The organism is Stappia sp. TSB10GB4 (genome assembly GCF_900185745.1).
GTDB lineage: Bacteria > Pseudomonadota > Alphaproteobacteria > Rhizobiales > Stappiaceae > Stappia.
On record NZ_FYAV01000049.1, the window covers coordinates 1 to 112,419 of the forward strand.

The following is a 112,419-nucleotide window of genomic DNA, read 5'->3' on the forward strand; positions in this document are numbered from 1 at the left end:
CCGCGGGGGCGTCCGGCCCGCAAGCCCGCCGCCACCGGCGGCGACGGCGGCGGCCTCGACCTTGGCGCGGTCAAGGGCGGCGGACGCGGCAAGTCGCGCGCCAAGCGCCAGCGCGGCGGCCTGACCCGGTTCTTGCGGCGCGGCCTCTACTGGAGCTTCGTCCTGTGCATCTGGGCCGGCATCGCCGGCCTCGGCGTCCTCATCTATTACGCCGCCTATCTGCCGCCGACCTCCGAATGGAAGGTGCCGCAGCGCCCGCCCAATGTGCGCATCGTCGCCTCCGACGGCACGTTGATGGCCAATCGCGGCGACACCGGCGGCGAGGCGGTGCGGCTGGAGCAGTTGCCGCCCTATCTGCCGCAGGCGGTGATCGCCATCGAGGACCGGCGCTTCTATTCGCATTTCGGCCTCGACCCGCTCGGCCTCGGCCGGGCGGTGGTGACCAACCTCACCTCCGGCCGGCTGGCGCAGGGCGGTTCGACGCTGACCCAGCAGCTTGCCAAGAACCTGTTCCTGGAGCCCGACCGCACCCTGCGGCGCAAGGTGCAGGAGGCGGTGCTGGCGCTGTGGCTGGAGACCAACTACTCCAAGGACGAGATCCTGGAGATGTATCTCAACCGGGTCTATTTCGGCGCCGGCGCCTATGGCGTCGATGCCGCCGCCCGGCGCTATTTCGGCAAGTCGGCGCGGCTCATCAGCGTCTCCGAGGCGGCAACGCTGGCCGGCCTGCTGAAGGCGCCCTCGCGCTATGCCCCGACCCGCAATCCGGACCTTGCCCAGGACCGCGCCGCCACCGTGCTGGCGGCGATGGCCGAGGAAGGCTATCTCAGCGACGCGGAGGCGCGCGATGCCCTTGCCGCGCCGATGCGCGTCGTCACCCACCACACCTCGGCCAGCGAGAACTATGTCGCCGACTGGGTGATGGAGCGGCTGCCCGGCTATGTCGGCGCCATCGAGACCGACATCATCGTCGACACGACGATCGATCTCGGCCTGCAGATCATCGCCGAGGATTCCCTGCGCCGGGCGCTGTCGGAGGAGGGCGCCAAGCTCGGCGTCGGCCAGGGCGCCATCGTCACGCTGGACGGGTCTGGCGCGGTCAAGGCGCTGGTCGGCGGCCGCGACTATTCCCAGAGCCAGTTCAACCGCGCGGTCAATGCCAGGCGCCAGCCGGGCTCCGCCTTCAAGCCCTTTGTCTATCTCGCCGCGCTGGAGCGCGGGCTGACGCCGGCGACCGTGCGCGTCGACGAGCCGGTCAGGATCGGCAAATGGGCGCCGCAGAACTACACCAAGACCTATCGCGGCCCGGTGACGCTCACCGAGGCGCTGTCGCTGTCGCTCAACACCGTCGCCGCGCGCCTCGCCGAGGAAGTCGGCCCGCGCGCCATCATCCGCGCCGCCCGCAAGCTCGGCATTTCCTCGCCGCTCGCCTCCAACCTGTCGATCTCGCTCGGCACCTCGGAAGTGACGCCGCTGGAGATCGCCGCCGCCTATACGCCCTTCTCCAATGGCGGCTACGCGGTGGTGCCGCATGTCATCCGCTCGATCCGCACGGTCGACGGCAAGGTGCTCTATGCCCGCGCCGGCGACGGTCCCGGCCGGGTCGTCGACCATGCGACGCTCGCCGACATGAACATGATGATGGCGCAGACCCTGATGACCGGCACCGGCAAGATCGCCCATCTGGAGGGCCGGCCGGCCGGCGGCAAGACCGGCACCAGCCAGGATTTCCGCGACGGCTGGTTCATCGGCTATACCGGCACGCTGACCACCGCCGTCTGGCTCGGCAATGACGACAATTCGCCGACCAAACGCGCCACCGGCGGCTCGCTGCCGGCCAAGATCTGGAAGGACGTGATGCAGGCCGGCCACCAGGGCCTGCCGGTCGCCAGCCTGCCGGGCGTCTCCGACCGGCCGGTGCGGGTCGCCGAGCCCGCCACCACGCCGCTCGACATGCCGATGCGCGACATTCCGGCCGAGGGCGACCCGGCGCGGCGGCTGCCGCCGATGCAGGACGGCGAGGGCGGCGGCGGCCCGCTCGACCTCATCAACCGGATCTTTGGCGGCTGACCTTCCCCGGCTGACCCTCCCCGGCCGACCGGGCGCCCGCCTCAGGTGGCGGAGCGCACCCGGCGGCTCGCCAGCAGCGCCAGCACCGCGCCGAAGCCGTTGACGGCGACAATCAGCGCCAGCGGCAGGGCGGTGGCGCCATGGGTGGCGCCGACGCCGATGCCGACCAGCGCGGCGATGCTCATCTGGCAGATGCCCATCAGCGAGGAGGCGCTGCCGGCCCGGTCCGGGAAGGGCATCAGCGCCGCCGCCTGCGCCTGCGGCAGGGCAAGGCCCACCCCCACCATATAGAGCATCATCGGCGCGATGACGGAGGCGGCCGACGGCGCGGCGAGAACCGCGGCGATCATCGCCGCCCCGCCCAGCGCCAGCAGCACGCAGCCGGTGAGGATCGTCACCTCCGCGCCTTTTTTCGGCGCCAGCCGCTGGCCGATCAGCGTGCCGACCACATAGGCGCCGGCGCAGGCGCCGAAGGCGATGCCGTAGAGCTGCGGGGTCAGTCCGAAAATGTCCTGCAGCACGAAGGACGAGCCGGAAATGAAGGCGAAGAGGCCGCTATAGGTCAGCGTCACCACCGCCAGATAGGCGACATAGGCGCGGTGGCGCAGCAGGCCGGCAAAGCCCGACAGCACGGCGCGGACGGAAAAGGGCGCGGTCTCGCGCGCCCGGATCGTCTCGGGCAACCCGCGCCAGACGCTGGCGATCACCAGGGAGGCGAAGGCGACCGACACCAGGAAGACGAGGCGCCAGCCGCCGGCCGCCGCGATCAGCCCGCCGAAGAACGGCGCGATCGCCGGGGCAAGGCCCATGATCGAGCCCATGCGGGCGAGTTCCTGGCCCGCGCGCGGGCCCTCGTAGAGGTCGCGCACCACCGCGCGCGCCAGCACCACCGGCCCGGCGGCGCCGAAGGCCTGGCAGAAGCGCGCGACGATCAGCACCTCGACGCTCGGCGCCAGCGTGCACGCAAGGCTGGCGAGCGCGTAGATCGCAAGGCCGGCGATCAGCCCCGGCTTGCGGCCGACCCTGTCGGCGAGCGGGCCGTAGACCACCTGGCCGACGGCGAAGCCGACGAGGAACACCGACAGGGTCAATTGCACCGAGGCGTGGGTCGCCTCGAGATCGCGCAGGATCGAGGGCAGCGCCGGCAGATACATGTCGGTGGAGATCGGGCCGAGCGCCGTCAGGCTGGCGAGCAGGATGGTAAGCGCCCAGGTGTCCGGCTTGAGCATGCGATCGGCCTTCGTGCGGGGGCGCCGGCCGCGCGGGCGGGCGGGCGCCGTGTGGGAGGCGGCTGCGGCGGGACTTGCGGGCCGCCTCAGCCGTAGAGATGCAGGCGGCCGCCCTCGCGCTTCAGCCAGTCGCGCGCCTCTTCCGTATGCGGGGCCAGGCGGCGGCAATGGGCCCAGAAGCGCGGGCCGTGGTTCATCTCGGCAAGATGAGCGACCTCATGGGCAGCGACGTAATCGAGGATCGAAGGCGGCGCAAGCACAAGCCGCCAGGAGAAGGAGAGCCGCCCGTCCGCCGTGCAGGAGCCCCAGCGGCTGCGGGTGTCGCGCAAGGTGAGGCCCAAGGGCGCACGGCCGAGCGCGGCCGCGTGGCGCGCCACCGCGCGTTCCAGATCCCGCCGCGCCTCGCGCTTCAGCCAGTCGGTGAGCTTGCGGGCGATGTGCTCGGCAGCGCCGGGCACCAGCAGGTGACCTATCGCCTCGTCTTCCCGCTCCGCCGCCGGCTCGGCGCGCACCAGCCCGCGCAAGCCGCCGGCGGCGACGATCCGATGCGCCGCCCCGCGCAGCGGGATCACCCCGCCTTCGACGAAAGGCACCGCCTCGGGCCGCTCGCCGAGCCGCCCGGCGAGCCAGCCGCGCTGGCGCTGCGCGAAGTCGCGCGCGGTGGCAAGGCTGCCGCCCCTCGGCACGGTCAGCACCGGCGGGCCGCCATCGGCCGGCACGCGCAGGATGTAGCGCTGCGCGCGCGGATTGGCGCGCAGCGTGATGCGCTGCACCCGCCCGTCGATCTCCAGGGTGATCTCCTCGGGCAGGGCCGGCTGGCGGCGCAGGCGGAAGAAGCCGCTCACGCGCCGGCCAGTTCGTCGAAGCGCTTGCGGACGGTGCCGCTCAAGGGGTTCTTGGCGCTCCAGCGGTAGCGGATCGTCTCGAAGCGCATCGAGCGCGCGTCGATCAGCAGCAGCCGGCCGAGCAGACCCTCGCCGAAGCCGACGATCTCCTTGATCGCCTCCATCGCCTGCAGCGTGCCGACAATGCCGGTCAGCGCGCCGAGCACGCCGGCCTCAGCACAGGTCGGCAGCAGCCCTTCCGCCGGGCGCTCGGGGAAGAGGCAGCGATAGGTCGGGTTCGGCGTGCCGTCCTCACCGCTCTCATGCGGCTTCAGCAGCGTCAGCGAGCCGTCGAGCCGGCCGACCGCGCCGGTGACCAGCGGTTTGCCGGCAAAGAAGCAGGCATCGGAGACCAGATAGCGGGTGGCGAAATTGTCCGAGCCGTCGATGACGAGGTCGTAGCGCGAAATCAGCGCCAGCGCGTTCGTCGGAACGAGCCGCGCCACATGCGGCTCGACCTTCACATGCGGGTTCAGCCGGGCGATCGCCTCGGCCGCGCTCGCCACCTTCGGCTCGCCGAGATGGTCGGTGTCGTGGATCACCTGGCGCTGCAGGTTGGACAGCGACACGGTGTCGTCGTCGACGACGCCGAGCGTGCCGACGCCGGCCGCCGCCAGATATTGCAAGACCGGCGCGCCGAGCCCGCCGGCGCCGATCACCAGCACCCTTGCGGCTTTCAGCTTCTGCTGGCCGGGGCCGCCGACATCCTGCAACACGATGTGGCGGGCATAGCGTTCGAGTTCTGCGGGCGAAAGCGGGGTCATTCAAGGATCCGGAGCGTCGAAACGGGGAGGCGGGCGGTCAGCGCAGCAGTCGGCCGACCAGCCGGGCGGTATAATCGACCATCGGGATGACGCGGGCATAATTCAGCCGGGTCGGGCCGATGACGCCGAGCACGCCGATGATCCGCTCGTCCTGGTCGCGGAAGGGCGAGACGACGATGGAGGAGCCGGAGAGCGAGAACAGCTTGTTCTCCGAGCCGATGAAGATGCGCACGCCCTCGCCGCCCTCGGCGGCGGTCAGAAGCTGGATCAGCTCGCGCTTGTTCTCCAGATCGTCGAACAGCAGGCGGATGCGCTCCAGGTCCTGCTCGGCCTCCAGATGCGACAGCAGGTTGGAGCGGCCGCGCACGATCAGCGAACCGGCGGCATCGACCGCGCCGCTGCGGGTGGCGATGCCGGTTTCCACCAGCTTGGCGGTCAGTTCGTCCAGCTCCTTCTGGTGGCGATCGCGCTGGGTCTCCAGCTCGCGCCGCGCCTCGGCGAGCGTCCGGCCGCGGATCAGGCTGGTGAGATAGTTCGACGCCTCGATCAGGGCCGTCTGCGGCAGGCCGGGCGGCAGGTCGACGATGCGGTTCTCGACCGAGCCGTCGTCGCCGACCAGCACGACGAGCGCCTTCAGCGGCTCGATGCGGACGAATTCGACATGGCGCAGGCGCACATCCGCCTTGTGGGTGAAGACGACGCCGGCGCCGCGCGACAGGCCGGAGAGCATCTGGCTCGCCTCGGTCAGCAGTTGCTCGCTGGTGCGCTCGCTGCGCGCCGCCTTGACCTGGATGTCGATCTGGTCGCGCTCCTCGCGCGTCAGGTCGCCGACCTCCAGCAGCGCGTCGACGAAGAAGCGCAGGCCCCCTTCCGTCGGCATGCGCCCGGCCGAGGTGTGCGGCGCGTAGAGCAGGCCGGCATGTTCGAGGTCGGACATGATGTTGCGGATCGAGGCCGGCGACAATTGGATCGAGGGCAGCCGCGACAGGTTGCGCGAGCCGACCGGCTCGCCGGTGTCGAGATAGGATTCGACGATGGCGCGGAAGATCTCCCGCGACCGCTTGTCGAGATCGCTCAGGCTGACGGACGGCACACCCAGCGTCACGTTCGCGCTCCCCGGTTCAGCAACTCCAGCTTCCGCACCTTGACATCCTGCCTTGCCGCCAACGCGGCCAGCCTCAGCGAATATAGTGCGGCCCGCCCGCGATTGCCCATATCAAAGGCGCCGACCGGCCGGCGAGGCGGGACAAGCGGCAGACAGGCATTTCATTCCTGTCCCATATTGGATTAAGAGGGACGCGGAACAGGAGCAAGGGGCATTGGCGCCCCGAGCGGCAGGCTTCAAGGGGGATCGACATGCGGCCATCCAAACGCGCGGCGGACGAGTTGCGCGCCGTGACGCTGGAGCGGAGCGTTTCCAAACACGCGGAAGGCTCGTGCCTGGTCAAGTTCGGCGACACCCATGTTCTGTGCACCGCGAGCCTGGAAGAGCGGATTCCGCCCTGGCTGCGCGGCCAGGGCCGCGGCTGGGTCACGGCGGAATACGGCATGCTGCCGCGCGCCACCGGCGAGCGCATGCGCCGCGAGGCGTCCTCCGGCAAGCAGTCCGGCCGCACCCAGGAGATCCAGCGGCTGATCGGCCGGTCGCTGCGCACCATCGTCGACCTGCCGCTGCTCGGCGAGCGGCAGATCTCGGTCGATTGCGACGTCATCCAGGCCGATGGCGGCACCCGCACCGCCGCGATCACCGGCGCCTGGGTCGCCCTGCATGACTGCATCGAGTGGATGCGCGCCCGCGACATGCTCGCCGGCAAGGTGCTGAAGGACCATGTGGCGGCGATTTCCTGCGGCATCCATGGCGGCCAGGCGGTGCTCGACCTCGACTATCTCGAGGACTCCGACGCCGATACCGACGCCAATTTCGTCATGACCGGCGCCGGCGGCATCGTCGAGATCCAGGGCACGGCGGAGGGCGCACCTTTCACCGAGGCGCAGTTCGCCGAGCTGATGGAGCTCGCCAAGTCCGGCATCGCCCGGCTGGTCGACCTGCAGAAGATGGCGATCTCGTGAGGTTCGCATGACCGACACCGCATCCACGCCCATCCGCCGGCTCGAGCCCGGCCGGATCGTGCTGGCGAGCCACAATCCGGGCAAGCTGCGCGAATTCGCCGAGCTGATGGCGCCTTACGGCTACGAGGTCGTCTCGGCCGGCGCGCTCGGCCTGCCCGAGCCGGAAGAGACCGGCACCACCTTCGAGGCCAATGCGGAGCTGAAGGCGCGCGCCGCCGCCGAGGCCTCCGGCCTGCCGGCGCTCGCCGACGACAGCGGCTTCTGCGTCGCCGCGCTGGACGGGGCGCCGGGGGTCTATTCGGCCCGCTGGGCAGGCCCCGAGAAGGACTTCGCGATGGCGATGCGCACCATTGAGGAAAAGCTGCAGGCCGCCGGCGCGCTCGATCCGGCGGACCGCCGCTCGTCCTTCGTCGCCGTGCTCTGCCTCGCCTGGCCGGACGGCGAGATCGCCCTGTTCCGCGGCGAGGTCGAGGGCACCGCCGTCTGGCCGCCGCGCGGCAGCGGCGGCTTCGGTTATGATCCGATGTTCCAGCCGGACGGCCACGCCCGCACCTTCGGCGAGATGTCGGCGGAGGAAAAGCACGGCTGGACGCGGCCCGACCGGGCCCTGTCGCACCGGGCCCGCGCCTTCGCGGAGTTCTCCGCGCGCTGTCTGGAGGCATGATGGCAGAGGCGGACGGCGGTTTCGGCATCTATGTGCATTGGCCCTTCTGCGAGGCCAAATGCCCGTATTGCGACTTCAACAGCCATGTCCGCCATGCCGGCGTCGATCAGGCGCGCTTTGCCGCGGCTTTCGAGCGGGAGCTCGCCTATTTCGCCGCTCGCACGCGCGGCCGCCGGGTCGATTCCATCTTCCTCGGCGGCGGCACGCCGTCCTTGATGCTTCCCGCGACCGTCGGCCGCGTGCTCGACGCCATCGCCGGATTGTGGGAAATCTCGCCGACCGTCGAGGTGTCGATGGAGGCCAACCCCTCCTCGGTGGAGGCGGAGCGGTTCCGCGGCTATCGCGCGGCCGGCGTCAACCGCCTGTCGCTCGGCGTGCAGTCGCTTCGGGACGCGGACCTGAGGCGCCTCGGCCGGCTGCATGACGCGGATCAGGCGCGCGCGGCGATCGGCATCGCCCGCTCGACCTTCGAGCGCATCTCCTTCGACCTGATCTACGCCCGGCCCGACCAGAGTGCCGCCGCCTGGCGCGCCGAGCTGGAGGAGGCGATCGGCCTTGCCGCCGACCACCTGTCGCTCTACCAGCTCACCATCGAGCAGGGCACGCCCTATTTCGAGCTGCACCGCGCCGGCAAGCTGGTGGTGCCCGATCCCGACACCGCCGCCGATCTCTACGACCTGACGCAGGAGATCTGCAACCGCCACGGCATGCCGGCCTACGAGGTCTCCAACCATGCGGTGCCCGGCGCCGAGTGCCGGCACAATCTCGTCTATTGGCGCTATGGCGACTATGTCGGCGTCGGCCCCGGCGCCCATGGCCGGCTGACCGGCGGCAACGGCAAGTTCGCCACCGCCACCGAGCGCCATCCGGAGACCTGGCTCGCCGCCGTCGAGGCGCGCGGCGAGGGGCTGGTGGAGGACGTGTCGCTGACCCGGGAGGAGCAGGGCGACGAGTTCCTCCTGATGGGCCTGCGGCTGGTGGAGGGCGTCGACCTTGCCCGCTTCGAGGCGATTTCCGACCGCCGGATCGATCCGCGCCGCGTCGCCGACCTCATCGAACACGGCATGGTGGAACGACTCAGCGACAGCAGAATGCGGGTGACGCCGGCCGGTCTGCTCGTATTGGATGCGGTCGTGGCAGATCTTGCATCGTAATTTTTTACGATATCTCCTGAAAATTGACGGCTCCGGCAACTTTTTTCCACCGCGTTGCCGATTTGCGCAAGATCCTGTCTTGGCTTGCGTTTTCAGGGACATCCGGAGGAGATTCCGGCGGCAAGGGCCGCACTTCCGGTATTCCGTCACCGCATGACCGGCCGGAGACCGTCCTGCCTGTTGAAGCGGCCTTCATCTTTGTCATATTATTTTTGCAATGCGACAAAAGGCAGCCGTCCATGCTGCGCTGCCTCACGGAGATTGCGAGGTCGGTCACGTGTTCTACCAGGTCTATGAATTCAATCATGCGGCGATGAGTCCGCTGCGGGCGAGCGCCGACATGGCGCGCCTGTATTTCCAGAACCCGCTCAACCCGCTCTCGCACACCCCGATCGGGCGCTCGGTCGCCGCCGGCTGCGAGTTGATCGAGCGGATGACCCGGCGCTACGGCAAGCCGGAATTCGGCCTCACCCAGACCACCGTCAGCGGCGTCAAGGTGCCGGTGCGCGAGGAGATCGTCTGGAAGAAGCCGTTCTGCAACCTCTTGCATTTCGACCGCAAGCTCGGCGAGCGCAAGCACAAGGGCCCGCGCATCCTGATGGTGGCGCCGATGTCGGGCCACTATGCGACGCTGCTGCGCGGCACGGTCGAGACGATGCTGCCGAGCGCCGACATCTACATCACCGACTGGATCGACGCGCGCATGGTGCCGCTCACCGAGGGGCGCTTCGATCTCGACGACTATATCGACTATGTCATCGAGATGCTGCACTTCCTGGGGCCGGACACCCATGTCATGGGCGTCTGCCAGCCGTCGGTGCCGGTGCTCGCCGCCACGGCGGTGATGGAGGCGCATGGCGATCCCTGCGCCCCGGCCAGCGTCACCCTGATGGGCGGGCCGATCGACACGCGGATCAACCCGACCGCCGTCAACGATCTCGCCGAGAGCAAGAGCATCGAGTGGTTCGAGCGCAACGTCATCATGAAGGTGCCGTTCCCGCAGCCGGGCTTCATGCGCGACGTCTATCCGGGCTTCCTGCAGCTCTCCGGCTTCATGAGCATGAACCTCGACCGCCACGTCAACGCCCATCACGAGTTCTTCCAGCATCTCGTCTCCGGCGACGGCGACAATGCCGAGAAGCATCGCGACTTCTACGACGAATATCTGGCGGTGATGGACCTCACCGCCGAGTTCTACCTGCAGACGGTGGAGACCGTGTTCATCCGCCACGCGCTCGCCAAGGGCGAGCTGCGCCATCGCGGCGAGCTGGTCGACTGCGGCGCCATCCGCCGCTCGGCCCTGCTCACCGTCGAGGGCGAGAAGGACGACATCACCGGCCGCGGCCAGACGATGGCGGCGCACAACTTGTGCGTCAACCTCGCCCCCGACCTGCGCGCCCATTACATGCAGCCCGATGTCGGCCATTACGGCGTGTTCAACGGCTCGCGCTTCCGCTCCGAGATCGCCCCGCGCATCCTCGACTTCATGCGCAGCCATGCCCAGCTTCCGGCGACCCCGCCGAAGGCCGACGTCAGGGCAAGGCCGGCCAGGGCCTCCGGCAAGATCTCCGATCCGCTGGCCGAGGTGCTGCTGGCGACGCCGCGCGGCGTTGCCGACGACCTCACCGCCATCGGCGGCATCGGCCCGAAGCTGCAGACCGCGCTGAACGGCGCCGGCATCTTCCACTACTGGCAGATCGCCGCGCTTACCGACGAGCAGATCGCCGCGCTCGACAGCCGCCTCGACTTCCGTGGCCGCATCGACCGCGACGGCTGGATCGAACAGGCCCGCAAGCTCGCCGAGCAGCCCGCCACCCACTGAGCGAGACATGAGCGTCCTCGCATGAGCTCCTGGCTCATCGCCGTCGACGGCGGCGGCAGCACCTGCCGCGCCGCCCTTGCCGGCCGTGACGGCGAGATCGTCGCGCGCGGTCTCGCCGGCCCGGCCAATGTCGCGACCGACCCAGGACAGGCCGCCGCCAATATCCTTGCGGCGGCGGGCGCCGCCCTTGCCGAGGCCGGCCTGCCGGCGGAGGCGCTCGCGGATTGCCCGGCGCTGCTCGGTCTTGCCGGCGCCCGCCAGCTCGGCCGCGACGGCCGCGCGCTGCTCTCCCTTCCCTTTGCGCGGGTGGAGCTCGTCGGCGACGGCGAGATCGCGCTGGAGGGCGCGCTCGGCCCCGAAGACGGGATCATGGCGATCCTCGGCACCGGGTCCGCCTTTCTCGCCCGCCATGGCGGAGAGATCCGCAGCGTCGGCGGCTGGGGCGTGCATCTCGCCGACCAGGGGGGCGGCGCCCGGCTCGGCCGCGAGGCGCTGAAATCGGCGCTGCTGTCGCGCGACGGGGTGCGCCCGCGCGGAAGGCTCGCCGAGACGCTGCTGGCCGCCTTCGGCGACGATCCGGCGCGCATGGTCGCCTTCGCCGCCACCGCCCGCCAGGCGGATTTCGCCCGCCATGCCCCAGTGGTCTTCGATGCCGCCAAGGCCGGCGACGGCGAGGCCGAGGCGCTGCTTTGCGCTTTCACGGCCGAGGTCGAAGAGATGCTCGGCGCCCTCGTCTTTCCCTCCTGCCGGCGCATCGTGCTGATGGGCGGGCTTGCCCCCTTCTATGCGGCGCGCCTCGCGCCGCGCTTTGCCGCGCATCTCGCCGCCCCGCTCGGCGATGCGCTGGACGGCGCCGTGCGGATGGCGCGGCGGGCGTTCTTCGCCGCCTGAGGCCCGCCGGCAACGGGCCTTGCGGTTATGCAAATGCCCTGAAATCTCATTTTACATCACCTTTTGCGTGGCCCACCCTGTCGGTCATGCCAAGCCGGCCTGCGCTCCGGACGGTACGCGCGCCGTCCGAAAACCGATTCAGGTTTTCGGGCCGATGCTGTAAGAGCAGGGGCAGAGCAGAGCCAGGTGGGCCGGCGTGGAGGCGGCGGCCCGCGGTTGGGAGGAACGAGATCGGATGGGCCAGTCTTCGGGGCGCCACTCTTCGGGGGACCAGTCTTCGGGACGCCAGTCTTCGGGACGCCAGTCTTCGCGGCGTCTGGCCGTCGAACGGCTGCTGGAGCGGCTGTCCGCCTGGCTGGCGATCGCCGGCGGCGCCGCGCTGGTGGCGCTGACCGTGATCACCGTCGTGTCGATCGCCGGCCGGGCGCTGATCTTCGCCGGCCTCGGGCCGATCCCCGGCGACTACGAGCTGGTCGAGGCCGGCACCGCCTTCGCCATCTTCGCCTTCCTGCCCTGGTGCCAGTTGAAGCGCGGCCATGTCACCGTCGACCTGTTCCTCGCCCGCTTCGGTGCGCGCCTCAATGCCGGCGTCGACCTTGTCGCCAACATCCTGATGACGCTGGTGAGCAGCCTGATCGCCTGGCGCCTGTGGCTCGGCATGCTCGACAAGAAGGCTTATGGCGAGACCACCTTCATCCTGCAGTTTCCGCTGTGGTGGCCCTATGCCGCCGCGCTGGCCGGGGCGGGCTTCGCCGTCGTGGTCTGCGCCTATACGGTCTGGCGCAGCCTGGACGAGACCCTCGCGCGGCCCGCTGCCGCCGGCCGGGAGTAAGACGACGTGTCATCCCTCGAATACGGCCTGTGGTCGATCCCGGTCCTCCTGCTGCTGATCTTCCTGCGCCTGCCGATCGGCCTCGTCATGCTGATGGTCGGCATCGCCGGCACGACGCTGGTCACCGGGAGCACGGTGCCGATCCTCGCCCAGCTCAAGTCGCTGGTCTACAGCACCTTTTCCAACTACTCGCTGTCGATCGTGCCGCTGTTCCTGTTGATGGGCCAGTTCGCCACGCGCGGCGGCATGTCGCGCGCCCTGTTCCGCGCCGCCGAGACCATGGTCGGCCACCGGCGCGGCGGCGTCGCCATGGCGGCGGTCGCGGCCTGCGGCGGCTTCGGCGCGATCTGCGGCTCCTCGCTCGCCACCGCCGCGACCATGGGCCAGGTGGCGCTGCCCGAGATGCGGCGCTGCGGCTATTCCGGCGCCCTGTCGACCGCCTGCCTTGCTGCCGGCGGCACGCTCGGCATCCTCATTCCGCCCTCCGTGGTGCTGGTGATCTACGCCATCCTGACGGAGCAGAACATCGCCAAGCTGTTCGTCGCCGCCTTCATTCCCGGCATTCTCGCCGCCCTCGGCTACATGCTCACCGTCTCGCTCTATGTGCGCTTGCGCCCGGGCAGCGCCGGCAGCCGCGACAAGGCGAGCGGGGCGGAGCGGATCGCCGCGCTGATCGCCGTGTGGCCGGTCATGGTGATCTTCGTCGCGGTGATCGGCGGCATCTATTCGGGCGTCTTCACGCCGACGGAAGGCGCGGCGGTTGGCGCCGCCGGTACCGGCATCGTCGCCCTGCTCAATGGCGGGCTCGACCGCAAGGGGCTGGTGGAGTCCTTCCTGTCGACCGCCAGCGCCACCGGCATGATCTTCTTCATCGTGCTCGGCGCCACCGTCTACAACGGCTTTCTCGCCTTCTCGCAACTGCCGCAGCAGTCGGCGGCCTATGTCGCCGGGCTCGGGCTCAGCCCGTGGACCGTGCTCGTCGTCATCCTGATCTGCTACCTGATCTTCGGCTGCATCATGGATTCGCTGTCGATGATCCTGCTGACGATCCCGATCTTCTTTCCGATCGTCGCGGCGCTCGACTTCGGCCTGCCGCCGGAAGAGTTCGCCCTGTGGTTCGGCATCATCGTGCTGATCGTCGTGGAGGTGGGGCTGATAACGCCACCCGTCGGCATGAATCTCTTCGTCATCAACTCGATGGCGCCGAACGTGCCGCTGTCGCAGACCTTCCGCGGCGTCGTGCCCTTCATCGCCAGCGACATCGTGCGGGTGGCGATCCTGGTGCTGTTTCCCGGCCTGACGCTCGCCCTGGTGCGGCTGCTCTACTGACGGGGCCGCACGGCTCCCCTCGCGCTCACACCTTCGCCGGGTCGAAGTCCGGCAGACGCAGCTCCGGCAGCATGTACCACTGGTCGAGATTGTGCCGGACGATAGGCTCGAAATGCCGGTCGAGCGCGGCAATCCCGGCCATCGTGGCGCTCGAAGGCGCGCCGCCGCGCTCGAAGGCGAGCGGCACGCCAACATGCACCCGGTAGCGCGCCGGCCCGGTGCGCAGCACATGGATCGGCACCACCGGCGCCCCTGTCTTCAACGCCAGCTTGATCGCGATTGAGGCATTGCCGCGCAGCGGCAGCGGCCGGCCGAAGGCCGGCAGGTGGATCTGCCGCTCGCGCACCTCGTCGACGAAGAGGATCGCGTCGAAGCCGTCTCCCACCACCAGCCGGTGCAGGTGCCGGGCCGAGCGCTGGCCGGGCGGAAACACATAGAGCCCGTAGCGGGCGCGCATCTCGTGCAGGATGCGGTTGGCGGCGGGCGAGGGCTCCGGCTGCCAGGTGCCGACCGCCTCGCGGCCGAAGGTGTTGAGCACGGTCTCGAAGCACAGTTCGAACGGCCCCAGATGGACGCAGGCGAAGACGACGGGCGCATCCGCCGGCAGGCCGGCCAGCGTGCCGTGCGGGTCGTCGACCTCCAGCCGCCCCGCCGCGCGCAGCCGCTCGACCGTCGCATATTCGGCCATAACCGCGCCCGCTTGCCGCCACCAGCGCCGCACCGCCGCTGCCAGCTCGGCCGCCGCAAGCGGCGCGTCCGGGTGCAGCCGGGCAAGCGTCCAGACAAGCCGGCGGGCATAGATCCGCCGCCGCTCCAGGTGCCGGATCAGCGGCGCCAGCGCGTGGGCAAGGCGCGGGGCAAAGCCCACCGGCAGGCGGCGCAGCGCCTCGTGGATGGCGCGCTTGACCGGCCCCAGCACTGGTTCGCGGCGCCAGGGCTCGCCCGGCACCTCGCGCGCATGGGTTTCCTCGAAGGCAACCGGAGGGATGCGCCGGCGGCCGCGCATGGCGGTCATGGCCGGAGCGGCCTCACGCGCTCGGAGCGCGCGGCTGAAGCCGCATCGGCAGGGTCTCGCCCGGGCGCAGGGTCAGCCGGCAGACCGGCTGCACATCGGTGCCCGGCTCCAGCTCCGCCTCGAAGCCCTGGGCGAGGATCGCCAGCGACAGGATCGATTCCGTCAGACCGAAAGCGAGCCCGGCGCAGATGCGCGGGCCGATGGCGAAGGGCACGTAGCCGAATTTCGACTGGCCGCCGCGCGTCGCCCCCAGGAACCGTTCCGGCTCGAAATGGTCGGCGCGCGGCCAAAGCTCCGGATTGCGGTGCAGCAGCCAGGGCACCACCATCACCAGCGAGCCCTTCGGCGTCGCGACGCCGCCGACCGTCTCGTCGGCCAGCGCCTCGCGGGCGAGGATCGGCACGGGGGGATAGAGCCGCAGCGTCTCCTCGATCACCGCGCGGGTATAGGGCAGGCGGGCGACATCGTCATAGGTTGGCATGCGGCCGGCCAGCACCGTGTCGAGCTCGGTCTTCAGCGCCGCGCGCGCCCAGGGCGCCTGCGACAGCAGGAACCAGGCCCAGGACAGCGTGTTGGCCGTCGTTTCGTGGCCGGCCATGAAGATCACCGCCGCCTCGTTGCGGATCGCCTCGCGCGACAGCGGCTTGCCGTCCTCGTCGCGGGCGTCCAGCAGCCCGCCGATCACCGAGGTCTCGCCGTCGCGGCGGCGCGCCTCGTAGCTGGTGATGATCTCGTCGAGCACCCTGTCGATGCGCGCCACCGCCTGGCGGATGGCGCGGCCGCGCCGGCGCGGCAGCCAGTCGGGCAGGCCGAGCAGCGAGATCAGGTCGATCTGGTCGATATGGCGCTGGTAGTCGGTGAAGCTCTCGACCACCTCGGCGGCATAGTCGCGCCCGAGTTGGCGGCCGAAGATCGTCCGGCAGATGATCTCCGCCGTCAGATGCGCCATCTCCTGCAGCATGTCGACCGGCGCGTCGGCACCGGCCGCCTCCCAGGCGGCGCGACGCTCGGCGATGGTCTCGGCCATCACGGGGAAAAAGTCGCGGACCTTGGAAGCGTGGATGATCGGGCCGACGATCTGGCGGCGCCGGCGCCAGGTCTCGCCGTCGGAGATGAACAGGCCGTCGCCGAGCAGCGGTTCCAGCGCGTGGCGCATCTGCGCGCTCTTGCGCTCGAACGTGTCGTGCTTGCGCACGAAAGCCTCCTGCACCAGGTCCGGGCTGTTGCAGACGAAGATCTGCTTGCGCAGCACGGCGACCCGCAGCCACGGCTTGGCGAAGGCCGAAGACGGCCAGACCGAGAGGAAGTTGCGGCGGGCAAGGCCGATCAGCTTCCAGACCGGCGGCGGCGCCGTCGGCCGCATCGGGCAGGGCGGCACGTAGATGCCGGGCGCCTTTGCCCCGACGTCCGGCGCCGGAGCCTCGGCGGTCGCGGAAGAGGTTCCGCCATGGCCGGCGACCGGGCAGCCGGCGGCCGGGTTATCCCCGGTCCTCTCCCCGTCGATGGTTCCTGTCGGTCGCTGCATGGGTCCTGTCCGGGGTTTTATCGGGGTCTTGTCGGGGCGCCTGTCCGACCGGGGGGCGTTTCGTCCCTCCCTTATGGCAAACCCGGCGACCGGCTCCAAGTCCGGCCTTTGGGCAATTTCGAGACGCCATTCTCGAAATTTCGCGAAATTGAGAGCGAATTTCGCAAAATCCGTCTCGAAATTCGCAAACGCCGAAAATCGGCGGAAACCCTTTATTTTCCAGGCGCGTAAGCCGCCGGATCGAGTGTTTCCGGCCGTCCGTCGAGCGACAGGCGGGTGATCGCCGGATCGCTCTGCGCGATCACCTTGCCGCGCCGCACGACGGCCAGGCGGCGTGCCCGCAGGCGGATCGCCTCGATCGTGTCGGCCGCCTGCAGCAGCACGAAATCGGCGTTGCAGCCCGGCGCGAGGCCGTAGCCGTCAAGCCCCATCGCCCGCGCCGGGTGGGTCGTAACGCATTCAAAAGCATAGCGGATCTCGTCCCGGCTCATCATCTGCGCGACGTGCAGCCCCATCGAGGCGACCTCCAGCATGTCGCCCGATCCCATCGAGTACCAGGGATCCATGACGCAGTCGTGGCCGAAGGCGACATTGATGCCGTGCTTGCGCATTTCCGGCACGCGGGTCTGGCCGCGGCGCTTCGGATAGGTGTCGTGCCGGCCCTGAAGCGTGATGTTTATCAATGGGTTGGCGATGGCGTGCACCTGCGCCTCGGCGATCAGCGGCAAGAGCTTGGAGACGTAATAATTGTCCATCGAATGCATCGAGGTGAGGTGCGACCCGGCGACCCGGCCATGGAGGCCGAGGCGCTGCGTCTCGCAGGCCAGCGTCTCGATATGGCGCGACAGCGGGTCGTCGCTCTCGTCGCAATGCATGTCGACCATCAGGCCGCGCGCGGCTGCGATCTCGCACAGCGCCCGCACCGAGCGCGCGCCGTCGTCCATCGTCCGCTCGAAATGCGGGATGCCGCCGACCACATCGACGCCCATGTCGAGGGCGCGGATAAGATTGCGCTCCGCCGTCGGCGAGCGGTAGAGCCCGTCCTGCGGGAAGGCGACGAGCTGCAGGTCGATATAGGGCGCGACCGTCTCGCGCACCTCCAGCAGCGCCTTAACGCCGGTGAGCTTGTCGTCGCAGACGTCGACATGCGTGCGGATCGCCAAAAGCCCTTGCGAAACAGCAAGATCGCAGTAGCGCAGCGCCCGCTCGACGACCGCCTCGACGGTGAGCAGCGGCTTCAACTCGCCCCACAGGGCGATGCCTTCCAGCAAGGTGCCGCTCTCGTTCATCCGCGGCAGGCCGAGCGACAGGGTCGCGTCCATGTGAAAATGGCTGTCGACGAAGGGCGGGGATACCAGCCGGCCGCCGGCCTCGATCACGCGCCCCGCCTCGCCCGAAATGCCGGGCTCGACGGCGGTGATGCGGCCGTCCCGGCAGGCGATGTCGATGCGCTCGCGCCCGTCGGGCAGGGTCGCGTTCTTGACGAGAAGATCGAAGGACATGGGCGGCGTTTTCCGGAATCGGCGCAAGGCTCGGGGCAGGTTCGCCGCAGTTTCGGCCGCAACCGCGCCGGTTTCAAGCGCGGTCGCGACCCTGCCGCACTTTACAGCGACCGGGCGATGGCGTCCGGGGCTTCCCAGCCGCGACGCTGGTCGTATTCGCCGCGCTCATGGATGACGTTCGCGCGCCCGACCAGGAGATCGTCGACGCGTCCGATCCGCTCGCCGTCCTTGTCCTTGTAGGGCATGGCGTGCAGCACGTAGCGCATGGCGTTGAGCCGCGCCCGCTTCTTGTCGTCGGACTTGATCACCGTCCAGGGCGAATCGGCCGTATCGGTGTGGAAGAACATGGCTTCCTTGGCCTGGGTGTAGTCGTCCCACTTGTCGAGCGAGGCAAGGTCGACCGGGGACAGTTTCCATTGCTTGAGCGGGTGGACGTTGCGCTCGCGGAAGCGGCGGTTCTGCTCCTCGCGGCTGACCGAGAACCAGAACTTGATCAGATGGGTGCCGCTGCGCACGAGGTTGCGCTCGAACTCCGGCACCTGGCGCAGGAACTCGCGATACTCCTCTTCGTTGCAAAACCCCATAACCCGTTCGACGCCAGCGCGGTTATACCAGCTCCGGTCGAACAGGACGATCTCGCCGACGGTCGGCAAGTGCCTGACATATCTCTGGAAATACCACTGGCCGCGTTCGACCTCATTGGGCTTTTCCAGCGCCACGACCCGCGCGCCGCGGGGATTGAGATGCTCCATGAAGCGCTTGATCGCGCCGCCCTTGCCGGCGGCGTCGCGGCCCTCGAACAGGATCACAACCCGCTGGCGGGCATCCTTGACCCAGGACTGCAGCTTGAGCAGTTCCGTCTGCAGAGTGAACTTCTGGCGCTCGTAGTCGCGCCGCAGCATCTTGAAGCGATAGGGATAAGCGCCCTCGCGCCAGTCGGCGGACAGCTCGTCGCTGGTCCGTCGCGGCGTGCCGGCGGCCTTGGGCAGGCCGAGCGCCCGCCGCATCACGCCGGCATCGTCGGGCGAGGCGCCCTCGAGGATCGCGTCAAGCCCCTCGTCACTCGTGCCGATGTCCTGCGAGGCGATCCGCTCGACCGCGGTCACTTCGCTTTCCTGCGCGGCAACGACCCGCTGCTCCGAAAGTCCCGAGAGATCGACCCGCCGCCCGCGCCGGCCGGAGCCGGCGGGAGGGCTGGTGTCCGGTTCGGCGAGCGGGTCCGCTGCTGCCTGCCTGCCACGTGTGTCGGATACCTGCCGGTCGCTGTCTGTCACGCGCGCCTCCTCCTGCCGCAAAACCGATGCGCTCCGCCGGCCGCAAGACGGTCCGGCGGAGGTCGCTGGGTCAGCCTGCACACTTTTGCAGGATTCGCCTTGACCGGCATCAAGCGCGCTGCGCGAAACTCAATAGGGCAGGCCGACATAGTTCTCGGCGAGCGCCTGGCGGGCGGCGCGGGAGGAGGCGAGATAGTCGAACTCCGCCTCCTGCATGCGGGCGGCAAAGGCGCCGCGATCGGGAAAGGCATGCAGCGTCGTCGTCATCCACCAGGAAAAACGCTCGGCTTTCCAGACCCTTGCCAGCGCCCGGTCGGAATAGGCGGCAAGACCGCTGTCGTCGCCGCGCCGGTAATGGGCGGTCAGCGCCTCGGAGAGATAATGGATGTCGGAGGCCGCGAGATTGAGGCCCTTGGCGCCGGTCGGCGGCACGATATGGGCGGCATCTCCGGCAAGGAACAGCCGGCCGAAGCGCATCGGCTCGGCGACGAAGGAGCGCAAGGGCGCGATGCTCTTCTCGATCGACGGACCGGTGATCAGGCGGCCGGCGATGTCGGCGGGCAGGCGGGAGACCAGTTCCGTCCAGAAGCGATCGTCGGACCAGTCTTCGACCTTCTCGTCGAGCGGGCACTGGACATAGTAGCGGCTGCGCGTGCGCGAGCGCATCGAGCACAGCGCGAAACCGCGCTCGTGGCCGGCATAGACCAGTTCATCATGCACCGGCGGCACGTCGGCGAGCAGCCCGAGCCAGCCGAACGGATAGACCATCTCGAACAGCCGCAGCCGGTCGGCGGGGATAGACCGGCGCGAGACCCCGTGAAACCCGTCGCAGCCGGCGACGAAATCGCATTCGATGCGGTGATATCTTTCGCCGAGGCGGAAGGTGACGAAGGGCCGCCCGCCCTCCAGATCGTGCAGTTGAACGTGCTCCGCCTCGTGCAGCACCTTGCCGCCCACGGCATCCCGTGCTTCGTAAAGGTCGGCCGTCACCTCGGTCTGGCCATAGACCATAACGGTCTTGCCCTCAGTGAGATCGGCAAGGTCGATGCGCAGGCGCCGGTCATGGAACGAGATCTCGACGCCGTCATGGACAAGCCCCTCGCGGTCCATGCGGGCGCCGACGCCGGCCCGGCGCAGCAGGTCGACCGCCCCCTGTTCCAGCACGCCGGCGCGGATCCGCGACAGAACATAGGCGCGGGAGCGGCGCTCCAGCACCACATTGGCGATGCCGGCAAGATGCAGAAGCTGGGACAGCAGCAGGCCGGAGGGACCGCCGCCGACAATGACGACCCCGGTGCGGGCGGGAACGTCGGCGGGGCTGCAGCCGGAAAGATCGGGGGTCATGCGCACGGATCCTTGACGCGATCGGCCCGCGAGCGGGCCTGCCAGTGTGCCGAGAATGGGCGCGAAGCACTGGACAAGGGAATGCAGAATTCGGTCAAATACAGGGATGAATCGAACATTCCAGGCTGCGCCGGATTACGGACTCTATGGGGAACCGGTGGGATCCGGCTTTCCCGACATGCTCCATATCGAACATCTCTCGGTTCGCAGCGGACCCCGCCGCTGGCGCATCGCCCGGCACCGGCACCCCTCGCTGCATCAGCTCTTCTGGATCGAGCGGGGCGGCGGCGTGCTGCTCGGTGAGGGGGGCGAGAGCGCGCTGGCCGGCGGCGACGTCCTGAACATGCCGGCAGGCGTTGCCCATGGCTTCCGCTTCCTGCCGGGCAGTGCCGGCATGGTGCTGACCTTGCCGCTGGCGGTGTTCGAGCCGATCCGCGCCCGCATCGATCCGCAGGGGCGGCTGCTTGCCCCGTGCAGGGGCCGGGCGCGCACCGCGCCGCCGGAGATGGAAGCGGTCCAGGCGGAGTTGCTGGGGCGGCGGGCGGGGCGGGACGAGGCGCTGGCGGCGCTGGCGGCACTGACCTTCATTTGGGTGCTGAGGCGGCTCGACGCGGGTCCGGACACGGCAAGCCCGGCGGCCAGCGGCCAGGCGGCGGCGCGGCTGGCGGGGCGTTTCCAGGCGCTGGTCGACGCCCATTACCGGCACTGGCACGGGCTCGGCCCCTATGCCGCGGCGCTGGCGGTGACGGTGCCGCACCTGACGCGGGCCTGCCGACAGGTGCTCGGCCAGCCCGCCTCCGCCGTGCTGCGGGGGCGGCAGATGCTGGAGGCGCGGCGGCTGCTCGCCTACACTCAGACAAGCGTCGCCGACATCGCCTACCGGCTCGGCTTTGCCGATCCGGGGCATTTTTCCCGTGTCTTCTCGGCCGCCACCGGCCTGTCGCCGAGCGCCTTCCGCGCCGGCTTCACCTCCGGCGCGGACTGAGGCGCCACGCCCTCACAAGGCCTGTTCGAGCCGTCCGACGAGTTGGCGCAGCATCTCGACGCGGGCGAATCGCTTGTCCTCGGCGGCGACCAGATGCCAGGGCGCGAGGCGGGTCGAGGTGCGGTCGACCATGTCGCCGGCGGCCTCGGCATAGTGATCCCATTTCAGCCGGTTGCGCCAATCGTCATCGGTGAGCTTGAACTGCTTGTAGGGGACCTCCTCGCGCTCCTTGAAGCGGGCAAGCTGTTCCTGCCGGCTGATCGCCAGCCAGAACTTGACGACGATGGCTCCGGCATCCGCGAGTTCGGCCTCGAACTCGTTGATTTCGTTGTAGGCGCGCGACCAGGCCGCCTCGCTGCAAAAGCCCTCGACCCGCTCCACCAGCACCCGCCCGTACCAGGATCGGTCGAAGACCGCCGCATGGCCACGGCGCGGCAGCCGGTTCCAGAACCGCCAGAGCCAGGGATGGGCGTGCTCCTCCTGGCTGGGGGCGGCGATGCGGTGGACCCGATAGCGGCGCGGATCGAGCGGGCGAATCAGGCGGCGGATGGCACCGCCCTTGCCGGCCGCGTCGTTGCCCTCGAAGGCGACGACCAGGGAACGGTCGCGAAAGGCCTTGCGGTCGACAAGCCGGGCGAGCTCGTCCTGCAGGCGGTCAAGTTCGGTGCGATAGCGGTGGTTGGACAGGCGGGCGCCGAGGTCGACCGCTTCCACCGCGCTGCGTCGCTCGACGCGGGCAACCACGGCCGGCAGCGCCAACGGATCGGCGGGGGCGGCCTCCAGCCGGCGGCGGATCGCCATTTCGACGCAGCGGCCCAGCGCCAGGTCGCGGGCCCGCGGCTCATCGCTGGGGATGACGATCCAGGGGGCGATCGGCGTGGAGGTGGCGAGCGCCGCCTGCTCGAAGGCCGCCTGGGCGCCGGAGGCATGGGCGATGTCGGTCCATTCGGCAAGGATGCGGCGGGCGCGGCCCTTTCTGCCGAGCCCCTTGAGCCGGCGCTTCTGCATCGCCGGCGTCAGCGAGAACCAGAATTTCAGCACCAGCACGTTCTCGCGGGCGAGCAGCCCCTCGAACCGGTTGATGCGGGCGAGGCGGCGCTCGAACTCGGCCTCGCCGATCTCGCCCTGGACGAAGCAGCGCAGCGGCTCGTTGTACCAGGAGGAGACGACGATCGAGGTCTCGCCCAGCGCCGGCAGGTCGCGCCAGTAGCGCCACAGGTCCGGACGGCCGCGCTCCTCGTCGGTCGCCTCGTCATAGGCGTTGCAGGTGACATAGCGCACGTCCAGCCATTCGTGCAGGCGGGCGATGGCGTCGTTCTTGCCGGCGCCGTCGACGCCGGCGATGACGATCAGCACGGAGAAGAGCTTCTTTTCGATCACCTCGAGCTGGGCGGCGAGCAGCTCGGTGCGCAGCTTCGGCTCGAGCGCATCGAAATCGGTGCGCGACAGGTCGACGGGAAGGGAAGCCGACTGGAACACGGGCACACGTCTCCTGCTGTCTTGTTTTCAAGCACCGTTTGATCGAGCACAAGGTGCCGTGCCCGGCGCCGCGATGCAATGGCACCGCCGTCCGCACCGATCATGACCGCCGGGCCAGCCTTCGGAGCGCACAGGGAAAAATGCGTCTTGCGAGGATTGGCGAAGCAGGCCGCAGGACGTACATGTAGCGGGCCGCGACCGGGGAAATCCACCCCTCGCCAGCCAGGAACCAGTTCATGCCGGGCCGCGTCTCGTGACGGACCTTCTCAACCAGCTTGTCGCCTTCATCGGCGAGAACCCGACCCTCGCCAATGCGGTCGTGTTCCTGATCGCGATGGGCGAGGCGCTGTTCATCGTCGGCATGTTCGTGCCCTCCACGGTGGTGCTGGTCGGCGCGGGAACGCTGGTCGGCCTCGGCAAGCTCGATCCCTGGCCGATCCTGCTGTGGACGACGCTCGGCGCCATCGCCGGCGACGCGATCTCCTACTGGGTCGGGCATGTCTACAAGGACCGAATCAAGTCGGTCTGGCCGTTCAACCGCTACCGGACGCTGGTCGAGCGGGGCGAGGCCTATTTCCGGCAGCATGGCGGCAAGAGCGTTTTCATCGGCCGCTTCGTGCCGGGGGTGAAGGCGATCGTGCCGGGCATCGCCGGCATGGTCGGCATGCCGGTCGGCCGCTTCACCTTCATCAACGTCACCTCGGCGATCGCCTGGGCCATCGTCCATCTCGGCCCCGGCGTCATCGCCGGCACCGCCTTCAGCGCTCTCGGCGCGATCAGCGGCCGGCTGGCGACGGTGCTCGGCGTGCTCTTGGTGCTGCTGTTCGTCGCGGTGATGATCGCCCGCTGGCTGATCCTGATCGTGCTGCCGCTCTATGCCGGCAGCCGGCTGAGGACCGTCGAATGGCTGGGCCGGCACGAGAACCGCGTCAGCCAGTGGTTCGCCCGCATGCTCGACCCGGCGCATCCGCGCTCGGCCGGCATGATCGTGTCGGCGCTGCTGCTGATCGTCACGGTGCCGCTGTTCGTGGCGCTGGCCGCGGCGATCTCGCCCGACAATGGGCTGAGCCGCGCCGACACGGCGATCCGCAACCTGTTCCAGGACCTGCGCACCCCGGTCGGCGACGACATCATGACCTTCATCACCATGCTCGGCGACGGGGTGGTGATCGCCGCCGTGGCGGCGGTGGTGATCGCCTATCTGTTCGCCCGCAAGGCCTGGCGCCGGGCAACCGGGCTGATGATCGCGATCGCCGGCGCGGCGGTGTTCGTGCCGCTGTTCAAGATGCTGTTCCAGCGCGAGCGGCCGATCGACATCTACACCGGCGCCGACGCGCTGTCCTTTCCCTCCGGCCATGCGACGCTGACCGTGGTGCTGTTCGGCATCGTCGCGGTGCTGGTCGCGCACGACCGCTCTCCGCTGACCAAGGCCGGGATCTTCTCGCTGGCCGTGCCGCTGATCGGCGCCGTCGCCTTCTCCCGCATCTATCTCGGCGCGCACTGGATGAGCGACGTGGTCGGCGGCATCACCTTCGGCACGGCGATGGTCGCCGCCTTCGCCTTCGTCTTCGGCTCGGTGCACAACGAGAAGATCGGCCGCTGGTCGCTGGCGGCCTTGACGGCAGCGACGCTGTCGGTGGTCGGCGGCATTCACATGGCGCGCAATTTCGACCAGGCGCGGGAGATGTACCGCCCGAGCATGCCGGTGGAGATCCTGAGCGCGGACGAATGGCTGTCCGGCGGCTGGCAAAAGCTGCCGACGCACCGGATCGAACTCAGCGGCGAGCAGGAGGAACCGCTGATCCTGCAATGGAGCGGCGACCCGCAGGCGCTGGCCGAAGCCCTCGCGCAGGACGGCTACCGTCCGGCGCCCGGATGGTCGCTCGTCACCTTCACCGGCTTCCTGACCGGACAGACGGCAGCGGAAGACCTGCCGGCCCTGCCGCGCATCCAGAACGGACGCGGCGCCGATCTGGTACTGGTGCGCCGCGACGGCGACGACACCGACGGCACGCAAGGCGGGCGCTGGGTGCTGCGGCTCTGGCCGACGCGCTTCGAGGTGATGACGCAGACCGGCGAACGGCTGCCGCTCAGGGTCGGCTCGCTGATTCACGAGCGCATCCTGCGGCCGCTCAACGAGTTGTCGGCCCCGCGCGCCGACCGCGATCTGCCGCAGGCGGACGAGAACCCGCTGAACGACCTGCCGGGGATCGTGCTGAGGATGCGGCGGGACGGCTCGACCGTGGCGCTGGGAGGACCGGCGGCGATGCGCCCGGCAAACCCGGCGGATCCGTTGCCGGATCAGGCTCCCGCTTCGACGCCCGGCGCGGAAGGGGCGGCGCAGTAGATGCCGTAAAGCGCCTCGAGAACGGCAAGAACCTCGTCGCCGGCCAGCCGATAATAGACGGTCTGGCCGTCGCGGCGGGCCTCCACCAGGCCCTGGGCGCGCATCCTGGCGAGATGCTGGGACAAGGCAGACTGGCTGAGGCCGACCCGCTCGGCCAGCGCGCCGACGCAATGCTCCCCGCGCACCAGATGGCACAGCACCAGCAGGCGGCGGCTGTTGGCCATCGCGGCGAGGAGAGCGGCGGCCTCGTCGGCCTTATTTTCCATGTCTTGAATATTCATGCTTGCTAATTTATTGCCCCTTTATATATTTGCAATCCGAGGAAGCCCTGATGGGTCAGCAAGTCGCAACCACACAAGGTGCCATTGACACCGCAGGCTCTTCGTTCTCCCGAGATCTCCGCCACCCCCCGTTCCGCGAGACATCGACATGAGCGAGTTCACACCCTTTTCTTCCGCCGCCGGCGGCGCGCTGATCGGCCTCTCCGCCGTCATGCTGATGGCGCTGCTTGGCCGTATCGCCGGCATCAGCGGCATCATCGGCGGCCTGCTGCCCCCCTATGCAACCGGGTCCGTCGCGGCCGCAGAGCGGGGCTGGCGCCTGGCCTTCCTTGTCGGCATGATCGCCTCGCCGCTGGTGCTGCTGGCGGCAACCGGCAGCCTGCCCCAGATCGAGGTGCCCGTGTCGCTGCCGATGCTGGTGGCCGGTGGTCTGATCGCCGGTGTTGGCGTGTCCTATGCGAGCGGCTGCCCCTCCGGGCACGGCGTGTGCGGCATGGCGCGCTTCTCGAAGCGCTCGATCACCGCCACCTTGACCTTCATGGCGACCACGGCCGCCACCGTCTTCATCGTCCGCCACATCGCCGGAGCCTGACCGATGACCCGAATCCTTCCCGCCTTCCTCATCGGCCTTCTGTTCGGCACCGGCATCCTGCTGTCGGGCATGGCCAATCCGGCCAAGGTTCTGAACTTTTTCGACATCGCCGGAACCTTCGACCCCTCCCTCGCCTTCGTCATGGGCGCAGCGCTGATCGTCACGGTGATCGGCTACCGGCTGGTGATGGCCCGCCCGGCGCCGGTGCTTGCCGCCGGCTTCTCGCTGCCGGGCACCACCCGCCTCGACATGCGCCTGATCGGCGGCTCCGCGCTGTTCGGCATCGGCTGGGGCCTTGCCGGCTTCTGCCCGGGCGGCGTGGTGCCGGCACTCGGCCTCGGCCGCAGCGAGCCGTTCGTCTTCGCCGGCGCGATGGTGGCGGCGATCGCCGCGATCCGCCTCGTCGAAGCCTGGCGGGTACGGCAGCCGCAGACCGCCTGAGCCCGCCGGACACGGCCTTTCACGAAACGACATCGACACCGATGGAGCACGACACGATGACCGAGACGACCTATCCCATTGATCCGACGACCCGGCCGGAGGTCACCGCCTTCTTCGACCCGCAGACCAACACCATCTCCTATGTGGTCAAGGATCCGGCCTCCACGGCCTGCGCCGTCGTCGACAGCGTGATGGATATCGACTACGCCGCCGGCCGCATCTCCTTCGAATCCGCCGACCGGATCATCGACTTCGTCCGCGAGAACGGGCTGACGGTCGAGTGGCTGATCGAGACACATGTCCATGCCGACCATCTGTCCGGCGCCCCCTATATCCAGGGCAAGCTCGGCGGGCGCATCGGCATCGGCGAGAACATCAGGATCGTCCAGGACACGTTCGGCAAGGTGTTCAACGAGGGCACCGAGTTCCAGCGCGACGGCTCGCAGTTCGACCACCTGTTCCGCGACGGCGACACCTACACGGTCGGCGGCATGACCTGCTTCGCCATGCACACGCCCGGCCACACGCCGGCCTGCATGACCCATGTGATGGGCGATGCCGCCTTTGTCGGCGACACGCTGTTCATGCCCGACGGCGGTACGGCGCGGGCCGACTTCCCCGGCGGCGATGCGCATGAGCTTTTCCGGTCGATCCACAAGGTGCTGGCGCTGCCCGACGAGACCCGGCTGTTCATGTGCCACGACTACGGCCCGAACGGCCGCGAAATCCGCTGGGAAACCACGGTCGGCGAGGAGCGCAAGCACAATATCCATGCGCGCGACGGTGTGACGGAAGAGGAATTCGTCGCCATGCGGCAGGCGCGCGATGCGACCCTGGACATGCCGAAATTGATCATTCCCTCGATACAGGTCAACATGCGCGCCGGCAAGCTGCCCCCCAAGGACGAAAGCGGCCGGACCTTCCTGAAGGTGCCGGTCAACGGATTGTAAGGACAGGAAGAATGCAGAGCGCACGGGTCGACGACACCCTCACCGTATCGTTCCAGATCCAGCCGGAGGATGTCGCCGCGATCCGCGATGCGGGCTTCGTCGCCATCATCAACAACCGGCCGGACGGCGAGGTCGCCGACCAGCCGGCGGGCGAAGAAATCGCCCGCGCCGCCGCCGAGGCGGGCCTCGCCTATGCGGCGCTTCCGGTCTCGGGCCGCGAGGGCATCACGCCCGACACGATCCGCGGCTTTCAGGAGGTGCTGGAGGCCGCCGACGGTCCCGTCTTCGCCTTTTGCCGGACCGGCACGCGCTCGATCAACCTGTGGGCCCTGTCCCAGGCTGCCGATCGCGACCCGGCCGAACTGCTGCAACTGGCGGCGGAGGCCGGCTACGACCTGTCCGCCCTTGCCCCGGCCCTGCGCCAGATCGCCAGCCACGGCCTGCCCGGCTAAGGCCCACCGGCGCTGACGCCGGAGCCAGAGCCAGAGCCGGACGACAGGTGGGTCTCCCCGTGCGAGGGGACCGTCTCGACGCGCCGCGCGCTTGCGCGCGGCGTCCTTTTTCTTGCGACCTCTATTCCGGCCCGGACATGACCCGCCTTGCCTCCTATCTCCCGATCCTCGACTGGGGACGCAGCTACACTCGGCACACGGCGACCGACGATCTGATCGCCGCGCTGATCGTCACGATCATGCTGATCCCGCAGTCGCTCGCCTATGCGCTGCTGGCCGGCCTGCCGCCGGAAGTCGGCCTCTACGCCTCGATCCTGCCGCTGGTGGCCTATGCGCTGTTCGGCACCAGCCGGGCGCTCGCCGTCGGGCCGGTGGCGGTGGTGTCGCTGATGACCGCCTCGGCGGTGGGAGAACTCGCCGCCCAGGGCACGCCCGAATATCTCGGCGCGGCGATCGTGCTGGCTCTGCTGTCGGGCGCGATGCTGGTCGCGATGGGGCTGTTCCGCCTCGGCTTTCTCGCCAACCTCTTGAGCCATCCGGTGATTTCCGGCTTCATCACGGCGAGCGGACTGATCATCGCCGCCGGGCAGCTCAAGCATATTCTCGGGCTCGGCGGCTCCGGCAACACCTTGGTGGAGATCCTCGCCGGGCTCGCTTCCGAACTCGGCAATGTCAATCCCTACGCTCTCGCCATCGGCGTGCCGGTCACCGCCTTCCTGTTCTGGGTGCGCAGCGGGCTGAAACCGGCGCTGATCCGCGCCGGGCTGCGGCCACGGCTTGCCGACATCGTCGCCAAATCGGGCCCGGTCGCAGCCGTGGCGGCGACGACGCTGGCGGCCCATGTCTTCTCCCTCGGCGACAAGGGGGTGAAGCTGGTCGGCCACATTCCCGCCGGGCTGCCGACCCCGGCGCTTCCCTCGCTCGACCCGCATCTGTGGAGCCAGCTTCTGGTGCCGGCGCTGCTGATCTCGGTGATCGGCTTCGTCGAGTCCGTTTCCGTCGCCCAGACGCTGGCGGCCAAGAAGCGCCAGCGCATCGTCCCCGACCAGGAACTGATCGGCCTCGGCGCGGCCAACATCGCCTCCGGCCTGTCCGGCGGCTATCCGGTGACCGGCGGCTTCGCCCGCTCGGTGGTGAATTTCGACGCAGGCGCGGCAACCCCGGCCGCCGGCGCCTTCACCGCGGTCGGCATCGCGCTGGCCACCCTGTTCCTGACGCCGCTGATCGCCGACCTGCCGCAGGCGACGCTGGCGGCGACGATCATCGTGGCAGTGCTGTCGCTGGTCGACCTGAAGGCGCTCAGGCGGGTCTGGGCCTATTCGCGCAGCGACTTCGCGGCGATGGCGACCACCATTGCGGCAACGCTCGTCCTTGGCGTGGAAACCGGCGTCACCGTCGGTGTCGGCGTGTCGCTGGCGCTGCACCTTTATCGCAGCGCCCGGCCGCACATGGCGATCGTCGGCATCGTCCCGGGCACGGAGCATTTCCGAAACGTCAACCGGCACAAGGTGATCACCGGCGACACCGTGCTCACCTTGCGGGTCGACGAGAGCCTGTTCTTCGCCAACAGCCGCTTCCTGGAGGACCGGCTGACGGAGCTGGTGGCAGAACGGCCGAAGCTGCGCCATGTGGTGCTGATGTGCACGGCGGTGAACGAGATCGACGCCTCGGCGCTGGAGAGCCTGGAGGAGATCAGCCGGCGGCTGGAGGCCGCGGGGGTCGGCTTCCACCTGTCGGAGGTCAAGGGCCCGGTGATGGACCGGCTGCAGCGGACCGATTTCCTGACCCATCTCAACGGCAAGGTGTTCCTCACCCAATACGAGGCTTTTGCCGCGCTCGACCCGCGCACGACCCATATCGCGGAGGCACGCCAGCCGCGCAAGGCAACCAGAGCGGACTTCTGGATCGGCCCGGAAATCTGAGGCGGGAGGATGGGTGGCGGGACGATGGACGGCGACGCGCGGACAGGTGAGGGACACGATCCGGCAAGCGGGCTTGCCTGGCGTTTTCGCCCCGCGCCCGCCGGAGGCAGCGACTTGCTTGCCGTGGTCTTCTCGCAGGTGCGCGTGCCCCCCGGCCGCTTCGGGCTGGAGCGGTTCTTCTCCAACACCCGCCACGCCTGCCTGTTTCTCAACTGTCCGGACCCCACATGGTATCTCGGCTGCGAGACAGCGATCGACCGGGCGATCGATGCGGCGCTTGCGGCCTCCGGCGCGGCGCGGATCGTCCATTACGGGGCCTCGAAGGGCGCTTATGGTGCGCTCGTCACCGCGCTGCGGCGCGGCGACGGGCAGGTCTTCGCCTTCGGCCCGGAACTGCTACTCGGCCGGCCCGGCAGCCAGAGCGGCGCGGTGGTCCGGCCGGCGATGGCCACCGCCCCGGACCTGGCACCACGGCTGGCGCGGTGCGGCGAAGGACCGGAGCTGACGCTGATCTTCGGCATCTTCGACGCGACGGACGCGGCCGGCGCCGTGGCCCTGGCCGGGCAGGATCTGCCGGCGCGGGTCAAGGTGCTGCGGCTCCTCTCCTCCCATGCCAGCCACGACCATCTCTACACGCTCAACATCGCCCGCAAGCTGATCGCCGGCTTCTCCCGCGATCTCGGGACCCTGTGCGCCGAACGTGGGTTGATCGCCGAGGACGGCACCGCAGAGCTCGCCCGCTTTGCCGCCTTCGCCGGTCGCATGGCGGCGGAGGAGCACGATAGCCAGGACGCGGTGGGGGAGGCGCTTGCCGACCCTTACGCACGCGTCAATCCGGGCTATGGGCTGGCGGTGGGCCAGGCGCTCATCCGCCTCGGTGAGCGCGAGCAGGCGGCACATTGGCTTGCCGGGGTGCAGGAGAGGGTGGACGCGATGCCGGGAGCCGGCGCGCTGCCCAAGCGCTGGCGCAAGATGGTGTGGCAGGCACGGCTGGCGGCGGCCGACGCGACGACCCGCACGGCCCTGGCGGCGCAGGCGCGCGAGCGGTTTCCCGGCGAGGACTGGCCGGAGGCGGCTCCCTGGTGAGCCGGCGGCGGCCGCAAACCGTCAATGCCAGGCTGGGGCCGGGCTGGGGTGCCAGGTTTAAGTGCCAGGTTCAGTGCCAGGTTTCGGGCGGCGACACGGCCTGCCCCTGGGCGAAGCAAACGCCGAGTTCCCTCAGGATGTCGAGATGCCGGGCTTCCGTCACATATTCGGCGACGGTCGGCAGGCCGAGCGCCTCCGCAAGGCCGACGACCCCCGAAACCGCGGCCCGCTTGACCGGATCGCCGGCAAGGCCCGCCGTCAGCAGCCGGTCGATCTTGATGAAATCGAACGCATTGGCGCGCAACTGGGTGAAGGCGGCGAACCCACGGCCGAACTTGTCCAGCGTGATGCGGCAGCCGAGCGCGCGCAGGTCCGCCATCAGGTTCCACGCCTCCGGCTTCAGCCGCGACAGCGCCGTCTCCGGCACCTCGAAGACGAGCCGCTCCGAAAGACCCGGCGAGCGCCCCAACCGATCGAACAATTGGCGGGCGAAGACCGGACTGTGCAGGGTTTCCTCCGACAGGTCGATCGCGATCGGTAACCGGTGGCTCGTTCCCGCCTCGAGACGGGACAGCACGGCATTGACCACGAGCCGGTCGACCGCCCGCATCAGGCCGTGCCGTTCGGCAATGGCGCGGATCATCGAGGGTCCGTGCAACTCGCCGTCCTCGGTGGCAAGACGCGGCAGCACCTCCTGCATTGCCGGCAAGCCGCTGGCGAGATCGACGATGGCCATGACATTCAGCACGAAGCCGTTGCCGGCGATTGCCCGTTCGACCGCGAGCAGGTGACGGATCTCCACCTTCCTGTCGTCGCCGGGCTTCCTCATGCCGTCATGCACGACGATGCGATGGCCTCCGGCCGCCTTGGCCTGCATGCAGGCGAAGTCGGCCCATTGCAGCACCCGGCCGACGGTGACGGCCTGCCGCGCGCCCTCCTCGTCGCCAGCCGCGGGCACCGCCACGGTGGCGATGCCGATGCTGGCGCTGCTGCGGAAGCTCATGCCTTCCCAGTTCAGGCGGTATCCCTCGAACGTGGCCAGCAACCGGTTGCAGATCGCCTGAGCGGCAAGGGGCAGCATGCTGTCGATGATCAGGCCGAACTCGTCGCCGCCGATGCGCGCCACCTCGACGTCCTCGCCGGCCGATTGCTGTAGCAGCCGCGCGATATCCTGAAGAAAACGGTCGCCAGCGCCGTGTCCGGCCGTGTCGTTGACCAGCTTGAAGCCGTCGAGATCGATGAAGACGACGCTGAAGCCTTCGCTCCGGCGCGCCCGGAAGGCGGCAACGCGCTCCTCCAGCCCGGTTTCGAAGGCGCGGCGGTTGGCGATGCCGGTGAGATCGTCCTGCAGCGCCAGCCGCTCCAGCCGCTCCGACAGGCGACGGGTCTCGGTGACGTCGCGCAGGGTAACGACGACCGCGTCGATCTCGCCATCGCTGTTTCGGAAGGGTTCGAGGCGGGCGTCCATCACCACCGGAGAGCCGTCCGGCGCCGTCTCGTGGAAATCGTATTCCACCGCCTCGCCGGCAAGGCATCGGTCGAGCCAGGGGCGGACCTCGGCGGCGAACCGCGCCTCGCCGACAATCTCGATCAGCGACTCTCCGCGAAAGCTCTCGGCGGTACGGCCATGCCAGCGGGCATTGCTTTCGTTGGTGAGGATGTAGCGGTAATCGCGATCGACGATCGACAGGCGGTCCGACATCTGGGTGACGGCGCTCTCATAGAGCCGCAGCACCTCCTCCGCCGCCTTCAGATCGGTGATGTCGCGCCCATAGGCGGCAACCCCGAGCAAGTGACCCGCGGCATCATGCACCGGCTGGTAGCGCACGTGAAAGAAGCGGCGGCCCTGGCCGGGCACGTTGATCCAGTCCTGCAGCACCGTGGCGCAACCGGACAGGGCTTTTTCCAGGAACGGCGCGCGGCGCGGGAAGGCCGTGGCGCCGGCAATCTCCTGCACCGTGCGACCGATCGTCTGCTCGCGGCTGAGGCCGGCGATCATCACGTAAGGTTCGTTGGCCTCGCGGATGACATAGTCCGGCGTGCAGAAATAGATGGGATCCTGAGACGCAGCGATGATCGCGGCATGCAGCCCCTCAGCGGGCCATGCCAGGTCCGGCCTTGCCGCGTCATCCGATGTCATTCGGTCCGCCCCCGCAACATCGTTCCACTTTCGCAGAAGCCGTAGCGGCATGAAGCGGGATTTGCCACAACAAAGTCATGAAAAACGGCCATTCCCGGAGGAGATGATCAATACCGTGTCGGAGCCGCGTGGCGCGATCCGCAAGATAGTTAGGATTGACAATATGGATTGCCGAAAATGATTCGCAAGCCCCGGGCCCGCCTGTTGGCGTTGTCGCTCTGCGCCGGACTGACCGCCAAGCCTGCCCTGGCGGAATGCGGCAGCGCCTCCTGGTACGAACTGACCGGGCGCACCGCAAGCGGCACCCCCAACAATCCGGAAGCCCTGACTGCGGCACATCGCACCCTGCCCTTCGGCACGCGGGTGAAGGTCGAGAACCTCGCCAATGGCGAGACGGTGACGCTGACCATCGTCGACCGGGGACCCTTCGCGCGGGGCCGGGTGCTCGACGTCTCGCGGCGGGCGGCACGCGAGCTGAAATTCCTGCGTCGGGGAGTGACCAAGGTGCGGGTGACGGTGACCGGCAAGGCGACGCCCTCCTGCGGCTGAGACCGCACGCCGAAGGCTGCGGCCGGACGCCTGTCGGACGGGAGGCCGAAGCGGACGGGAAACTGGTCCTGACCGTGAGGAGGGAGGGGGAAACCCCACGGCCAGGACCGCCGCATCTCCTTGACGAAGACAGATCGATAGCAACAGGATTCGCCGCGGCTGCAAACCCGGAATCTTGCGTATCGCCGCTGTGCCCGTCGTGGCTGGCGAAGCGGTGGCCGCCGGTGGCGCCTCAGCCCGGCAGCGCAGGCCGGTCGCCGCCGCCGGCCGCCACCTCCCCCATCAGCCAGTCGCGGAACCGGGCAGCGACGGGGCGCAGCGAGCGGTCCTCCGGATAGACGAGGTGATAGGCGGAGGGCAGCCGCAGCACCGTGTCGAAGAGCTGCACCAGCCGTCCGGAGGCCAGTTCCTCGGAAACGAAGAAGCGCGGCACCAGGGCCGCGCCGAGATCGTTGGCGGCGGCTTCGGCCATCATCACGAACTGTTCGAAGCGCGGCCCCTGGAAGGCGAGTTCCGTCTCGACCCCGGCGCATTCGAACCACTGGCGCCAGGCGAGCGGCCGCGTCGACTGATGCAGCCGGGTGAGCGGCGCAAGATCCTGCGGCCGGCGGATCCGGTGGCGGGCGCGGAAGGCCGGCGAGGCGACCGCGATCACCTCCTCGCGGAACAGCGGCTCGGCAACGGCGCCCGCCCAGACCGGATCGCCGTAGTGGATCGCCACGTCGAACGGCTCCTTGGCAAAATCGAAAGGCCGCAGGCGCACCGTCACATTGAGGCTGGCGGTCGGATGGACGGCGATGAAGCCCGAGAGGCGCGGAGCCAGCCAGCGGGTGCCGAAGGAGGGCAGGGTGGCCAGGTTGAGCACGTCCTCGTTGCCCGCGAAGGACATGACCTGGCGGGTGGCGGCGGTCAGGCTTTCCAGCGCGCCGCGCACATCGTGCAGATAGAGCCTCCCGGCATCGGTGAGCACGATGCGCTGACGCACCCGCTTGAACAGTTCGACGCCGAGCCGGACCTCGAGATGGCGCACCTGCTTGGAGACGGCACCTTGAGTGAGATGCAACTCCTCCGCCGCGCGGGTGAAGCTGCCGTGCCGTGCCGCGCACTCGAAGGCGATCAGGCTGTCGACATGGGGAACGAAGCCGCGTTTCAAACCCTATTCCATCCGCTCATGAACTTGGGACAACATATCACTTTTCGCCGGGGGCGACAGACCGGACACTCGCGCCCGGACATTCACCCCTTTCGCGGGTCCGGCCGCCCAGAGCGGCGCGGGCCCTGATAACGAACGCACTCCGCCAGCAGCAGCGCCCGCAGGCGGATCGGAGGAGACCACAGCCATGACCGCACACGCATCCGTTCACAAGTCCGACCCGACCGGCGGCGGCCGCTTTTCCTGGGAAGACCCGTTCCTGCTGCGCGACCAGTTGAACGAGGACGAGATCCTGATCATGGAAACGGCCCGCGCCTATGCCCAGGACAAGCTGCAGCCGCGCGTGCTGGAGGCCTATGCGCAGGAGAAGACCGACCGCGAGATCTTCAACGAGATGGGCGAACTCGGCCTGCTCGGCATCACGCTGCCGGAAGACTATGGCTGCGCCAACGCCTCCTATGTCGCCTATGGCCTCGTCGCCCGCGAGATCGAGCGGGTCGATTCCGGCTACCGTTCGATGAACTCGGTGCAGTCGTCGCTGGTGATGTATCCGATCTATGCCTATGGCAGCGAGGAGCAGCGCAGGAAGTACCTGCCGAAGCTCGCCAGCGGCGAATTCGTCGGCTGCTTCGGCCTGACCGAGCCCGATGCCGGCTCCGACCCGGCCGGCATGCGCACCCGCGCCGAGAAGATCGACGGCGGCTACCGGCTGAAGGGCTCCAAGATGTGGATCTCCAACGCGCCGATCGCCGATGTCTTCGTCGTCTGGGCCAAGTCCGACGCCCATGACGGGGCGATCCGCGGCTTCGTGCTTGACAAGGGGATGAAAGGCCTTTCCGCGCCGAAGATCGGCGGCAAGCTCAGCTTGCGCGCCTCGATCACCGGCGAGATCGTCATGGACAATGTCGAAGTCGGCGAGGACGCGCTGCTGCCGAATGTTTCCGGCCTGAAGGGCCCGTTCGGCTGCCTCAACCGCGCCCGCTACGGGATTTCCTGGGGCGCGCTGGGTGCGGCCGAGGATTGCTGGCACCGGGCTCGAAACTACGGCCTGGAGCGCAAGCAGTTCAACAAGCCGCTGGCCCAGACCCAGCTCTTCCAGAAGAAGCTCGCCGACATGCAGACCGAGATCGCGCTCGGTCTGCAGGCCTCGTTGCGCGTCGGCCGCCTGTTCGACGAAGGCCGCGTGGCGCCGGAGATGATCTCCATCGTCAAGCGCAACAATTGCGGCAAGGCGCTGGACATCGCCCGCCAGGCCCGCGACATGCATGGCGGCAACGGCATCCAGGAGGAGTACCACGTGATGCGGCACGCCCAGAACCTGGAGACGGTGAACACCTACGAGGGCACGCATGACGTTCATGCGCTGATCCTAGGCCGCGCCCAGACCGGCCTGCAGGCGTTCTTCTGAGCAGGTGATGGAGGGCGGGGGCCCGCGGCCCCTGCCCCATTCCTCGTCACCGACCTGCCACGGCACAGGCTCGATCTCGGCGCGCCGTCGCACGAACGGATTGCACAACGACGCGTGGTGGTGGAAAACACCATGGTCTGATCCTGCAGGGTTCGCCTCACGCGCAGCTTGCACGGCCATTCTCTCCCCCGCCCGCGCGGCGGGCCCGCCTCCCACATGCGGGCCGCCTTTTGCCGCGCAGCCTTTCCGGAGCCTGCCATGACGCTCGCCAGCGGCCGCGAATTCCTGATGATCCCTGGGCCGACCACGGTGCCGGACGAAGTGCTCAGGGCGATGCACCGCCCGGCGATCGACATCTATACCGGCTCGCTTGTCGGCCTGACCGACAGCCTGCTCGCCGACCTGCCGAAGGTGTTCGGCACTACGGGCAAGGCCTTCCTTTATGCCGCCAACGGCCACGGCGCCTGGGAAGCGGCGCTGACCAACACGCTGTCGCGCGGCGACCGGGTGCTGGTGCTGGACTCCGGCCGCTTCGCCCGCGGCTGGGGCGAGATGGCGAAAATGTCCGGCCTCGAGATCGAGGTGCTGCCGGGCGACTGGCGCCGGGCCGTCGATCCGCTGGCGGTGACCGCGCGCCTTGCCGCGGATACCGCGCATGAAATCAAGGCGGTGCTGGTGGTGCAGGTGGACACGGCCTCGGGCGTGCTCAACGACATCGCCGCCCTGCGCAAGGCGATCGATGCGGCCGGCCATCCGGCGCTGTTCATGGTCGACACCATCGCCTCGCTCGGCTGCGTGCCCTACAAGATGGACGCGTGGGGCGTCGACGTGACCGTCACCGGCGCGCAGAAAGGGCTGATGACGCCGCCGGGCCTTGCCTTTGTCGGCGCCAATGCCAAGGCGCTCGCCGCGCATGAGACGGCAACCCTGAAGACCTTCTACTGGGACTGGACGTTCCGCCAGGGCAGCGAGCACTACCAGAAATATTGCGGCACGCCGCCGGAGCACCTGCTCTTCGCCTTCCGCCAGGCGCTCGACCTGCTGCTGGACGAAGGGCTGGACGCCGCCCATCACCGCCATGCGCTGCTGGCCGCGGCCGTGCGCGCCTGCGTCGCCAAATGGGCCGAAGGCGGGGCGATGGAGTTGAACATCCTGGAGGAGGCCCAGCGCTCCAACTCGGTCACCGTGGTGCTGACGCCGGGCTTCGATCCGGCCGTGCTGCGCCGCTGGTGCCAGCAGACCTGCAACGTCACCATCGGCGGCACGATCGGCGAGATCGCCGGCAAGGGCATCCGCATCGGCCATATGGGCCATGTCAACGCGCCGATGGTGCTGGGCACGCTCGGGACGCTGGAATTGGGGCTCAAGATGCTCGGCGTTCCGCACGGCGCGGGTGGCGTGCAGGCGGCACTGGAGCGCCTGGCGGCGGGGCTCGCCGAGCCCCGCTGAACCGGGTCCTGGGTTCGCTTAGAGCGCGCGGCCGATCTCCTCGACGATGGCCTCCGCCGCCGCCCGGCGGTTGGCGGCCATGATCACGGGCCGCGCGACCACCAAATAGTCGGCACCGGCGGCGATCGCATCGGCCGGGGTCATGATGCGCTTCTGGTCGCCGGCCTCGGACCCTGCCGGACGGATGCCAGGCGTCACGGTGACGAGGCGCGGGCCGACCACCGGGCGCAGCGAGGCGACCTCCAGCGGCGAGCAGACGATGCCGCCCATATTGGCCGCGCGGGCATCGGCAGCGCGCGCAATCACCAGATCCTCGACGCCGCCGGCATAACCGGCATCGTGCAGGTCGTCCTCGTCCATCGAGGTCAGTACGGTGACGCCGAGCAGGCAGACATCGCCGCCGGCCGCGGCAAGGCCGGCAACGGCCGCGCGCATCGCCTTGGGATAGGCGTGGATGGTGACGAAGCGCACGCCCATGCGGGCGATGTTCTCGACCGCCTTCATCACCGTGTTGTCGATGTCGAGAAGCTTCACGTCGAGAAAGATGCTGTGGCCCTCGCGGGCAAGCTCGGCGGCCAGTTCCAGGCCGCCGGCGAACTGAAGCTGCATGCCGATCTTGTAGGTGCCGACGGCACCCGCGGTCTCGCGCACGATGGCGCGTGCCTCCTCCACCGTCGGCACGTCAAGGCCGACCATCAGGCGGTCGCGGGCGCTCGCCGGCGCGAAAGGGGACGGGTCCTCGTCCAGCGGTAGGGCAGCGCTTTGCATCGGCAGGTCTCCGGAACGTTGCAAGTGTCGAAAATCCGTCTTACCCGTGCAGGGCGATCTTGACCAGATCGCGGCGCGGCGCGCGCAGGTATTTCATTGCGGCAAGCCTCCTGTTACAAGGCTTCGCTGCCGGCAGCAGGCCGGCGACAGAAGGACAGGGTCGCCCATGCGCACCGCGAAGATCTCGCGCAAGACGAAGGAAACCGACATTGCCGTCGAGATCGTCCTCGACGGGACCGGCGCCTATTCGGTGCAGACCGGGGTCGGCTTTCTCGACCACATGCTGGAGCAACTGTCCCGGCATTCGCTGATCGACATGACGATCCGCGCCAGCGGCGACACCCATATCGACTTTCATCACACGGCCGAGGATGTCGGCATCGCCCTCGGTCAGGCGCTGCGCCAGGCGCTCGGCGACATGACCGGCATCACCCGCTATGCCGACTGCCATCTGGCCATGGACGAGGCGCTGACGCGCTGCGCCCTCGACGTTTCGGGCCGGCCGTTCCTGGTGTGGGACGTCACCTTTCCGCGCGACAAGGTCGGCGACTTCGACACCGAGCTGTTCGAGGAGTTCTTCCGCGCCTTCGCGATGAATGCCGGCATCACGCTGCATATCGCCAACCTGACGGGCAGCAACTGCCACCACATCGCCGAGACCTGCTTCAAGGCGGTGGCGCGGTCGCTGCGCAAGGCGATCGAGCCGGACCCGCGACAGGCCGGCCGCGTGCCCTCGACCAAGGGCCAGCTCGGCGGCTGAGACCGCCGGACGGAGGGACAGATGACGATTCATATGGTGCTGATCCCGCCCGGTACCTCGCCCGAGACGATCGGCGAGGGTGCGGCCGAGCGCACCGTCTTCATCCCCGACCGCTTCAACTGGGCGGCGCTGGTCTTCACCCTGCCCTGGCTGCTGGTGAAGCGGCTGTGGCTGGTGCTGCTCGCCTATCTGCTGGTCGGCCTTGCCGCCGAACTCGCCTCGCGGTTTGTCGGCGGGTCGATGCCCGGCATTGCCACGGCGGCGCTGTCGATCCTCTTCGCCTTCGAGGCGAACGGGTTGTGGCGCTGGACGCTGGAGCGGCGCGGCTGGCAGTTCGTCGCGGCGATCGAGGCGCAGAACCGCGAGGAGGCGGAACGGCGCTTCTTCGCAAGGCTTGCCGCCCACCAGGCGCAGGCAGACGCCGCCGGCACCACGCCGAAGCCCGAGACCCCGCCGCCGCATCGCCCTGGCTACCCGGTGCCGCGCATCGGCGCGGAGCGGGTCGTCGGCCTGAGCCTTGCCCCGCATCAAGGCTGACATCCGGCACACCGCGCCGCCCCTGCCACCTTCCCGCATCGCCTGACGGATTGAACCCATGCTGATCGCCATCATCGACTACGGCTCCGGCAACCTGCGCTCGGCCGAAAAGGCCTTCGAGCGGGCCGCCCATGCCCATGGCCATGGCGCCAGCGTGCGGGTGACGGCCGACCCGGACGTGGTGGCGCGGGCCGACCGGATCGTGCTGCCGGGCGTCGGCGCCTTTGCCGACTGCCGGCGCGGCATCCGCGCGGTCGACGGCATGGAGGCCGCCCTCGTCGAGGCGGTCGAGGCGAAGGGGCGCCCCTTTCTCGGCATCTGCGTCGGCATGCAATTGATGGCGAGCCGCGGCCTGGAGTTCGAGAAAAGCGAAGGCTTCGGCTGGATTCCCGGCGACGTCACCGCGATCACGCCGGACGATCCGGCACTGAAGATCCCGCATATGGGCTGGAACACGATCCGCAAGCTTGCCGATCACCCGCTGCTTGCCGGCATCGAAACGGGCGAGACGGGCCTGCACGCCTATTTCGTCCACTCCTTCCACCTGAAGGCGGCGGACCCGGCGCATGTCATCGCCACCGCCGACTATGGCGGGCCGATCACCGCGATCGTCGGACGCGACACGATGGTGGGCACCCAGTTCCACCCGGAAAAGAGCCAGCGGCTCGGCCTTGCGCTGATCGCCAATTTCATCGAGTGGGCGCCGTAAGCGGCACCTGCGACGAGACGGAACACCTATCATGCCCATCCTGTTTCCCGCCATCGACCTGAAGGGCGGCCAATGCGTCCGCCTGAAGCTCGGCGACATGGCGCAGGCCACCGTCTTCAACGACGACCCGGCCGCCCAGGCCCTCAGCTTCCAGACGCAGGGCTTCCGCTACCTGCATGTGGTCGACCTCGACGGCGCCTTCGCCGGCGAGAGCCGCAACGGCGCGGCGGTCGACGCCATCCTGCAAGCAACGACCAATCCGGTGCAGCTTGGCGGCGGCATCCGCAGCCTTGCGCATGTGGAAGCCTGGCTCGCCAAGGGCATCGCCCGGGTGATCCTCGGCACGGTGGCGGTGCGCGATCCCGATCTCGTCAAGGCCGCCTGCAAGGCGTTTCCGGGCCGGGTCGCCGTCGGCATCGACGCGCGCGGCGGCAAGGTGGCGGTCGAGGGCTGGGCGGAGACCTCGGAGCTCTCAGCCATCGATCTCGCCCGCCGCTTCGAGGACGCCGGCGTTGCCGCGATCATCTATACCGACATCGACCGCGACGGCGTGCTTGCCGGCATCAACTGGGACGGCACGCTGGAACTGGCCGGCGCCACCTCGATCCCGGTGATCGCCTCGGGCGGCCTTGCCTCCATCGAGGACGTGAAGCGGCTCGCCGCCCCCGACTGCGCCGTGCTGGAAGGCGCGATCTCAGGCCGGGCGCTCTATGACGGGCGGCTCGATCCGGCCGAGGCCTTGAAGATCCTTGCCGCAGGGTAAGATGCTAGTCGTCGCCGCCCTTGCGCTCTTTCCCGGCTTTGCAGCACGGGTCAGGACCTGTATGCTGCGACCGCGAAATACGTCGGGTAATCGCCTAATATGTTGAAAGCACGTGTCATTCCCTGTCTGGACGTCAAGGACGGCCGCGTCGTCAAGGGCGTGAACTTCGTCAATCTGGTCGATGCCGGCGATCCGGTGGAGGCCGCGAAGGCCTATGATGCGGCCGGCGCGGACGAACTCTGCTTCCTCGACATCACTGCAAGCCACGAGAACCGCGACACGATCTTCGACGTGGTCCGGCGGACGGCGGAGGCCTGTTTCATGCCGCTGACCGTCGGCGGCGGCGTGCGCCGGGTCGAGGACATCCGCAAGCTGCTGGTGGCCGGCGCCGACAAGGTGTCGATCAACACGGCGGCGGTGAAGAACCCCGATTTCATCCGCGAGGCGGCGGAAAAGTTCGGCGCCCAGTGCATTGTCGTGTCCATCGACGCCAAGCAGGTCAACGCGCCCGGCGAAGCGGAACGCTTCGAGATCTTCACCCATGGCGGGCGCGAGGCGACCGGCATCGACGCCGTCGACTTCGCCCGCAAGGCGGTGGCGCTGGGCGCCGGCGAGTTGCTCGTCACCTCGATGGACCGCGACGGCACCCGCACGGGCTTCAATCTGGCACTGACCCGCGCCATCGCCGATGCGGTGCCGGTGCCGGTGATCGCTTCCGGCGGCGTCGGCACTCTCGACCACCTGGTCGAGGGCGTGCGCGACGGCCACGCGACGGCGGTGCTCGCCGCCTCGATCTTCCATTTCGGAACCCACACCATCCGCGAAGCCAAGGAACACATGGCCCGGGCCGGCATTCCCATGCGGCTCGACGCGGCCTGACACCAGGGCCCGCCCCGACGCGCAGAAAACAGCCGGCAGGGGCGCGAAGCCGCAGGAGATGTCCGACCAATGACCGGCTTCACACTGACCGACCTTGACCGCATCATCGCGGCGCGGGCGCAAAGCGACGACGAGAGCTCCTACACCCGCAAGCTGATCGGCAAGGGGCCGGCGAAGATCGCCCAGAAAGTGGGCGAGGAGGCAGTTGAGACGGCGATCGCGGCGGTGGCAGGCGATGCGCGGGAGCTGACCGGCGAGGCCGCCGATCTGCTCTACCACCTGCTCGTCCTGCTCAAGGTGCGCGACGTGCCGCTTGCGGACGTGATGGCGGAGCTGGAACGCCGCACGGCACAGACGGGTCTTGCGGAGAAGGCATCGCGGCGGCCCGGCTGACAACCGGCCTTGCGACGGACTGCCCGGCACGGCCCACGCGACCGTTTCCGGGTCTTGCGAGCGAACGGCCGGGCATCCGGCAGGAGCGAGGATTGCATGGTCGCCATGGAGCACAGCCTCAACAGGTTCACCGAGGACGATCTGTCGCCGTACCGGGTCTTTACCGAGGCGGAGTGGGCGAAACTCAGGGCCGACACGCCGATGACGCTGACGGCGGCGGAGGTGCGCCGGCTGCAGTCGCTCAACGATCCGGTGTCCATCGCCCAGGTGGAATCGATCCTGCTGCCGCTGTCGCGGCTGCTCGCCTATTATGTCGAGGCGACGCAGCAGTTGCACCGCGCGACCACGCGCTTTCTCGGCAGCAACGACGTCAAGAACCCGTTCGTCATCGGCATCGCCGGCTCGGTGGCGGTCGGCAAGTCGACGACGGCGCGCCTGCTGCAGGCGCTGCTGGCGCGCTGGCCGGCGAGCCCGAAGGTCGACCTCGTCACCACCGACGGCTTCCTCTATCCCAACGCGGTGCTGGAGGCGGAGGGCCTGATGCGGCGCAAGGGCTTTCCCGAAAGCTACGACCGGGCAACGCTGCTGAAATTCCTGTCGGACCTCAAGGCCGGGCGGCGGCATGTGCGCGCGCCGGTCTATTCCCACTTCTATTACGACGTGATGCCGGGGCAGTTCGTCACGGTCGACCGGCCGGACATCCTGATCCTCGAGGGGCTCAACGTGCTGCAGACGACCAACCTGCCGCGCGACGGCAAGGAGGTGCCCTTCGTCTCGGATTTCTTCGACTTCTCGATCTATATCGACGCCGACGAAGACGTGCTGCACGACTGGTACGTGTCGCGTTTCATGCGGCTGCGCGAGACCGCCTTCCGCGATCCCGGCTCCTATTTCAACAAGTATTCAAAGGTCGGCGACGACGAGGCGCTGGCGATCGCCGAAGGGCTGTGGAACGAGATCAACCTGGTCAACCTGCAGGAAAACATCCTGCCGACCCGGCCGCGCGCCGACCTGATCCTGCGCAAGGCCGAGACCCACGCGATCAACGAGGTGCGCCTGCGCAAGCTGTAGTGGCGATCACGCCCCCCAGTTAATGGCTTATTAACCAAACAGATCAACCCTACTGCTATGATGTAGAGGGGCCTCTCATGGACGCGACGTACAACCTAAATGGCGGCTTCAAGCCCACGGTCAAGCGCTTCGCAGACTTGGACGGGCCTGACTTCTTTCCAACGCCCGCTTGGGCGACTCATGCACTCATTGATAACGAGGCTTTCTCTGGTGAGATTTGGGAGTGCGCATGCGGTAATGGTGCAATGTCCGATGTTTTAGAAACAACCGGAAACCCAGTATATAGCTCAGATTTATTTGACCGAGGCTACGGAGAGCCAAATGTAGATTTCAAAATCTCTCAAAGGAAATCTGAAAACATAATCACTAACCCCCCATACAATAGCGCCGAAGAATTTGTTCATCAAGGACTTAAACTTGCAAAAAATAAATTTGCTCTACTCTTGAGATTGGCTTTCTTGGAGGGAGCTAACCGAGCTAAGACGATATTCGACAGTTCGCCCCCTTCGCGAGTATGGGTGTTCAGCGAGCGGATCACCTTTTATCCCGCAGGCGCCGTACAGAAAGGCACAGGAACAACCGCGTACGCTTGGTTTGTGTGGGACATAAACTCAGCAAAAAAAACTGAGCTTAGATGGCTTAAGCCAGGTTACAAGCGTCGCTATAGCTAGAGATTAGACTGCAAGAATGCCAAGCCGGCGGGCGATATTTTAAGCCCGCCCTTAACATGAACAAGCAACCCCTCTTTGAGGTAATTCCCCTCCGTATTATAGTGACTTTTAATATTCCTTACTCTCTGCTCCCATTTCTCTTCCCCGGCCCGACTATAGGACGGCGACCTATCAAATTTTGTCAATTGAATAAATTTTGGTATTTTTTGAATAAGTTCTTGAATCGACAACTGCCCAGAGGGCTCTTGAGATAAAATATGCAGAATTACAAAAGATAATTCTTGCTCTGTTGTCCTACCGTGGTGATCCGGCACGCTCAGCTCCCCAGTTAAGGCCACCTTGTGTACCAGCTTAGGTAACAAGCGAGAGCGAGGTCAATACTTCTGATCCACCAATATGGTATGTACAGGCTCCCTCAGGCCGGCTTCATGCCGTTGCGGGCAAGCACTTCGCCGGCGAGATAGAGCGAGCCGCAGATCAGGATGCGCGGCGGCACAGTGTCACCGGCGGCGCGCTCCCGCACATGGGCGAGTGCTGCGACAAGCGAGGCATGGGCGTCGGCCGCAAGGCCCGCCTCCCGTGCCGATCCGGCAAGGCAGGCGGGATCGCGGCCGGCATCGGTGGTGGTCAGCGGGACGCAGGCGACCTCGCGCACAAGACCGGCAAAGGGGCGAAAGAAGCCGACCGGATCCTTGGTCTTCAACATGCCGGAAACGAGATAGAGCGGCCTTGGGCGGCGCTCCTCCTGCTCCGCCATCACCTCGGCGATGGTGATGCCGGCGCCGGGATTGTGACCACCGTCGAGCCAGAGTTCGCTGCCGGGCGGGCAGAGATCCAGCAGCGGACCTTCCGTCAGCGGCTGCATGCGGCCCGGCCAGTCGACCGACAGGAGCCCGGCCTCGATGGCCTCGACCGCCGGCAGACGGCCGGCCGCACGCAGCGAGGCGATGGCCATGGCCGCGTTGACGATCTGGTGGCGGCCGAACAGGCGCGGCAAGGGCAGGTCCATCAGCCCCTCCTCGTCCTGATAGACGAGGCGGCCGTTTTCCTCGAAGGCGGTGAAATCCTGCCCGAACACCTGGAGCGGCGCGCCAAGACGGGCAGCGACCCGCTCGATCACCGCCATCGCCTCGTCGGGCTGCGGCGCGATCACCGCCGGGCAGCCGCGCTTGAGAATCCCGGCCTTTTCCGCCGCAATGTCGGTCAGCCGCTCGCCCAGATAGCGCTCATGATCCATCGACAGCGGCGTGATGGTGGCGGCGAGCGGCGCGTCGACCACATTGGTCGCGTCGAGCCGGCCGCCGAGACCGACCTCCAGCAGCAGCACGTCCGCCGGCTCCTCGGCAAAGAGCAGCAGGGCGGCGGCGGTGGTGACCTCGAAGAAGGTGATCTCCGCGCCGGCGTTGGCCTGTTCGCAGACGTCGAGCGCCTCGATCAGCCGCGCGTCGGTGACGAGACGTCCGGCAAGGCGGATGCGCTCGTTGAAGGCGACGAGATGCGGCGAGGTGTAGACATGCACCTTCAGCCCGGCAGCTTCCAGGATCGCCCGCATGAAGGCTGTGGTGGAGCCCTTGCCATTGGTGCCGGCGATGTGGACGAGCGGCGGCAGCCGGTCCTGCGGCCGGCCAAGCGCGCCCAGCAGGCGCTCCATGCGGCCGAGCGACAGGTCGATCTCGCGCGGATGCAGCGCAAGCAATCGGTCGAGGATCGCGGTTACCTGGTCCATTGTCCGCCCGTCCCGCCGCGCTGGAAGCGCGCCTGCAGCAGCCTTCATGGTTAGGGGAACTTCCGGGGACGCGGCAAGCCTGGCAGCGTCCGCCGGTGTCGTGCCTGCGACAGCGCGGCCGGCTAGTGGCTTTCGCCGCCGCTGTCACCGCCCGAGGAACTGTCGCCGCCATGGGCGAATTCCGGCGAAACCTCGGCTGCACTGTCCGAACCCGGCAGCATCTTCAGTTCCTCCTCGTCCGGCAGGCTGACCTCGGCCTTCATCAGGATCGAGCAGACCCGGGCGATGGTCTCGGGCAGCTTGTGGCGATGCACCACCATGTCGACCATGCCGTGATCGAGAAGGTATTCGGAGCGCTGGAACCCGTCAGGCAGCTTCTCGCGGATGGTCTGCTCGATGACGCGCGGCCCGGCGAAGCCGATCAGCGCCCCCGGCTCGGCCATGTGGACGTCGCCAAGCATCGCGTAAGAGGCGGTGACGCCGCCTGTCGTCGGATTGGTGAACACCACCACATAGGGCAGGCCCGCCTCGCGCAGCATCTGCACGCCGACGGTGGTGCGTGGCATCTGCATCAGGGAGAGGATGCCTTCCTGCATCCGCGCGCCGCCCGAGGCGACGAAGAGCACGAAGGGCGTCTTGCGCGCGACAGCCGTCTGCATGCCGGTCAGCACCGCCTCGCCGGCGGCCATGCCGAGCGAGCCGCCCATGAAGGCGAAGTCCTGCACGGCGGCGGTCATGTCCATGCCGCGCAGCTTGCCGGTCGCCACCGTCACGGCATCGTCCAGACCGGTCTTGGCGCGGGCATCGCGCAGGCGGTCGGTGTAGCGCTTCTCGTCGCGGAACTTCAACGGATCGGCGGCGACCTCCGGCGTCGCCACCTTCTCGAAGATGCCGCCGTCGAAGAACAGTTCGAGCCGGCGACTGCCAGAAATCCGCATGTGGTGACCGGAATTGGGCACCACCCATTGATTGGCCTCAAGATCGCGGTGGAAGACCATCTCGCCGGTCTCCGGGCACTTGATCCAGAGGTTCTCCGGCACGTCCCGCTTCTGCAGCAGGCCGCGAATCTTCGGGCGAACGACGTTGTTGATCCAGTTCAAGGCAGATACCGTCCGTTGTCTTGCATGTTCCCGGCCGTCATTGGCTTTCCGGCCGTCCTTGGCCGCTGCGGCTCAGCCGCGAGCCCGGGCGACGCCGCCGGCAAGCGCCCGCACCACCTCCGCCACCGCCTCGACGGTGGCCGGCGTTGCCCGGCCCTCGCCATCAAGGCTGTTGCGCACCGCTTCCACCAGCACCGAGCCGACGACGACGCCATCGGCGTCGCGGCCGATCACCTCGGCATCCTCCGCCGTCTTGACGCCGAAGCCGACCGCCACGGGCAGCGCGGTGTGGCGCTTGATGCGGCGGACCGCTTCGGTGACCCGGTCGCGGTTAGCGATGGTGGCGCCGGTGATGCCGGTCACCGATACGTAATAGACGAAACCGGACGTGTTGGCGAGAACGGCGGGAAGCCGCTTGTCATCGGTCGTCGGCGTCGTCAGGCGGATGAAGTTGAGCCCGGCGGCCATCGCCGGCAGGCAGAGCTCATCGTCGGCCTCCGGCGGGATATCGACGATGATCAGCCCGTCGACGCCGGCCTCGACCGCCGTTTTGACGAAAACCGCGGGATCGCGCACGTAGATCGGGTTGTAATATCCCATCAGCACGATGGGTGTGTCCTGGTCGTGGCGGCGGAAGGCGCGCACCATGTCCAGCGTCTTGTCCATGGTCTGGCCGGCGGCGAGCGCGCGCTGGTTGGCGAGCTGCACCGGGATGCCTTCGGCCATCGGATCGGAGAAGGGCATGCCGAGCTCGATGACGTCGGCGCCTGCGGCCGGCAGCGCATCGAGGATCGCCTGCGAGGTGGCAAGGTCCGGATCGCCGGCGGTGACGAAGGTCACCAGCGCCGGGCGGTTCGCCGCCTGCAATGCCGCAAAGCGGCGGTCGATCCGCGTGTCACTCATCTGCCCGGTCCCACCCTGTCATTGTCCTGCCGGTGTCGTCCGGCCCCCAGGGCCGGCCGGTCGCGGCTGTCGCGGGCCAGTCCTGCCCGCGAAAGCCAGTGGGGATGTAGGGGGCAGACAGGCCCCCTGTCAATCGGCGAAGCGGCCCCTGAGGCCGCCGCGCCGCCGACATCAGAGCCGGCCGGTCAGCGCCGCGTCGAAGATCGAGGCGGCACCCTCGAGCGTCAACTCGATCGGGTTGCCGCCGGCGGTCGGATCGACAATGGCCATCTCGGCGATCTTCGCGGCCTTGGCGCCGTCGACCTTCAGCCCTTCCAGCGTATGCGGCACGTCGAGCGCGGTGCGCAGGTCGAGCACCGCCTGCAGGAACCCGTCGAAACCGCCGGAGATGCCGAGATAGCCGGCGAGCCGGTCGATCTTGGTCTCGATGGCCGCGCGGTTGAACACCAGCACATAGGGCATGAAGACCGCGTTGGTCATGCCGTGATGGGTGTCGTAGAGCGCGCCGACCGGATGGGAGAGCGCGTGGATGGCACCAAGGCCCTTCTGGAAGGCGACCGCGCCCATGGCGGCGGCCGACATCATGTGACCGCGGGCGACGAGATCGTCCGGCACCTCGGCGACGCGCTTCAGGTTCTCGAAAACGAGGCGCATGCCCTCGACCGCGATGCCGTCGCCCATCGGATGGTAGAAGGTGGAGGAATAGGCCTCCAGGCAGTGGGCGAGGGCGTCCATGCCGGTGCCGACGGTGAAATAGCGCGGCATGCCGACGGTCAGCTCCGGATCGCAGATGACGATGCCGGGCAGCATCTTCGGGTGGAAGATGACCTTCTTGGTGTGGGTTTCCTCGTTGGTGATGACGCCGGCGCGGCCGACCTCCGAGCCGGTTCCGGCCGTGGTCGGCACGGCGAGGATCGGCGCGATGCCGTCCGGATCGGCGCGGGTCCACCAGTCGCCGATGTCCTCGAAGTCCCACATCGGCCGGGTCTGGCCGGCCATGAAGGCGATGACCTTGCCGGCATCAAGACCGGAGCCGCCGCCGAAAGCGATGACGCCGTCATGGCCGCCGGCGCGATAGGCGGCAACGCCCGCCTCGACGTTCGATGCGGTCGGGTTCGGCTTGATGTCGCTGAAGATGTCCGGCTCCAGGCCGGCCTGGCGCAGCAGCTCCAGCGCGTTGGCGGTCATCGGCAGGCGGGCAAGGCCCGGATCGGTGACCAGCAGCGGGCGCTTCATGCCGAGCAGGGCGGCGCATTGGCCGAGCTCGCTGATGCGGCCGGCGCCAAAACGGACGGAGGTCGGATAGTTCCAGTTGACGGACGGGGTGGTGGTCATGCCTTGGATCCTGAGAGGAAGAAGCGCGAAACGGAGATGTCTGCGCGCCCTTACGAGCGGGCGCGCAGGTGGAAGGACTTCGGCCGGGTCAGCGACAGGTAGCCGATCTCCGACAGGGCGGCGCCCTTGCCGGTATCCTTGACGCCGGTCCACACCAGCGCCGGGTCGAGATAGTCGCAGCGGTTCATGAAGACCGTGCCGGTCTCCACCCGGTCGCCGATGGCGATGGCGGCCTCCTCGTCGGCGGTCCAGATCGAAGCGGTCAGGCCGTAGGGGCTGTCGTTCATCAGGGCGATCGCCTCCTCGTCGGAGCGCACCTTCATCACGCCGACGACCGGGCCGAAGCTCTCCTCGCGCATCACCGACATCTGGTGATCGACATCGACCAGCACCTGCGGCATCAGGTAGGGCGTGCCTTCCTTGTCCTGCGGGAAGCTTGCCCGGTCGACCAAGGCCTTCGCGCCCTTGCGCAGGGCCTCGGCGGTCTGCTCGCGCACATGGGCGGCAAAGCGCGCCTGCGCCATCGGCCCGAGCGTCGTCGCCGCATCGAGCGGATTGCCAAGCGTGTAGGCGGAGGCGGCCGCCGCCAGACCCTCGACCACCGCGTCATAGTGCGTCTCATGCACATAGACGCGCTCGATGCCGCAGCAGCACTGGCCGGAATTATAGAAGGCGCCATCGGCGAGGTTCTCGACCGCGAAGGCGACATCGGCGTCCGCGCGGACATAGGCCGGGTCCTTGCCGCCGAGCTCGAGGCCGAGCGTGGCGAAGGTGCCGGCCGCCGCCTTCTCGATGGCGCGCCCGCCGGCGACCGAACCGGTGAAGTTGATATGGTCGATGCGGCCCGACCCGAGCAGCGCCTCGGTCTGACCGTGGTTCAGCACGATGTTGCGGAAGACGCCCTTGGGCAGACCAGCCGCCTTGAATGCCTTGTCGAGCCGCTCGCCGACCAACAGCGTCTGCGCCGCGTGCTTGAGGATCACCACATTGCCGGCGATCAGCGCCGGGACGATGGTGTTGATCGCCGTCATGAACGGATAGTTCCACGGCGCGATGACCATGACGATGCCGAGCGGTTCGGGCCGCACATAGCGGGTGAAGCCCGGTCGGTCGGTATGGTGGCGGGGCCGCAGCGCCTCCTCGGCGATCTTGACCATATAGTCGGTCCGCTCGCGCGTACCGCCCTTCTCGCCGCCATAGCGTACCGGCCGGCCCATCTGCCAGGCGAGTTCCGGCACGATCTCGTCGTTCATCGCCTCAAGCGCGGCGACGGCGGCAAGCACTGCGGCGCAGCGCTCGGAAATCGGAGTGGCGGCCCAGCCAGCCTGCGCGGCGCGGGCCTCGGCCACCGCCTTGTCGATCTCGGCGGCACTCGCCACGGGGCGCTCCGCATAGACGGACCCGTCGACAGGGGAAATCAGCTTCACTGTTTCAGACATGACCTCGGCTTTCATTTAGCACGCTAGAGTCTTTACGTGTCCCGCCTCGCCATAGGCGAGGATGGCCCGGTCGCGAGTGACGATGGTTAGGTCGTATTCGCGCGCCGTGGCAATGAGGATCCGGTCCATGGGATCGTTGTGAACCGGTGTTGGCAGAAAGGAAGAGGCGACCAGGATGTCGGGGGTCACCGCCTCCACCTCAAGATCGGCTGCCTCCACGAAGTCGTTGAACCACCGCAATGGCGGCTTGACGGACGCCAGCCGCCCCTTGGCGACGAGCACACCGAGTTCCCAGGCCGACATCGCGGACAGACTGACCGGCGAGCCGGTATCCAGCATCGCCAGAGCGTCCTCCGCGATCGGATCTCCCTGAGAGATCCAGATCATTGCGCAGGTGTCGAGCAGGAACCGCTCAGCCATCGGCATAAACCCCCGCCCAGTCCGGATCGGCCGGCATGGTGAGGTCGGCCCCCTCGGCAACGGTCAGCGTGCCCTTCATGCAACCATAGAGCCGTCCCGCGCGGCGCGGCGACGCAGCCGGCGCCGACGGCACAGGCGGCCGCCCCCGGCGAAACGTGAGGCGCTCCCTCGCCAGATCGACATTCGCGGTGACATAGCCTGCGTCCAACCACACTTTTGTGATAACACTGTTACTCGGATTGTTGCTCCACCAAGCGCGATGCCGGCGAGCGGAGGCGGGCAACCGGTCATCGATGAGCTTCTCGATCTCCGCGAATGTCATAGGAACCTGCTCAATATTTCTGGTCTTCAGATAGGCTCCAAGAGGATCGTACTTGCGCATTGCAACCTCCGTGATCGTTGCCGGACTGCCCGGACGGCTTCACGCTACCTCCAATCCAAAAGTGTTGCAACAGTACCTTTTGTTACTTTCCTAAGCGCGCTCGAAACCGCGGGCGAGTTCGTAGTCGGTCACCACGCGGTCGAATTCCTCCTGCTCCCATTCCGCCGCACGGACGTAATGGTCGATCACCGCATCGCCGAAGGCCTCGCGCAGCATCTTCGACTTGCGCAGGGTCTCCGTCGCCGCCCTCAGCGTGCGCGGCACCTCCTTCAGCCGGCGCGACTGGTAGAGGTCGCCGGTCACCGGCGCCTCGAGCTCCAGTTTCTCCTCGATGCCCCGGATACCCGCCGCAAGCTGCGCGGCCAGAGCCAGATAGGGGTTGAGGTCCGAGCCGCCGATGCGGCACTCGACGCGCACGCCCCTGGTGCCCTCGCCGCAGAGCCGGAAGCCGGCGGTGCGGTTGTCGATGGACCAGGCGGTCTTGGTCGGCGCGAAGGTGCCCTTCTGGAAGCGCTTGTAGCTGTTCACATAGGGCGCCAGGAACCAGGTGTAGTCCGGTGCATAGCGGATCAGGCCGGCCATGTAGTGACGCATCAGTTGCGACATGCCATGCGGCGCGTCCGCATCGAAGAAGGCACTGGTGCCGTCCGTCTTCCACAGCGACTGATGGACATGGGCGGAAGAGCCGACGCGGGCATGATGCCATTTCGGCATGAAGGTGACCGCGCGGCCATGCTGCCAGGCGATCTCCTTGGTGGCGTGCTTGGCAATGGTATGGTGGTCGGCGCAGGCGAGCGGATCCGCGTAGCGGATGTTCAGCTCCTCCTGCCCGGCCTCGGCCTCGCCCTTGGAGTTCTCCACCGGGATGCCCGCGGCATAGAGATGATTGCGGATCGGCCGCATCACCTCCTCTTCCTTGGTGGTCTGGAGGATGTGGTAGTCCTCGTTATAGGCGGAGATCGGCTGCAGATCGCGGAAGCCCGAGCGGCGGATGTCGTCGAAGCTCTTCTCGAACAGGAAGAACTCCAGCTCGGTCGCCATCTTGGCCTCGAGGCCCAAGGCCTCGAGACGGGCGATCTGCCCCTTGAGCAGCGCCCGCGGCGAGTGCGGCACCGCCTCGTGATGATGGTCGAGCAGGTCGCACAGCACCATCGCCGTGCCATCCAGCCAGGGCACGGGGCGCAGGGTCGAAAGGTCGGGCTTCATGACATAGTCGCCATAGCCGCCGGCCCAGCTCGTCGCGGCATAGCCCTCGACCGTGTACATCTCGAGATCCGTCGCCAGCAGGTAATTGCAGCAATGGGTCTCCTCGAAGGAGTGGTCGATGAAGTTACGCGCATGGAAGCGCTTGCCCATCAGACGGCCCTGCATGTCAACGGCGCAGACCAGCACGGTGTCGATGGTGCCGTCGGCGACGGCAGCCTTGAGAGCGTCAAAAGTGAGATTGCCAGCCATTGGAACCATCATTGTCGGTTAAGCGGGGCGAAAGCGCGTGTGAAACGAAAAGGCGACCGGGGCGGCAGCCGCCGCCCCGGTCGGTCGGCATCAGGTGTAGCGGTAAGGCCGCCCGGCCTTCTGCATGTCGGCATTGTACTTCTTGAAGATCTCGACGACCTTGGCCTTGGTCGCGGACTCGGCGGCGATCTCGTCCCAGAACTTGACGGCGGCGTCCTCGACCGTCGCCCATTCGGCGTCCGGGATCGAGGTGAGTTCCATCTTGGTTCCGTGAACGCGAAGGCTTGCCTCACCGCCCCAGTACCACCACTGGCGATAGTAGTGGGACGCATCCATGGCCAGTTGCAACATGGTCTTGAGATGGTCGGGCAGTTCGTTCCAGCGGTCCATGTTGGCGAAGAACGACCCGGCCCAGGCGCCGGAGATGTTGTTGGTGAGGAAATAGTTGGTCACGTCGGCCCAGCCGACCGTGTAGTCTTCGGTGATGCCCGACCAGGCGACGCCGTCGAGCTCGCCGGTCTGCATCGCGACCTCGATGTCCTCCCAGGGCAGGGTCATCGGCACGACGCCAAACTGGGCGAGGAAGCGGCCGGCGGTCGGGAAGGTGAAGACGCGCTTGCCCCTCAGGTCCGCAAGGCTGCGGATCGGGTCCTTGGTGGCGAAGTGGCACGGATCCCAGGCGCCGGCGGAGATGTGCTTGACGCCGACCTTGGCGTATTCCTCCTCCCAGATCTCCTTCAGGCCGTACTGGTTGAACAGCACCGGCACGTCCAGCGAGTAGCGGCTGGCGAAGGGGAAATAGCCGCCGAATACGGTCACTTCCGTCGGCGAGGCCATGGAATCGTCATCCGACTGCACCGCGTCGATGGTGCCGCGCTGCATGGCACGGAACAGCTCTCCGGTCGGCACGAGCTGGTCGGCGAAGAACAGCTCGATCTCCATCTGGCCGTTGGCCGCCTGGTTGAAGGCGTCGATATGCGGCTTGATGACATGCTCGGCGAGCGCCGCGCCGGCATAGGTCTGCAGGCGCCACTTGATCGGTGCCTGACCGAGAACGGCGGGGGCGGCCAGCGTCGAGGCGCCGGCTGCGGCGACGGTGCCGAGGCCCGCCTTCTTCAGAAAGTCGCGTCTGTTGGTCATGTCTCATTCCCCTTGGTTTCGTTGACGAGATGCAAGGCGCGCCCGTTCTGATTGTTGTGGTGGCGCGGCGGTCCGTATGCGGGTCGGCGGTTCTCCTTCTGCTGCGAACGAACGGATCGGTTCGGCCCTCCGGTCTCAGCGGCCATAGACATAGTCGGGCAGCCACAGGGCGATCTGCGGGAACATCATTATCAATGCCAGGGCCAGGATCATGACCAGCACGAAGGGCGTGATCGAGCCGTAAATGTCGCGCATGGAGATTTGCGGCGGCGCCATCGCCCGCATCAGGAACAGGTTATAGCCAAAGGGCGGGGTCATGTAGGCGATCTGGGTGGTGACCGTGTAGAGCACGCCGTACCAGACGAGATCGAAGCCGAGCGCCGCGACCAAGGGCACGTAGAGCGGCGCGACAATGACCAGCATCGCCGTATCGTCCAGGAAGGTGCCCATCACCAGGAACGACACCTGCATCAGGATCAGGATCATCCAGGGCGACAGGCCGAGCCTTTCGGTAAAGAGGGTCTCGATCGCCTTGACCGCGCCGAGCCCGTCGAACACGGCGCCGAAGCCAAGGGCCGCAAGGATGATCCACATGAACATGCAGGAGATCGCCAGGGTCTGGCGCAGGCAGGTCTCGAAGACGGTCCAGGTCATCCGCCGCTTGAGGACAGCGGCCAGGAAAGCGGTCATGGCGCCGATGGCGGAACTCTCGACCAGCGAGGTCCAGCCATTGACGAAGGGCACCATCATCGCCGCGAAGATCGCCAGCGGCAGGACGCCGGCGCCGAGCAGGCGCAGCTTCTCGGCACGCGGCACCGAGCGCTCGTCCACCGGCAGGACCGGACCGAGCGACGGGGTGATGCGGCAACGGACATAGATATAGACGATGAACATCGTCGCCATCATCAGCCCGGGCACCACGCCGGCGAGCCAGAGCTGGCCGACCGGCTGGCGGGCGATCATCGCATAGAGCACCAGCACCACCGAAGGCGGCACCAGGATGCCGAGCGAGGACCCGGCCTGGATGACGCCGGTGACCATGCGCTTGTCGTAGCCGCGACGCAGCAGTTCGGGCAGGGCGATGGTGGCGCCGATCGCCATGCCGGCGACGGACAGGCCGTTCATCGCCGAGACCAGAACCATCAGGCCGATCGTGCCGATGGCGAGCCCGCCGGAGACCGGCCCCATCCACACGTGGAACATCTTGTAGAGATCGTCGGCGATCTTCGATTCCGACAGGACATAGCCCATGAAGATGAACATCGGCAGGGTGAGAAGCGGATACCACTTCATCAGCTTCATGGCCGAGGCGAAGGGAATGTCCGAGCCGCCGGTGCCCCACAGCGCCAGCGCCGCAACGGCCGCCACGCCGCCGATCGCGCCGAAGACGCGCTGCCCGGTCAGCAGCATCAGCATCATCGACGAGAACATCAGCAGCGCGATCATCTCATAGGACATCAGATCTCCTCTCCGCGGATGCGCGCGATGTCCTTGATCAGTTCGGAAACGGCCTGCAGCAGCATGAGCAGGAAACCGAGGCACATGATCGTCTTGATCGGCCACAGGATCGGCCGCCAGGCGGTCGGGCTGCGTTCGATATGGCCGATGACCTTGCCGGCCGCCTCGGGACCGCCGGTCACGAAGGCAACGACGAGGTTCTTCAGGAAGATAAAGGGCTCGGAGCCGAAATGGCCGAGCGAGTAGGCGGTCGAGCCGATACCGCCATAGAGCAGCACGCCGAGATAGAAGATCAGCACCAGCACCGTGAAGGCGTCGAACCAGGCCTTCTTCTTCACTGTCCAGCCCGCATAGAAAAGGTCCATGCGCACATTCGAGCCAAGCTGGATCGAATAGGGCCCGCCGAGGATGTAATAGGCGACCATGGCGAACTGGGCGACCTCCAGCGTCCACAGGGACGGCAGGAAGAAGGTCTTGGAAATCGACGACCAGAGCAGCACCGCGACCATGACGAAGAGGCCATACATGATGACCCGGCCGAGGCGATAGTTGATCGCATCGACCACCTTCACATAGCTGCGCAGCAGGCGCGGCATGGTCACGCCCCCCCGCTTCGCGCCAGATCCGCCAGCGCGGCGCGCAGCGCGCGGGCAAGCCGCGCCGCCCACAGGCTTTCGCCGGCAGCGTCCGCGATCTCGTCGTTGCGCACCTCGATCATCACGCAAGGCAGCCCGCGTGCCTCGCCGTGACGGCCCACCGTGTAATAGACCCCGTCGCCCGGGGCATAGGGCTCGTTGTCGCCGAGATCGGCAATGTTCTGCGCCGCAAGGTCCGCGAGCATCGCCTCGGCGACCCGCCGGTCGCGATTGGACAGGATGCCGACCGGCCAGGGACGGTTGAACCCCTTGTAGAGCGGCGTGAAGCTGTGGACCGAGACGACGACGCTGTCGAGACCGGCGGCCGCGCGCGCGTCGAGCAGCGCCTCGATGCGGGAATGGAAGGGCGTATGGGCGAGCGCGATGCGGCGGGCCCGCTCGGCCGGGTCGAGATTGCGATTGCCGGGGATCTCGGTCGTCTCGCTGACCACCGGAATGAGGTCATGGGCGGCGGTGTCGCGGTTGCAGTCCAGCACCAGGCGCGACAGGTCGGGATAGACGAGCGGCGCGTCGAACAGGCGCGACAGATGGCGCGAGACGCCGAGCGCACCCGGGTCCCAGGCGATATGGGCGCGCCGCGCCGCCTCGTCGAGGCCGAGATCGCCATAGTCCGGCGGCAGGCGGCGCGAGGCATGATCGCACAGCAGAACCAGGGGGCCGCGGCCGCCCGGGTTCTCCGCGACGACGACCGTCTCCGCCTGCGCCGTGTCGCCGGGCAGGAGTTCGCCTTCGCGTGCCGCTGTCGATCCCATCCCTGTCCCCCGGCCGGATCCCCTCGCGAAAGAAACGCAACTGCTGTTATATTTGTTACAAAATTGCGTTTGCACTCGCTTCCTGTATGATTTGATACATTGCCGGGACCGATGTCAATCGGGTTTCGGCTGGGAACCTGGACAAGGGTCCGGCATCCGGCCGGGGAGGCGGCCTCACCACCATGACATCGCTTGCCGAAGAGATCCGCGAGAGGCTGGGCGAATGCACCGCCACGGAGCGGCGCGCCGCGCTCGCCCTGCTCGCCAACTATCCGGTGCTGGGGCTCGGCACCGTCGCCCAGTTCGCCAGCGCCGCCGGCGTGAGTTCGCCGACCATCCTGCGCTTTGCCGCGCGCATGGGCTGCGGCACCTATGCGGCGCTGCAGACCCGGCTGCGCACGGAGCTGGAGGACCAGCTCAAGTCGCCGCTGGCCAAGGCCAAAGACGGGGCACAGGCAGGCGGTACGGGAACCGGCATCGGCGCCGTCGCGGAGGCGGCCCGCGCCAATATCGGCGAGACCTTCCGCCACCTGCCGGCGGCGGAGCTGGAAGCCGTGGTGTCGCTGCTGTCCGACGAGCGGCGCACGCTCTATCTGCTCGGCGGCCGTTTCACCGACGCGCTTGCGCGCTACATGGCGGCGCATCTGCGTATCCTGCGCTCCGGCGTCATGCATATGGCCGGGCAGGAAGGCAACTGGCGCGACGCGCTGCTGGATGTCGGCCGGCGCGATGTGCTCGTCGTCTTCGATATCCGCCGCTATCAGGCGGATCTCGGCCGGATGGCCACGGCCGCCGCGAAACGCGGGGCCACGGTGGTGCTGATCACCGACAGTTGGCTGTCGCCGATCGCCAGCGTTGCAACGCATGTGCTGCCGGCGCGCATCTCCGTGCCCTCGCCCTGGGATTCCTCGGCGGCCCTCATGGTGATCGCCGAGACGCTGGTCGCCGGGGTCACCGCGCGCGATCCCGAGCGCAGCGAGCGGCGCATGTCGGCCCTCGAAGCCTATCGCGACGAGGAGGATCCCAAGCGTCCGTCGCCGAGACCGGGCGAGGCTCCACCGACCGGCTGAGACAGCCTCGTCTCAACCCTAGAGCCCTCGCTGGGCGACCGCCTCGCGCATCACCGCCATGAACAGCAGCAGATCGGGCGTGTGCGCCTCGGATGCCCGGGTCGAGATGCCGACCGGCCCCAGCGTGATGCGGGTGTCGACGGCGAGCGCCGCAAGCTGGCCTTCGGCGAGATCGTTGGCGACGACACCGTTGGAAATGATCCACACCGCATCGGTGGAGCGGGTGAAGGCGCGGCCGAAGGCGTTCGACACCGTCTCGATCCGTCGCGGCAGCCGGCCGATGCCGTTGGCCACCATCAGCCGCTCGACCAGCGGCCGGATCGCCGCGCTGCGATTAGGAAAGAGCACGGGAAAGTCCGGCAGGCGGACAAGGTCCGGGTCGGCGATCAGCGGGTGAGCGGGACGGACGGCCAGCACCACCTGCTCGCTGTAGAGCTGCTGGAAGGCAAGCCCCTGCATGGCGTCCGGCTGGCCGAGCCGCCCGATCACCACGTCCAGTGCCCCCGTCTTCAGCTCGCCGAGGAGATGGCCGTTCGGGCCGGTGACGATGTCGAGCGTGGCGCCGCGTCCGCGGTCCAGATATCGGCCGGCGGCGAGTGGGACGATGCTGGCCGCAACGCTTGGCAAGGCGCCGACGCGCAGCAGCCGCTCCGAACCCATGCGCACCTGGTCGATACCGTCGAGCCCTTCGGCGAGCGCTGCCACCGACAGGCCGGCATAGTGGCGGAAGATCTCGCCCTCCGCCGTCAGCGACACGCCGGAGCGCCCGCGCTCCATCAGGCCGACGCCGAGCAGGGCCTCCAACTCCTTCAGCGTCTTGGAGACGGCCGGCTGGGTGACGTTGAGGGCGCTTGCCGCCTCCGTCAGGCTGCGTAGCCGCGCCACCTCCAGGAAGGCCTGCAGATGGCGCAGCTTGATCCCTGCTCCAACGGGCATTTGTCTCTCCGGTTATACAAAATAGCGAAATACTCATTTTACATTACCAATTGCCGCATCCATCCTGAAGCTCCACCATGGGCGGGGAGTGTGGCAGGATGAACGGGCAGGACCCCTTCGAGGCGGGCATGGCGACCCGCAAGGCCGTCTTGGGCGAGGCGCATGTGGCGCGTGCCGAGGCGGCGCGCGACGACTTCGACGGCCCGTTCCAGGACCTGATCACCCGAGGTGCCTGGGGCGGGGTCTGGGCGCGCGACACGATCAGCCGGCGGGAGCGGTCGATGATCACCATCGCCCTGCTCGCCGCGCTCGGCCATGACGAGGAACTGGCGATGCATTGCCGCGCCACGGCGCGCACCGGCGCCAGCCGCGAGGATGTCTGCGAGGCCCTGCTGCATGTGGCGATCTATGCCGGTGTGCCGGCCGCCAACCGGGCGATCCGCATCGCCCGCGCCGCCTTCGTGGAGATGGAGGAGACCCGCAGCGGATCGGGAGGAGACAAGACGTGACGACAACCGCCTTCTACCGGCGCGACCGCACGCAGCAGCCGCTGCCGCTGTCGCCCGGCTACAAGAGCACCGTGCTGCGCGCGCCGGTCCGGCCGCTGCATGCGCTGGAGCAGACCGCCCTGGAGCAGAGCGGGCCGGCGCTCGGCCACACCCCGCTCGGGCCGCTCGATCACGACCTGATCCGCAATGCGGCAACCACGGGCGATGCGCTCGGCGAGCGCATCTACGTCTTCGGACGGGTGCTCGACGAGAACGCCCGGCCGGTGCCGAACGCGCTGATCGAGGTCTGGCAGGCCAATGCCGCCGGCCGCTACGCCCATGTGCGCGACGGTTATCTCGCCCCGCTGGACCCGAACTTCACCGGCTGCGGGCGCTGCGTCAGCGATGCGGACGGGCGCTACCTGTTCCGCACGATCAAACCGGGCCCCTATCCCTGGCCGAACAACGGCTCCGACTGGCGGCCGGCGCATATCCACCTGTCGGTCTTCGGCGAGGCCTTCGCCCAGCGGCTGATCACCCAGCTCTATTTCGAAGGCGACCCGTTGATCCCGCTCTGCCCGATCGTCAACACGATCCCCGACAAGACCGTGATCGACCGGCTGGTGGCGCGGCTCGACATGCGCAACCAGGAGCCGTTCGACTGCCTCGCCTACCGGTTCGACATCGTGCTGCGCGGCCGGCGGCAGACCCATTTCGAGAACCGGACGGAGGGCCTGTGATGAACGACCGGCTGAAGGAAACCCCCTCCCAGACCGCGGGACCTTACGTCCATATCGGCACCGCGCCGCAGACGATCGGCCGGCCGGCGCTGCCGAACCAGCCGGGTCCGGTGATCGAGAGCAACACCGGCGAGGTGATCGTCATCGAGGGCCGTGTGATCGACGGCGCCGGCGCGCCGGTGCGCGACGCGATGCTGGAGATCTGGCAGGCGGACGGCATGGGCCGGGTCGGCGAATACGGCCTCTTCGCCCGCGCGACCGCCGATTTCGACACCGGCACCTTCCGCTTCCAGACCGTGCGGCCAGGCCCGCACGCGGCAGGCCATGCCCCGCATGTGGCGGTGCTGATCTTCGCCCGCGGCATCAACATCCACCTTCACACGCGCATGTATTTCCCGGAAGATCGCGAGGCGCTGGCGAAGGACCCGGACATGCGCCGGCTCGAGCCGGAGGCGGTGGCGACGCTGGTCGCAACGGAAGCGGGGCAGACCGAGAACGGGGTGCCGCTCTACCGTTTCGACATCCGCCTGCAGGGCAAGAACGAGACGGTGTTCTTCGACATCTGAACGTCGCGGATCCCTCCAAAAGGTAGAGGCCATGGCCGACATCCCTCTCGTTTCGCCGCTTCATGCCGGCCTGTTCGGCGACAACGAGACGGCGGTCCTGTTCTCCGCCGAGGCGGAGATCGCCGCGATGGTGGAGGTGGAGCGGGCGCTTGCCCGGCTGCAGGGCGCCGGCGGGCTGATCCCGGCGGGTGCCGCGGCGGTCCTCGACCGGGAGCTTTCCGGTATCGCGCCGACGCCTGCGGAGCTTACCGCCGGAACGGCCGCGGCCGGCGTCCCCGTCCCCGCGCTGGTAGCGGCACTGCGGCAGAAGCTGTCGCGGCCGGCAGCCGACTACCTGCATTTCGGCGCCACCTCGCAGGACATCGTCGACACCGCTCTGATGCTGCGCCTCGCTCGCACGCTGGCGCTGTTCGAGGCGCGGCTAGTGGACATCGTGGTGCAGCTTTCCGCGCTCGCCGCCCGGCACCGGGCAACGCCGATGGCCGGCCGCACGCGCGGCCAGATCGCAACGCCGATCAGCTTCGGCCTGCGCGTCGCGACCTGGACCCTGCCGCTCGCCCGCGCAAGACACCGCCTTGCCCGGTTGCGCCGCGAGGCGCTGGTGGTGCAACTTGGCGGTGCCTCCGGCGATCTTGCCGCGATGAATGTGTCGGGGCGCGCGGCGGAACTGACCGGCGCCCTCGCCACGGAACTTGGCCTTGCGCCATCGCTCCCCTGGATGACCAACCGGGAACCGCTGCGCCGGATCGCCCGCGAGGCAAGCGAGATCGCGCTGGCGCTCGGCAAGATCGGCGAGGACGTGATCCTGCTCGCCCGTTCGGAAGTCGGCGAGATCCGGCTTGCCGAGGCGGGCGGCTCCTCGACCATGCCGCAGAAGCAGAACCCGGTGCGGGCCGAGGCGCTGGTGGCACTCGCCCGTTTTGCCGCCGCGCAGTCGGCGGCGCTGTCCGCCGATGCCCTGCACCGCGAGGAGCGGGACGGCGCCGCCTGGATGGGCGAATGGCTGGTGCTGCCGCAACTGATGCTGGCGACCGGCGCGGCGCTGCGCCATGCGCAGGCGCTTGCCCCCGGCATGGAGGCCGATGCGACAAGGATGGCGGCAACCGCCACCGGCGGCGGCGGGCTGTCGCTCGCCGAGCGCTTTTCCTTCGCCCTGTTGCCGCATGTCGGCCGCACTGCTGCGCAAGATCTGGTGAAGACGGCCGCGGGTCTGGTGCGCACTGAGGGCGGCACGCTGGCCGAGGCGCTGTCGCGGCTGACCGACGCGCCGCTCGACTCGCGAGCGCTGGCAGATCCCTCGTCGGTGGCCGCACCGGCGGCGGCGATGACCGACGAGATGCTGGCGGAAATCGCCGCACTCATGCGCGGCGACTGACTTTTCGCCTATCGCTGGCCCTTGAAATAGGGCTTCAGCATCGCGCGCGGATAGTCCGCCTTGCGGGCGACCATGACCAGCGCCAGGATCGACAGCAGATAGGGCAGCATCAGGAACACTTGGCCGGGCACAAAGGCGCCGACCTCGGTCTGCAGCCGCACCTGGAAGGCGTCGAAGGCGCCGAACAGCAGCGCACCGATCAGCGCCTTGCCGGGACGCCAGGAGGCGAAGACGGTGAGCGCGATGCAGATCCAGCCGCGGCCGTTGACCATGCCGAAGAAGAAGGCGTCGAAGGCGGACATGGTCAGGAAGGCGCCGCCCAGCGCCATCAGCGCGGAGCCGGCAACGACCGTGCCCATGCGCAGCGCCATGACCGACAGGCCCTGCGCCTCGACCGCCGCCGGATTGTCGCCGACGGCGCGGATCGCCAGCCCGAGCGGCGTGCGGTAGAGCACGAAGCCGACCACCACCACCATCGCCAGCGCCAGCATGGTCAGTGCCGTCTGCTGGAACAGCACGGTGCCGAGGAAGGGCAGGTCGGACAGAACCGGGATATCAAGCGGCTGGAAGGCGGTGATGCGCGGCGGCGAGGTGACGTCCGGCAGGGCCGTGCGATAGGCGTAATAGCTGAGGCTGGTGGCGAACAACGTCACGCCGATGCCCGAGACGTGCTGGGAGAGGCCCAGCGGCACGGTCAGCACCGCATGCAGCAGGCCGAAGGTGGCCCCGGCGAGCGCCGCGACCAGCACGCCGCCCCACAGGCCGGCGCCAAGCCATGCGGCCATCCAGCCGGCCATGGCGCCGGCAGTGAAGATGCCTTCGATGCCGAGGTTGAGGACGCCGGCACGCTCGCACAGCAGCGCGCCGAGCACGCCGAAGATCAGCGGCGTGGCGATCCGCAGCGCCGCCGCCCAGAAATTCGGCGAGACGAGGATGTCGAGGATTTCCATCATGCCCCGGTGTCCTTGCCGGCGGATGCCCTGCGCCCCGGTCCGATCAGCCGTATGCGGAAGCGCACGAAGAGGCCGGAGACGAGGACGGCGATCAGCGAGGTGGCGACGACGAGGTCGGCCAGATAGTTGGAAACGCCGATGGCCCGGCTCATGCTGTCGGCACCGACGAAGACGCCGGCGATGAACAGGGCCGCGACCACGACGCCGAGCGGCGACAGGCCGGCCAGCATGGCGACGACGATGCCGGCATAGCCGAAACCGGGCGACAGGTCGGCGGTGAGATAGCCTTTGAGGCCGGCCACCTCGCCGACGCCGGCGAGCCCCGCCAGCGCGCCGCTGAACAATGCGACGCGAACGAAGGTCGCGGTCACCGGGATGCCGGCATGGCGGGCCGCGTCCTGGTTCTCGCCGACGGCGCGGATTTCGAAGCCCCAGACCGTGCGCGCCAGCAGGATATGGGCGAGCAGCGCGGCGATGAGCGCGACGATCAGCCCGGCATGGACACGCATGCGGTCGAACAGCTTTGGCAGCGTCGCCGCATCCGCCATCGGCTCGGATTGCGGCCAGCCCATGCCCATCGGGTCCTTCATCGGCCCTTCCAGCATCATCTGCACGAAGAGCACCACGACGAAGTTGAGCAGCAGGGTGGTGACCACCTCGTCGGCGCCGAGCCGCAGCTTCAACAGCGCCGGCACCAGCATCATCATCGCCCCCGCCAGCGCGCCGGCGAGCAGCACCAGCGGGATCATCACCGCCGGCGGGGCGGAGATCGCCCCGGACCCAATGGCAACGGCGGCAAGCGCGCCGGCATAGAGCTGGCCCTCGCCGCCGATATTCCACAGCCGCGCCCGAAAAGCGAGGGCGGCGGCAAGGCCGGTGAGGATCAGCGGGGTCGCCCGCGACAGCAGTTCGGAGACAGCGAAGAACGAACCGAAGGCGCCCCTCGCCATCAGCACATAGGCCTGCAGCACCGGCGCACCCGCCGCCATGATCGGCAGGGCGGCGAGCGCCAGGGCGGCCAGCGCGGCGGCGACCGGAACGCCGGTGCGCAGGAGAGGCGAGACGGTCTCGCGCGGCTCGAAGCGGATCATGCGGCCTCCTCCGCGTGGCCGGCCATCATCAGGCCGACAGTGGCGCGGTCGAGCTCGCCGGCATCGCGCGCCGGGGTGAGGTGGCCGCGATGGATCACCGCGATGCGATCCGACAAGGCGAAGAGCTCGTCGAGATCCTCGGAAATCAGGATGACGCCGGCCCCGCGTGCCCGCGCGGCGAGCAGGCGGCGATGCACCTCGCCGGTGGCGCCGATGTCGAGCCCGCGCGAGGGCTGCGCGGCAAGCACCACCGCCGGCTCGGCGTCGAGCGTGCGCGCCAGCACGATCTTCTGGATGTTGCCGCCCGACAGCAGCCGCGAGATCGCGGAGCCGCCCCGGCAGCGGATGTCATGGGCGGCGATCGCCTCACGGGCGCGCGCCGCGATCGCCCCGAAATCGAGGAAACCGAGGCGCTGGTAGCGGGCGGAGCGGATTTCCTCGATCACCAGGTTCTCGGCAACGCTCATCGCCCCGACGATGCCGTCGCGGTGGCGATCCTCCGGGATCCGGGCAAGGCCGGCGGCGATCATCGCCCGGGCATCCTGCGCCGTGACATCGCGTCCTGCGAGCAGGATGCGGCCCGACGTGGCGCGCTCCAGACCGGAGACGAGGCGGGCGAACATCGCCTGACCGTTGCCGGAAACCCCGGCAATGCCGAGGATCTCGCCCGAGCGCAGGGCCAGCGAAAGGTCCCTGACCGCCTCGCGGCCGCTGCCGGCGGAGACGCCCTCAAGCGCCAGCAGCACCTCGCCGGGGGCGCGCGGCTCGCGCCGGCTCTGGGACAGCGAATGGCCGACCATCAGTTCGGCGAGCTTCTGGCGGTCGCACTCGGCGGTCGGCAGGTCGGCGACCTTGCGGCCCATGCGCAGCACCGCTACACGGTCGGAGGCGCTGAGCACCTCGGCCAGCTTGTGCGAGATGAAGACGATGGCAAGGCCGCTGTCCGCGAGCTGGCGCAAGGTGGCGAACAGCCCTTCGGACTCCTGCGGCGTCAGCACGGCGGTCGGCTCGTCCAGCACAAGGACGCGCGCATCGCGATAGAGCGCCTTGAGGATTTCCACCCGCTGCTGTTCGCCGACCGACAGGCGCGAGACGCGCAGGTCGAGATCGACGGTCAGCCCGCTGTCGCGCATCAAAGCCTCCAGCCGCTGCCGGTCGGCGCGGGAGGAGGTGGAGGGGGCCAGCAGCGGCCTTGTGCCCAGCACGATGTTCTCGAAGGCGGTGAGGTTCTCGACCAGGGCGAAATGCTGATGCACCATGCCGATGCCGGCATTGAGCGACGCATGGGGCGAGCCGGGCTCGAGCGGCACGAGTTCGCCGTCAGGACCGACGATGCGCACTTCGCCCTCATCGGCGACATAGTGGCCGAACAGGATGTTCATGAGCGTGGTCTTGCCGGCGCCGTTCTCGCCGAGCAGGGCGACGATCTCGCCCGCGTGCAGGTCGAGATCGACCGCCTCGTTGGCGGTCATCGCGCCGAAGCGCTTGGTGATGCCGGCGAGCGACAGCACGATCTTGCGCTCGTGCGGCCGGCCGGGCAGCGGCTCGCTCATCTCCACTCCGGGGCAAAAGGGAAGCACGGCGAGCCCGCCCCCGGTCTCTGTCTGAGACCGGGGTGGGCCGCGATCAGGCGATCACATGGTCGACTTGGGCTCGGCGTCGTTGACGTTGACGCGGAACAGGCCGCCGAGAATGTCCGCCTCGGTCTCGCGGGCGGCCTTCACCACCTCCGCATCGGCAAGGCTCTCGTCGACGACGAAGCTGCCGCCGCCATAGGACATGAAGGAATACTGGCCGTAGTCCGAAGGCTCGAAGCTGTCGGAGGCGACCGCCTCGATCACCCGGTCGATGGTCGGCTCCATATGCCACAGGGCGCTGGCGAGAATGGTGCCGGGATAGTCGCCGGCGGTGTCGATGACATTGCCGATGGCGAGGATGCCCTTCTCCTTGGCGGCATCCGACACGCCGAAGCGCTCAGCGTAGAGAATGTCGGCGCCCTTGTCGATCATCGCAAAGGCCGACTCCTTGGCCTTGGGCGGATCGTACCAGGAATTGATGAAGGTCACCAGGAACTTGACATCCGGGTTGACCGACAGAGCGCCCTCCATGAAGGCGTTCATCAACCGGTTGACCTCGGGGATGGCGTAGCCGCCGACCATGCCGATGACGTTGGACTTGGTCGCCTTGCCGGCGATCATCCCGGTCAGGTAGCTCGGCTCGTGGATCCAGTTGTCGAAGACCGCGAAATTCGGCTGCGCCGGACCGAAGGACGAGCCCATCAGAAAGGCGGTGTCGGGATATTCCGCCGCCACGCTGCGCGCCGCCCGCTCCACGGCGAAGGCCTCGCCGACGATCAGGTCCATGCCGCCTTCGGCATATTCGCGCATGACGCGCTCATAGTCGGTGTTGGCGACGTTCTCGGAATAGGTGTAGGTCACGTCGCCGCGCGCCTGCGCCGCCTGCAGCGCCTGGTGGATACGCCCGACCCACTGCTGCTCGACCGGCACGGTATAGATCGCCGCCACTTTCAGCGGCTTGTCCTTGGCCAGCGCCGGCAGGCCGCCTGCCATGACCGCAAACGATGCGGCAAGCCCCAGGACGGCCCGACGCGTCCAGGCGAAATGATCGTTGATTGCCATCTGACTCCCCCTCGCAGACTTCTGCACCCCGCCGCGGTTTGCACGAGGGCGCGCCCGTTTCATCACCCTGCGGAAGCCCTGCTGCGGCCCCTCGCCCGGCGAGCGAAATTGGACCACATTCCAGGCACGCTCACAATGGAGGCAGCGGCTGTTCGCGGCTGTTTTTTGAACGGATGGACAAAGTTTGATCGTCTGGTCAAAAATTAAGCCGACAAAGCACGCGGCGACGGCAACCCGACCACCTGCGCCGCGTGTTCGGCCAAGACCCTCACAGCCTATCCGAGCGGATCGTCCGGCGCGGGGGGCGGGGCGGCACGGCGGCGGGCGCGAGCGGCGCGGGCGCGCGCGAGGTAACCCTTGAGATCGACCGCGCCGGTGAGTTGCACGAACACCGCGAACAACACCATGCCAGCCGCCACCAGGAGGCCCAGCGCGGCGAAACGCACCAGCACCGAGGGCGCGCCGATCAACGGCGCCAGCAGCCAGTCGCCGAGCAGCAGGCCGCCGCCCATGGCCAGGCTCGCCAGGGCCAGCAGCGGCAGGCGGCGGCGGGCGCTGCGATCGACGCGGAAATGTCCCCGCCGCCACAGCGCCGCGCCCAGCAGTCCGGCATTGACCCAGCCGGCGAGCGAGGTGGCGAGCGCAATGCCGACATGGCCGAGGAACGGAGCGAGCGCCAGCGCGCCGATCACGTTCACCGCCATGCCGATGCCGGCGAACCACATCGGCGTCACGGTGTCCTCGCGGGCGAAGAAGCCGGGCGAGAACACCTTGTTGAGCACGAAGGCCGGCAGGCCGAACGCAAAGGCGATCAGCGCGGCGGTGGTGGCGCTGGCTGCCTCGGCCCCGAACTCGCCGCGCTGATAGAGCACCGAGACGATGGGCTCGGGCACCGCGATCAGCGCAATGGTTGCCGGCAGGGTCAGGGCGAGGGCGAATTCCATCGCCCGGTTGAGCGTGCCGTTGGCCTGACCGTTGTCGCCGGCACGCAGCGAGCGCGACAGGTCGGGCAGCAGCACCACGCCGATGGCGATGCCGACGACACCGAGCGGCAATTGGTAGATCCTATCGGCATAATAGAGATAGGAGACCGCGCCAGCCTGGGTGGACGCAATCACCGTGCCGACGACGATGTTGATCTGGGTGATGCCGCCGGCCAGCACCCCCGGCACGCCGAGCCGGCAGAGACGGCGAACGCCGGCGGTCAGACGCGGCCGTAGGATGGGCACCGAAAAACCCATGTGGCGCACGGCGCCGACAAGCAGCGCCAGTTGCGCGAAACCGGCGACCGCAACACCGCTGGCGAGCACCACCCCGAGCATCGTGCCCGGCTCGAGCCCCGCATACCAGATGCCGGTGAGCACGGCGATCATCACCAGGTTGAGGATCACCGGCGCGAAGGCGGCGGCGGCGAAGCGGCGATAGGTGTTGAGGATGCCCGACAGGCAGGCGACCAGCGACATGCACAACAGGTAGGGAAAGGTGATGCGCGACAGCAGCACCGCCAGCTCGAACTTCCCCGGATCCTCGGTAAAGCCGGGGGCAAGCAGGAAGACCAGCCCCTGCATGGCAAGAAGGGCAACGGCGGTCAGCGCCAGCAGCGTCCACAGCAGGGCGGCGATGATCTCACCGGCGAAGCGGCGCGCGCCCGCGTCCCCCTGTTCTTCCAGCGCCCGGGCGAACAGCGGCACGAAAGCGGAATTGAACGCGCCTTCCGCGAACAGGCGGCGGAACAGGTTGGGCAGGCGGAAGGCGACGAAAAAGGCGTCGGCCACCGGCCCGGCGCCGGCAAAGGCGGCGATCATCACGTCGCGGACGAAGCCGAGGATGCGGCTCGCCATGGTGGCGCCGCCGACGGTGACGAAGTTTCGCAGGAGACTCATCGAGCCAGCCATGGGCGGAAGGTCCGTTCAGGAGTGACGGGAAGGCGCATCGGACGGCACAGGTCAGGTAGCACGGTTCTGGACACCACGGCCGGGCAGGGCGATCAGGCGGTGCCCGCGCGGCGCGGGCGACGGCGGGCCGGCGGCTCCTCGGTCGCCTCCCCCTCGACCGCCTCGCGCAGACGCTCGCGGATCGCCTCCTGCCGGCCGATATTGCCGATCTTCTGTCCGGTCAGATCGGTGACATAGAAGACGTCGACCGCCCGCTCGCCGAACGTGGCGATATGAGCGGAATTGATGTTGAGATTGAGGCCGGAGATCGCCCGCGTCAGATCGTAGAGCAGACCGGGCCGGTCGAGGCCGGAAATCTCCAGCACCGTGTAGCGGTTCGACCAGGAATTGTTGACCAGAACCTCGGTCTCGACGCGGAACGCCTTCATCCGCGAGCGGGACGCCGCCTTGCGGGCGACGCTGTCGGGCAGACGCTCCTCGCCGCGCAGCGCCTTCTCGATCAGCCGGCAGACGCGCTCGCCGCGGCGGATCTCGTCGTCGTCGCCGGGCAGCTCGCGGGAAATGTAGATCGTGTCGAGGGCGAACCCGTCCGTCGTCGTGTCGATCTGCGCGTCGACGATATTGGCGCCGGCGACGAAACAGGCACCGGCGATGGTCGACAGCAGCCGCGGATGGTCGGCCGCCAGCACGGTGATCTCGGTGACCTCCTCGAAGGCATGGGTGACGACCCGCGAGGAAAAGCCGGTGCCGGCGCGGTCGGCGGCGCGGATCATCTGCGCATCGGTGATCTTGCGCTCCAGCGGCACGCGCAGCCAGTAGGCAGGATAGTGACGCTCCAGATAGGCGGCCAGTTCCTCCTCGTCCCAGGAGGCGAGCGTTGCCGCGAGCTCGCGCTTCGCCGCCTCGACCCGCATGCCATGCGGCAACAGGCTGTGGCCGCCGGTCAGCACCGGCTCGCACTCGTAATAGAGCGTGCGCAGGAGCTGGCCCTTCCAGCCGTTGAAGACATTCGGGCCGACGGCGCGGATGTCGGCGACGGTCAGGATCAGCAGCAGCTTCAGCCGCTCGAGGCTCTGCACCTCGCGGGCGAAATCCTCGATCGTCTTGCGGTCGGCGAGATCGCGGGACTGGGCGATGGTGCTCATGTCGAGGTGATGCTCGACCAGCCAGGCGACGGTCTCCGTCTCCGAGGGGGTCAGGCCGAGACGCGGACACAGGCGGCGGGCGATGCGGGCGCCGGCGATGGAATGGTCCTCCGGCCGGCCCTTGGCGATGTCGTGCAGGAACATGGCGACGAAGAGGACCTTGCGGTTCTGGATCGTCTTGATCAGGTCGGTGGAGAGCGGATGGTCCTCGCCCGCCTCGCCGCGCTCGATCTCGCCCAGCACGCCGATCGAACGGATCAGGTGCTCGTCGACCGTATAGTGGTGGTACATGGAGAACTGCATCATCGCCACGACCTTGCCGAAATCGGGCACGAAGCGGCCGAGCACGCCGGTCTCGTTCATCTTGCGCAGCACGGTCTCGGGATCGTTGCGCGAGGTCAGCACCTGCAGGAACAGCCGGTTGGCTTCCGGATCCTCGCGCACCTGGCTGGTGATCAGTTTCAGCGACCGGCGAACCAGCTTCAGCATCTCGGGATGCAGCATCACCGCGTGCCGGTCGGCGATCGCGAAGAGACGGATCAGGTTGACCGGATCCTTCTCGAACACATCGTCGGCAACGGCGTTGAGCCGCCCCTTGTCGATCACGAAGTCGGGCGAGCCGGTCTGGACCTGGCGGCGGCGGGCGCGGGCGGCGATACGGTCGATCAGCTTCGACAGCGGCTGCGGCGCCTTGGCATGCTGCTCCTCCAGCGCGGCGCAGAAGATCCGGGTCAGGTCGCCGACATCCTTGGCCACCAGGAAATAGTGCTTCATGAAGCGCTCGACGTCCTTCATGCCCGGATGCTGGGTATAGCCGAGCCGCACGGCGATCTCGCGCTGGACGTCGAAGGACAGGCGCTCCTCGGCCCGGCCGGTGAGAAAATGCAGGTGGCAGCGCACCGCCCAGAGGAAATCCTCGCCCTTCTTGAAGCGCTGGAAGTCGGAGCGAGTGAAGACCCCGGCCTTGACGAGGCCCGATCCGGAGCGCACGCGGTAGAAGTATTTGGAGATCCAGAACAGGGTGTTGAGGTCGCGCAGACCGCCCTTGCCTTCCTTGACGTTGGGCTCGACCAGGTAGCGCGAGGTGCCCTGGCGGGTGTGGCGGGCATCGCGCTCGGCAAGCTTGGCGGCGATGAATTCCGGGCCGGTGCCGGCGACCACGCTCTTGTCGAAACGGGCGATCAGTTCGTCGGTGAGCGGCTCCTCGCCCCAGACATGGCGTGCCTCCAGCAGCGCCGTGCGGATCGTCATGTCGGTGCGGGCAAGGCGGAGGCACTCGTCGATGTTGCGGGTCGCGTGGCCCACTTTCAGGCCGAGATCCCACAGCATGTAGAGGATGTATTCGACGATCTGCTCGCCCCAGGGCGTCTGCTTGTAGGGCAGCAGGAACAGCAGGTCGACATCCGAGCCCGGCGCCAGGGTGCCGCGGCCGTAGCCGCCGACGGCGACGATCGACATGCGTTCGGCCGCGGAAGGGTTCTTGACCCGGTAGACGTGATGGATGGCGAAATCGAAGATCACCCGCAGGATCTCGTCCTGCACATGGCTGAGCCGCTTGGCGCAGAGCGTGCCGCCGCCATCGGCGAAGAGCAGTTCCTCGACCCGGACGCGCGCGTCGCGCATCGCCGCCTTCAGTTCGGCGAGGACCTGCCCGCGAACGGCAAGGTCGGACCCGTCCCCGTCTTTCGCGGCAGTCAGCGCCGTCAGCCGGTGGCGCAGGTCATCGGCGTCGATCAGCCCGGCAAAGGGGTCGGCGGCGCGGGCGGAGGTCTTCGGCATCGTCACTTGCAGCGCGGTCCTTCTTGCGGCGCAGTCGTTCTCGTCGCCGCATGGCTTGGGGCGAGAGGCCCGCGCGGCCCTGCCGGCGGCGACTGCGGACCCTACGCCCGCCGCCCGCCCCGCTCAAGGGGCGCCGGAAAAGAACCGGAGGTCGTTTGACGACCTTCAGATTCGGGCAACTAGATCCTGTCCCGCGCCGCCGCCACCCGCACTTGATGCAGCAGATGGGCAAGACTGTCGCGCGACAGGCCGGAAATCTTCGCCGCCAGCAGGTTGGCGAGCTCGGTCGCCTCCGGCTGCAGGCCGGCCGTGTCGATCGAGACCTTCGGATCGGAGATCTCGGCGAGCCGCTGCAACTCCTCGGCCTCGTCCCAGATCACGTTGAAGAAGGCGATGATCCGCTGCACCATGTACCAGGTCGGGCGGCCGCGCCTGCCATGCTCCAGCGCCGAAAGATAGGCCGCCGACACGCCCAGCGCCGCCGCCATGTCGGACAGGGTGATGCCGCGTTTCTTGCGCAACTCCCGCAGCTTCGCACCGAACGGCGTCATCGTCCCCTCCGCTCTCCGCCCTTGCGGATCCTGACATAGAGCGCGCCGCCGCCGCCATGGGCGGCATGCGCCTCCTCGAACCCGACCACCAGCGGACGAAACTCGGGAAAGGCCAGCCATTGCGGCACGACGCGGCGCAGGATGCCGCGCTCTCCCGCGATCGGGCTGCCGCCGGGGGCGCCCTTGCCGGTGATCACCAGCACGAGGCCGGCCCCGCTCGCCTGGGCATGGGCGAGAAACCCGCGCAGGCGCACATGCGCCTCCGCCTGGGTCAGGCCATGCAGGTCGATGCGCATGTCGATGGCGCGGCTGCCGCGGACGATCCGGCGCCGCTGGCGCGGCTCGAGCGGCGACAGGGGTGGCGGCGCCGGCGGAGCGGGCGGACGCAGCGCAGAGGCGCCCGTCGCCGCAGGCTTCGCCGGCAAGGCGGCCGCCGGCACGGGGGCGGGTGCCTCCTCGGCTTCCGCTTGTCGCGCCTCTGCCCTTGCGCGGCCGCGCGGCGCCAGCGGATCGACATCCGCCGTCACCTGCTCCCACAGGCGGCGTTCCTCGGGCGAGGGCTGGCGGCCCCGGCGGCGGCTCACGGCGCGCCCTCGCGTCCGCGCGGCACCAGCAGCACCATGTCCGCCCGGTGCTGGATGCGCCCGGCCCGCTCGCCGGCCGCCTCGCCCGAGCCGAAGAAGATGTCGCCGCGTGCCGGGCCGATGATGGCCGAACCGGTGTCCTCGGCGATCATCAGGCGGCGAAACTGCTCCTGCGCGCCATTCGGGCCCGAGGGAAGATCGGCGGAAACGAAGACGAGCGCCCCATAGGCGTGATGCGCCGCATCGACGGCGAGGCTGCGCCCGGGCAGCAGCGGCAGCCCGGCCGCCCCCACCGGCCCCTCGTGCTCCGCCGCCTCGCTCACCTCGCGGAAGAAGATATAGGAGCGGTTGCGGCGCAGGACGGCGTCGATCTCGGCTGGGTTTTCCGCCAGCCACTTGCGCAGCACCTGCATGGTGACGGTACCGGGCTCGGCAAGGCCGCGCTCGATCATCACCCGGCCGATGGCGCTGTAGGGGTGGCCGGTCTTGCCGGCATAGCCGACGCGCAGGCTGCCGCCCTCGCGCAGGCGGATGCGGGCAGAGCCCTGGACATGGACATAGAAGGCATCGACCGGATCGGCGAGCCAGACGAGTTCGAGGCCCCGTCCGTCCAGCGCCCCGTCCATGATCTCACCCCGGTCGGGCGGCGCAACCAGGCGGCCCGCGCTGTCGGCAAAGGCGAAGGGCGCGTCGGCCGGCAGGCCCTCCGGCACGGGTCGCCCGGCCAGGGCGACGAGCTCCGGCGGGCGGGCAAGCAGTGGGGTATCGTAGCCGCCGCCCGGCTGCCTTGCACCGTCATATTCGGGCTCGAAATAGCCGGTGACGAACCCGTCGGCGACAATCCGTCGCGGTTCGAAATGGCGCTCCAGGAAGGCGCGGGCGGCCAGCGGCTCGTTGCTTTCGGCGGCGGCTCGTGCCGGCGCGCAGAGCCGCGCCAGATCGCCCGGCAGGACCGGCAGCCGCTCGCGGCAATGGCGCAGGAAGGCGGAAAGGGCGGCTCGGTGGTCGTCGCCGGCCCAGCCGGACAGGTCCGCGAAGGTCAGGGGCGCAGACAGCATGAGGGGTTTTCCGCGCGCCAGAGCCGGACCCGCCACAGCGATACCGGCAAGCAGTGCCGCCGCCAGGCCGGCAGCAAGGGCCATCCGGCCGGCGGCACGCACATCACTCGACCGATTCGGTCGCCACCAGACGCCAGTTGGGATCGCGCGAATTGGTGTCGCGGGCGAAGGTCCAGATGTCGGTGACGTCGCTGACCGCGTTCGGGTCGCCATCGACGATGGCGCCGTTGCGGTCGCGGGTGGCGGAGATCAGTTCGGAGCGGAACTTGACGGTGACCTGGGCGATGGAGCCCTTCAGCGCCGCCTCGACGATATCGGCCTTGTCGATGCCGACAAAGGTGGACTCGATGGTCTCGCCACGCGATTCCCGGTCGGAGATGGCGGCGACGAAGCCCTCGTAAACATCCCTGGACAGCAGGTTCTTCAAGGTCTTGCGGTCGCCATTGGCGAAGGCGGTGACAATCATCTCGTAGGCCGCGCGGGCGCCCTGCAGGAAGCCCTGGGGTTCGAACGAGCGGTCGGCGGAGAGGATCTGCCGGAGCGCCTGGTTGAGCGCGCTGCCTTCCGGAGCCACCTTGTCGAGCGTCGCCGAGGCGGGAGCCGGCGACGGCCCGCCCTGCGGCGCGGTCTGCCCGGGCAGCGGGATGACGTTGTCGTCCTGGACCGGACCGCCGGCGCCATTGTCCCGCTCGGGGGCGGAATAGGGATCGAAGGGCGGGCGCTCGTTGCCAGTGCGCCGCCCGAGGACGCTGCGCAGCCTGAAGAAGATCACGACCGCCAGGATCAGGAAGATGATAGTGGTGATGTCGTTGAACATATGATCCGTTTCACATCCGGCCGGTTGCGTCGCAGACGCCGTCACGGCATTCCGCCAGTCGGGTTCGTTTCCGGGCCCGCTGCCGGGTTCGGGTGCGGCCCTGCAGCGGACCGTCACCGACGCCCCGCGCGGCAGGCCACAGCTTTGACCCCATCGTAGCTTATGTAAGCTCCCTTGAACCAACATCCAGCCTTCAACACAAGTGTCCGTCGCAGTTTTCGTGGTCCGAAACCACATAAAGCTCGCATTTGCGTCACTTGGTCCTTACCTGAGGGGCGACGATTCCGGCCCGGCGCCACCTGTGCCGGCCGGAATCGCCGCTAATCGCACATCACGAGACCGTGTCGCCAACGCCATGCCCATCGGACTGATCCTCCTTCTTGTCGTAATCGGCCTGCCGCTGATCGAGATCCTCGTCTTCGTCGAGGTCGGTTCGGAAATCGGCGCGGTGCCAACCGTGCTTCTGACCATCGCGACAGCGGTCGCCGGCAGCCTGATGCTGCGGCTGCAGGGCCTGTCGCTGCTGCGGCGCGTGCGCGCCGAGATGGAGCGCGGCGAGGTGCCGGGCGAAGACATCCTCCAGGGCTCGCTGATCGTTGTCGCCAGCGTGCTGCTGCTGATCCCCGGTTTCGTCACCGACGCGCTCGGCCTGCTGCTGTTCGTGCCGCCGCTGCGGGCGGCAATCGCCCGGATCATGGTGCGCAATGCCCGGGTCACCGTGGTGCGGGCCGGCGCCCGCCGCCGCGGCGAGGGTGTCGTCGATCTCGACCGGGACGACTGGGCCGATATCGATGGCGACGGCAAGGGCGGACGCGGGCCGGACGGCTCGTCCCCATGGCGGGGACAGATCGGCGACGGCCGGAACGGAAAGGGTCCGGAACCGCGCGGCTGACCGTCGCGTCGCGCCGCCGCCTCACCAAATTGTGAAAACGGGTTAACCCCCCCTACACCCGTCTGGCGCAAACTCCCCGCCAAACACAACCGGGAAGCAGGACGTCATGACCGGACGGGAGACGGGCATCGCCGGCCCTTCGGGACGCATCGCCACGGGACGCATAGACTGGGTCGATACGGCCAAGGGGCTTTGCATCATCTTCGTGGTGATGATGCATTCGACGCTGGGCGTCGAGAATGCCGCCGGCCGCGAGGGCTGGCTCGGACTGGTGGTCGAGTTCGCCCGGCCGTTCCGCATGCCGGACTTCTTCATGATCTCCGGCCTGTTCCTGGCGCTGGTCATCGATCGGCCATGGCGCCGCTATCTCGACCGCAAGGTCGTGCATTTCGCCTATTTCTACGTGCTCTGGCTGACGATCCAGTTCGCCGTCAAGGCGCCGTCCATGGCCGCGGAGACCGGATGGGGCAGCGTCGTCAGCGACTATCTTCTCGCCTATGTGCAGCCCTTCGGCACCCTGTGGTTCATCTACATGCTGCCGGTGATGTTCGTGATCACCAAAGTTCTGCACGACCGCGGCGTACCGTGGCAGGCGGTGCTCGCCGTTGCCGCCGTGCTGCAGATCGCCCCGATCTCGACCGGATCGGTGCTGATCGACGAGTTCAGCTCGCGCTACGTCTATTTCTACGCCGGCTACATCTTCGCCACCCGAGCCTTCGCGCTCGCCGACTGGGCCCGGCAGCATCTGGCCCTCGGCGTCGCCGGCCTCATCGCCTGGGGCGTCGTCAACGGCCTCCTGGTGTTCAACGGTCTCGCCGACCTGCCGCTGGTCGGCCTGGCGCTCGGCACGGCCGGCGCGCTGGCGGTGATCGTCACCTCGGCGCTGCTGACCCAGGCCGGCATCGCTGCGCCGTTCGCCCATTGCGGCCGCCAGTCGATCGTCATCTATCTCGCCTTCTTCTTCCCGATGGCCGTGACCCGGATCGTGCTGCTGAAGACCGGCCTGATCCCGGATGTCGGCACGGTGTCGGCGATCGTCACCGCCGCCGGCGTCGTCGCGCCCCTGGTGCTGGCGTGGCTGATCGAGCGCACCGGCTATGGCCGGTTCCTGTTCCACCGTCCGGCCTGGGCACGGCTGGAGCGCGACCCGCCGCGCCGGCCGGTCGCGCAGGCGGCCGAGTGAGCGGGGCGGAACACGCGGGGTGAAATAAGCGGGGCAGGCGCGAGAAGCAGGCTTTTCTCGCGCCGCCAACGCGGGCATGATCCGCGCCATGTCGAACGAAGCCGCCTCCGCCCTCACCGCCGACGACCACCTGATCCTGGTCGACGGCTCCACCTTCATCTTCCGCGCCTATCACGCGCTGCCGCCCTTGACGCGCAAGTCCGACGGCCTGCCGGTCGGTGCGGTGTCCGGCTTCTGCAACATGCTGTGGAAGCTCTTGCAGGAAGGGCTGACACCGGAGGAAGGCGACGAGCCGACCCATATGGCGGTGATCTTCGACCATTCGGCGAAGACGTTCCGCAACGAGATCTACCCCGCCTACAAGGCCCAGCGCCCGGAGCCGCCGGAGGACCTGATCCCCCAGTTCGGGCTGATCCGCGAGGCGACCCGCGCCTTTTCGGTCCATTGCATCGAGCAGGAGGGGTTCGAGGCCGACGACCTGATCGCCACCTATGCCCGCGCCGCGGCGGCGGCGGGCGCGCGCGTCACCATCGCCTCCGGCGACAAGGACCTGATGCAGCTCATCGGCCCGCGCATCGGCATGATCGACACGATGAAGAACAAGATCTTCGGCGAGGCCGAGGTCTTCGAGAAATTCGGCGTCGGCCCGGACAAGGTGATCGAGGTGCAGGCGCTGGCCGGCGACAGCGTCGACAATGTTCCCGGCGTGCCGGGCATCGGCCTGAAGACGGCGGCGCTGCTGGTCAGCGAGTTCGGCGACCTGGAGACGCTGCTTGCCAGCGCCGACACGATCAAGCAGGCCAAGCGCCGCGAGAACCTCATCGCCTTCGCCGACCAGGCGCGCATCTCCAAGCAGCTCGTGACGCTGAAGGACGACGTGCCCGTCGAGCAGCCGGTGGAAACGCTCACCGTCAACGGGCTCGACGGCACCCGCGCCATCGCCTTCCTCAAGGCGATGGAGTTCACCACCCTGACCCGACGGGTCGCCGAGGTCACCGGCCTCGACATTGCCGGCGTCGAGCCGGCGCGACTCGTCGTGCGCGGCTGGCACGAGCCGGACGGCAAGGGCCGGATGATGGAGGGCGGCCCCGGTGCCCAGCCGGACGGCGGCGAGACCAGTGCCGAGGCCGCCAGCGGCGGGTCGGGCGGCGATGCCGTCACAGCGGCCGTCGCCGGACCGGACGGGGCGTGGACGCCCCAGGCGGTCGCCGACGCGGCGGCCGCGCAAGCGCTGGCGCAGACCATCGACCCGTCCGGCTACGAGACGGTGATGGATCTCGACCGGCTGAGGGCCTGGGTGGCGGAGGCGAGCGAACGCGGCCATGTGGCGGTCGATACGGAGACGACCTCGCTCGATGCCATGCAGGCCGATCTCGTCGGCGTGTCGCTGGCGACGCAGCCGGGGCGGGCCTGCTACATCCCGCTCGGCCATGTCGACGGCGAGGGCGACCTGCTCGGCGGCGGCGGCCTGATCCCCGGCCAGATCGCCCTGGGCGAGGCGCTCGCCGTGCTCAAGCCGCTGCTGGAGGACCCCGGCGTCCTCAAGATCGCGCAGAACCTCAAATATGACTGGCTGGTGCTGAAGCGCTACGGCATCGAGGTCGCCCCGTTCGACGACACGATGCTGCTGTCCTATGCGCTGGATGCCGGCAAGGGCGGCAACGGCATGGACGCGCTGTCCGAGCGCTGGCTCGGCCACACGCCAATCCCGTTCAAGGAAGTCGCCGGCTCCGGCAAGGCGATGATCACCTTCGACAAGGTGCCGCTCGACAAGGCCTCCGCCTATGCGGCGGAGGATGCCGACGTCACCCTGCGCCTGTGGCAGGTGCTCAAACCGCGGCTTGCGGCCGAGCATATGGCCGGCGTCTATGAGCGGCTGGAGCGGCCGATGGTGCCGGTGCTCGCCCGCATGGAAGAGCGCGGCATCTCCATCGACCGGCAGATGCTGTCGCGCCTGTCGGGCGAGTTCGCGCAAGGCATGGCGGCGCTGGAGGACGAGATCCGCCAGCTTGCCGGCGAGAGTTTCAACATCGGCAGCCCGAAGCAGCTCGGGGACATCCTGTTCGGCAAGATGGGCCTGCCCGGCGGCAAGAAGACCAAGACCGGCGCCTGGTCGACCTCGGCCTCGGTGCTGGAGGACCTTGCCACGGAAGGGCACGAACTGCCCGCGCGCATCGTCGACTGGCGGCAGCTCTCCAAGCTCAAGTCCACCTATACGGACGCGCTGCCGGGCTTCGTCAATCCGCAGACCGGGCGCGTGCACACGTCCTACGCGCTGGCGGCGACGACCACCGGCCGCCTGTCCTCGTCCGAGCCGAACCTGCAGAACATTCCGGTGCGGACCGAGTCCGGCCGCAAGATCCGCAAGGCCTTCGTCGCCGGCACGGGCATGAAGCTGGTCTCAGCCGACTACAGCCAGATCGAGTTGCGCGTGCTCGCGCATATGGCCGATATCGCCCAACTCAAGCAGGCCTTCGCCGACGGGCTGGACATCCATGCGATGACCGCCTCGGAAATGTTCGGCGTGCCGATCGAGGGCATGGACCCGATGGTCCGCCGCCGGGCCAAGGCGATCAATTTCGGCATCATCTACGGCATCTCGGCCTTCGGCCTCGCCGCCCAGCTCGGCATCCCGCGCGGCGAGGCGGCGGAGTATATCTCCACCTATTTCAAGCGCTTCCCCGGCATTCGCGACTACATGGAAGAGACCAAGAGGTTCGTTCATGCCAATGGCTACGTCACGACGATCTTCGGCCGCCGGGCGCATTATCCGGAGGTGAACACCTCCAATCCGAACATGCGCGCCTTCTACGAGCGCGCGGCGATCAACGCGCCGATCCAAGGCTCGGCCGCCGACATCCTGCGCCGGGCGATGGTGCGGATGGACGACCGGCTTTCGGCCTCCAGGCTCGCAGCCCGCATGCTGCTGCAGGTGCATGACGAGCTGATCTTCGAGGTGCCGGAGGCGGAGGTGGACGCCACCATCGCCCTGGTGCGCCAAGTGATGGAAACGGCGGCCGAACCGGCCGTGACGCTCTCCGTGCCGCTGCATGTCGACGCGCGCGCCGCCGACAACTGGGACGAGGCGCACTAGTTGTCGTAGCGTCCATTACATGCTATTCTAGAGATTCAAACTCGATTCCAACTTGCATATGAGGAATGATATGACAATTTGGGTCTATATAATTGACGTTGCCGGAGTCGCGCTCCTCCTAGTATGCGTACTTGTCGTACGCGCAGCAGTATCTGTTTGGCGGGCAGACAAATCTAAATCAAGATCACTTAACGAAAGCTCGATTTCAGTACTTCACACGATTAGGGGAGAACTCAAGCCAAACCCTCACGGTAGGCCAAAGTTCGAGTATGCAGAAGGCGTTGCAATCCGCAAAAACAAAAAAACCGGAAAAAAAGAGTGGGTTCGTCAGCGACGCCTCTCCGATGAGGCTGTCTCCATTTCAAAATAAATATGAAAGAAAGAAAATTGTCATATATTGGCTGGATACCTACAGTTTCTGGTCGTTTGGCATTTTCCGAGTTTGGTATCTCGGATAATCCAACCCAGTCCATCACGTCGTCTTTCGTTACCATAAAAGAGAGACATATAATAACTTATCAAAAGCGATACCTCTCTGACGTGATAATACCGATTTTTTCATACTCCAGAGAAGTTCACGATTTCCTCGGCCTTCTTATATTTAATAGAACCGGAAAACTTTGGTTCACGTGCAGCGCTACATATATTAGCCAGGATGATGCTTTAGAGGGCGTAATAGGCCTTTTCGACAAAGAAACTTGGAGAGATACGACAGAAGCAGAAGTTCGAGAACTTCAGTCTGCGCTAAGAAAGTGTGATGGCAGCGCTGAGGCGTCAATTTCTGATTTTGTGAATATTGCTACCGAAAGAGCATTGTTTTGTGCAAAATACAGTGTGGCACGGAACGGAACATTCCGAATAGCAAAGATTGGAAATGTACTTCCTTCATGTTCTGAGAACGGCGCCTCAGATGAGGAATTATGCCTTCAATGCTATTACTACATCAAAGACAATCTTCACACTCACAAGCATCATTCGGAAAGAACTGATTCTATTCTTAGTTTATACGCAGACGATGATAGTATTGACTGGAAAATGGGCACGCTGTATTCTATATACAGGAAAATTATTGCCAGAAGACGAAGCGGCTCCGTAGTAGATTTTATTGAGGGACTGGGGGTATTGTCATACGCTGAGTCTTTTAGGTGTATTTTTAGCGATCACTTCGATGAACTTAAGATGAAGTCAGAGTATAATCGTCAACAAATGATAGAATCTTTGAATTCATCCCTATATAAAGCATCATACTATGAGAATCAAAGGAAAATCACAAGATCATACGTATTGTTTTCGCTTACGACCTTTGGTTTGATAGTATCACTCGCCTCTTTAATCAGCGCATCAAATCAAAGAATTGAAAATATCTCTCAAGAGCTTATTAATATCGTTGATTTTATCGCAAATTACCCTATGTGGACATTTTCTATGTTATTGGTTACATCTCTGGTATGGAGTATCTCCCTAGAACCAGAGAATAAATTTTCAAAGAATATATTTTTAGACTTTAGGAGAATATTGTTTGCCCTGAATAGAAAATTCTTGCCTCTTACGATATTGTCTTTTTCGGGAGCCGCAGCATTGCTTTTTTATGGGATTTTTTTCTAGGCGCGGCTTACCCCTCGCGGATGAAGCGCTTTTCCACCGCCGCAAGGCCGGCATCGAGCCGGTCGGCGGCCTCGAAGCCGAGATCGCGCAGCAGTTCGGCCTGGAAGGCGCGGGCAAGCGCCACCAGCTCACCATAGACCCTGGCGCCTTCCGGCGTCAGTTCGAGCTGTTCGGCCCGGCGGTCGGACGCGTCGGTGGCGCGCGACAGCCAGCCGCGCTGCTCCAGCGTCGCCACCGCCCGGCTGACCTTGGTCTTGTGCATGGCGGAGCGGCGGCCGATCTCGGTCGCGGTGGTGTGGCCGAGCTGGCCGAGAATCGCGAAGGTGCGCCATTCCGGGCGGCTGATGCCATAGGCCGCGCGGTAGCGGGCGGCGAAGCGGCGGCTGACCAGCTCCGACGCCCTGACCAGCCGGTAGGGCAGAAACTCGTCAAGCAGCAGGCGTCCGGTCATTTGCGGCCCCCATGCCGATAAAATCCGCCGAGCGGCGTCTCGCACGTTGATAGTTTCAGATAAAACAGTTACACATGCAACCATCAACTGTCTGGATCAGGAGGGATCGGACATGGCACTTTCGAACAGCCCGGCCTATATGCCGGGCTTCGGCAACGATTTCGAGACCGAGGCGCTTCCCGGCGCCCTGCCGCAGGGACAGAACTCGCCGCAGCGCGCGCCTTATGGCCTTTATGCCGAGCAGCTTTCCGGCTCGCCCTTCACCGCGCCGCGCGGCACCAACGAGCGGTCCTGGCTCTACCGCATCCGCCCGTCGGTGAAGCATTCGGGCCGCTTCTCGCCCGTCTCCCTGCCCGAGTGGAAGAGCGCGCCGACGGTCGACGACCATTCGCTGGCGCTCGGCCAGCTTCGCTGGAACCCGGTGCCGATCCCGCAGACGCCGGTGACCTTCCTGACCGGCATGCGCACCATCACCACGGCCGGCGACGTCAACGGCCAGGCCGGCATGGCGAGCCATGTCTTTGTCGCCAATACCGACATGGTCGACGAATATTTCTTCAACGCCGACGGCGAGCTGCTGATCGTGCCGCAGGACGGGGGCCTGCGCATCGCCACCGAACTCGGCGTGATCGAGGTGGTGCCCAAGGAGATCTGCGTGATCCCGCGCGGCATGGTGTTCCGCGTCGAACTCATGGACGGCAAGGCGCGTGGCTATGCCTGCGAGAATTACGGCGCCAAGTTCACCCTGCCCGACCGCGGCCCGATCGGCGCCAACTGCCTTGCCAATCCGCGCGACTTCAAGACGCCGGTGGCGTGGTTCGAAGACAAGGAAGGCCCCTGCCGGCTGGTGGTGAAGTGGTGCGGCCGCTTCCACGAGACGAAGCTCGAGGCCTCGCCGCTCGACGTGGTCGCCTGGCACGGCAACTACGCGCCCTACAAATACGACCTGACCACCTATTCGCCTGTCGGCGCGATCCTGTTCGACCATCCCGATCCGTCGATCTTCACGGTGCTGACCGCCCCGTCCGGCGAGGACGGCACGGCGAATATCGACTTCGTCATCTTCCCGGAGCGCTGGATGGTCGCGGAGCATTCCTTCCGCCCGCCATGGTATCATCGCAACATCATGTCGGAGTTCATGGGGCTGATCTACGGCCGCTACGACGCCAAGGAGGAAGGGTTCGTGCCCGGCGGCATGAGCCTTCACAACATGATGCTGCCGCACGGGCCCGATGCCAGCGGCTTCGAGAAGGCGAGCCGCGCCGAGTTGAAGCCGCAGAAGCTGACAGGCACCATGGCATTCATGTTCGAGACCCGCTTCCCGCAGCACCTCACGCGCTTCGCGGCGGAACTCGACACCTTGCAGGACAACTACCTCGACTGCTGGTCGGAGCTGAAGAAGCGCTTCGACGGCACCCCCGAGGGCAACTGGGACTGAGCCATGAAACTCGCAACACTTCGCGATGGCAGCCGCGACGGCAGGCTCGTCGTCGTCAACAAGGCGCTGACCCGCTGCACCGAGGCCGCCCACCTGGCGCCAACGCTGCAGGCCGCTCTCGACACCTGGGACGAGGTCGCACCGAAACTGGCGACCCTCGCCGAGAGCCTCGAGCACGACGCGGTGCCGAGCCTGCGCTTCCACGAGCACAATGCGCTGTCGCCGCTGCCGCGCGCCTATCAGTGGGCGGACGGCTCGGCCTATGTCAATCACGTGGAACTGGTGCGCAAGGCGCGCAACGCCGAGATGCCGGCGAGCTTCTGGACCGATCCGCTGATGTATCAGGGCGGCTCCGACGCCTTCCTCGCCCCGCGCGAGCCGATCCGCATGGCCGACGAGGCCTTCGGCATCGACATGGAGGGCGAGGTCGCCGTGATCACCGGCGACGTGCCGATGGGCGCCACCGCTGAAGAGGCGCGCGCCGCCATCCGCCTCGTCATGCTGGTCAACGACGTGTCGCTGCGCGGCCTGATCCCGGCCGAACTCGGCAAGGGTTTCGGCTTCTTCCAGTCCAAGCCGTCGTCCGCCTTCTCGCCGGTGGCGGCGACACCGGACGAGTTGGGCGAGGCCTGGGACGGAGGTAAGCTCCACCTGCCGCTGCGCGTCGACCTCAACGGCCAGCCCTTCGGCCGGGCCAATGCCGGCATCGACATGACCTTCGACTTTCCGACCCTGATCGCCCATGCGGCGAAGACGCGGCCGCTGTCGGCCGGCACCATCATCGGCTCCGGCACGGTGTCCAACAAGATGGACGGCGGTCCCGGCAAGCCGGTGGCCGAGGGCGGGGTGGGCTATTCCTGCATCGCCGAGATCCGCATGATCGAGACCATCGAGAGCGGCGTCGCCAAGACCCCGTTCATGCGCTTCGGCGACACGGTGCGGATCGAGATGCAGGACGCGGACGGCCATTCGGTCTTCGGCGCCATCGAGCAGACGGTCGAGAAATACGAGAAGGCTTGAGGCGCCGTGCGGCGCTGATCGAAGGAGGGATTTCGCGATGAAGACTGTGCGGATGCTGGCGGCATTTGCCGCTCTGGCCCTCGGCACGGCAGCGATCACGCCGGTGCGGGCCGCCGATGTGACCGCGCCGGTGCGGGCGCTGATGACGGCGGCGGAGGCCAACTGGGCCGACACGCCACAGGACTACCAGGATTATTTTTCCGAGGAGCGCCTGGCCAGCCTCTACAGCGCCGACCTTGCGGCCCGCTACCGCAAGGCGGCGGACACGCCCTTCGCCAAGGAAATCGGCACGCCGCTCGACTGGGACGTCGTCGTCAACGGCCAGGACGGCTGTCCCTTGAAGGAGATCACCATCGCGGCGGCCGGGCAGGAACGCGGGGCGACCCGCGTCGTCGCCCGTTTCCGCGGCCTGACCTGCTTCGGCCCGGACGCCGAGTACCAGGGCTTCCAGGAGGCGCATTTCCTCGTCATCGAGGAAGGCGGCCGGCCGGTCATCGACGACATCGTCACGCCGATGGACGGCGAGGCGCAGTCGCTGAAGGCCCAGCTCGACATCATCGCCTCGGACGCACAGTAACCGCGCCCAACGGGCCGCGATGCGGCCCATCGAAATCTGAGAGGACTATCTCCCGTGAGCAAGCAATTCGCCTCCCAGGGCGACATGACCGAGAAGAAGATCTCCTTCACCGAAATCGGCGACGGGCTTTGGGCCTTCACCGCCGAGGGCGACCCGAACACCGGCGTCATCATCGGCGACGACAGCGTCATGATCGTCGAGGCGCAGGCCACCCCGCGCCTTGCCGGCAAGGTGATCGAGAAGGTGCGCGAGGTCACCGACAAGCCGATCAGCCATCTGGTGCTGACCCATTACCATGCCGTCCGCGTGCTGGGCGCTGCCGCCTATCAGGCGCCGACGATCATCATGAGCGACAAGGCCCGTTCGATGGTAGCCGAACGCGGTGCCGAGGACCGGGAGTCCGAGTTCATGCGCTTCCCGCGCCTGTTCCAGGGCTATGACAATGTCGCCGACATTCCGCCGCTGACCTGGCCGACGACCACCTTCACCGACAGGATGAGCGTCTTCCTCGGCAAGCGCCGCGTCGACCTCAGCTTCCTCGGCCGCGCCCATACGGCCGGAGATATCGTCATCCACGTGCCGGACCAGAACGTCATGTTCACCGGCGACATCGTCGAGTACCACTCCGCCTGCTATTGCGGCGACGGCCATTTCCGCGACTGGCCGGGCACGCTCGAGCGCATCCGCGCCTTCGACGTCGATGCCATCGCGCCGGGCCGGGGCGATGCGCTGGTCGGCAAGGAGATGGTCAACGCGGCGCTCGACGCAACGGCCGACTTCGTCACCTCGACCTTCCGTCCGGTGGCGCAGGTGGCAACGCGCGGCGGCTCGCTGAAGGAAGCCTGGGACGCGGCCCGCGCCGCCTGCGATCCGAAGTTCTCGTCCTACGCGATCTATGAGCACTGCCTGCCGTTCAACGTGGCGCGCGCCTATGACGAGGCGCTCGGCATCGATACACCGCGCATCTGGACGGCCCAGCGCGACAAGGAGATGTGGCAGGCCCTGCAGGGCTGACGAGACCTGCCGTCGCCGGCCGGTGCGCGAGGACGCTCCGGCCACGACGGTTTCAGCCCGCAGAAGACCGGCCAGGGAGGGCCGCTGATGACGAAGATCTTCGAAACGCCGCTCTATCCGTACACGCGCTGCGCCGACCAGGACGCCGCAGCGCCGGCCCGCCACAAGGTGGTCGTGATCGGCGCCGGGCCGATCGGCCTGGCGCTCGCCATCGACCTGGCGCAGCAGGGCGTTGCCGTCACCGTGCTCGACGAGAACGACAAGGTGAGCTGGGGCTCGCGGGCGATCTGCTTCGCCAAGCGGCCGCTGGAGATCCTCGACCGGCTCGGCTGCGGCGAGCGGATGGTCGACAAGGGTGTTGTGTGGAATCTCGGCAAGGTTTTCTTCGACGAACGCAAGGTCTACGAGTTCAACCTGCTGCCCGAGGGCGGACACAAGCGGCCGGCCTTCATCAACCTGCAGCAGTATTACCTGGAACAATACCTGGTCGAGCGGGCGCTGGAGATCGGCCGCGACACCGGGCTGCTGGAGCTGCGCGGCGGCAACAAGGTGAGCGCAGTGACGCCGCATGGCGACGGCGTCGAGCTGACCGTGGAGACGCCGGAGGGGCCCTATCGAATCGAGGCCGACTGGCTGGTCGCCTGCGACGGTGCCGGCTCGCCGACCCGCGCCATGCTCGGGCTCGACTTCCTCGGCCGGGTGTTCGAAGACAATTTCCTGATCGCCGACGTCGTCATGAAGGCGGACTTCCCGACCGAGCGCTGGTTCTGGTTCGACCCGCCGTTCAACCGCGGCCAGTCGGCGCTGCTGCACCGCCAGCCGGACGACGTCTGGCGCATCGACCTGCAGCTCGGCTGGGATATCGACCGGGAGGCGGAGAAGGACCCGGCGCGCATCGCGCCGAAGCTGAAGGCGATGCTCGGCGAGGATGTCGACTACGAACTGGAATGGGTGTCGATCTACACGTTCCAGTGCCGGCGGATGGAGAAGTTCCGCCACGGCCGGGTGATCTTTGCCGGCGACAGCGCCCACCAGGTCTCGCCCTTCGGCGCGCGGGGCGCCAATTCCGGCCTGCAGGACACGGACAACCTCGCCTGGAAGCTGAAGCTGGTGCTCGACGGCACGGCGCCCGAGGCGCTGCTCGACAGCTACGATGCCGAGCGCGTCTTCGCCGCCGACGAGAACATCCTCAACTCGTCGCGCTCGACCGACTTCATCACGCCGAAAAGCCAGGCCAGCCGGGTGTTCCGCGACGCGGTGCTGGAGCTGGCCGAGCATCACGCCTTCGCCCGGCCCTTGGTCAATTCCGGCCGCCTGTCGCTGCCGGCGACCTATGACGGCTCGCCGCTCAACGGCCCGGACTGCGCGGCGATGCCGGCCCGCAGCCGGCCGGGCGCCCCGGCGAGCGACGCGCCGGTTGCCGGCGGCTGGCTGATCGACCGGCTGGGCAACCGCTTCCAGCTTCTCACCATCGACGTCGAGGCGCCGGAAACCCTTGTCATCGACGGCATCGCCGTCGAGCGGGTGGCGCTGTCGGCCGGCGACGATCCGAGCGGCGCGCTCGCCGCGCGCTATCTCGGCGAGGCGAAGAGCGCCGTCTATCTGATGCGCCCGGACCAGCATGTCGCCGCCCGCTGGGAGGCGTTCGATGCCGGCGAGGTGACGAAGGCGCTGCGGATCGCCACCGCCCGCAGCGAGACCCGCGGGCGGGGATAACGGCCCGAACCGGCCGGAACGCAAGGAAACCCGAAATGAGCGAAACCACCAAGAAAACGGGCCTGCGGCTGGCGCCCAACATCGCCGATCCAGACGGCTTCTATGCCGAACTGATCGCGCTGCACGAGGGGCTGCCGCGCGAGGACAGCGAGGCGCTGAACGCCCGGCTGGTGCTGGTGCTGGCCAACCATATCGGCGACCGCGAGGTGCTGCGCGAGGCCTTCGCCGCCGCCAGACTGCAAGGGCCGCCAACGACTTGAGCCTTTCCGCGGCAGCCTGCGGCTGAGGGGCCCGTGGCTGCTGCGAGCCTGCCGAACGCGGACGGGGCGTTCCGTTTCAACGATGAAAACGGGAGAGCCCGCAATGACTGTCCAAGCTGACCTGAAGATCGAGCAGATCCACCACGTCGCCTATCGCTGCAAGGACGCGAAGGAGACCGTGAACTGGTATGTCGACAACCTGAACATGGGGTTCGTGCTGGCCATCGCCGAGGACAAGGTGCCCTCGACCCATGAGCCGGACCCCTACATGCATGTCTTCCTCGACGCCGGCGCGGGCAATGTGCTCGCCTTTTTCGAGCTTCCGACCAAGCCGGAGATGGGCCGCGACCCGAACACGCCCGTGTGGGTGCAGCACATCGCCTTCAAGGTGAAGGACCGCGACACGCTGATTGCCTACAAGGAGCGGCTCGAAAAGAACGGCATCGAGGTGCTCGGCGTCACCGATCACTCGATCTTCCATTCGATCTATTTCTTCGACCCCAACGGCCACCGCATCGAACTGGCCTGCCCGGATCCGGCCGAGGAGGAGATGCTGAAGAAGCTCGACGCGGTGAAATGGGAGATGCTGGAGGAGTGGTCGAAGACCAAGCGGGCGCCGCAGCACGCCGCCTGGTTGCATGCCAAGGAGCTCGGCAAGGCCTGAGCCTGCCGCGTCCCGCCCCGGATCGCCGCCCAGCACGGCGCTTCGGGGGCGGGCCAAATTCGGGCCGCATTCTTCCGCTAGGCGATGCAGCCTGAGGTCGCAGGCGCGCAAGACGCCTTGCGGAAACCGGCGGGGCGTCCGGGGTCCACAAGGCAGCAATGCTGGAGACACCGCATGCCGTCCCGATTCCTGGCGAGCTTCCTCCCCCGCGTCCTTCTCGGCCGGCTCCCTCGTCGCCCCACGCCCGCACTGGCGCCGACATTGGCGTTGGCGCTGATGCTCGGCCTGCCGCTGCCGGCGAGCGGCCAGCCCGCCGACCTTGCCGGGGCGTCCGACCATCCGCTGGTCGGGCGCTACGAGGGCGCCGTCATCACCGCCCACGAGAGCCGCGCCTATGACGAGATCCGGCTGCCGGTCGCCCCGCTGGAGCGCGGCGGCAAGGACACGCCGAATGCCTGGCAGGCGGAATTCTCGGGCCGGATCACCTCGCTGCGCTACGAGGGGCCGGGCGGGCGCTCGATGCTGGAGATCCTGCGCAACCACCAGAGCGAGCTGGAGGCGAAGGGCTTTGCGACCCGCCTGTTCTGCCGGGGCAAGGCCGACTGCTCGCCCGGCGGCGCGATCCCGACCTTCTGGGACGCGGGGCGCGCCGGCATCGGCCTGCCAACCACCTGGGACAGCACGGTCTACCTGCTGGCAGAGCGGAACGACGCCGAGGCGCGCGTCACCGTCGCCCTGCTCGGCGTCGAGACGAGGGCACGCGGCGACCGGCCCTTGATGCCGCATCTGGCGGTGACGGTGGTCGAGGCGACGCCGATGGAGACCGGCCGCATCGCCGTGCTGGCCGCCGACGAAATGGCGCAGACGCTGGCCCGCGACGGGCGCATCGCCGTCTATGGCATCACGTTCGAGTTCGACAGCGCCGAGATCACTGCCGAGTCCGCCGACCAGATCGGCGAACTCGGCCGGCTGATGGGCGACAATCCGGACCTTGCCGTGCTGATCGTCGGCCATACCGACGGCAAGGGCGGCTTCGACTACAACCTGTCGCTGTCGCAGCGGCGCGCCCAGGCGGTGGTCGACCGGCTGGCCGGGACGCATGGCATCGCCGCCGCGCGGATGACACCGGCCGGCGCCGGCATGGTCGCCCCCGTGGCCAGCAACAGAAGCGACGAGGGGCGGGCGAGGAACCGGCGGGTGGAGATCGTCGAAATCGTCCGCTGATACAGCCTGAAGTTACATTCCCCCGTTGCCTCGCGCAGCCGGTTCGTGAGATGGATGGCATCGGAACGAGCGTCCGGGACCGGACGGGCAGGGGGCGGAAATGCAGGAAAATCCGGGTGATAGCCGCAAGCGCGGGCGGGGTCGCACGGTCGGCCGGTGGCTGGCGGCTCTGGCCGTGCTGCTCGTCATGGTGCTGGCCGCCGGCTGGTGGATCACCCTGCCGGCGCCGCCCGACGCCTTCTACACGCCGCCGGCGACCCGGCCCGCCGAACCGGGCGCGATCCTGCGCAGCGAGCCCTATGACATCGACATTCCGGCCGGCGCCAAGGCCTGGCGGGTGCTCTATACAACCCGTCTGGAGGACGGATCGCCGACGGTGGCAAGCGCGCTGGTCGTGCTGCCGGACCGTCTCGTCGACACCCCGCGACCGGTGATCGCCTGGGCGCACGGCACCACCGGCGCGGCACGCGGCTGCGCGCCGTCGCTGTCGCCGGCGCCCTTCGGCGGCACGCCCGGCATGGAGGATGTGGTCAAACACGGCTGGGCGATGGTCGCGACCGACTATGCCGGCCTCGGCGGGCCGGGCCATCACGGCTATCTGGTCGGGCAGGTCGCCGCCTATTCGGTGCTGGACGCGGTGCGCGCGGCGCGCCAGGTGGCCGACTGGCAGCTCGGCAGCCGCGTCGTCGTCTGGGGCCATTCGCAGGGCGGCCACGCGGCGCTGTGGACCGGCATGCGGGCCGGCACCGACGCGCCGGAGCTGGAGATCGCCGGCGTCGCCGCGATGGCGCCGGTGACCGAGATCGCGGCGATGCTCGGCCAGGGCGCGGGCAGCGGCTTCGGCGAGATCATCTCGGCCTATCTCTACACCAGCTACCGCCGGCTCTACCCGCAGATCGGCGATGCTTATGTCAGCGATTTCAACGAGATGATCGCAACGGACATCGCCCGCCGCTGCCTTCTCGACTGGCGCGCGGCCTGGTCGCTGGCCTTGACCCGGCTGCTGCCGAAGTCCGGCCTGTTCAGCCAGCCGATCGGCGAGGGGCCGTTCGGCGAGCGGCTGGCGCAGAACGACCCCGATGGGGCCATCGCCGCGCCGCTGCTGCTGGCGCAGGGCCTTGCCGACGAGGTGATCGACCCGGCGCTGCAGGCGGGCTTCGTGGCGCGCCGCTGCGCCGCCGGCCAGGCGATCGACTACCGCACCTTTCCGGGGCTCACCCATGTCAGCCTGGTCGGCCCCAGCTCCGCCCTGACACCGCAACTTCTGGACTGGACGAAAGCGCGCTTCGCGGGCGATCCGGTCGAGGTGGCGGCCGGGGATAACTGTCCGGCCGGCTAGAGGCCGGGCGGGGATAGCGCGCCGATCCGCTTGCGAGCGCTTGCGCAAACGCGGCCCCGCCGCGGCTGCCGGTTTTCAATTAAGATATTGATATAATTCTCTTTTTTCGAAGAAATGCGCTGCGCGATTTTTGCGCGGAAACTTGCAAAATTTTGCGAGATTTCGAGAAACTTCGAGAATCCCGTCTCAATTTCGCCAGGTCCGCGGGTCTCGCCGAAGGCGACGCCTCCGCGTCGCCCATCACTCTAGGCCATCGATCTTGGCCGGCGATCCGGACCCGCGAAGCCGCGCCCCTGCCGGTGACCTGACTGTCTCCCGCTTCTGGCGCTCGCTTCTGGCGCCCGCAGGACCTCAAAGCCTGTTGCGATTGTGGATGTTATAAGATAACGAATGAGCGCGGCGACGCGGCCGACCTCGCGCGCCGGCCCTTATCCCCCGCCTATCCCCCTTCGGCGGCCGTCCCGCCGCCTTCCCAGGACAGGACCGTTCCGATGCCCCGACTGCTCCCCCCCGTCCCTACAAAGCTCCGGGCAAAACTCCGGGCAAAGCTCCCGGCAGCGCTCCTTGCGACGCTCCTCGCCGCGACCGCGCCGAGCCTTGCCCAGCCCGCCGACGAGACGCTCGACGTCGTCGCGCAATTCGAGATCCAGGCGCCCGAGCCCTCGACCAGCGGCTATATCTTCACCCGCATGGGCCTTGCCGAGACCCTGGTGAACGCGGCCGCCGACGGGCGGCTGGAGCCGGGCCTTGCCACCGGCTGGGAGGTGTCGCCGGACGGGCTGGCCTGGCGCTTCGTCCTGCGCGAGGGCGTGCGCTTTCACGACGACACGCCGATGACGGCGGAGGCGGCGGCGAACGCGCTGGAGATCGCGCGGGCAAAGCCCGGACCGCTGGCCGGCCTGCCGATCGCCGCGATCACCGCCGACGGCGATGCGGTGGCGATCACGCTCACCGAGCCGCTGGCGGCGCTGCCCGCCTTCCTGGCCGAGTTCCGCTCGCAGATCCTGGCGCCGGCCGCCTATGACGGCGACGGCAAGGGCGTCGCGATCATCGGCACCGGCCCCTACCGCGTCACCCAGATGACGCCGCCGCTCGCCCTCAAGGCCACCGCCTGGGACGGCTACTGGGGCGAGGCGCCGCACATCGCCCATGTCAGCTATACCGCCGTCAGCCGGGTGGAGACGCGGGCGCTGATGGCCGAGTCGGGCGATGCCGACTTCGTCTTCGCCCTCGACCCGGCCAGCGTCGCGCGGCTCGGCCTGTCCGACGCCGTCGAGGTGCACTCGGTGGCGATCCCGCGCACGCTGCTGCTGAAGGTGAACGCCGCCCATCCGTTCCTCGCCGAGCCGGCGGTGCGCCAGGCCCTGAGCCTTGCCATCGACCGGGAGGGCATCGCCCGCGCCGTGCTGCGCTATCCCGAGGGCGCCGGCCAGCTTTTCCCGCCGTCGGTGGCGGACTGGCACAACCCGGCGCTGGAGCCGCTGGCGCATGACGTCGACGCCGCCCGCGCCCTGCTCGGCGGCCTCGGCTGGACGCCCGGCGACGACGGCATCCTGCGGCGCGGCGACGACCGCTTCTCGCTGACCCTGCTGACCTATCCCGACCGGCCCGAACTGCCGCTGGTCGCCGCCGTGCTGGAACAGCAGTTCCGCGCCATCGGCGTCGAGGTGGTGATCAACACCACCAACTCGTCCGAGATCCCGGCCGGCCACCAGGACGGATCGCTGCAGATCGCCCTGCTGGCCCGCAACTTCTCGCTGATCCCCGACCCGATCGGCACGGTGCTGTCCGACTATGCGCCGACCGGCGACTGGGGCGCGATGGGCTGGGACAATCCGGCCTTCACCGCGCTCGCCCGCAGCCTGGCGCGCGGGGAGGGCGGCGCGGCCGAACGGGCCGAGGCCGCGCGGATCCTGCAGGAGGACCTGCCGGTGATCCCGATCGCCTGGTATCGCCAGACGCTGGCGGTTGCCCGCGACATCGAGGGCACGGTGATCGACCCGTGGGAGCGCAGCTTCGGCCTGCCGGCGCTGCGGCGGACGCGATGAGCGCCCTCGCCTCCCGGCTGGTGCAGGCGGTGATGGTGGCGGTGCTGATCGGCACCGCGACCTTCGCCATGATGCGCGCGCTGCCGGGCGATGCCGCCTGGCGGATCGCCGCCGGACGCTACGGCTACGACAATGTCAACGCCCAGGCGGCCGACGCGGTGCGCCAGGAACTGGGGCTCGGCGGCCCGGTGCTGCCGGCGCTCGGCCGCTGGTTCGCCGATCTGGCGCGGCTCGACTTCGGCACCTCGCTGGTCTCCGGCCAGCCGGTGATCGACGAGATCGGCCACCAGCTCGGCGCCTCGCTGCAGCTTGCCGTTGCCGCCTTGCTGCTGTCGCTGCTGATCGGCCCGCCGCTTGGCATCCTGGCCGGGCTGCGGCCGGGCGGCGTCCTCGACCGGACGCTGCTGGTGCTGTCGACCGGACTGAAGGCGGTCCCGCAATTCCTGATGGCGCTGCTGCTGATCCTTTTCCTCGCCGTGCATCTGCGCTGGCTGCCGGCCGCCGGCCATGGCGAGGCGCGCCACTTCATCCTGCCGAGCCTGACGCTGGCGCTCGGGCTGGCCGCCGTCAACGCAAGAATCGCCCGCGACGCCATGGCCCGGATCGCGGCGATGCCGTTCTACCGCTTCGCGCAGTGGAAGGGCCTGTCGCCGCGCCAGGCCCTGCTGCGGCACGGGCTGCGCAACGTCTCGGTGCCGCTCGTCACCTATCTCGGCCTGCAATTCGTCACCCTGGTGGAGGGCGTCGTCGTGGTCGAATCGGTGTTCGGCTGGCCCGGCATCGGCCATGCGCTGGTGCATGCGATCTTTTCGCGCGACGTGCCGATGGTGCAGGGCACCGCCTTGGTGCTGGGGCTCGGCTTCGTGCTGGTCAATGCCGGCATCGACCTCGCCGTGCGGCGGCTCGACCCGAGGGTGAGCGCATGACCGACGCCCCCCTCTCCCTTGCCGGAAATGCCAACCGGACCGCGAGCCTTGCCGCGAGCTGGCCGCGCCTCGCCGGGCTGCTGCTGGTGGCGCTGGTCGCCGGCTTCGCTCTGGCCGGGCCGCTGCTGGTGCCCGGCGACCCGCTGGCGCAGTCGCTGATCAAGGCGCTGGCCGGGCCGGAGGCGGCCGCGCCGCTCGGCTACGACCATCTCGGCCGCTCGATCTTCCACCGGCTGGCCAGCGCGCTGCGGCTGTCGCCGGCGATCGCCCTGGCCGCCGTCGCCACCGCCGGCCTGGCCGGCCTGGCGCTCGGCACCCTGGCCGCCGCCCGTGGCGGCTGGACCGAACGCGCCCTGGTGACGCTGGCCGACGCGCTGCTGGCGCTGCCGGGCCTGCTGCTGGTGCTGATCGTGCTGGCGATCGTGCCGGGCACGGCGCTCGGCTTCTGGGCCGGCCTGTCGCTGGTGCTGTGGGTCGAGTTCTTCCGCCTGTCGCGCGCCGCAACGCGCGAGACGCTGGCCTCGCCCGCCGTCCAGGCCTCGCGGCTGCTCGGCTTCGGCCCCGCCTACATCTTCCGCGCCCATATCTGGCCGGAGGTCGGGCCGATGATGCTGACCGCCGCCGCCTTCGGCACGGCGACGGCGATCATGGCCATCGCCGCGCTCGGCTTCGTCAATGTCGGCATGCGCGCGCCGACGCCGGAACTGGGCCGGATGATGGTGGAGCTGCTGCCCTATTGGCGCGAGGCGCCGCTGGCGCTGCTGTCGCCGGTGGTCGCCACCTTCACCCTGCTGCTCGGATTGACACTCATGGCCGGGAGCCGCTCCGCATGATCCTGCTTGAGGCCGACGACATCACCGTCTCGGACGGACCGACGACCCTGCTGCAACCGGTCAGCCTGACACTGGAGGCCGGAACGCCGCTGGTGGTGCTGGGCGAGACCGGCTCGGGCAAGAGCCTGCTGGCGCAGGCGCTGATGGGAACCCTGCCGCCGGGCCTTGCCACCAGCGGACGGGTGACGCTCGGCACCCACCGGCTGGAGACGGCGCGGGCCGGCCGGTTCCGCCCGCTATGGGGCCGCGAGATCGCCGTGCTGCCGCAGGAGCCGTGGCTGTCGCTCGACCCGTTGATGCGGGCGCGGGCGCAGGTCGGCGAGACGCACCGGCTGGTGCGCGCGCTGACGGCGGCCGAGGCGCGCCGCCAGGCGGAGGCGGACCTTGCCCGGCTCGGCCTCGACCCGGCGGCGACGCAGCGCTACCCGCACCAGCTTTCCGGCGGCATGGCGCAGCGCGTCGCCATCGCCGCGGCGCGGGCCGGCGGGGCGCGGATCGTCATCGCCGACGAGCCGACCAAGGGGCTGGACGCGGCCCGCCGCGACGATGTCGCCGACCTGCTGCTGCAGGAGCTCGGCCAGGGCGGCGGTTTGCTGGTGATCACCCACGACCTGGAGCTGGCGCAGCGGATCGGCGGCCGGCTGATGGTGCTGCGCCGCGGCGAGGTGGTGGAGGCGGGCGAGACCGCGCGGGTCCTCGCCGCGCCGCTGGACCGCTACACGCGGGCGCTGATCGCCGCCGATCCGCGCCACTGGACACCGCGCAGCACCGCTGCCAGCACCTCGTCGGGGCCGCCGGTCGTCTCGGCCCACGGGCTCACGGTCGGGCGCGGCGGGCGGACCTTGATCGACCGCGTCGATCTCGACCTGCGCGCCGGGCGGATCTTCGGCGTCACCGGCCCGTCCGGCTGCGGCAAGTCGACCCTTGGCGATGTGCTGCTGGGCCTGGTGCCACCGCTGGCGGGAGAGGTGCGGCGGGACGGCGGATTGCCGGCCACCGCGTTCCAGAAGCTCTATCAGGACCCGGTCGCCGCCTTTCCGCGCCGGCTGCGGCTGGGCCGGACGCTGGCCGATGTCGCCCGCCGCCACGGCGCGGGCGCGGGCCGGATCGACGCCCTGCTGGAGCGGCTCGGGCTCAACCCGGTGCTGCTCGAGCGGCTGCCCGACGCGGTCTCCGGCGGCGAGCTGCAGCGGCTGGCCTTGCTGCGGCTGCTCTTGGTGCGGCCGCGCTTCATCTTCGCCGACGAGCCGACCTCGCGGCTCGACCCGATCACCCAGGCGCAGGTCATCCAGCTCCTGTGCGAGACGGTGGAGCAGGACGGCTGCGCGGTGATGCTGGTCAGCCACGACGCGATGCTGATCCGCAACACGGCGGACGAGAGACTGGCGCTCGGCCGGCCGGAGGGTGCCGCCGAGCCGCAGCCGGCGGGCGCGCGGCCCGAACCGGTTCCCGCCTGAGGCGGGCGGGCGCTCAGGCGACCGGGGCGGGCGCCGGCATGCGCGCTGGCAGGGGCGGCAGGATTGCCGATTTCAGCAGCAGCGAGGCGGGGTGGCGGAGCTCGACAAGCGCCCCGCTCGGCGTTTCCTCGACCACCGTGCCGGCGTCCATGACAACGGTGCGGGCGGCGAAGCGCTCGACCAGCCGCAGGTCGTGGGTGACGAAGAGATAGGCGAGGCCGGAGGCCTGTTGCAGCCGCTTGAGCAGCGCCAGCGTCGCGGCCTGAAGGTGCAGGTCGAGATTGGAGACCGCCTCGTCGAGGACGACCAGCGCCGGCGAGGGCGCGAGCGCGCGGGCGATGCACACGCGCTGGAGCTGGCCGCCGCTGACCTGCGACGGCAGCATGGAGGCGAGCGCCGCCGGCAGCTCGACCATTTCGAGCAATTCGTCGACCCGGCGGGCGCGGGCGCGCGCATCGAGCGAGGTCAGATGGCGCAGCGGCTCGGCGATGATCGCGCGGATGTCGAAGCGGGGATTGACCGCGCCCGGTGCGTCCTGGAACACCATCTGCACCTCGCGGCGGAAGCGGCGCAGGCCTGCCCTGTCGAGACGGGCAAGCGGCGTGCCGCGATAGGAGACGGTGCCGCGATCGGGTCGCTCCAGCCCGCACAGGAGCCGCGCCAGCGTGCTCTTGCCGCAGCCACTGCGGCCGAGCAGGGCGACGGTCTCGCCGGCCGCGACCGACAGCGAGACGCCGGCGAGCGCGGTGCGCGCGGCGCCCGCGCCGACCAGCGAAAAGCTGCGATAGGTCCGGGACACGCCATCGGCGCGGATCAGCGTCATGGGGCAAGCTCCAGTCCGTAAAGCGCCAGATGCGCCGCAACCAGCATGCGGGTGACCGGATGACGCGGGGCGCGGAACACCTCCTCGACCGGCGCGCATTCGACCAGCCGGCCGTGATCGAGCACCGCGACCTCGTCGGCGAGGCGGGCGACGACGCCCATGTCATGGGTGACCAGCAGCACGCCGAGGCCGCGCGCGGCAACGAGGCGCTGCAGCAGGTCGAGAATGCGCGCCTGCACCACAAGGTCGAGGTCGGTGGTCGGCTCGTCGGCGAAGAGGAACGGCGCCTCGGCGAGGAGCGCCAGCGCGATCATCATCCGCTGCAACATGCCGCCGCTCATCTCGAAGGCATGCAGCGGCAGGATGCGGGCGGGCTCGTCCAGCCCCGCCTCGACCATTGCCGCGGCGATGCGGGCTTCGGCATCGGGGCCGGAAAGGCCCAGCGCGGCAAGCGTCTCCAGCGCATGGTCGCGCATGGTCCGCACCGGGTTGAAGGCGCTGCGCGGGTTCTGCAGGATCGCCGCGACCTCGCGGCCGCGCAGGGCCTCGGGCGCGCACTCGGCACCATTGAGACGGACGCGGCCGGAGAGTGTCCTGGTGCCGGGCGGCAGGGTGCCGAGCGCGGCCATGCAGGTCATCGACTTGCCGGAGCCGCTGGCCCCGACCAGCGCCAGCACGCGGCCGCGCCGGAGCTCCAGCGTCAGGTCGCGCACCAGCACGGGGCCGGCACCGTCATGGCCGGCGGCGACCGTCAGCCCCTCGATGGAGAGGGTTTGCGGGGTCGGCGGGACAGGCGCCGGGGAGGTGGGGAACGGCGGAGCGGCGGTCAATGGCAATGCTCCGCCCGCAGATGCGGGTCGAGACGGTCGCGCAGCGCGTCGCCGAGGATGTTGAACGCCATCACCGAGATGAAGAGCGCGAGGCCCGGCCAGAAGATCAGCATCGGCGCGGTCCAGACATATTGGCGCGCATCGCCGATCATCACGCCCCATTCGGCGGTCGGCGGCGCGACGCCGAGGCCGAGGAAGGAGAGGCCGGAGACATGCAGCATCATGTGGCCGATATCGAGCGTGGCGAGCACCATGAGCTGCGACAGGGTCGCCGGCAGGAGGTGGGCGGCGAAGATGCGCAGCCGGCTCGCCCCGGCAAGGCGGGCGGCCAGCAGGTGGTCCCGGTGGCGCAGCGACAGGACGATGCCGCGGACGATGCGCGCATACCAGGCCCAGTGCGACAGGGCGATGGCGATGATCACATTGACGAGGCCGGTGCCGAGCATGCCGATCATGAACAGCGCCAGCACCAGGGTGGGGAAGGTGAGGAACACGTCGGTGACGCGCATGATGAGCTGGTCGGTGCGCCCGCCGATGAAGCCGGAAGCGCCGCCGACGGCGATGCCGAGCACGAGGATGAGCACCAGCGTCACCGCCACCGCGCCGAGCGAGACGCGCACGCCGGCGATCAGACGCGAGAGCATGTCGCGGCCGAGATGATCGGTGCCGAGCCAGTGGACGGCGTCCGGCGCCTGCAGGCGCGCGGTCAGGTCGATCACGTCCGGATCGTGCGGCGAGATCCAGGGACCGGCGACCGCCGCGACGACCAGCAGGGCGACGACGGCAAGGGCGAGGCGCACCGGCCAGCGGCCCGAGAACGGCGCGGTCAGCCGGGAGAGAAGACGGCGGGAGGGCCGCGCGGAGGACCCATGGAGCGGCAGGTCGGTCATTCCACCCCCTCCGCCGACAGGCGGATGCGCGGGTCGGCCAGCGCATAGACGATGTCGACCACCAGGTTGCACAGCATGAAGATCGCGACCATCACCAGGGTGAAGCACTGGATCACCGGATAGTCGCGGTTGAGGATCGCCGAGACGGCATAGCGGCCGACCCCCGGCCAGCCGAAGATGCTCTCGATGATCAGGGTGCCGCCGATCATCTCGCCGATATGCATGCCCATGGCGGTGATGACCGGCAGCCAGGCGTTGCGCAGCACATGGGCGCGCTCGACCCGCCGCTCGGGCAGGCCGCGCAGCCGGGCATAGCGCACATGCGGCTGGCCGGCGACCTCCAGCATGCTGGCGCGCAGCAGCCGGGCATTGATGGCGAGCGACATCAGCGACACGGCGACCGCCGGCATCACCAGATGGGCAAGGCCGCCGCGGCCCATCGGCGGCAGCCAGCCGAGATGGACCGAGAACAGCAGCACCAGGAGAAAGCCGAGCCAGAAATTCGGCATCGACACGCCGATGAAGGCGACGAGCCGCACCAGGTGGTCCGGCCAGCGCTCGCGGTAGCGCGCCGCCCAGATGCCGAGCGGCACCGACAGGCCGATGGTCAGCGCCAGCGCGAGGCCGGCAAGCTGCAGCGTCGCGGGGAGGAAGTGCAGCAGGTCCGGCAGCACCGGGCGCTGGGTGGCATAGGAGGTGCCGAAATCGAGCCGCACCGCCTTGCCGAGCCAGTCGAGATACTGGGTCACGATCGGCCGGTCGAGGCCGAGCATCATGCGCGCGTCCTCCAGCGCCTGCGGCGTCGGCGGCACCTTGGACAGGCGCAGATAGTCCATCGCCGGATCGCTCGGCCCCAGCCGCAGCATCAGGAAGATGACCAGCGAGGCGCCGAGCAGCATCGGCAGCAGCAGGAGGACGCGGCGGAGGATGAAGCCGGCCATCTGCCTCAGTCCGCCGCCGGGGTGAGGCGGTCGAAGGGGATCTCGCTCGACATGGCGCCGAAGGGCACCGGGCCCACTTCTTTGCGCGCGACCGCGACGGCGGTGACATAGGTCAGCGGCAGGTAGACCGCCTGATCGTGCAGGCGGGTGAGGAGATCGAGGTAGAGCGCCTGGCGCGCCGCCTCGTCGGTGGTGACCAGCACCTTGCCGATCATCGCGTCGATCTCGGCCTTGTCGGCAAGGCCGAGCTGGGCCTGATAATCGGCATGGGAGGGCACGCGCATGGAGCTGACGAAGGCATGCGGATCGTAAGGCGCGCCCCAGGTGCGGTTGAAGATCATGCCGAAGCGGCCGTCGCGCTGGCGGGCATAGACGCTGCTCTCCTCCTCGCCGGTGAGCAGGACCTCGATGCCGACGCGGCGCAGGTCCGCCTGGATGATCTCGGCCATCGACTTGGCGACCGCATCCGTGCCGACGAAGCAGAGCTCGACGCTGAGCCGCTCGCCGTCCCTCTCGCGGATGCCGCCTTCGGTCGAAGCCGTCCAGCCGGCCTCGTCCAGCAGGCGCCGCGCCGCGTCGAGGTCGTACGGATAGGGCTCAAGGCCGATATCGGCATAGGGAACGTTGGGCGCGAACAGCGTGTCGGCGCGGCGGCGGGTGCCGTAGAGCACGGTGGCGATCATCGTGTCCTTGTCGACCGCCTGGTTGATCGCCCGGCGCACGGCAAGGTCGCGGGTGGCGCCGCGATTGGTGTTGATCGCCAGGGCGTGGGTCTCCAGCGGCTCCGACAGGGCGGCGGTGAGGCCGGCCTGCTCGCCCATGGCGCGGAAGCGCTCGAACGTATCGGGCGAAATCGGCCCGTCGGTGCCGTAGATCAGGTCGATCTCGCCGGTCTCGAAGGCAATGGCGCGGGTGTTGGGATCCGGGATGACCTTGACGGTGACCGAGGCATAGGCCGGCCTGTCGCCCCAATAGGCCTCGTTGCGGGCAAAGACGTCGCGCTCGCCGAGCAAGGTCTCGCTCAGCGTCCACGGGCCGGTGCCGATGGGAGCGGCAATGCCATCCCTGGTGCCGCCCTCGATGAATTGCGAGGGCGCGACGAATCGGAAGGGCCGGGGCAGCGCCAGCTCCTGCAGCACCGGGTAATAGGCGTCCTTGAGGGTCAGCCGCAACAGATGCGGGCCGGCGACCTCGGCCGAGACGATCTGGTTGGCGAGCTCCAGCCAGGCATGGCGGGGCCGGTTGGCGAGCACCGCGTCGATATTCGCCTTGGCGGCGGCGGCATCGAAGGGCTCGCCATTGGAAAAGGTCACATCCTCGCGCAAGGCGAACGTATAGACCCGCCCCTCGTCCGACACGTCCCACGAGGCCGCCAGCCAGGGAACGACCGTGCCGTCGGCGCGGTAGCGCACCAGGGGCTCGTAGACCATGGCCTGCGCGAACATCTGGTTCGGCGAATAGAGATGCGGATTGAGCGGACCGACATTCACCGGCCAGGAGAAGTCGAGCGCCGGGCCCTGCGCGGCGGCAGGCGCCGACGAGAGAGGCACGAGGGTCGAGGCGAGAATCAGGCCGGCAAGAAGGGCGAAGCGGGCAGGGGCGCGCGCTGCGCCGCGGAAAACCTTGAACATCGGTCGCCTTCGGAAAAAGTGAGTCGGTATGAGCTATTTAAATAACATCATACCGCCCCGTCCGGTCAAGGCGCGATGTGGGGTTCAGTGGTCGTGGTCAGGGTCGTTGTCCTGGCCGTGCCTGTGGGTATGCTGGTGGCTATGAGGCTGGCCGCGCAGCAGCAGCGATTCGCCCTCGAGCGCCGGGAAAACATGCAGGCTGCCGTGGCGCACGCCGCGCTGGCTGATGACGCTGTCGGCGAAGCGGCGCAGATCGCCGGCGGTGCCGGCGAGGATCGACACTTCCAGGCAGTTCTCGGCGCTGACATGGACATGGGTGGTGGCGACCGACAGGGCGTGATGGGCGTGGTGGTTGTCGGTCAGCCGGTTGGGCAGGTCGCGGATGCCGTGGTCGTAGACATAGGTGAGCGCGCCGTAGCAGGGGCGCTCGTTCTCCAACTCGTCCTCAGAGCCGATCGCCTCGCGGGCCAGCGCCTCGCGCGCCATGTCGCGGAAGATCTCGGAGCGGCTGGCATAGCCGCGCTTCTCGCTGAGGGCGTCGATCTGCCGCAGCAGGTCCTCGTCGACCGTGATCGTGATGCGTTCCATGACGGGCTTCCGTGACAGCGGGCGGAGGAGACGACGGGGGGCGGTCCCGGTGGCGGGACCGTCCCCCGGACTTCACACTCGGGTGACCCTAGACCGCGAAGCGCAGGATGGCGGCAAGGTCGCCCTTGCCGGGCAAGTCGGCGCGGCGCACGCCGAGGACCCGCGCCCCACTCGCCAGCGCCCGGCCGGCGATCTCGTCGACGATCCCATAAGTGCCGGCGCTGGCGGCTTCCGCGAAGGTGACGGCGCCGCTCTCCTCGTCGACCGTGCCGGCGACCACCGTGTCGATATCGACCAGCAGCGTGTCGATGGCGCCGTAGGTCGCTGCCCGGGCGGCGTCGGAGACATCGGCGGTGGCCCGGCCCTCGCCGGCACGCGCCGCGTAGAGCGCCGTCAGCGCCGCAAGGTCACGGGCATGGGCGGCATCGAGGACGGGGCGCGCGGCCGCCGCCAGATCGGCGTCGGAAATCCGGTCGGGACTGTCGGAGATGTCATCCGGCAGCAGGTGCGGATAGCTGTTGACGGTGCGGAACACCGAGGCAAGTCGCCCGGTCGCCGCCAGGATCAGCGGCGTCTCGCGCCCGGCCAGGAACGGGCGCAGCGCCGCGTCGACCTTGCGCGCATATTGCTGGAAGCGGACATTCTGCCCCTCCGAGCCCTGGATGCGGCCGCTGGCGGAGCGGTCGTTCAGCGTCGACTTGCCGACGGCGCTGGCCGCGTCCTTCGGCAGCCCCTCGATCCTGACCGTCGCCGCCGGCAGCTCGCCATGGACCTCGACCAGCCGCACGGCGTTTTCCGACAGCGCCAGCACATAGGCCGACTGCGGGAAGGTGAGCGCGCGCAGCAGGGGCTTCAGGTGGAACCGGTCCGACACTTCCACCAGGGCGGTGAGATGGTTGGCCAGGCGGAAGGTGCGCAGGCTCTCCGGCGTCGCCAGCAGGGCGAGGCTGTTGGCCTGCAGGCGCCAGAACTCGTCATCCTCCGCCAGCGCGTCGATCTGCTCCTGCAGCGCCGCCAGCCGCCGCTTGTCGAACCCCGCCGCCTCGAGCTGCTCGCGCGCCTGCCGGACGAGATTGCCGAACTCGATCCGCGTCGCGCCGGTCTCCTGGGTGAGCGGCGTCGTCGGCAGGTAGATCGACACGCAGGCATCGCTCCTGGTGCCGTTGAGCGCAGCGATTTCCGAGCGGGTGGGGATATCGACATGAAGCATATGGCTGTCCTTCCGGTACTGTCCGCGGGTGTTCGCGGCCCTCTATATAATCATCATGGCGGCATCCGTCCGCCCTTAAGGCGGATCAATCGCCGAGCGATTCGATCCGCCATCGCGCGGCGGTCACGGACGGCTCCAGGCTGAGCCGGCCGACGATCTGCTCGATCGGCTTGTCGGAGCGGGTGTCGGCATGGACCATCGCCTGGATCTCCACCCGGTCGCTGCCCTCGATATTGCTGCTGTCGAGCTGGCGAAGATGCATGGCGCTGGCCGCAAGCCCCTGAAGCAGCAGCGCGCGCACATGCGCCTCCTGCTCGCTGCGGCAGACGATGCTGACGGCATAGCCGATCTCCAGTTCCGTGGAGGACAGCGGCTGCCGGTTGATCCGGAAGACCAGCGGGCGCAGCAGGAGGTTGACGACGATGACCAGCCCGGTGACGACCGCCGCGTAGCCGAGGGCGCCGATGCCGGCGAGCACGCCGACGGAGGCCGAACACCACAGGGTCGCCGCCGTGTTCAGCCCGCGCACGTTGAGCCCCTCGCGGAAGATGATGCCGGCCCCGAGAAAGCCGATGCCGGAGACGACCTGAGCCGCCACCCGGGTCGGGCTGGCATCGCCGGGAACGATCGACGAGAACACGACGAAACTGGCCGCGCCCAGCGCGACGAGCGTGTTGGTGCGCAAGCCGGCAAGGCGCTGGCGCCATTGCCGCTCAAATCCGATTGCCGCTCCCAGCAGCATGGCAGCGCTCAGGTTGAGCGCCGCGACTTCAATCGCCATCATCGTTCAATCCGTCCTTCCTCAGCGGCTCCGATCGCGCCGGCGGCCCCGGCGCAACAGGCGGATGCCCGCGCGCTGCAGCCGTCCGGCCACGCCCAGCCCCGCCTTTGCCCCGGCGGGACCGACAAGGCCGCGACGATAGAGATGCATCGTGACAGTCGTTACAAGGCGCGCCGCCATCAGCAGGCGCCGGTTGGCAAAGCGGTGCAGGTCCTCGCGCAGGGCGGCAAGCCCGCGCGGCGTCTGGTGCATCGGCATGGGTGCTGACCTCCTCGCGCCGGGCCGACCGCCGGCAGGCCTTGCAGGCCTGCCGGCAACCAAGCAATGGGCAGGCCTACAAGGCCTGCCGGCAATCGGGCAATGGGCAGGCCTTGCAGGCCTGCCGGCAATCAGGCAACGGGCAGGCCTATCCGGCGATCAGCAGATGCCCGAGCAAGGCATAGGCAAGGCCGAAATAGATGAACACCCCGAGCAGATCCATGATCGAGGTGATCATCGGCGAGCTCAGCGTCGCCGGATCGGTGCCGATGCGGCGCGCGGCGAACGGCAGCAGCGCGCCGATCAGGCCGCCGAGCACCGTGCAGATCGCCATGGACAGGCCGACGACCAGCAGAACATCGCCGCCGACGCCCTTGCTGAAGAAGGCCAGCACCGCCTCCAGCAGGGCGATGACCACGCCGAGCGTCAGCACCACCGGGATCTCCCGCCGGATCACGAACCAGACATCGCGCCAGCGCAGCTTGAGATCGCCGAGCGCCATCGCCCGGATGACCAGCGTCGCCGACTGGCTGCCGGTGTTGCCGCCCATGTCGACGATCGGCGCGATGAAGGCGGCGAGAACGATGACCTGGCTCAACATCTCCTCCTGCGCCGCGACGAAGGTGCTGGTGACGACGCCGAACACCGTCAGCATGATCAGCCAGAACGAGCGCACCTTGAACATCTGCACGAAGCTGGAGGAGCGCAGGTCGAGGTCCGGCCCGCCGCCCGGCGCGACGTTGCCGCCGAACTGCATCACCCGCCGACCGCGCTGGGCCTCGGCGACATCCATCGCATCGTCGACGGTGACGATGCCGACCAGCGCATCGCCGCCATTGGTGATCGGCAGCGCCAGCAGGTCGTAGTCGGCGATCTTCTGCGCCACCTCGTCGCGCTTGTCCCCGACCCGCGCGAAGATGACGCGTTTACGCATGATGTCGGCGACCTGCACCTCGTCGCGGGCGATCAAGAGGTCGCGCAGGGAGACGACGCCGACGAGACGGCGCGCGTCGTCGACCACATAGGCCTCGTAGATGGTCTCCTTGTCGGGCGCCTCGTGACGCAGCCGGTCGATCGCCTCGCGCGCGGTGAGGCCGGGCGCCAGCAGCGCATAGTCCGAGGTCATGATCGAGCCGGCCGTGCCTTCCGGATAGGAGGCGAGCCGGCGGATGTCCTCGCGTTCGGCATGGGCGATGCCCGGCAGCAGCGCCTGCTGCTGCTCCGGCGTCAGCCGGTTGAACAGGTCGGCCCGCTCGTCATGCGACATGGCGGTGACGAGGCGCGCCAGGTCGGGGCGGGACAGCCTGCCGGCGATGGCAACCTGGAGCGCGGGCTGGAAATAGCCGAAGACCTCGGCCTCGCGGCGCTCGGGCAGCAGCAGCAGGATGGAGGCGATCTCGCCGGGAGCCAGCTCGCCGACATCGGCAGCGATATCGGCGGGATGGCGGTCGGCGAGCGCGGCCTTGATCGAGGCAAGGTCGTTGCGGGCAAGATAATCGCGGAAGGCCGCGGCGGTGATGATGGCGGTCATGGGTCTGAACTCCGTCGGTCGGGGCGCCGGCGACGGAGGACCCGCCCTCATCGATGGGGCTGGACCGGGCGCCGGCAGGCTGTCTGGGGATGTCTTTGGGAAACGACGGCCACGGGGCGCGATGCCCCCGCGGCCGTGCGACTAGATCCGTCTTCCATGTTCGATCTTCCTGAAGGGTCAGGCCGCCCGAAGGCTGCCGGTTTTGAGACTTAGTCGTGTTATGTGACAAATCGACAATCGGGCACACGGCGCAGGGCCGGCGGAGTCGGAATCGGTGGCGGCATTCTCCTCCAGCGACCAGCCACAGCGGAGCCCTCCGGTCGCGCCATCGGCGGACCAACGGCATGCCAGCCGGCGGTCCGGCAAGGACCGCGCGGAGACGCGCAGTCCTGTGAGAAAGACCGTTCCTGTGAGGAAGAATGTTCTTGCGAGGAAGAACGTTCTTGTGAGGAAGACAGTGGTCTTCATGGCTCACCTCCTTCGACCCCTCGCGGCGGGGGAGGAGGTGAACGGGAGCCGGCCCTTAAGCCCGAGCGCCGCTCACCCGGCCCTGGCCGGGAGCGATCATCGCTGTACGGAGTGGCGCCCGATGACGGACGCCACGACTAGGGTAGCTGTCCATGGTTCTCTCGATTGACAAAGAGGCCCGCAGCGCGAACCGGCGCGGACGCGAAACAGATAACCTCCCGCGGCGGGCGGATCAAGCCCGCAGGGCACCGTCCGGCTTTCAGGGGCTTGCACCCCCGGTTCCGGCGCAATCATCAGTCCGCGCTAGCCGCCGGCGGCTGCATCGAACCGCTGGCGAGACTGCTCGATCTCCTGCCAGTTGTCCCTGATCCAGTCGGTGAACCCTTCAAGCGCCGGGAGCATCGTCCGGCCCATTGGCGTCAATTGGTATTCGACGCGCGGGGGAACCTCGGCAAAGTAATGGCGCAGGACAAGGCCGTCCCGCTGAAGGTTTCGCAGCGTCAGGGTGAGCATGCGCTGCGAAATTTTCGGGATCCCGTTCCTGATTTCGGAGAAACGCAGAGGCCTCTCCGGCTCCAGCGCGAGAATGCTGACGACGAGGATCGTCCACTTGTCCCCCAGCCGCGCCAGGATGTTGTTCGGCGCGCAGGGCGTGAAGACCGGTCCTTTCTTCGTTTCCGTGTAGGGCCTGCCGTGGATCAGCTTCTCCATGAGTTATCTCCTGGTCACCGGCTTACAGATATGTGCCGTCTTGCGCGCTTCTTATAGCAGTGCCATTTCATAACCATCAATGGTTACCGAAAGGAACGATCGATGGCGAGGGTTGGCCCGGCCGGCTGCCGAACCGGTCCGCAGAGCCCGCGCGACCTTGGCAACCTGGCCGCGGGACAGGGCACCACGCTGCATGGGCCGCCGGCCGTCTGTCCTTCAACGTGAGCAACAGCAGAGATCCCGAACATGGCTCCTCTAAAAGCTCTCATGCTTTCCTGCGCCCTCACTCTCGGTGCATTGACCGCGCAATCGGGCGCGGCGCTCGCCGATGTGAAGAACATCGTTCTCGTGCATGGCGCGAATGTCGACGGCAGCACCTGGCGCGGCGTCTACAACCGTCTCACGGCGGAAGACTACAAAGTCACGATCGCGCAGATGCCGCTGACCTCCACTGAGGACGACATTGCCGCAGTCCAGCGGATTGTCGACAGTCAGGACGGCCCGATGCTGCTGGTGGGGCATTCTTACGGCGGCATGGTGATCAGCGAAGTCGGCGGCGACCCGAACGTCAAGGGCCTCGTCTATGTCGCGGCGTTCCAACCCGACGCCGGCGAAAGCGGCGTGGCCCTGATGGCCTCGGTTCCGACCGAGTTCACGCCCGACAAGCTCAGGATCTTCGACGACGGTCACTACCTGGTCGATGAAGACACCTTCGTCGCCATCGTCGGAAACGGCTTGTCCAGGGACGACGCGATCTACGTGGCAAGGTCGCAGGCGGCATCGAACACTGCGATCCTCAACTACCAGGCTCGCGTCGCGGCTTGGAACGAGAAGCCGAGCTGGTCGGCCATCGCGACCCTCGACCGGACCATTGCACCCGGCCTGCAGCGTCAGATGTCCGAGCGGGCCGGTTCCACCATCGTCGATATCGAGAACGGTCACATGCTGCCGATGACGAGCCCGGACGAGGTGGCCGACCTCATCCGGCAGGCCGCCAGGGCAGTCGAATAGGGCGATTTACCGCACGGGCCGGGCGAACCGGTCCGTGCGCTTTTCCCGGTGCCCCGCCTTGTTGCCAGCCCGATTCCCGGGCCGATGTCCGGTGGCGCGTTGCGAGGCCATGAATGCGTGAGTGCTCTCGTTTGGCCCCCGGCGACGGTCCGGGGACCGACAGGGCGGCGGATCAAGGTGCCGGGAAGCGATGTCACGCTCCGCCGCCCCCTCTCACGATCGGCGCACCACGTCCTGCCATTCCGGGTGCCGTGCGATCTGCGCCTTGGCGAAGGGGCAGAGCGGCAGGATGGCGACCCCTTCGCGGCGGGCGTCCTCGATCGCCTGGCGCACCAGCCGCTCGCCGACCTTGCGGCCGCGCAGCGCCGCCGGCACCTCGGTGTGGTCGATGATGATCATCCCGGCGCCGGCCCGGCTGTAGGTCATCTCGGCCTCGACGCCGTCGACGACGAGGCGGTAGCGTCCCTTCGACGCGCCCTCCTCCCGCTCGACCTGTTCATCGCCCGCCGCAGGCGCAATCCCCGCCCCCGCCGCGTCGGGGGCCCGCACCTGTCGCGGCTGCCCATGCGCGCATTCCAGGAGATCGCGGTCCCAGCCGCCGAGATCGGCCGCTGCCTCGTAGGTCGAGACCAGGAACGCCAACAGGGCTTCGTCGGGATCGGCCAGGGACTGCACGGCCTCGTAGGGCAGGACGAATTCCGACAGTTCGTCGTGCCAGAAGGCGGCATCGGGCTGCACGGCCGCAGCGCGGTAACCGCCGGGCGCCGGGTAGGCATAGGCATAGAAGGCCGGATAGTCGATGCCGCCGCCGCCCGGCCAGAAACCCACTGACGAGACCTCGCGGTCGTAAGCCTCCTGCGCGACGTCATCCGGCAAGGCCGGGACGCCGCCGGGATGGAGCGGCGCGCGGCGCCCCGAAAAGCGGGTAACCGCCAGGTCGAAGCTGCCCCAGAAAAGATGAACCGGGCTGGACTTGCCGAGAAAGGACGTGCGGAACCGGTTGAAGACCCTGTCGACCGCCAGCAAGGCCTGATGGAAGCGCTGCACGGCTTCGCCGTCATAGGGCCGGTCGCGGTCGTCCTCGGCGAAGGGAACCGGGAACGGCACCTCGTTCGGGCGGCCGTTGAAGGTCGGGGTGCCGCCGAGCTCCGAAATCAGGCGCACGAAGCTCGCGTGGAAGGCCGCGACCGTGGTCGGCCCGAGATCGAACGCCGCCGTGTGGCCGTTGCCGCAGGTGCCAACGACCTTGTGCTTGCGAAGGTCGAACAGGATTTCGATGCCCGGCCCATCCGGGATGGGCGACGTGGCCAGACCGGTCGGCGTGACATAGAAGGTCGCGTTCCAGGAGTGATTGAGCCACGGCGTATGCGCCAGCCGGTATTTGCCGGCGATCTGGAGATAGAGATGCAAGGCTGAACAGGTTTCACGCCAACTGAGGTAGTCGAGGTGGGGCCAGGTGGTCATGTCTCGTTGCTCCAGGCTGGATCCGGTCAGTCCGGAAGGGGGATGTGCTCGTTCCGGTCGCCGGCGGGCAGATCGAAGCGTCCCTTGCCCCAGTTCGCAGTGCGCCATTCGGCCTTGGCTGCCTCGATGCGCTCCTGCGAGGAGGCGACGAAATTCCACCAGATGTAGCGGGGGCCGTTGAAGGTCGCGCCGCCGAGGATCATCAGCCGCGCGCCCTCGCCTCCGGCGGCCACGGTGATAGGGTCGCCGGGGCGGAAGACCATCATCCGGCCGGCCTCGAAGTCCCGTCCGGCCACCGAGATCGAGCCTTCGACGATGTAGATGCCGCGGTCCTCGTGGTTGTCCGGCATCGGCAGCCGGCTTCCCGGCTCAAGCGTCACATCGGCGTAGAACGTCTCGGACAGCATCGTCGCGGGCGCGGTCTTGCCGTAGGCGTTTCCGAGAATGAGCCGAACGGTGACACCGCGATCCTCGATGACGGGCAGGGTCTCCTTGCCGTGATGCTCGAAGCTGGGCGCCACATCCTCATGGCTGTCCGGCAGGGCCAGCCAGGTCTGGATTCCGAACAGGCTGTTCGGACCGCTCCGCGCCGTCGCGGATGTGCGCTCCGAATGGGTGACGCCGCGCCCGGCCACCATCCAGTTCAACGCGCCGGGGCTGATGATCTGGTCGGCGCCGGTGCTGTCGCGGTGATGGAAATCGCCCTTGAACAGGTAGGTCACCGTGCCGAGACCGATATGCGGATGCGGCCGGACATCGACACCCTGGCCGGTCAGCAACTCGGCCGGTCCGGCCTGATCGAAGAAGATGAAGGGCCCGACCATCTGCCGCTTCGGCGCGGGCAGGGCGCGCCGGACCTCGAAGCCGCCAAGGTCGCGCGAGCGCGGGACGATCAGGGTCTCGATCGCATCGATGCCGACCTCGTCCGGACAGCCCGGTTCGATTGATGGGTTCCAGCTCATATGCGTCATCCTTTTGTCTTCGGATCTGTCTTGAGACCTGTCTTGGGATCGCCCGATCCCGCCGGGCGGTCGTCGCAGCCGGCGGCCGCACGCCTGCGATGTCCGTTCGGCTTTCCCCACCCGCCGCAGGGTCTGGCGGCCAGGCACTCCGGCCGGCGGATCCGCCGAAATTCGCTCGCACCCTTTCCGAGAAACCGAACGACCTCAAGCCTGCGCGTCGCGGCGCGCCGGAAAGGGCGCAAGAACGGCACCAGGGCGGCATGTCCTGCACCGCAGAGCGCGGGCGCATTCGCTACTTACCGGCAGTCAATGAGCACTTCCCCCAGACTCAGGAGACTGACATGACCTTTCGCAACGGCCTTGCCTCGCTTCTCCGCCCCGAGGATTCGGTGCTGGTCCTGATCGACCATCAGCCCTACCAGCTGGCGAACCTGAACAGCCACGACCCGCATATGGTGGTCAACAACACAACCGGCCTCGCCAAGGCGGCCAAGGTGTTCGCTGTCCCGACCATCCTGACCAGCGTTGTCGCCGACCGCGGCGGAAAGCTGTTCCCCTCGATCACCGACGTGTTCCCGGGCCAGGAGGTGATCGACCGGACGCTGATCAACACTTGGGAAGACAAGCCGACCGTCGATGCGGTCAAGGCGACCGGCCGCAAGCAGTTGATCATCGCCGGCTTGTGGACCGAGGTCTGCGTCGCCATGCCCGCCATCCAGGCGGCCGGCGAAGGCTGGGACGTGACCGTTGTCACCGATGCGTCGGGGGGCACCTCGCTCGAGGCGCACCAGGTCGCAATCCAGCGTATGATTGCGGCCGGCGTCAATATGATGACGTGGCTGGCCGTGGCGTCCGAATGGCAGCGCGACTGGGCGCGGGCCGAAACGGCGGAAGCGCTCAACGAGGCGATCGGGTCGCACACCTACGGCAGCGGCATTGCCTATCTCTGGGAGCAGCAGCTGCTCAACACGCCGGTGCCGAAGCCGGCGGGCTGATCGGCCTGGATGGCGAGGCGAGCCGCGGGGCCGTCCTCGAACCGGCTTGGCCTCGTCATCCAAGGCGCTTGCTTGGAGCCGGCCCGAGCGCGGAACGATGGCGGCACTTGCGCGTACCCCTGTAGGATCGCCGTGCGTTCCATCGAAACCGTCAACACAAGGCTCTAGACCATGCCCAAAGGATCGGACCTTTTTGTTGCCGCACTGGAGAACGAGGGCGTCGACCGCGTCTTCGGAGTGCCGGGCGAAGAGAATCTCGACCTCCTGGAGGCCTTGCGAACCTCCGGTATCGAACTGGTCCTGACCCGTCATGAGCAAGCCGCGGCCTTCATGGCCGCGACGCATGGACGGCTGACGGGCAGGCCCGGCGTCTGCCTGGCCACGCTCGGCCCCGGCGCGCTGAACCTCGCCACCGGTGCGGCCTATGCGCATCTCGGGGCGATGCCGATGATCCTCATTACCGGCCAGAAGCCGATCATGAGCGCCAAGCAGGCCCGCTTTCAGATCGTCGATATCGTGGCATCTATGAAGCCGCTGACCAAGATGACGCGGCAGATCGTCAGCGCGGCCGCGATACCCTCGACCGTGCGCGACGCGTTTCGCGTCGCGACGGAGGAGCGTCCCGGGCCGGTGCATCTGGAACTCCCCGAGGACGTCGCGGCCGAGGAGGTCGAGACCGCCTCCGTCATTCCGGTGCATACCGCGGAGCGGCCGGTCGCCTCGGCCCGTCGCTCGACGACGCGGCGCGGATGATCCTTGCCGCCAAGCGGCCGCTGGTGATGATCGGCGCGTCGGGCAATAGGCCTGCGCTGGTCGAGACGCTGTCAAGCTTCGTGGCGCGTACCCGATTGCCATTCTTCAACACGCAAATGGGCAAGGGCGCGGTCACCGGCGGCTCGAACCTCTATATGGGAACCGCGGCGCTGTCGGAGGGCGACTATGTCCACGAGGCCGTCGAGCGCGCCGACCTGATCATC

Annotated in this window: 103 protein-coding genes and 1 pseudogene (1 of these 104 only partly in view); 53 read left to right on the forward strand and 51 right to left on the reverse strand. The window is 68.2% G+C overall.

From position 1 onward, the window contains the following. On the forward strand, nt 1-2,070 hold a 2,070-nt coding region (locus tag TSB10GB4_RS11510; RefSeq protein ID WP_208984710.1), incomplete at its 5' end, for a PBP1A family penicillin-binding protein. A gap of 41 nt (nt 2,071-2,111) precedes the next feature. On the opposite strand, the gene TSB10GB4_RS11515 is transcribed toward TSB10GB4_RS11510, so the two are convergent. The 4 genes from TSB10GB4_RS11515 to hrcA all read right to left on the reverse strand — a co-directional run bounded on the left by TSB10GB4_RS11515 (nt 2,112) and on the right by hrcA (nt 6,052). Next, the gene (locus TSB10GB4_RS11515) at nt 2,112-3,299 is read right to left on the reverse strand and encodes a multidrug effflux MFS transporter (RefSeq protein WP_186395874.1); all 1,188 of its coding nucleotides are present in this window, start codon (nt 3,297-3,299) and stop codon (nt 2,112-2,114) included. Between the two features lie 86 nt (nt 3,300-3,385). After that, nucleotides 3,386-4,144: a M48 family metallopeptidase gene (locus TSB10GB4_RS11520; protein WP_186395875.1), complete on the reverse strand. Its 759-nt coding sequence runs from the start codon at nt 4,142-4,144 to the stop codon at nt 3,386-3,388. Beyond that, nucleotides 4,141-4,947, reverse strand: a complete 807-nt coding sequence (moeB, locus tag TSB10GB4_RS11525; protein WP_186395876.1) for a molybdopterin-synthase adenylyltransferase MoeB — start codon at nt 4,945-4,947, stop codon at nt 4,141-4,143. The genes TSB10GB4_RS11520 and moeB overlap by 4 nt, the downstream gene beginning before the upstream one ends. 37 nt (nt 4,948-4,984) lie before the next feature. Continuing rightward, nucleotides 4,985-6,052, reverse strand: coding sequence for a heat-inducible transcriptional repressor HrcA (gene hrcA / locus TSB10GB4_RS11530; protein ID WP_186395877.1), 1,068 nt, complete (start codon nt 6,050-6,052; stop codon nt 4,985-4,987). A gap of 251 nt (nt 6,053-6,303) precedes the next feature. On the opposite strand from hrcA, the gene rph reads away from it, so the two are divergent. The 8 genes from rph to TSB10GB4_RS11570 all read left to right on the forward strand — a co-directional run bounded on the left by rph (nt 6,304) and on the right by TSB10GB4_RS11570 (nt 13,709). Next, nucleotides 6,304-7,017 carry a ribonuclease PH gene (gene rph / locus TSB10GB4_RS11535; RefSeq protein WP_186395878.1) on the forward strand — a complete coding sequence of 238 codons (714 nt, stop codon included), beginning with the start codon at nt 6,304-6,306 and terminating at the stop codon, nt 7,015-7,017. Nucleotides 7,018-7,024: 7 nt separating this feature from the next. Further along, on the forward strand, nt 7,025-7,681 hold the full coding sequence (rdgB, locus tag TSB10GB4_RS11540; RefSeq protein WP_186395879.1) for an RdgB/HAM1 family non-canonical purine NTP pyrophosphatase: 657 nt from the start codon (nt 7,025-7,027) through the stop codon (nt 7,679-7,681). Then, nucleotides 7,678-8,835 carry a radical SAM family heme chaperone HemW gene (hemW, locus tag TSB10GB4_RS11545; RefSeq protein WP_208984712.1) on the forward strand — a complete coding sequence of 386 codons (1,158 nt, stop codon included), beginning with the start codon at nt 7,678-7,680 and terminating at the stop codon, nt 8,833-8,835. Before rdgB ends, hemW begins: the two co-directional genes overlap by 4 nt. A gap of 313 nt (nt 8,836-9,148) precedes the next feature. Next, a complete protein-coding gene (gene phaZ, locus TSB10GB4_RS11550; RefSeq protein ID WP_244570896.1) occupies nt 9,149-10,657 on the forward strand; it encodes a polyhydroxyalkanoate depolymerase in 1,509 nt (502 codons plus the stop codon). Between the two features lie 21 nt (nt 10,658-10,678). Beyond that, entirely contained in the window at nt 10,679-11,548 is an 870-nt protein-coding gene (locus TSB10GB4_RS11555) for a BadF/BadG/BcrA/BcrD ATPase family protein (protein WP_186395882.1), read from the forward strand. 86 nt (nt 11,549-11,634) lie between these two features. Next, nucleotides 11,635-11,940, forward strand: a complete 306-nt coding sequence (locus TSB10GB4_RS24045; RefSeq protein ID WP_186395883.1) for a pentapeptide repeat-containing protein — start codon at nt 11,635-11,637, stop codon at nt 11,938-11,940. Then, nucleotides 11,910-12,380: a TRAP transporter small permease gene (locus TSB10GB4_RS11565; protein WP_371328903.1), complete on the forward strand. Its 471-nt coding sequence runs from the start codon at nt 11,910-11,912 to the stop codon at nt 12,378-12,380. The genes TSB10GB4_RS24045 and TSB10GB4_RS11565 overlap by 31 nt, the downstream gene beginning before the upstream one ends. A 6-nt stretch (nt 12,381-12,386) precedes the next feature. Then, on the forward strand, nt 12,387-13,709 hold the full coding sequence (locus TSB10GB4_RS11570; RefSeq protein WP_186395884.1) for a TRAP transporter large permease: 1,323 nt from the start codon (nt 12,387-12,389) through the stop codon (nt 13,707-13,709). A gap of 25 nt (nt 13,710-13,734) precedes the next feature. Here TSB10GB4_RS11570 and TSB10GB4_RS11575 read toward each other — a convergent pair whose 3' ends face one another. The 5 genes from TSB10GB4_RS11575 to pobA form a co-directional block, all read right to left on the reverse strand. Beyond that, entirely contained in the window at nt 13,735-14,724 is a 990-nt protein-coding gene (locus TSB10GB4_RS11575; RefSeq protein WP_186395885.1) for a lysophospholipid acyltransferase family protein, read from the reverse strand. A gap of 13 nt (nt 14,725-14,737) precedes the next feature. After that, complete coding sequence (locus TSB10GB4_RS11580) at nt 14,738-16,249, reverse strand: cytochrome P450 (protein WP_208984715.1); 1,512 nt, start codon at nt 16,247-16,249, stop codon at nt 14,738-14,740. A 212-nt stretch (nt 16,250-16,461) separates the two neighbouring features. Beyond that, nucleotides 16,462-17,751, reverse strand: coding sequence for an amidohydrolase family protein (locus tag TSB10GB4_RS11585; RefSeq protein WP_186395886.1), 1,290 nt, complete (start codon nt 17,749-17,751; stop codon nt 16,462-16,464). A gap of 101 nt (nt 17,752-17,852) precedes the next feature. Beyond that, on the reverse strand, nt 17,853-18,857 hold the full coding sequence (gene ppk2 / locus TSB10GB4_RS11590; protein ID WP_244293074.1) for a polyphosphate kinase 2: 1,005 nt from the start codon (nt 18,855-18,857) through the stop codon (nt 17,853-17,855). 297 nt (nt 18,858-19,154) lie between these two features. Continuing rightward, the gene (pobA, locus tag TSB10GB4_RS11595; RefSeq protein ID WP_186395888.1) at nt 19,155-20,369 is read right to left on the reverse strand and encodes a 4-hydroxybenzoate 3-monooxygenase; all 1,215 of its coding nucleotides are present in this window, start codon (nt 20,367-20,369) and stop codon (nt 19,155-19,157) included. A 178-nt stretch (nt 20,370-20,547) separates the two neighbouring features. On the opposite strand from pobA, the gene TSB10GB4_RS11600 reads away from it, so the two are divergent. After that, nucleotides 20,548-21,354, forward strand: a complete 807-nt coding sequence (locus TSB10GB4_RS11600; RefSeq protein ID WP_186395889.1) for an AraC family transcriptional regulator — start codon at nt 20,548-20,550, stop codon at nt 21,352-21,354. Nucleotides 21,355-21,366: 12 nt separating this feature from the next. Here TSB10GB4_RS11600 and pap read toward each other — a convergent pair whose 3' ends face one another. Then, nucleotides 21,367-22,833 carry a polyphosphate:AMP phosphotransferase gene (gene pap / locus TSB10GB4_RS11605; protein WP_186395890.1) on the reverse strand — a complete coding sequence of 489 codons (1,467 nt, stop codon included), beginning with the start codon at nt 22,831-22,833 and terminating at the stop codon, nt 21,367-21,369. A gap of 253 nt (nt 22,834-23,086) precedes the next feature. Here pap and TSB10GB4_RS11610 point away from each other — a divergent pair, with 253 nt between their 5' ends. Further along, complete coding sequence (locus TSB10GB4_RS11610) at nt 23,087-25,180, forward strand: bifunctional DedA family/phosphatase PAP2 family protein (RefSeq protein ID WP_186395891.1); 2,094 nt, start codon at nt 23,087-23,089, stop codon at nt 25,178-25,180. Here TSB10GB4_RS11610 and TSB10GB4_RS11615 read toward each other — a convergent pair. Beyond that, nucleotides 25,135-25,446 (reverse strand): helix-turn-helix transcriptional regulator, encoded by a 312-nt coding sequence (locus TSB10GB4_RS11615; protein ID WP_244293066.1) that lies wholly within the window; start codon nt 25,444-25,446, stop codon nt 25,135-25,137. The genes TSB10GB4_RS11610 and TSB10GB4_RS11615 overlap by 46 nt on opposite strands. 163 nt (nt 25,447-25,609) lie before the next feature. On the opposite strand from TSB10GB4_RS11615, the gene TSB10GB4_RS11625 reads away from it, so the two are divergent. The 6 genes from TSB10GB4_RS11625 to TSB10GB4_RS11650 all read left to right on the forward strand — a co-directional run bounded on the left by TSB10GB4_RS11625 (nt 25,610) and on the right by TSB10GB4_RS11650 (nt 30,904). Continuing rightward, on the forward strand, nt 25,610-26,053 hold the full coding sequence (locus TSB10GB4_RS11625) for a YeeE/YedE family protein (protein WP_186387872.1): 444 nt from the start codon (nt 25,610-25,612) through the stop codon (nt 26,051-26,053). Between the two features lie 3 nt (nt 26,054-26,056). Beyond that, nucleotides 26,057-26,494 carry a DUF6691 family protein gene (locus TSB10GB4_RS11630; protein ID WP_186395892.1) on the forward strand — a complete coding sequence of 146 codons (438 nt, stop codon included), beginning with the start codon at nt 26,057-26,059 and terminating at the stop codon, nt 26,492-26,494. A 56-nt stretch (nt 26,495-26,550) separates the two neighbouring features. Then, on the forward strand, nt 26,551-27,444 hold the full coding sequence (locus tag TSB10GB4_RS11635) for an MBL fold metallo-hydrolase (RefSeq protein ID WP_186395893.1): 894 nt from the start codon (nt 26,551-26,553) through the stop codon (nt 27,442-27,444). A gap of 11 nt (nt 27,445-27,455) precedes the next feature. Further along, nucleotides 27,456-27,896: a TIGR01244 family sulfur transferase gene (locus tag TSB10GB4_RS11640; protein WP_186395894.1), complete on the forward strand. Its 441-nt coding sequence runs from the start codon at nt 27,456-27,458 to the stop codon at nt 27,894-27,896. 137 nt (nt 27,897-28,033) lie between these two features. Beyond that, nucleotides 28,034-29,818 (forward strand): SulP family inorganic anion transporter, encoded by a 1,785-nt coding sequence (locus TSB10GB4_RS11645; RefSeq protein WP_186395895.1) that lies wholly within the window; start codon nt 28,034-28,036, stop codon nt 29,816-29,818. 114 nt (nt 29,819-29,932) lie between these two features. Then, nucleotides 29,933-30,904 (forward strand): hypothetical protein, encoded by a 972-nt coding sequence (locus TSB10GB4_RS11650; protein ID WP_186395896.1) that lies wholly within the window; start codon nt 29,933-29,935, stop codon nt 30,902-30,904. Nucleotides 30,905-30,974: 70 nt separating this feature from the next. Here TSB10GB4_RS11650 and TSB10GB4_RS11655 read toward each other — a convergent pair whose 3' ends face one another. Further along, complete coding sequence (locus TSB10GB4_RS11655) at nt 30,975-33,044, reverse strand: GGDEF and EAL domain-containing protein (RefSeq protein ID WP_186387866.1); 2,070 nt, start codon at nt 33,042-33,044, stop codon at nt 30,975-30,977. Between the two features lie 177 nt (nt 33,045-33,221). Here TSB10GB4_RS11655 and TSB10GB4_RS11660 point away from each other — a divergent pair, with 177 nt between their 5' ends. Further along, the gene (locus tag TSB10GB4_RS11660) at nt 33,222-33,593 is read left to right on the forward strand and encodes a septal ring lytic transglycosylase RlpA family protein (protein WP_186387865.1); all 372 of its coding nucleotides are present in this window, start codon (nt 33,222-33,224) and stop codon (nt 33,591-33,593) included. 232 nt (nt 33,594-33,825) lie between these two features. Here the strand turns inward: TSB10GB4_RS11660 and TSB10GB4_RS11665 are convergent, their stop codons facing one another. Continuing rightward, a complete protein-coding gene (locus TSB10GB4_RS11665) occupies nt 33,826-34,746 on the reverse strand; it encodes a LysR substrate-binding domain-containing protein (RefSeq protein ID WP_186395897.1) in 921 nt (306 codons plus the stop codon). Nucleotides 34,747-34,933: 187 nt separating this feature from the next. Between TSB10GB4_RS11665 and TSB10GB4_RS11670 the strand changes: the two genes are divergently transcribed. Both TSB10GB4_RS11670 and TSB10GB4_RS11675 read left to right on the forward strand, forming a co-directional pair. Further along, nucleotides 34,934-36,154 carry an acyl-CoA dehydrogenase gene (locus TSB10GB4_RS11670; protein WP_186387863.1) on the forward strand — a complete coding sequence of 407 codons (1,221 nt, stop codon included), beginning with the start codon at nt 34,934-34,936 and terminating at the stop codon, nt 36,152-36,154. A gap of 258 nt (nt 36,155-36,412) precedes the next feature. Next, nucleotides 36,413-37,603 carry an alanine--glyoxylate aminotransferase family protein gene (locus TSB10GB4_RS11675; protein WP_186395898.1) on the forward strand — a complete coding sequence of 397 codons (1,191 nt, stop codon included), beginning with the start codon at nt 36,413-36,415 and terminating at the stop codon, nt 37,601-37,603. Nucleotides 37,604-37,621: 18 nt separating this feature from the next. On the opposite strand, the gene pyrF is transcribed toward TSB10GB4_RS11675, so the two are convergent. Next, nucleotides 37,622-38,371 (reverse strand): orotidine-5'-phosphate decarboxylase, encoded by a 750-nt coding sequence (pyrF, locus tag TSB10GB4_RS11680; protein WP_186395899.1) that lies wholly within the window; start codon nt 38,369-38,371, stop codon nt 37,622-37,624. Between the two features lie 166 nt (nt 38,372-38,537). Here pyrF and hisB point away from each other — a divergent pair, with 166 nt between their 5' ends. From hisB to TSB10GB4_RS11720, 8 genes are all read left to right on the forward strand, one after another. Beyond that, nucleotides 38,538-39,131 (forward strand): imidazoleglycerol-phosphate dehydratase HisB, encoded by a 594-nt coding sequence (gene hisB, locus TSB10GB4_RS11685; RefSeq protein WP_186387860.1) that lies wholly within the window; start codon nt 38,538-38,540, stop codon nt 39,129-39,131. Between the two features lie 21 nt (nt 39,132-39,152). Then, nucleotides 39,153-39,668: a DUF2628 domain-containing protein gene (locus tag TSB10GB4_RS11690; protein ID WP_186395900.1), complete on the forward strand. Its 516-nt coding sequence runs from the start codon at nt 39,153-39,155 to the stop codon at nt 39,666-39,668. 58 nt (nt 39,669-39,726) lie between these two features. Next, entirely contained in the window at nt 39,727-40,377 is a 651-nt protein-coding gene (gene hisH / locus TSB10GB4_RS11695) for an imidazole glycerol phosphate synthase subunit HisH (RefSeq protein WP_186387858.1), read from the forward strand. A gap of 31 nt (nt 40,378-40,408) precedes the next feature. Continuing rightward, nucleotides 40,409-41,140: a 1-(5-phosphoribosyl)-5-[(5-phosphoribosylamino)methylideneamino]imidazole-4-carboxamide isomerase gene (gene hisA, locus TSB10GB4_RS11700; protein ID WP_186395901.1), complete on the forward strand. Its 732-nt coding sequence runs from the start codon at nt 40,409-40,411 to the stop codon at nt 41,138-41,140. Nucleotides 41,141-41,239: 99 nt separating this feature from the next. Then, nucleotides 41,240-42,019, forward strand: coding sequence for an imidazole glycerol phosphate synthase subunit HisF (hisF, locus tag TSB10GB4_RS11705; RefSeq protein WP_186395902.1), 780 nt, complete (start codon nt 41,240-41,242; stop codon nt 42,017-42,019). A gap of 69 nt (nt 42,020-42,088) precedes the next feature. Further along, nucleotides 42,089-42,412, forward strand: a complete 324-nt coding sequence (locus tag TSB10GB4_RS11710) for a phosphoribosyl-ATP diphosphatase (protein ID WP_186395903.1) — start codon at nt 42,089-42,091, stop codon at nt 42,410-42,412. 96 nt (nt 42,413-42,508) lie between these two features. Then, nucleotides 42,509-43,483 carry a type I pantothenate kinase gene (coaA, locus tag TSB10GB4_RS11715; RefSeq protein WP_244570894.1) on the forward strand — a complete coding sequence of 325 codons (975 nt, stop codon included), beginning with the start codon at nt 42,509-42,511 and terminating at the stop codon, nt 43,481-43,483. A 77-nt stretch (nt 43,484-43,560) separates the two neighbouring features. Further along, nucleotides 43,561-44,154, forward strand: a complete 594-nt coding sequence (locus TSB10GB4_RS11720) for a hypothetical protein (protein WP_186395904.1) — start codon at nt 43,561-43,563, stop codon at nt 44,152-44,154. Nucleotides 44,155-44,569: 415 nt separating this feature from the next. On the opposite strand, the gene TSB10GB4_RS11725 is transcribed toward TSB10GB4_RS11720, so the two are convergent. From TSB10GB4_RS11725 to TSB10GB4_RS11780, 12 genes are all read right to left on the reverse strand, one after another. Beyond that, nucleotides 44,570-45,880, reverse strand: coding sequence for a folylpolyglutamate synthase/dihydrofolate synthase family protein (locus TSB10GB4_RS11725; RefSeq protein WP_186395905.1), 1,311 nt, complete (start codon nt 45,878-45,880; stop codon nt 44,570-44,572). Nucleotides 45,881-46,002: 122 nt separating this feature from the next. Further along, nucleotides 46,003-46,980, reverse strand: coding sequence for an acetyl-CoA carboxylase, carboxyltransferase subunit beta (gene accD, locus TSB10GB4_RS11730; protein ID WP_186395906.1), 978 nt, complete (start codon nt 46,978-46,980; stop codon nt 46,003-46,005). A 72-nt stretch (nt 46,981-47,052) separates the two neighbouring features. Beyond that, on the reverse strand, nt 47,053-47,883 hold the full coding sequence (gene trpA / locus TSB10GB4_RS11735) for a tryptophan synthase subunit alpha (protein ID WP_186395907.1): 831 nt from the start codon (nt 47,881-47,883) through the stop codon (nt 47,053-47,055). Between the two features lie 171 nt (nt 47,884-48,054). After that, a complete protein-coding gene (locus TSB10GB4_RS11740) occupies nt 48,055-49,218 on the reverse strand; it encodes an iron-containing alcohol dehydrogenase (protein ID WP_186395908.1) in 1,164 nt (387 codons plus the stop codon). Between the two features lie 50 nt (nt 49,219-49,268). Further along, nucleotides 49,269-50,657, reverse strand: a complete 1,389-nt coding sequence (locus tag TSB10GB4_RS11745; protein ID WP_186387850.1) for an aldehyde dehydrogenase family protein — start codon at nt 50,655-50,657, stop codon at nt 49,269-49,271. A gap of 15 nt (nt 50,658-50,672) precedes the next feature. Continuing rightward, nucleotides 50,673-51,077, reverse strand: a complete 405-nt coding sequence (locus TSB10GB4_RS11750) for a type II toxin-antitoxin system VapC family toxin (protein WP_186395909.1) — start codon at nt 51,075-51,077, stop codon at nt 50,673-50,675. Continuing rightward, nucleotides 51,070-51,459 (reverse strand): hypothetical protein, encoded by a 390-nt coding sequence (locus TSB10GB4_RS11755; protein WP_186395910.1) that lies wholly within the window; start codon nt 51,457-51,459, stop codon nt 51,070-51,072. The genes TSB10GB4_RS11750 and TSB10GB4_RS11755 overlap by 8 nt, the downstream gene beginning before the upstream one ends. Nucleotides 51,460-51,549: 90 nt before the next feature. After that, complete coding sequence (locus TSB10GB4_RS11760; RefSeq protein ID WP_186395911.1) at nt 51,550-52,914, reverse strand: glutamine synthetase family protein; 1,365 nt, start codon at nt 52,912-52,914, stop codon at nt 51,550-51,552. 90 nt (nt 52,915-53,004) lie between these two features. Next, entirely contained in the window at nt 53,005-54,054 is a 1,050-nt protein-coding gene (locus TSB10GB4_RS11765; protein WP_186395912.1) for a TRAP transporter substrate-binding protein, read from the reverse strand. Between the two features lie 135 nt (nt 54,055-54,189). Further along, nucleotides 54,190-55,512, reverse strand: coding sequence for a TRAP transporter large permease subunit (locus TSB10GB4_RS11770; RefSeq protein WP_186387845.1), 1,323 nt, complete (start codon nt 55,510-55,512; stop codon nt 54,190-54,192). Beyond that, nucleotides 55,512-56,108: a TRAP transporter small permease subunit gene (locus TSB10GB4_RS11775; protein ID WP_186396038.1), complete on the reverse strand. Its 597-nt coding sequence runs from the start codon at nt 56,106-56,108 to the stop codon at nt 55,512-55,514. The genes TSB10GB4_RS11770 and TSB10GB4_RS11775 overlap by 1 nt, the downstream gene beginning before the upstream one ends. A gap of 2 nt (nt 56,109-56,110) precedes the next feature. Further along, nucleotides 56,111-56,920, reverse strand: coding sequence for an N-formylglutamate amidohydrolase (locus TSB10GB4_RS11780; RefSeq protein ID WP_186387844.1), 810 nt, complete (start codon nt 56,918-56,920; stop codon nt 56,111-56,113). A 182-nt stretch (nt 56,921-57,102) separates the two neighbouring features. On the opposite strand from TSB10GB4_RS11780, the gene TSB10GB4_RS11785 reads away from it, so the two are divergent. Continuing rightward, entirely contained in the window at nt 57,103-57,990 is an 888-nt protein-coding gene (locus TSB10GB4_RS11785) for a MurR/RpiR family transcriptional regulator (protein ID WP_186395913.1), read from the forward strand. Between the two features lie 18 nt (nt 57,991-58,008). Here TSB10GB4_RS11785 and pcaQ read toward each other — a convergent pair whose 3' ends face one another. Beyond that, nucleotides 58,009-58,926, reverse strand: coding sequence for a pca operon transcription factor PcaQ (pcaQ, locus tag TSB10GB4_RS11790; RefSeq protein WP_186387842.1), 918 nt, complete (start codon nt 58,924-58,926; stop codon nt 58,009-58,011). 98 nt (nt 58,927-59,024) lie between these two features. On the opposite strand from pcaQ, the gene pcaC reads away from it, so the two are divergent. Genes pcaC through TSB10GB4_RS11810 form a run of 4 tightly spaced genes read left to right on the forward strand, consistent with a single transcriptional unit; the run spans nt 59,025 to nt 62,095 of the window. Next, on the forward strand, nt 59,025-59,435 hold the full coding sequence (gene pcaC / locus TSB10GB4_RS11795; protein ID WP_186395914.1) for a 4-carboxymuconolactone decarboxylase: 411 nt from the start codon (nt 59,025-59,027) through the stop codon (nt 59,433-59,435). After that, a complete protein-coding gene (gene pcaH, locus TSB10GB4_RS11800) occupies nt 59,432-60,154 on the forward strand; it encodes a protocatechuate 3,4-dioxygenase subunit beta (protein WP_186395915.1) in 723 nt (240 codons plus the stop codon). Before pcaC ends, pcaH begins: the two co-directional genes overlap by 4 nt. Beyond that, nucleotides 60,154-60,720: a protocatechuate 3,4-dioxygenase subunit alpha gene (pcaG, locus tag TSB10GB4_RS11805; protein WP_186395916.1), complete on the forward strand. Its 567-nt coding sequence runs from the start codon at nt 60,154-60,156 to the stop codon at nt 60,718-60,720. Before pcaH ends, pcaG begins: the two co-directional genes overlap by 1 nt. A gap of 31 nt (nt 60,721-60,751) precedes the next feature. Then, complete coding sequence (locus TSB10GB4_RS11810; protein WP_186395917.1) at nt 60,752-62,095, forward strand: lyase family protein; 1,344 nt, start codon at nt 60,752-60,754, stop codon at nt 62,093-62,095. A gap of 8 nt (nt 62,096-62,103) precedes the next feature. Here TSB10GB4_RS11810 and TSB10GB4_RS11815 read toward each other — a convergent pair whose 3' ends face one another. The 10 genes from TSB10GB4_RS11815 to TSB10GB4_RS11860 form a co-directional block, all read right to left on the reverse strand. Beyond that, the gene (locus TSB10GB4_RS11815; protein ID WP_208984717.1) at nt 62,104-63,048 is read right to left on the reverse strand and encodes an ABC transporter permease; all 945 of its coding nucleotides are present in this window, start codon (nt 63,046-63,048) and stop codon (nt 62,104-62,106) included. Beyond that, nucleotides 63,045-64,139 carry an ABC transporter permease gene (locus tag TSB10GB4_RS11820; RefSeq protein ID WP_186395918.1) on the reverse strand — a complete coding sequence of 365 codons (1,095 nt, stop codon included), beginning with the start codon at nt 64,137-64,139 and terminating at the stop codon, nt 63,045-63,047. The genes TSB10GB4_RS11815 and TSB10GB4_RS11820 overlap by 4 nt, the downstream gene beginning before the upstream one ends. Beyond that, on the reverse strand, nt 64,136-65,692 hold the full coding sequence (locus TSB10GB4_RS11825) for an ABC transporter ATP-binding protein (protein WP_186395919.1): 1,557 nt from the start codon (nt 65,690-65,692) through the stop codon (nt 64,136-64,138). The genes TSB10GB4_RS11820 and TSB10GB4_RS11825 overlap by 4 nt, the downstream gene beginning before the upstream one ends. A gap of 81 nt (nt 65,693-65,773) precedes the next feature. After that, nucleotides 65,774-66,778, reverse strand: coding sequence for a BMP family protein (locus TSB10GB4_RS11830; RefSeq protein ID WP_186395920.1), 1,005 nt, complete (start codon nt 66,776-66,778; stop codon nt 65,774-65,776). A 275-nt stretch (nt 66,779-67,053) separates the two neighbouring features. Next, nucleotides 67,054-68,661 carry a murein biosynthesis integral membrane protein MurJ gene (murJ, locus tag TSB10GB4_RS11835; protein ID WP_186395921.1) on the reverse strand — a complete coding sequence of 536 codons (1,608 nt, stop codon included), beginning with the start codon at nt 68,659-68,661 and terminating at the stop codon, nt 67,054-67,056. A 104-nt stretch (nt 68,662-68,765) separates the two neighbouring features. After that, entirely contained in the window at nt 68,766-71,597 is a 2,832-nt protein-coding gene (locus tag TSB10GB4_RS11840) for a [protein-PII] uridylyltransferase (protein WP_186395922.1), read from the reverse strand. A 179-nt stretch (nt 71,598-71,776) separates the two neighbouring features. Next, nucleotides 71,777-72,148, reverse strand: coding sequence for a helix-turn-helix domain-containing protein (locus TSB10GB4_RS11845; RefSeq protein ID WP_186387832.1), 372 nt, complete (start codon nt 72,146-72,148; stop codon nt 71,777-71,779). Then, the gene (locus TSB10GB4_RS11850; RefSeq protein WP_186387831.1) at nt 72,145-72,732 is read right to left on the reverse strand and encodes a Smr/MutS family protein; all 588 of its coding nucleotides are present in this window, start codon (nt 72,730-72,732) and stop codon (nt 72,145-72,147) included. Before TSB10GB4_RS11850 ends, TSB10GB4_RS11845 begins: the two co-directional genes overlap by 4 nt. Further along, entirely contained in the window at nt 72,729-73,790 is a 1,062-nt protein-coding gene (locus TSB10GB4_RS11855) for a murein transglycosylase A (RefSeq protein ID WP_186395923.1), read from the reverse strand. Before TSB10GB4_RS11855 ends, TSB10GB4_RS11850 begins: the two co-directional genes overlap by 4 nt. Before the next feature lie 103 nt (nt 73,791-73,893). After that, nucleotides 73,894-74,607 (reverse strand): Tim44/TimA family putative adaptor protein, encoded by a 714-nt coding sequence (locus TSB10GB4_RS11860; protein ID WP_186387829.1) that lies wholly within the window; start codon nt 74,605-74,607, stop codon nt 73,894-73,896. Between the two features lie 355 nt (nt 74,608-74,962). Between TSB10GB4_RS11860 and TSB10GB4_RS11865 the strand changes: the two genes are divergently transcribed. From TSB10GB4_RS11865 to TSB10GB4_RS11880, 4 genes are all read left to right on the forward strand, one after another. Then, nucleotides 74,963-75,499: an FxsA family protein gene (locus tag TSB10GB4_RS11865; protein ID WP_186395924.1), complete on the forward strand. Its 537-nt coding sequence runs from the start codon at nt 74,963-74,965 to the stop codon at nt 75,497-75,499. Nucleotides 75,500-75,605: 106 nt separating this feature from the next. Continuing rightward, nucleotides 75,606-76,682, forward strand: a complete 1,077-nt coding sequence (locus TSB10GB4_RS11870) for an acyltransferase family protein (RefSeq protein ID WP_186395925.1) — start codon at nt 75,606-75,608, stop codon at nt 76,680-76,682. Nucleotides 76,683-76,758: 76 nt separating this feature from the next. Beyond that, entirely contained in the window at nt 76,759-79,776 is a 3,018-nt protein-coding gene (polA, locus tag TSB10GB4_RS11875) for a DNA polymerase I (RefSeq protein ID WP_186395926.1), read from the forward strand. 387 nt (nt 79,777-80,163) lie between these two features. Next, on the forward strand, nt 80,164-81,381 hold the full coding sequence (locus TSB10GB4_RS11880; protein WP_208984721.1) for a hypothetical protein: 1,218 nt from the start codon (nt 80,164-80,166) through the stop codon (nt 81,379-81,381). Nucleotides 81,382-81,388: 7 nt separating this feature from the next. Here the strand turns inward: TSB10GB4_RS11880 and TSB10GB4_RS11885 are convergent, their stop codons facing one another. Then, nucleotides 81,389-81,832, reverse strand: a complete 444-nt coding sequence (locus TSB10GB4_RS11885) for a MarR family winged helix-turn-helix transcriptional regulator (protein WP_186395928.1) — start codon at nt 81,830-81,832, stop codon at nt 81,389-81,391. A 112-nt stretch (nt 81,833-81,944) separates the two neighbouring features. On the opposite strand from TSB10GB4_RS11885, the gene hmgA reads away from it, so the two are divergent. From hmgA to TSB10GB4_RS11950, 13 genes are all read left to right on the forward strand, one after another. Further along, nucleotides 81,945-83,270, forward strand: coding sequence for a homogentisate 1,2-dioxygenase (gene hmgA, locus TSB10GB4_RS11890; protein ID WP_186395929.1), 1,326 nt, complete (start codon nt 81,945-81,947; stop codon nt 83,268-83,270). Nucleotides 83,271-83,273: 3 nt separating this feature from the next. Next, nucleotides 83,274-84,290 carry a fumarylacetoacetate hydrolase family protein gene (locus TSB10GB4_RS11895; protein WP_186395930.1) on the forward strand — a complete coding sequence of 339 codons (1,017 nt, stop codon included), beginning with the start codon at nt 83,274-83,276 and terminating at the stop codon, nt 84,288-84,290. 37 nt (nt 84,291-84,327) lie between these two features. Further along, complete coding sequence (locus TSB10GB4_RS11900; protein ID WP_208984723.1) at nt 84,328-84,867, forward strand: hypothetical protein; 540 nt, start codon at nt 84,328-84,330, stop codon at nt 84,865-84,867. 54 nt (nt 84,868-84,921) lie between these two features. Continuing rightward, a complete protein-coding gene (locus tag TSB10GB4_RS11905) occupies nt 84,922-85,881 on the forward strand; it encodes an MBL fold metallo-hydrolase (protein WP_186395931.1) in 960 nt (319 codons plus the stop codon). 87 nt (nt 85,882-85,968) lie between these two features. Next, nucleotides 85,969-87,597, forward strand: coding sequence for an FAD-dependent oxidoreductase (locus TSB10GB4_RS11910; RefSeq protein ID WP_186395932.1), 1,629 nt, complete (start codon nt 85,969-85,971; stop codon nt 87,595-87,597). A 35-nt stretch (nt 87,598-87,632) separates the two neighbouring features. Then, the gene (locus TSB10GB4_RS11915; protein ID WP_186395933.1) at nt 87,633-87,857 is read left to right on the forward strand and encodes a DUF2783 domain-containing protein; all 225 of its coding nucleotides are present in this window, start codon (nt 87,633-87,635) and stop codon (nt 87,855-87,857) included. 121 nt (nt 87,858-87,978) lie between these two features. After that, nucleotides 87,979-88,521: a VOC family protein gene (locus TSB10GB4_RS11920; protein WP_186396041.1), complete on the forward strand. Its 543-nt coding sequence runs from the start codon at nt 87,979-87,981 to the stop codon at nt 88,519-88,521. A 174-nt stretch (nt 88,522-88,695) separates the two neighbouring features. Next, nucleotides 88,696-89,745, forward strand: coding sequence for an OmpA family protein (locus TSB10GB4_RS11925; protein ID WP_208984727.1), 1,050 nt, complete (start codon nt 88,696-88,698; stop codon nt 89,743-89,745). Nucleotides 89,746-89,845: 100 nt separating this feature from the next. After that, the gene (locus TSB10GB4_RS11930; protein ID WP_186395934.1) at nt 89,846-91,084 is read left to right on the forward strand and encodes a lipase family protein; all 1,239 of its coding nucleotides are present in this window, start codon (nt 89,846-89,848) and stop codon (nt 91,082-91,084) included. 491 nt (nt 91,085-91,575) lie between these two features. Continuing rightward, the gene (locus TSB10GB4_RS11935; protein ID WP_186395935.1) at nt 91,576-93,132 is read left to right on the forward strand and encodes an ABC transporter substrate-binding protein; all 1,557 of its coding nucleotides are present in this window, start codon (nt 91,576-91,578) and stop codon (nt 93,130-93,132) included. Beyond that, entirely contained in the window at nt 93,129-94,058 is a 930-nt protein-coding gene (locus tag TSB10GB4_RS11940) for an ABC transporter permease (protein WP_186387817.1), read from the forward strand. Before TSB10GB4_RS11935 ends, TSB10GB4_RS11940 begins: the two co-directional genes overlap by 4 nt. Then, nucleotides 94,055-94,891: an ABC transporter permease subunit gene (locus tag TSB10GB4_RS11945; protein ID WP_186395936.1), complete on the forward strand. Its 837-nt coding sequence runs from the start codon at nt 94,055-94,057 to the stop codon at nt 94,889-94,891. Before TSB10GB4_RS11940 ends, TSB10GB4_RS11945 begins: the two co-directional genes overlap by 4 nt. Then, on the forward strand, nt 94,888-96,348 hold the full coding sequence (locus TSB10GB4_RS11950) for an ABC transporter ATP-binding protein (protein WP_186395937.1): 1,461 nt from the start codon (nt 94,888-94,890) through the stop codon (nt 96,346-96,348). The genes TSB10GB4_RS11945 and TSB10GB4_RS11950 overlap by 4 nt, the downstream gene beginning before the upstream one ends. Nucleotides 96,349-96,361: 13 nt before the next feature. Here the strand turns inward: TSB10GB4_RS11950 and nikE are convergent, their stop codons facing one another. From nikE to TSB10GB4_RS12005, 11 genes are all read right to left on the reverse strand, one after another. Then, nucleotides 96,362-97,171, reverse strand: coding sequence for a nickel import ATP-binding protein NikE (gene nikE, locus TSB10GB4_RS11955; protein WP_186395938.1), 810 nt, complete (start codon nt 97,169-97,171; stop codon nt 96,362-96,364). Further along, the gene (nikD, locus tag TSB10GB4_RS11960) at nt 97,168-98,001 is read right to left on the reverse strand and encodes a nickel import ATP-binding protein NikD (protein WP_186395939.1); all 834 of its coding nucleotides are present in this window, start codon (nt 97,999-98,001) and stop codon (nt 97,168-97,170) included. The genes nikE and nikD overlap by 4 nt, the downstream gene beginning before the upstream one ends. Continuing rightward, nucleotides 97,998-98,891 carry a nickel ABC transporter permease subunit NikC gene (gene nikC / locus TSB10GB4_RS11965; protein ID WP_186395940.1) on the reverse strand — a complete coding sequence of 298 codons (894 nt, stop codon included), beginning with the start codon at nt 98,889-98,891 and terminating at the stop codon, nt 97,998-98,000. Before nikC ends, nikD begins: the two co-directional genes overlap by 4 nt. Continuing rightward, nucleotides 98,888-99,832: a nickel ABC transporter permease subunit NikB gene (nikB, locus tag TSB10GB4_RS11970; RefSeq protein ID WP_186395941.1), complete on the reverse strand. Its 945-nt coding sequence runs from the start codon at nt 99,830-99,832 to the stop codon at nt 98,888-98,890. The genes nikC and nikB overlap by 4 nt, the downstream gene beginning before the upstream one ends. Nucleotides 99,833-99,837: 5 nt before the next feature. Then, nucleotides 99,838-101,463, reverse strand: a complete 1,626-nt coding sequence (gene nikA / locus TSB10GB4_RS11975) for a nickel ABC transporter substrate-binding protein (protein WP_186395942.1) — start codon at nt 101,461-101,463, stop codon at nt 99,838-99,840. Nucleotides 101,464-101,547: 84 nt separating this feature from the next. After that, nucleotides 101,548-102,051: a nickel-responsive transcriptional regulator NikR gene (gene nikR / locus TSB10GB4_RS11980; RefSeq protein WP_186395943.1), complete on the reverse strand. Its 504-nt coding sequence runs from the start codon at nt 102,049-102,051 to the stop codon at nt 101,548-101,550. Between the two features lie 88 nt (nt 102,052-102,139). Continuing rightward, a complete protein-coding gene (locus TSB10GB4_RS11985; protein WP_186395944.1) occupies nt 102,140-103,261 on the reverse strand; it encodes a hypothetical protein in 1,122 nt (373 codons plus the stop codon). An 85-nt stretch (nt 103,262-103,346) separates the two neighbouring features. Continuing rightward, nucleotides 103,347-104,045, reverse strand: a complete 699-nt coding sequence (locus TSB10GB4_RS11990; protein WP_186395945.1) for an MgtC/SapB family protein — start codon at nt 104,043-104,045, stop codon at nt 103,347-103,349. A gap of 18 nt (nt 104,046-104,063) precedes the next feature. Then, nucleotides 104,064-104,300: a hypothetical protein gene (locus TSB10GB4_RS11995; protein ID WP_186395946.1), complete on the reverse strand. Its 237-nt coding sequence runs from the start codon at nt 104,298-104,300 to the stop codon at nt 104,064-104,066. Nucleotides 104,301-104,448: 148 nt separating this feature from the next. Further along, a complete protein-coding gene (gene mgtE / locus TSB10GB4_RS12000; protein WP_186395947.1) occupies nt 104,449-105,831 on the reverse strand; it encodes a magnesium transporter in 1,383 nt (460 codons plus the stop codon). 771 nt (nt 105,832-106,602) lie between these two features. After that, nucleotides 106,603-107,010 carry a helix-turn-helix domain-containing protein gene (locus tag TSB10GB4_RS12005; protein WP_186387807.1) on the reverse strand — a complete coding sequence of 136 codons (408 nt, stop codon included), beginning with the start codon at nt 107,008-107,010 and terminating at the stop codon, nt 106,603-106,605. A 267-nt stretch (nt 107,011-107,277) separates the two neighbouring features. Here TSB10GB4_RS12005 and TSB10GB4_RS12010 point away from each other — a divergent pair, with 267 nt between their 5' ends. Beyond that, nucleotides 107,278-108,021, forward strand: a complete 744-nt coding sequence (locus TSB10GB4_RS12010; protein ID WP_186387806.1) for an alpha/beta hydrolase — start codon at nt 107,278-107,280, stop codon at nt 108,019-108,021. A gap of 213 nt (nt 108,022-108,234) precedes the next feature. On the opposite strand, the gene TSB10GB4_RS12015 is transcribed toward TSB10GB4_RS12010, so the two are convergent. Both TSB10GB4_RS12015 and TSB10GB4_RS12020 read right to left on the reverse strand, forming a co-directional pair. Beyond that, nucleotides 108,235-109,485 carry a DUF5996 family protein gene (locus TSB10GB4_RS12015; RefSeq protein WP_186395948.1) on the reverse strand — a complete coding sequence of 417 codons (1,251 nt, stop codon included), beginning with the start codon at nt 109,483-109,485 and terminating at the stop codon, nt 108,235-108,237. A gap of 26 nt (nt 109,486-109,511) precedes the next feature. Beyond that, on the reverse strand, nt 109,512-110,447 hold the full coding sequence (locus TSB10GB4_RS12020) for a pirin family protein (protein ID WP_186396043.1): 936 nt from the start codon (nt 110,445-110,447) through the stop codon (nt 109,512-109,514). A gap of 341 nt (nt 110,448-110,788) precedes the next feature. On the opposite strand from TSB10GB4_RS12020, the gene TSB10GB4_RS12025 reads away from it, so the two are divergent. Further along, on the forward strand, nt 110,789-111,442 hold the full coding sequence (locus tag TSB10GB4_RS12025) for a hydrolase (RefSeq protein ID WP_186395949.1): 654 nt from the start codon (nt 110,789-110,791) through the stop codon (nt 111,440-111,442). Nucleotides 111,443-111,613: 171 nt separating this feature from the next. Further along, nucleotides 111,614-112,419, forward strand: a pseudogene (locus tag TSB10GB4_RS12030) (acetolactate synthase large subunit) (it continues 849 nt past the right edge of the window).

What these genes read in the sequence shown, in the direction of transcription:
- TSB10GB4_RS11515 (WP_186395874.1), bottom strand. Translation starts at nt 3,299, where the DNA reads ATGCTCAAGCCGGACACCTGGGCGCTTACCATCCTGCTCGCCAGCCTG.
- moeB (WP_186395876.1), bottom strand. Translation starts at nt 4,947, where the DNA reads ATGACCCCGCTTTCGCCCGCAGAACTCGAACGCTATGCCCGCCACATC.
- rph (WP_186395878.1), top strand. Translation starts at nt 6,304, where the DNA reads ATGCGGCCATCCAAACGCGCGGCGGACGAGTTGCGCGCCGTGACGCTG.
- rdgB (WP_186395879.1), top strand. Translation starts at nt 7,025, where the DNA reads ATGACCGACACCGCATCCACGCCCATCCGCCGGCTCGAGCCCGGCCGG.
- hemW (WP_208984712.1), top strand. Translation starts at nt 7,678, where the DNA reads ATGATGGCAGAGGCGGACGGCGGTTTCGGCATCTATGTGCATTGGCCC.
- phaZ (WP_244570896.1), top strand. Translation starts at nt 9,149, where the DNA reads ATGAGTCCGCTGCGGGCGAGCGCCGACATGGCGCGCCTGTATTTCCAG.
- TSB10GB4_RS11555 (WP_186395882.1), top strand. Translation starts at nt 10,679, where the DNA reads ATGAGCTCCTGGCTCATCGCCGTCGACGGCGGCGGCAGCACCTGCCGC.
- TSB10GB4_RS24045 (WP_186395883.1), top strand. Translation starts at nt 11,635, where the DNA reads ATGCCAAGCCGGCCTGCGCTCCGGACGGTACGCGCGCCGTCCGAAAAC.
- TSB10GB4_RS11575 (WP_186395885.1), bottom strand. Translation starts at nt 14,724, where the DNA reads ATGACCGCCATGCGCGGCCGCCGGCGCATCCCTCCGGTTGCCTTCGAG.
- TSB10GB4_RS11580 (WP_208984715.1), bottom strand. Translation starts at nt 16,249, where the DNA reads ATGCAGCGACCGACAGGAACCATCGACGGGGAGAGGACCGGGGATAAC.
- TSB10GB4_RS11585 (WP_186395886.1), bottom strand. Translation starts at nt 17,751, where the DNA reads ATGTCCTTCGATCTTCTCGTCAAGAACGCGACCCTGCCCGACGGGCGC.
- pobA (WP_186395888.1), bottom strand. Translation starts at nt 20,369, where the DNA reads ATGACCCCCGATCTTTCCGGCTGCAGCCCCGCCGACGTTCCCGCCCGC.
- TSB10GB4_RS11600 (WP_186395889.1), top strand. Translation starts at nt 20,548, where the DNA reads ATGCTCCATATCGAACATCTCTCGGTTCGCAGCGGACCCCGCCGCTGG.
- TSB10GB4_RS11615 (WP_244293066.1), bottom strand. Translation starts at nt 25,446, where the DNA reads ATGGAAAATAAGGCCGACGAGGCCGCCGCTCTCCTCGCCGCGATGGCC.
- TSB10GB4_RS11625 (WP_186387872.1), top strand. Translation starts at nt 25,610, where the DNA reads ATGAGCGAGTTCACACCCTTTTCTTCCGCCGCCGGCGGCGCGCTGATC.
- TSB10GB4_RS11630 (WP_186395892.1), top strand. Translation starts at nt 26,057, where the DNA reads ATGACCCGAATCCTTCCCGCCTTCCTCATCGGCCTTCTGTTCGGCACC.
- TSB10GB4_RS11635 (WP_186395893.1), top strand. Translation starts at nt 26,551, where the DNA reads ATGACCGAGACGACCTATCCCATTGATCCGACGACCCGGCCGGAGGTC.
- TSB10GB4_RS11640 (WP_186395894.1), top strand. Translation starts at nt 27,456, where the DNA reads ATGCAGAGCGCACGGGTCGACGACACCCTCACCGTATCGTTCCAGATC.
- TSB10GB4_RS11645 (WP_186395895.1), top strand. Translation starts at nt 28,034, where the DNA reads ATGACCCGCCTTGCCTCCTATCTCCCGATCCTCGACTGGGGACGCAGC.
- TSB10GB4_RS11655 (WP_186387866.1), bottom strand. Translation starts at nt 33,044, where the DNA reads ATGACATCGGATGACGCGGCAAGGCCGGACCTGGCATGGCCCGCTGAG.
- TSB10GB4_RS11660 (WP_186387865.1), top strand. Translation starts at nt 33,222, where the DNA reads ATGATTCGCAAGCCCCGGGCCCGCCTGTTGGCGTTGTCGCTCTGCGCC.
- TSB10GB4_RS11670 (WP_186387863.1), top strand. Translation starts at nt 34,934, where the DNA reads ATGACCGCACACGCATCCGTTCACAAGTCCGACCCGACCGGCGGCGGC.
- TSB10GB4_RS11675 (WP_186395898.1), top strand. Translation starts at nt 36,413, where the DNA reads ATGACGCTCGCCAGCGGCCGCGAATTCCTGATGATCCCTGGGCCGACC.
- pyrF (WP_186395899.1), bottom strand. Translation starts at nt 38,371, where the DNA reads ATGCAAAGCGCTGCCCTACCGCTGGACGAGGACCCGTCCCCTTTCGCG.
- hisB (WP_186387860.1), top strand. Translation starts at nt 38,538, where the DNA reads ATGCGCACCGCGAAGATCTCGCGCAAGACGAAGGAAACCGACATTGCC.
- TSB10GB4_RS11690 (WP_186395900.1), top strand. Translation starts at nt 39,153, where the DNA reads ATGACGATTCATATGGTGCTGATCCCGCCCGGTACCTCGCCCGAGACG.
- hisH (WP_186387858.1), top strand. Translation starts at nt 39,727, where the DNA reads ATGCTGATCGCCATCATCGACTACGGCTCCGGCAACCTGCGCTCGGCC.
- hisA (WP_186395901.1), top strand. Translation starts at nt 40,409, where the DNA reads ATGCCCATCCTGTTTCCCGCCATCGACCTGAAGGGCGGCCAATGCGTC.
- hisF (WP_186395902.1), top strand. Translation starts at nt 41,240, where the DNA reads ATGTTGAAAGCACGTGTCATTCCCTGTCTGGACGTCAAGGACGGCCGC.
- TSB10GB4_RS11710 (WP_186395903.1), top strand. Translation starts at nt 42,089, where the DNA reads ATGACCGGCTTCACACTGACCGACCTTGACCGCATCATCGCGGCGCGG.
- coaA (WP_244570894.1), top strand. Translation starts at nt 42,509, where the DNA reads ATGGTCGCCATGGAGCACAGCCTCAACAGGTTCACCGAGGACGATCTG.
- TSB10GB4_RS11720 (WP_186395904.1), top strand. Translation starts at nt 43,561, where the DNA reads ATGGACGCGACGTACAACCTAAATGGCGGCTTCAAGCCCACGGTCAAG.
- TSB10GB4_RS11725 (WP_186395905.1), bottom strand. Translation starts at nt 45,880, where the DNA reads ATGGACCAGGTAACCGCGATCCTCGACCGATTGCTTGCGCTGCATCCG.
- trpA (WP_186395907.1), bottom strand. Translation starts at nt 47,883, where the DNA reads ATGAGTGACACGCGGATCGACCGCCGCTTTGCGGCATTGCAGGCGGCG.
- TSB10GB4_RS11740 (WP_186395908.1), bottom strand. Translation starts at nt 49,218, where the DNA reads ATGACCACCACCCCGTCCGTCAACTGGAACTATCCGACCTCCGTCCGT.
- TSB10GB4_RS11745 (WP_186387850.1), bottom strand. Translation starts at nt 50,657, where the DNA reads ATGTCTGAAACAGTGAAGCTGATTTCCCCTGTCGACGGGTCCGTCTAT.
- TSB10GB4_RS11750 (WP_186395909.1), bottom strand. Translation starts at nt 51,077, where the DNA reads ATGGCTGAGCGGTTCCTGCTCGACACCTGCGCAATGATCTGGATCTCT.
- TSB10GB4_RS11755 (WP_186395910.1), bottom strand. Translation starts at nt 51,459, where the DNA reads ATGCGCAAGTACGATCCTCTTGGAGCCTATCTGAAGACCAGAAATATT.
- TSB10GB4_RS11760 (WP_186395911.1), bottom strand. Translation starts at nt 52,914, where the DNA reads ATGGCTGGCAATCTCACTTTTGACGCTCTCAAGGCTGCCGTCGCCGAC.
- TSB10GB4_RS11765 (WP_186395912.1), bottom strand. Translation starts at nt 54,054, where the DNA reads ATGACCAACAGACGCGACTTTCTGAAGAAGGCGGGCCTCGGCACCGTC.
- TSB10GB4_RS11770 (WP_186387845.1), bottom strand. Translation starts at nt 55,512, where the DNA reads ATGTCCTATGAGATGATCGCGCTGCTGATGTTCTCGTCGATGATGCTG.
- TSB10GB4_RS11775 (WP_186396038.1), bottom strand. Translation starts at nt 56,108, where the DNA reads ATGCCGCGCCTGCTGCGCAGCTATGTGAAGGTGGTCGATGCGATCAAC.
- TSB10GB4_RS11780 (WP_186387844.1), bottom strand. Translation starts at nt 56,920, where the DNA reads ATGGGATCGACAGCGGCACGCGAAGGCGAACTCCTGCCCGGCGACACG.
- TSB10GB4_RS11785 (WP_186395913.1), top strand. Translation starts at nt 57,103, where the DNA reads ATGACATCGCTTGCCGAAGAGATCCGCGAGAGGCTGGGCGAATGCACC.
- pcaQ (WP_186387842.1), bottom strand. Translation starts at nt 58,926, where the DNA reads ATGCCCGTTGGAGCAGGGATCAAGCTGCGCCATCTGCAGGCCTTCCTG.
- pcaC (WP_186395914.1), top strand. Translation starts at nt 59,025, where the DNA reads ATGAACGGGCAGGACCCCTTCGAGGCGGGCATGGCGACCCGCAAGGCC.
- pcaG (WP_186395916.1), top strand. Translation starts at nt 60,154, where the DNA reads ATGAACGACCGGCTGAAGGAAACCCCCTCCCAGACCGCGGGACCTTAC.
- TSB10GB4_RS11810 (WP_186395917.1), top strand. Translation starts at nt 60,752, where the DNA reads ATGGCCGACATCCCTCTCGTTTCGCCGCTTCATGCCGGCCTGTTCGGC.
- TSB10GB4_RS11815 (WP_208984717.1), bottom strand. Translation starts at nt 63,048, where the DNA reads ATGATGGAAATCCTCGACATCCTCGTCTCGCCGAATTTCTGGGCGGCG.
- TSB10GB4_RS11820 (WP_186395918.1), bottom strand. Translation starts at nt 64,139, where the DNA reads ATGATCCGCTTCGAGCCGCGCGAGACCGTCTCGCCTCTCCTGCGCACC.
- TSB10GB4_RS11825 (WP_186395919.1), bottom strand. Translation starts at nt 65,692, where the DNA reads ATGAGCGAGCCGCTGCCCGGCCGGCCGCACGAGCGCAAGATCGTGCTG.
- TSB10GB4_RS11830 (WP_186395920.1), bottom strand. Translation starts at nt 66,778, where the DNA reads ATGGCAATCAACGATCATTTCGCCTGGACGCGTCGGGCCGTCCTGGGG.
- murJ (WP_186395921.1), bottom strand. Translation starts at nt 68,661, where the DNA reads ATGAGTCTCCTGCGAAACTTCGTCACCGTCGGCGGCGCCACCATGGCG.
- TSB10GB4_RS11840 (WP_186395922.1), bottom strand. Translation starts at nt 71,597, where the DNA reads ATGCCGAAGACCTCCGCCCGCGCCGCCGACCCCTTTGCCGGGCTGATC.
- TSB10GB4_RS11845 (WP_186387832.1), bottom strand. Translation starts at nt 72,148, where the DNA reads ATGACGCCGTTCGGTGCGAAGCTGCGGGAGTTGCGCAAGAAACGCGGC.
- TSB10GB4_RS11855 (WP_186395923.1), bottom strand. Translation starts at nt 73,790, where the DNA reads ATGCTGTCTGCGCCCCTGACCTTCGCGGACCTGTCCGGCTGGGCCGGC.
- TSB10GB4_RS11860 (WP_186387829.1), bottom strand. Translation starts at nt 74,607, where the DNA reads ATGTTCAACGACATCACCACTATCATCTTCCTGATCCTGGCGGTCGTG.
- TSB10GB4_RS11865 (WP_186395924.1), top strand. Translation starts at nt 74,963, where the DNA reads ATGCCCATCGGACTGATCCTCCTTCTTGTCGTAATCGGCCTGCCGCTG.
- TSB10GB4_RS11870 (WP_186395925.1), top strand. Translation starts at nt 75,606, where the DNA reads ATGACCGGACGGGAGACGGGCATCGCCGGCCCTTCGGGACGCATCGCC.
- polA (WP_186395926.1), top strand. Translation starts at nt 76,759, where the DNA reads ATGATCCGCGCCATGTCGAACGAAGCCGCCTCCGCCCTCACCGCCGAC.
- TSB10GB4_RS11885 (WP_186395928.1), bottom strand. Translation starts at nt 81,832, where the DNA reads ATGACCGGACGCCTGCTGCTTGACGAGTTTCTGCCCTACCGGCTGGTC.
- hmgA (WP_186395929.1), top strand. Translation starts at nt 81,945, where the DNA reads ATGGCACTTTCGAACAGCCCGGCCTATATGCCGGGCTTCGGCAACGAT.
- TSB10GB4_RS11895 (WP_186395930.1), top strand. Translation starts at nt 83,274, where the DNA reads ATGAAACTCGCAACACTTCGCGATGGCAGCCGCGACGGCAGGCTCGTC.
- TSB10GB4_RS11900 (WP_208984723.1), top strand. Translation starts at nt 84,328, where the DNA reads ATGAAGACTGTGCGGATGCTGGCGGCATTTGCCGCTCTGGCCCTCGGC.
- TSB10GB4_RS11910 (WP_186395932.1), top strand. Translation starts at nt 85,969, where the DNA reads ATGACGAAGATCTTCGAAACGCCGCTCTATCCGTACACGCGCTGCGCC.
- TSB10GB4_RS11915 (WP_186395933.1), top strand. Translation starts at nt 87,633, where the DNA reads ATGAGCGAAACCACCAAGAAAACGGGCCTGCGGCTGGCGCCCAACATC.
- TSB10GB4_RS11925 (WP_208984727.1), top strand. Translation starts at nt 88,696, where the DNA reads ATGCCGTCCCGATTCCTGGCGAGCTTCCTCCCCCGCGTCCTTCTCGGC.
- TSB10GB4_RS11930 (WP_186395934.1), top strand. Translation starts at nt 89,846, where the DNA reads ATGCAGGAAAATCCGGGTGATAGCCGCAAGCGCGGGCGGGGTCGCACG.
- TSB10GB4_RS11935 (WP_186395935.1), top strand. Translation starts at nt 91,576, where the DNA reads ATGCCCCGACTGCTCCCCCCCGTCCCTACAAAGCTCCGGGCAAAACTC.
- TSB10GB4_RS11940 (WP_186387817.1), top strand. Translation starts at nt 93,129, where the DNA reads ATGAGCGCCCTCGCCTCCCGGCTGGTGCAGGCGGTGATGGTGGCGGTG.
- TSB10GB4_RS11945 (WP_186395936.1), top strand. Translation starts at nt 94,055, where the DNA reads ATGACCGACGCCCCCCTCTCCCTTGCCGGAAATGCCAACCGGACCGCG.
- TSB10GB4_RS11950 (WP_186395937.1), top strand. Translation starts at nt 94,888, where the DNA reads ATGATCCTGCTTGAGGCCGACGACATCACCGTCTCGGACGGACCGACG.
- nikE (WP_186395938.1), bottom strand. Translation starts at nt 97,171, where the DNA reads ATGACGCTGATCCGCGCCGATGGCGTGTCCCGGACCTATCGCAGCTTT.
- nikC (WP_186395940.1), bottom strand. Translation starts at nt 98,891, where the DNA reads ATGACCGACCTGCCGCTCCATGGGTCCTCCGCGCGGCCCTCCCGCCGT.
- nikB (WP_186395941.1), bottom strand. Translation starts at nt 99,832, where the DNA reads ATGGCCGGCTTCATCCTCCGCCGCGTCCTCCTGCTGCTGCCGATGCTG.
- nikA (WP_186395942.1), bottom strand. Translation starts at nt 101,463, where the DNA reads ATGTTCAAGGTTTTCCGCGGCGCAGCGCGCGCCCCTGCCCGCTTCGCC.
- nikR (WP_186395943.1), bottom strand. Translation starts at nt 102,051, where the DNA reads ATGGAACGCATCACGATCACGGTCGACGAGGACCTGCTGCGGCAGATC.
- TSB10GB4_RS11985 (WP_186395944.1), bottom strand. Translation starts at nt 103,261, where the DNA reads ATGCTTCATGTCGATATCCCCACCCGCTCGGAAATCGCTGCGCTCAAC.
- TSB10GB4_RS11990 (WP_186395945.1), bottom strand. Translation starts at nt 104,045, where the DNA reads ATGATGGCGATTGAAGTCGCGGCGCTCAACCTGAGCGCTGCCATGCTG.
- TSB10GB4_RS11995 (WP_186395946.1), bottom strand. Translation starts at nt 104,300, where the DNA reads ATGCCGATGCACCAGACGCCGCGCGGGCTTGCCGCCCTGCGCGAGGAC.
- mgtE (WP_186395947.1), bottom strand. Translation starts at nt 105,831, where the DNA reads ATGACCGCCATCATCACCGCCGCGGCCTTCCGCGATTATCTTGCCCGC.
- TSB10GB4_RS12005 (WP_186387807.1), bottom strand. Translation starts at nt 107,010, where the DNA reads ATGGAGAAGCTGATCCACGGCAGGCCCTACACGGAAACGAAGAAAGGA.
- TSB10GB4_RS12010 (WP_186387806.1), top strand. Translation starts at nt 107,278, where the DNA reads ATGCTTTCCTGCGCCCTCACTCTCGGTGCATTGACCGCGCAATCGGGC.
- TSB10GB4_RS12015 (WP_186395948.1), bottom strand. Translation starts at nt 109,485, where the DNA reads ATGACCACCTGGCCCCACCTCGACTACCTCAGTTGGCGTGAAACCTGT.
- TSB10GB4_RS12020 (WP_186396043.1), bottom strand. Translation starts at nt 110,447, where the DNA reads ATGAGCTGGAACCCATCAATCGAACCGGGCTGTCCGGACGAGGTCGGC.
- TSB10GB4_RS12025 (WP_186395949.1), top strand. Translation starts at nt 110,789, where the DNA reads ATGACCTTTCGCAACGGCCTTGCCTCGCTTCTCCGCCCCGAGGATTCG.